Origin of the sequence: Dysosmobacter acutus (assembly GCF_018919205.1) — a bacterium.
Lineage (GTDB): Bacteria > Bacillota > Clostridia > Oscillospirales > Oscillospiraceae > Oscillibacter > Oscillibacter acutus.
In genome coordinates this window covers 114,942-230,284 of record NZ_JAHLQN010000001.1, presented here as the reverse complement: position 1 = coordinate 230,284, position 115,343 = coordinate 114,942, and the positions used below count along the sequence as shown (strand labels likewise).

Genomic DNA, 115,343 nt, shown 5'->3' with positions numbered 1-115,343 from the left:
TTACCCGGTCGCAGGCCTCCCGCAGGGAGACGTGGGTGGAGACATGGACCACCCGCAGCCCCTCGTGAGCCAGCATCATTGTGTACTCATTCGTGTGGGTATACTTGGCATAGATTTCAGTGTGTCCGGAATAGTGGTGCCCGGCCAGATTGATGGCTTCTTTGCTGATGGCATTGGTAACTGTCGCGCTGATCTCACCCGCCAGGGCAAGTTCGATGACCTTTTCCACATACTGGAAAGCCGCTTCGCCGCCAAGGGCGCAGGCCCCAACACCGAACGGACCGGGCTCATCCCTGTCGGAGATATCTGGAATCGCACTGGCCGGAACCAGGCCCATGTCGTAAACGTCAATGGTGCCATAGTCAAACCGCGCCTCACGGACATCCTTGATGCGCCGGATCTTCACGGAGCTGCCGGTCATTTTTCTGGCGATCTTTGCGGCATAGTCCATGCTGCTGGCATCGCCGATAACCAGAGGCCTGCAGCACTCATACACACCGGCGTGCATCAGCGCCTTTACGGTGATCTCCGGCCCGTTACCAAAGGGGTCTCCCATAGTGATGCCAAGAATAGGCAGATAAGCGTTTCCCATTGAGCCTTGTCCTTTCTTATTTTAGTTCAGCAGCAAATCTGCGTACAGCTTCCTGGCGTCGGCTTCCGTGACCACGCGGCAGTTGTTGTTCAAAAGCCGCTTGCAGTCCATGCCCAACGTGACCAGCGTCTCCAAATCCTCCGGCCGCACGCCGAATTCCTTGAGATCCGTGGGGATATGTACCTGCTGCACGATCCTGTCCAGCCAGTCCAGGACCCAATCCGCCTTGGCATTTTTGTCCAGACCGGGCTGGGGCACCAGCGCATCGCATACCTTTGCCAGCCGATCCGTGCAGTATGGCTTGTTAAAGCGCATGACCGACGTCAGCATCATGGCGTTGGAGACGCCGTGGGCAATATGATACTTTCCCCCCAAGGGATATGCCAGCGCGTGAACGGCCGTTGTCCCCGCGGCCGCGATAGAAACGCCGCCGTAGAATGCCGCCAGGAGCATGTTCTGCTTTGCGGCAAGATTTTCAGGCTGAGAGTAGGCATTTTCCAAATTTTCATAAATCAGCTTCAAAGCACCCAGTGCGTACAGGTCTGAAAACGGCGTGGCCTTATTGGAGGTATAGCATTCAATGGCGTGAGCCAGTGCGTCCACGCCGGTGGCCGCGCACACCTTCGGAGGCAGCTTTGACAGTAGTTCCGCATCCAGGATCACATAGTCTGCGATCATTTGCGGGTTTACAATCCCAATTTTCAGCTCTTTTTCAGGGACCAGCACGATGGAGTTGGGTGTTGCCTCGCTTCCGGTACCGGCGGTGGTGGGAAGCATTACCGCGGGGACTGTTTTGCGGGCGGCTCCGGGGGACTCCAGCAGGTCGAACACGGTGTACTCGTCTGTATCCAGCACAGAGCAAAGCTTTGCGACGTCCATGACGCTTCCGCCGCCTACGGCGACAATCAGGTCAGGCCGCTCCGCCCGAAACCGCCGGATCACCTCGTCTGCCTGATAGACGCTTGGTTCGGTGGGGAGGTCGTCAAACAGTGCAACCTCCACGCCTGCCCGTTTCAACTGCTTCAACGGTTTTTGCAGCAGCCCGTTTGCGGAAATGCCCCTGTCTGTGAACAGAACGGCTTTTTTGTGACCCTGAGCGATTTCTCCGACGGCGGCCGCTGCACCCTGCCCGCCGTAAACCTGAGCGGGCATTTTCAAAGCGTGATAATTCATACACAACGCTCCTCTTCTCCACGCTGATGATTGTTTGTCAAAAAATTGCGGATGTTCAAAAACACATGTTCAGAACCAAGACCGCCGGATTTTGTCACCATACCAAACCTCTGTCCGCCGATGCTGGCGATGGTGTACACCACGCCCGGCTCTATCTCGCAGACGGGCTGGATATCCTGTATCCCGACGGCATTGATGAGACCTCTCAACGTGTCCCCGCCTGTGACGGCGATTGTGCCCCGGAATCCCCGTTCGATGACCTGACCGATCAACCTCCCGCTGCCCTGGGCAAGGGAAAGCCCCTCCTCCATATTTTTCAGTTCTCCTGAGAGCGTACTGTGGGATTCGCCCCCCACTTCCACGATCGCACAGGCATTGTCCCGACAGAGCGTTTCGATTTTTTCAGTCAACGCAGGGAACTGTTCGGAGTTGGACGGCAGCAATTCATTCTGAAGAGACAAATAGGCAAACCCGTCCGACCTGGCCGCTGTGATTTGGCCGCGCGTGATTGGATTCATGCTGCCGGAAACCACAAGAAGGCCAGGCTCGCAGGTGAACTCCTTGGAGCGCCCGGACTTCTTCTTTTCCAGGAATCGCCCAAGGTGTGACGCGAAAGCCGCGCAGCCTGCCGTGAGCAATGTACCTGAAAAGCCGTGCTGCAGCAAATGTTCCGCCAACGCGTCCAGGCGTGCATCGGTTGTGGCGTCGTAAGCCAGTATCTGAATCTCGCTTCCCGGTACGGGAAAGGCTGTGCACTCTTTAATGGCATGAACCAGAATGCCGCTCTGCTGTCCGATGATTTCTCTCACGGAGGAGTGCCGGACCGGCTCAAACGGGTCTTTCCCAAATACGGACTGGCTGACGGGTTGTCCGTCAATATAGTGGATGCCGTTTATCGTCAAACGGTTCAGAGTCGGGTGGGCTGGCGCAAAGTGGACGGTCCCCTTCCCGTTTTCCGCCAGCGCGGCAAGCTCCGCGCCAATATTTCCCCGCAGAGCGGAATCTGTTTTTTTGTAAATCATTTGGAAGGGGACAAGCCGCGCCTTTTGAACCAGGCAGGCAACCACTTCAGCCGCCTTTTGCGGATGGAGATGCCGCGTCTCCGTATCCACAACGACCACATTACAGGCATCGGCTGCCGCTGCAAGATTTGTGTTTAAATTTGTTACAATGCGAGTGGAGACTCCAATTTGAGACAATTGTACACCTGTATCAATGGAACCTGTCAAATCATCAGCTAAAATCAACAATTTCATATTTGTTCATCCATTCTACACCAAGTTTCCCCTTCTTTTGTTTACATTATAGTAGACGCAATTGGTTGATATCAACAAGTATCCTTGACAAAATAGATTTAATATGATACAAAATTACAAAACGATTGTATAATTTTGATACTATATGCTGGCGTGACTGTGCGATCTGAATTAGGAGATGGTCGATGTGAGAAAAATTAAACTGCTTGGGATTGCCCCTTATGAGGGCATGATTGAACTGATGCAGAATGTGGCGCAGCAGAGAAGCGATATTGAACTCACTGCGTTTCTTGGGGATTTAGACGCTGGCGTAGCGGTTGTGGAACGCTACATCACACCGGATACAGATGCCATTATTTCCAGAGGCGGTACTGCAAAGATGATCCGCACGCATTTCTCCATTCCGGTCGTGGAGATATCGCTGTCCGCTTATGATGTCCTCCGCGCTATCAGGCTGGCGCGCTCTTTCTCTGAAAATTTTATAATCATTGGGTTTGAGAACATCACCGGCTGCGCCAAGATGCTGTGTGACCTTCTGCAAATCGATGCGGAGATCATTACAATTGAGAGCGCCGCCGACGTTCAAAGAATTCTTGAGGAAGCAACGAAAAAGGGGTATCAGACAATTTTGGGAGACATGATAACTGCCACCTATGCCCACCGTCTCGGCTTGAATGCGATTTTGATCACGTCGGGCCTGGAAAGCATACAAGATGCGTTCAACCAGGCAAAACAGATTTGTCAGGCGTATGTGGAGTTGAAAGACCGCTGCGCCCTTATGAGCGCCATGCTTCAGATGTGTCCGCCGTCGGCTGTTTACACAAAAAAAGGCGACCTTGTTTATGCCGCCCCAAGCCTTCCGGATCCGACTTTGGAAAACACGTTTAAAAAATATATTCCTGTGGTTTCAGAAGGGCGAAGCGTCTCTTTCAGCAGGCAGGCGGATACTACGGTTTATGACTTCGACGGGTTCATGATTCAGGCTGCAGAGGAACAGATGTGTATGTTCTGCGCCACCGGGACACATTCGGCAAAAATCCCTGAGGAATCCGCAGTCAGGATATACAATCAACAGGATGCAAGCATTTTCAATGACTACTTTGGTGCCTGCGAAACCGCTCAGGAGTTCATACATATCATAGAACAGCTTGCCTGCACAAGGCGGACGATTCTCCTCTGTGGAGAACGCGGCAGCAATTGTGACGAGACCGCTTTTTACATGCATATCCACAGTGAGTTTGCTGAAAACTCTTTTATCCTGATTAACTGCGCGCGAATATCTGATGCGGAATTTGAGAATTTGCTCACGGAGCGGAGGAGCCTGCTTTACAAAAGAAACAGCACCGTTTATTTTGCGCATGCCGAGGCGATGAGCTTGCAGCAGCAGGAATATGCGGTCGCCTATCTGTACGGCAATATCCAGGGCAGCCGCTATATTTTTTCCGCAGAATCGGATTGCAAATTTCAAAATAGCGAACTGCACCGTTATCTAACCGAAGATATCCTCTGCGGATGTGTCCGCATTCCTCCCATCCGGGAGCTGAAGAATGATATCCCCAGTATTTGTGCGGCCTACATCAATGTTTTGAACATTTCCATGGGGAAGCAAATTCTTGGACTCTCCCCCGAGGCTCAAATTTTTGCTCGGGACTACATATGGCCGGGCAATCGCATTCAGATGAAGCGGGTGCTCCAATCTGCGATGATGCGTTGCAGATATTACTATTTGTCAGAGGCAGATATCAAAGAGGCTCTGAAAGCGGAAAGCGTTCAGAGCGGGCTGCCGCTTCAGCCCGATATTGATCTTACACAGTCTCTCAACGAAATCAACAAGCGTATAGTCAGCCTTGTCCTTGAAGAGGAGGGGATGAACCAATCCAAAGCCGCGCTTCGCCTGGGGATAAGCCGCAGTACGATCTGGCGGATGGTTCACTCATGACAGGATGGAATGCTATCCTCCCGGAAGGCTCTTGGCAGAAGCTCAAAAGGATGCATAAAGAGCTGTGGAATGACGCGGAAAACCAAAAAGCTCCGAAATGAAAGGGCCCGCGTGAAAAATAGGTGTGTGGGGATACTCCATAAAATGAGAACGGGAATCCCGTCCGGCAAAAGCTGTGGGCGGGGTTCCCGTTTCTGGATTTTTGCAACTTTTTCGCTCGTTTTATAAATTAATTTAAAACTTGTTTCATAAAAATGACGAAAAGCCCGTAACCATTACGGTTACGGGCTTTTTGTCTGGTGGACGATACAGGACTCGAACCTGTGACCCCCTGCACGTCAAGCAGGTGCTCTAGCCAGCTGAGCTAATCGTCCGAAGCGAACGAATATATGTTACCGTATGGAACGCATTTTGTCAACGGTTTTCTTGTAAAAATCCAAAAAAGTTGCTATACTGGTCAAAAGATCAAAGCAGGAGGTTGCGATGGAGAAGATTGCATTGGTTACTGGCTCCGCCCGGGGCATAGGACGGCGGACCGCCGCCCGCCTTGCTCAGAGCGGATGGGCGGTGTGCATCAATTATCTGGCCCACCGGGAAGAGGCGGAGTCTCTGGCGCTGGAGCTGAGGAACAAGGGCTGCCGCGTGATGGTGGAGCAGGCCGATGTGGCCAGCCGGGCGGACGTGGATCGGATGGTCCGCGGGGTGGAGCGGGAGTTTGGTCCGGTTTCGCTGCTGGTGAACAACGCTGGCGTGGCCGGGCAGATGCTGTTTCAGGATGTGACGGAGGAGCAGTGGAACCGCTGCTTCGGCGTAAATCTCAACGGGGCCTTCCACACCATCCAGGCGGTGCTGCCCAACATGATCCACGAAAAAGAGGGCTGCATCATCAACACCTCCTCCATCTGGGGCCAGCGGGGAGCCTCCTGCGAGGTGGTCTACTCCGCTGCAAAAGCCGCTGTCATCGGCTTGACCCGCTCCCTTGCCATGGAGTTGGGCCCCTCCAACATCCGGGTCAACTGCGTGGCGCCCGGTGTCATCGATACGGAGATGCTGTCTGTGCTGTCGGAGGAGACCCGCCGGGACCTGGCAGCTCAAACTCCCTTGGGCCGCCTGGGCACGCCGGAGGACATCGCCGGCTTGGTGGCCTTCCTGGCCTCTGATGAAGCGTCCTTTGTCACAGGGCAGGTCATCACCGCCGATGGCGGATTCATTGTATAAATAAAGAAAGGGTATCCATGATCAAAACCATTTTATTCGACCTGGATGGTACGCTGCTGCCCATGGACCAGGAGCTTTTTACAAAGACGTACTTCAAACGGCTGGCTGCCAAGCTGGCGCCCCACGGCTATGAGCCGAACGCGCTGATCGACGGAATTTGGGCCGGCACCGCCGCCATGGTGCGAAATGACGGAAGCTGCACCAACGAGGAGGCCTTCTGGAAGTGCTTTCGCGGCATTTTCGGAGAGAGGGCTCTGAGGGATTACCCGGTATTTGACGAGTATTACCGCCGGGAGTTCCAGCAGGTGGCGGAGGTCTGCGGCTTCAACCCGGAGGCAAAGCGGACGGTGGAGGAGCTGAAGGGCCGGGGCTATCGCCTTGTGCTGGCAACCAATCCCATTTTCCCATCCGTGGCCACGGAGAGCAGGATTCGGTGGGCCGGCCTGGAGCCGGAGGAATTTGCGCTCTACACCACCTATGAGAATACGGGATACTGCAAGCCCAATCCGGCCTACTACCAAGACATCGCCCACCGGCTGAACTGCAACCCCGGAGAGTGCCTGATGGTGGGGAACGACGTGGAGGAGGATATGGTGGCCCGCGCGGTGGGAATGGAGGTCTTTTTGCTGACCGACTGCCTCATCAACAAAAAGGAGGCGGACCTCTCCGCCTATCCCCATGGCGGATTTGCTGAGCTGCGCTGGTATATTGAGGAGAGAGAACACCGAAACATCTGAATAAAAGGAGAGCGCCGTATGATTACGGCGCTCTCCTTTTGTTACGCTTACTGCAGCCCTGGCAGGGGGCAGGCGTGCATCATGACACGACCGAAACAGACCAGGGTCCGGCCGCTGCTGGCGGTCAGCACCACGTCGGCGTCGGAGCGACGGCGGTTGAGGGAGAAGAGATAGACAATCCCCAGCCGCTCGTCCCGGCAGTACTGCTTGCACAGCATGTCGCCGTCCACGCAGAAGATGCCGATGTCCCCGTTGGAGATGGGGTCCCGGTTGATATAGACCACCGAGCCGTCCGCAATTTGGGGCGTCATGGAGTCGCCCTGGATGCGGATGGCGTACTCCGCTCCCTTGGGAACCTCCTCCGTCACCGGGATCAGATCGTAGTCCTCGCCGAATACGGGCGCCGCATAGCCCGCGGCGGCAGGGCTGCAATACAGCGGGATCTGACGCAGCTCCGGCTCCGGCTGCTCCTGCTCCAGCTCATCCCGATAGACGCACAGGGCGCTGATCACGGACTGGACCGTCCTGCGGCCCACCTGGGGAAGGCTTCTGTATTTTTCCAGAAGGGTGCGCTCAGCGTGGGTCAATCCCGTCTCCGGGGCGGAAAAGCTGTCCTGAAAGAGATAGTTGGCATCTACCCTCAGACCGTCGAACAGCTTCAGCATGACCTCTTCCTTTGGAAAGCTGACTCCGGTCTCATAGTTTCCGATGGCAGACCGGGACACGCCCAAGTGCCCGGCCAACTCGTCCCGGGACATCTGAAGGGCTTCCCGCCGGGCCCGAAGTCGTTCGCCAAAATTCATATGAATCCTCCCCTCCTTGTGCGGCTGTTGTTATCTTACCCTGAATAAGTGACATTGTCAATTTGATTAAACAAGATTCTTGTAAAATGGCATTGACAACACAGGACAAGTGTGGTATGCTTACAATATGAACAAGATTCTTGTTGAAACACATCTAACTAAACAAATTATCTGGGCAAATGGAAATAAAAATCCAAAAAGTCCGCTGCGCCGACGGGCACAGCGGACGATGGTGGGGGAAGGTGGATTCGAACCACCGAAGGCGAAGCCAGCAGATTTACAGTCTGTCCCCTTTGGCCACTCGGGAATTCCCCCATATTTCAAATACTGGAGCTGGTGGACGGATTCGAACCCCCGACCTGCTGATTACAAATCAGCTGCTCTACCAGCTGAGCTACACCAGCATTTCCAACAGCATGGATTATCTTAACAGAATCTGATGGTTTTGTCAATACGATTTTTTTGGATTTGGAGGGGTTAATTTGCGATATCCGCGCTATGCCCTGCGCTGCGGCGGACCGGTTTGCAGCCGATGCGGCCGGGAGATCGGCGGCGGGGAACAGTATTGGTACATCAACGGCGGTAAAATCTGTGAGGAGTGTCTTCCCGGCTTCGCAAGGGAGGTGTTTTCTCCCTTCCGTCTGATTCGGGGAGGGGAGAAGCGGCTATGACGCTTTTGGAACTATCCGCAGTCTACCGGGACAGCGAGGTGACCATCCGCGCGCGAATCCGGGAGCTCCGGGCGCGACTGGAGCAGGAGGAGGACCCGGAGGAGTGCTGGCGGCTGAAGCGGCGCATCACGGACCTGACGCCGCTGCTGCAGGAGGCCAGGGAGCTGGCATCGCTGACAGCGCATTACTACGATAGGAGCTACTATCGAAATGAAAAGTACACCCTATGATTCCAGGGCCGGCGGAATTGCCGGCGATATGAGCGTGTGGCTGCGCAGCGTGCAGGAGGACAATGAGGAGCAGCTGAGCCGCCTGCGCCGGAACTTACGCCGGGCCAGGGAGCAGGAGCTGACGCCCCGGCAGCGGCAGATGCTGGCCATGTACTACGACGAGGGAAAGACCATGCCGGAGATCGCCGCGGAGCTTGGGGTGGTCACTTCCACGGTTTCCCGGACCATCTGCCGGGCCAAAAAGCGGCTGTACCGCTGCCTGCGCTACGGGCTTTAAAAGGCGGCGTCGGAGAATTGCAGATTTCCCTTGACTTTCTGGAAAGTTCCAATATAATGCGCATTAGAACGTTCCGGAGAAGAGGTGACTCTGCCTTGGCTTATCGTGCAATGCACAATCGCTGGCTGCGTCTGCTGGTGGCCCTTTGCGGCGCGGTTGTGGCCTCCCTTGCGGTCAATATTTTTATCGTGCCCCATGGATTTTATACTGGCGGCCTGCTGGGGCTGTGCCAGGTGATCCGGACGCTGCTGCAGGATGGGTTAGGCGTTGTGATGTCCGGCGGCGATCTGGCCGGTGTCCTCTATTTTCTGGCCAACATCCCCATTTTGCTGTTGGCGTTTAAGAGCCTTGGCAAGGAGATGGCGGTAAATACCCTGATCTGCACCCTGGCCTACTCCCTTTTCTATGCTATGATTCCGGTGCCGGAGAGTCCGGTGATCTATGATAAGCTGACCTCCTGCCTGCTTGGCGGAATTTTGGGCGGCGTGGGCAACGGCATCGTGCTGACCTGCGGCTATTCCGGCGGCGGGCTGGATGTGGTGGGGCTGTACCTCTCCAAAAAGCGGGGCTTCACCGTGGGCAAGTTCAACCTGAGCTTCAACTTTTTCCTCTATGGGGCGTGCCTGCTGCTGTTCCGGCCCACCATTGTGATTTACTCGGTGATTTACAACTTCTTCTCCGCCATGGTGCTGGATCGGATGCACCAGCAGAATATCACCGTGCAGGTGTTGATCTTCACCAAGGATGAGCACCCGGAGCTGCCACAGTTTATCATGAAGCGCATGGGCCGTGGAGTGACCTATTGGGAGGGCCACGGCGGCTATACCGGGGACGAGATCCGGGTGCTGTGCGTGTGTCTTTCCAAGTATGAGATCGAAGATCTGCGCCACGCGGTGCACGAGATCGATCCCCACGCCTTTTTCATCATCAACCAGGGCGTGACGGTGGACGGAAATTTTGTGAAAAAATTAAATGGATAGAAAGAAGAGGATGCCGTCAGGCATCCTCTTCTGTTTCATAAGGACAGGGCTTTTTGCTTGAGGAAAAGCGCCGGGGCTTCTTCCATACCGAGGGCGCCAGCAGCATCAGCACGGGGAATATCTCCAGCCGGCCAACCAGCATGTTAAAGGAGAGCAGGAGCTTGCCAAGGGCGGAAAAGCCGGAGTAGTTCCCCATTGGCCCAACTATGGAGAGGCCGGGGCCGATGTTGTTGATGCAGGCGGTTACGGCGGTGAAGGTGGTGATCAGGTCAAAATGCTCAAGAGACAAAAGCAGAATCGACAGGGCAAAAATGCCCATGTAGATGGAGAAAAACATATAGGTTCCCCGCAGGGTCTTATCGTCCAGGGGCTTGCCTTCAAAGCGGACGGTGGTGACGGCGTGGGGATGGAGCATCCGCTGCAGATCCCGGTAGGAGGATTTGCAGAGAATGACGATCCGGGCCACCTTGATGCCGCCGCCGGTGGAGCCGGCCGAGGCGCCGATGAACATGAGAATCACCAGGATGGTTTTGGAAAAGGAGGGCCACTGTTCGAAGTCCGCTGTGGCGTAGCCCGTGGTGGTGATGATGGACGACACCTGGAAGAAGGCGTAGCGCAGGCACTGGAGGAAGGTGTCATAGTAGCGCAGCAGATTGACGGCGATCATCATCACCGAGGCAAAGACGATTCCAAGATAGACCTTCAGCTCCTCGGACCGAAAGACCTCCCGGAAGCGGCGCAGCAGCAGAAAGTAGTACAGGTTGAAGTTGACGCCGAACAGCAGCATAAACGTGCTGATGACCACATCATAATAGGCGTTGTTGTAGGCGCCCACGCTGAGATTGCGGTTGGAGAAGCCTCCGGTGCCCGCCGAGCCGAAGGAGTGGATCAGGGCGTCAAAAAGGGACATCCCGCCCGCAAGCAGAAAGACTACCTCAATCAGCGTCAGCACAATGTAGATGCCGTAGAGGATTTTGGCGGTGTTGCCCAGGCGGCTGACCAGCTTGCCCACGGAGGGACCGGGCACCTCCGCCCGGAGCAGATGAACGCTGCGGCCGCCGGCCAGGGGCAAAATGGCCATTACAAAGACCAGCACGCCCATGCCGCCGACCCAATGGGTGAAGCTGCGCCAGAAGAGGATACCGTGCTCAAGGGATTCCACCTCTGTCAGAATGCTGGCGCCGGTGGTGGTAAAGCCGGAGACGGTTTCGAAAAAGCAGTCCACAAAACTGGAAAAGGAGCCGCAGAGATAAAAGGGCAGCGCGCCGAAAAGAGACATTGCCAGCCAGGAAAGGGCCACGATCACCAGGCCCTCCTTGGCGTAGATGGTGGTGTTTTTCGGGGTCCGTACGCCCAGCAGCGCGCCGCAGAGGGCTGAAAGAACAATTGGAAGGCAGAAGGCAAATACGGCGCTTTCGCCGTAGGCCAGTGTCACCATGAGGGGGAGGAGCATCAAAACAGACTCCACCAGTAAAATGCGGCCAAGAATAAAGCCGACCATTCTGTAATTCACACGCTGCCTCCTTATTTTTTCAGAATGTCTGAAAGGTCGCGGAGAGAGGTGTGGGTGGTCACAACGATCACGCTGTCGCCGCAGTGCAGGCTGTCCTGGCCGGAAGGAATGATGATCTTGCCGTTGGACCGGGCGATGCCCGCCACCAACAGGTCGTTTTTCAGATTCAGATCCTTAAAGGGGATGCCCACCAGGGGAGAGCCCCGGGGGACGCCGAACTCCAGCGCCTCCACCCGGTCGCCCACGATGCGGTGCAGCGTCTTCACATGAGAGGCCATGCCGTTTTGCATGGCCCGGACATAGCGCAGGATCAGCTCCGAAGTGATGCCGCCGGCGGAGACGATGCTGTCGGTCATGCTGCCGGAGGCCACCAGGTCCACAAAGGACTGGCGATTGACCTTGGCCACCACCTTGCCCACACCCTGCTTGGAGGCATACATGGCCATAATGATGTTGGCCTCGTCCAAACCGGTGAGGGAGACGAAGGCGTCGCTCTGGCCCACGCCCTCCTCGTTGAGAAGCTCCGCGTCGGTGCCGTCGCCCTGGATGAGCAGGGCCTGGGGCAGGCGCTCGCTCATGGTCACGCATTTTTGCTCGTCGGAGTCGATGATCTTGACGGACATGCCGGTGCTGCAGAGCTCGGAGGCCAGGTAGTAGCAGATTTTGCTGGCGCCCACGATCATGACGGCCCGGGCCTGGGCCCGGAACACGCCAAGGTGGCGGAAGCAGGCCTCCAGCTCCTGGGGCGAGGCGGTGACGTAGATCTTGTCGCCGGTTTGCAGCAGGAATTCACCGGAGGGGATATACACGTCATTTCCCCGGGCCACGGCGCAGATCAGCACCTTGGCCCGGGTGTTCTCATAGAGATCGGTGAGGCGTACGCCGGACAGGGAGGACTGCTCCCCGATGCGGTACTCCACCAGCTCGATGCGGCCCTTGGAGAAGGTGTCCACCTTCAGGGCGGAGGGAAAACGCAGCACCCGGGAAATCTCCCGGGCGGTGGCCTTTTCCGGATTGATGACCATGGACAACCCCAGCTCTTCGCGCATAAAGCGCAGCTGCTTTTCATACTCGGGGTTGCGGACACGGGCGATGGTGTGGCGCACGCCCAATTTCTTGGCAACCAGGCAGGCAAGAATGTTCACCTCGTCGCCGGAGGTGGTGGCGATCAGCAGGTCCGCTCCCTCGGAGCCGGCCTCCTCCTGCACGCTGTAGCTGGCGCCGTTGCCGCACACGCCCATCACATCGCACACGTTAACCAGCTCCGCGATGACGTCCGGGTTCTGGTCGATGATGGTGACGTCGTGGTTCTCCGCCGCCAGTTTCTTGGTCAATATGGAGCCGACCTTTCCTACGCCGGCAATGATAATTTTCATGACGAACTCCCCTGTATGTGAATAAAGTATGAAGAAGAGACGACCCAATTGTAGCACGCGGATTTGGAAAGCACAACAGCTTTCCGTGGGATTGTGACAAATCGGATGAAAAAGCCGACTGTTTTCTCCTTGCAAGAGGGGAGGGCATATGATACGATCTACAAAATAAGCCGCTTTTCGGTGTATGGATGGTCAGCGCCCCTGGAGCCTGCCCACGGGACAAGCCTGCTTCCCTTTCAAAACAGATCGATTTTATCTTACGTTTTGCCCCATATACCGCTAAAATACGGTTTAAAACTGCGCGGAGCCTGCTGACCTTACGATGCGCCGGTACAAAAAGAGACGGCGGATCGCAGTGGAGGCCTCAGGCGCACACAGGGAGGGATTTATATGAAGCTTCTTTTTCGCCAGCGGTTTTTTTCCTGGTTCGACAGCTACGACATCTACGATGAGCAGGGGCGGGTGGTCTTTACCGTGGAGGGACAGCTGGCCTGGGGGCACTGTCTGCACGTGCTGGACGGGCTCGGGACCCATGTCGGCACGGTGCGGGAGCGCGTGCTTACGCTGCTGCCCAAATTCGAGCTCTATCTGGGCGAAACCTATGTGGGGTGCATTGAAAAAGAGTTTTCCCTGTTTCATCCAAGGTTTGAAATAGACTGCAACGGCTGGCGGATCGACGGGGACTTTATGGAGTGGGACTATGCCATCACCGATTCCGGAGGGCGGGAGGTGGCCCGGATTTCCAAAGAGCTCTTTCACCTGACGGATACCTATGTGATCGATGTGGCCGACGGGCAGGACGTGCTGTGCGCGCTGATGGTGGTGCTGGCCATCGACGCGGAAAAATGCTCCAGAAACTGAATCATGAAGAGAGAAAGCATAAAAGCGCTGACAGACCAGGGATCTGTCAACGCTTTTATGTATAGAGGGGTTTGCGCGGAAGAAAAAAGAATTGGAGGATACAGGATCAGTTGTGGAACTGCTCCGCGCTGGCCAGGTCGCCCAGGATATAGGCATAGTCGCCGGGATGGACCTTGGTGGCATAGCCGCGCATGTTCAGGAAGACGGTCTGCTCACAGGGCGCCACGATCTCCTCAATGACTTCGAGGGTGAGGGGGCTGAGGATCTGGGCCAGCAGCGTGCCCTGGGGCACGGTCTTGTTCAGGTGGTCAAAGCCCACTGCGGGAACAAACAAACCGCCGTTCTTGGGACGGAGCAGGGGACGCTTTTTAATGAGGTACTGGGTCTTGGGGACGATGGGTTCGCCGGGATACATGCCCATCTTGCGCATGACGTTGAACACGCCCTGGGCGGAGAGGGCAATCTGATCAAAGGGCAGGTCGGTGCCCGCGCCGATCTCAGCGACAATGGAGGGCTTGCCCAGGCCGATCATGTAGTCGGTCAGCGTGCCGGTGTACTTGGCGGCGGGGCCGGCGGGAGCGCCGTTGTAGTACATCTCCAGACCGTAGGCCAGGCCCAGCTCAAGAATGCGGTCGGACAGCTCGCCCTCCGCCTTCTTCATCAGAATATAGTTGATGGCGGTGCCGTAGGAGCCGCCGTGCCAGTCGATGAGCATATCGGCCTCGGAGCAGATGGAGCAGACCACATCGGCCAGCTGATCGGTAAACCAACCCTTGGCGCTGCCGGGGAAGTTGCGGTTGAGGTTGTTCATATCCACCGGGGTGTTGCGGGAATCCCACTCAAATGCGATGGGGTTGGCACAGGGCACGGCGATGATGGTGCCGCAGAGCTCGTTGACGTCGGCGGTCTCCAGCACGCGCTTGATGACCCGCATGCCGGTATAGGCGTCGCCGTGGGAGACGGCGTTGAGGAAGATTTTCGGGCCGGGCTTCATGCCGTTGAGCACGTGGACCGGGACCTCAAGACGGTATCCGCTGGCCATAGTGGTGACCGGCAAAGTAATATATGCACGCTCGCCGCTGCCTAACTTTTTCCCTAAAACGACGGTTTCTGCCATGTTTGATGTTCCTCCTAAATCTGAATTTTTGGACAAAGGGGACACGGAGACGAAGGACCGGAAAAAGAATAGTCCTCCGGTCGATGGAATTCTATCAGGCATTTTTTGGTGTGTCAATATGGCTGAAGCGCTCAAAACCGGTGGCAATAACCGCTCTTTATATATAATAGTATAAATAGGCCCGCCACTGCCCGATGGAGTAAAAGCGGTCCGCCAGATCAGGGCCGCGGCACGATGGCTTGGAGCGCAATGCATACAGATTCAGGCAAAGGCAGGCGCTGTCCCGGTTTGCCAAGTGGGAAATCCTGCACAGTTTCCGTGGGGGCTGAAGCGGGCCCTTATGGGAAAAGCACCAAAGGATTGACTTTTTGGGGCGTTTAATCGCAAATGGGCTGAAATTTGTCCCAATCAAGGGAAGAACTGAGCAAATTGTCTTAAAATTCACAGTCAACATATAAAATCATTGTATTAAACAATAAAAAAAGAGTATTGGACAGAAGAAGCAAATCCACTTAAACTTAGGATAAATTCAATCACAACATGGGACGCTTTCAAGTTCAGCCGGCCCCCGGGGCCACGGGGCCGGCGAAATCAACAGCTGCAAGGCAGAGGAAAGAGGGATGCAGACAGGGCTAATCGGAGTGGAGAGGGGTCCCCTATCCGTTTCTTGCACAGAGTGAAAAAGAGCTGCTATCGCAGGCCCGATGAGGCCGCAGGAAATTTGTTTGGTTCACTGCCGCCCCGGTGGTAAGAGAAGGATGTGAAAGTATGGGTAGATACATAGTCAAGAGATGTTTTCACGCATTGATCGTATTGTTTTTGGTGGCCACGACCGTGTTCTTCATCATGCGTATCGTGGGAGATCCCGCGACGCTGATGTTAGATGCCAACGCAACCGTGGCAGAGTATGAACAGCTGAAGGAAAACCTGGGACTGAACGACCCGCTGCCGGTACAGTATGTGAACTTCCTGAAAGAAATGTTTACGCTGGACCTGGGCAGTTCCTACCGTTACAAGCGCCCGGTAATTGATATGATCGGCGAGGCGCTGCCGCATACGCTGGAGCTGGTGGGGCTCTCGATGCTGGTGGCCATCCCGCTGGCGATGATGGTGGGCATCATTGCCGCGGTCAAGAGAAACTCGTGGCTGGACAACGTGCTGACCGCACTGACGATCACAGGCCGGTCCATGCCCACCTTCTGGCTGGGCCTGTTGCTGATGTACTTATTCGCGGTGGTGCTCAAATGGCTGCCGCCGTCCGGCTCGGGAGGGTTCAAATACCTGATCCTGCCAGCCATAACCCTGTCCATGGGCCTTGCCACCAGCACGGTCCGACTGACACGAAACTCCATGCTTTCGGTGATCCGGCAGGACTACATGACCACGGCCAAGGCCAAGGGCGTTTCGCCCACGCAGCTGCTTGTGGGCCACGGCCTGCGCAACAGCCTGGTGGGCGTGATCACCATGATCGCTCTGCAGGTGGGCAACCTGCTTGGTGGCTCCATCGTGGTGGAGACGGTGTTCTCCTATCCCGGTATCGGCCGTGTGCTGGTGACCGGCATTCTGGTGTACGACTATCCCGTTGTGCAGGCAAGTATCGTGATTATGGCGGCCCTGTTCGTGGGGATTAACCTGGTGGTTGACCTTCTCTATACCGTCATCGACCCGCGCATCAGCGTGCAGTAAGGGGAGGGCTGAAAATGAAAAAGAAATTGAAAAATTTCTGGGAGCTTTACAAGGAAGCGGGCGTTTTGGCCAAGATCGGCCTGGTGGTCATTGTGCTTTGGGTGATCATCGCCATCTGCGCGCCGCTGCTGGCTCCCTATAATCCCACGAAGGTGGATGTGGCAAACAGCTTTATTCCGCCCGCGTTCAGTGAAGGCGGCTCCAGCGCTCATCTGCTGGGCACCGATGAGGTGGGCCGGGATATTCTCAGCCGGCTGATCTACGGCTCACGGATCTCTTTGATTGTCGCAATTGTGGCCGGTGTTTTATCCATGTGCATCGGCACCACCATCGGCCTGGTGGCCGGATATTTCGGCGGCAGGGTGGACACGGTCTGCATGCGCATCGTGGACGTGATGCTGGCCTTCCCGTTCATGTTTATGGCCCTTTGCTTCATGGTGGCTCTCGGTTCAGGACTGGGCAATATCATCCTTGTCCTGGGAATTACGGGATGGGTGCCATACGCAAGAACCGTGCGTGCGGAGGTATTGTCCATCCGCAAGCGGGAATTCGTCATTTCCTCTGAAATAGTGGGGTGCAGCAAGTGGCGGGTCATCCGCACCCATGTGCTGCCCAACGTCATTGACTCCGCCATCGTGATCACCACGATGCAGATGGCCAACACCATCCTCTCTGAGGCGGCGCTGACCTTCCTGGGCATGGGTCTGCCGGCGTCCATCCCCTCCTGGGGACAGATGATCTCCTCGGGCCGGTCCTACATCTATACCTCCTGGTGGCTGACGATGATCCCCGGCATTGCCATTTTCCTGGTCAGCCTGTCCATCAACTTTGTGGGCGACTGGATCCGCGACGCCCGCGACCCCAGACTGCGGGGCAGCAAATAAGCCTTTCAAGGCAAGGGAGCAGAACGGAGGAATTGAACTGTGGAAAAGGCAGATTGGCTGGAAGAAGTTTATTCCCATATCAATGCGGCCTTTGAATCCGAGCACCTGCCCAAAATCCTGGACCTGGTCCGCCAGCCCAGCGTGGCCGGAACCGGGGAGGGGATTGACGAGTGCGCGGAAAAGGTGATGGAACTCTTGCGTTCCGTGGGCTGTGTGGATGTCCACCTGGAGCGGTATGTGAAAAGCCCCGTGGTGGTGGGCAGGCTGAACGCCGACGTGGAGAACGCCCCTGGAATCCTCATGTACGGCATGTACGACGTACAGCCGCCCGAGCCCTACGACGAGTGGATTGTCTCTCCCTATGAGGGCGCCCGCATAGACTTTGAGGACTATGGGGAGTGCATTGTGGCCCGGGGCATCATGAACTCCAAGGGCCCGCTGGTATGCTTTATCAACGCGGTGGACTCCATCCGGAAGACGCTGGGCTATATGCCGGTCAACGTCCTCTTTGTGGTGGAGGGCGAGGAGGAGCTGGGCAGCGGGAGCATGATCCCCTTTGTGGAGGCCCACAAGGAGGAGATTGCCAAGCTTGACGGCGTATTCCTCAATGGCGCCCGTCAGGATGAACAGGGCCGTCCGGCCGTGCTGCTGGGCAACAAGGGTACGCTGTACCTGGATCTGGAGGTCACGGGCGGCGAGTGGGGCGGTCCCCAAAAGATCGATCTGCACAGCATGAATGCCGCCTGGGTGGGAAGCCCGGCCTGGCGGCTGGTCAACGCCCTGGCCACCATGCGCCAGGGGGACGACATCCTCATCGAGGGGTTCTATGATGATTTGCAGCCCCTGTCCGAGGCGGATGAGCAGCTGACCCGGCGCTTTGCCTCCGTCTTTGACGAGGAGATGTTCCTGAACGAGCGGCTCTATGCCTCCCGGTTCCTCCATGACATGCATGGGGAGGAGGCGGTCCGCAAACTGATGTGGACGCCCACGCTGAACATTGACGGCATCTGGGGCGGGTATACCGGACCGGCCACCAAGACGGTGATTCCCTACAAGGTGCAGGCCAAGGTGGACGTCCGGCTGGTACCCCCGCTGACCGCCGACATGATGCTGGAAAAGATCAAAAAGCATCTGCACAAGCATGGCTATGACGACGTGAAGATCACGGTCCGTCAGAGCTCTCCCTGGTCCAAGAGCGACCCCGAGGCACTGGCCTGCCGGGCGGCGCTGATGGCCCTGGATAACAGCGGCTATGACCAGGGCTACGCATGGCCCATTTTTCCCGGCACCGGCCCCGCCTATCTCTTTACCCAGCGCTGCGGCGTCCCCTTTGTCTCTTACGGGCTGGGGCAGGGCGGCCGGATTCACGCGCCCAATGAATACCACACAGTCAAAGGGCTGCGGGAAAACGAGATGTCCTGCGCCGCGTACCTCTACTACCTGACCAAACTGGCCCGCGAGGCGGGACAGTGAGATTTGATGAAAAGAAAGTCCCCGGCCCTTGCTTCTATGAGGGGTGGAAGCGAGTGAAAATATAAGATCAAGGAGTGTGGAAACATGAAAAGAACAGCGAAGTCCTTATTTACCCTGCTGATGGCGGGCGTCATGGTCTTTGGGCTCGTGGCCTGCGGAGGAAACGGCGGCAGCGCCTCTGGTTCCGGCAGCGCCTCCGGCTCCGGCAGCGGCGAAACCGACAAGAGCTTTGAGGTGATTGTTGCGTCCGCGGCAGAGCCTGAATCCTTGGATCCCCAGCTGTCCGGCGCGGCCGCCGGCGGCAATATGAGCTACAACCTGTTTGACTACCTGGTTCGCATGAGCCCCGACGGCAAAGAGGTGGTTCCCTGCCTCGCGACCTCTTGGGAGCAGCCCGACGACAACACCTGGCGCTTTAAGCTGAGAGAAGGCGTCACCTTCACCAACGGCGAGCCCTTCAACGCCGAGAGTGTGACCTATACACTGGATCGTATCTTTGAACCCGACTCCGGCCGCACCACCTACAACCTGAAGGTGCTGGACTCTTGGACCGCCGTGGATGAATATACCGTTGATCTGCACACCGCAGAGCCCTGCAACGATATGCCCACCCGTCTCTATGATATGGCGATCCTGCCTGCCAAGTACTGTGAGGAAGTTGGAGCCGACGGCTTCGGCACCCAGCCTGTGGGCTGCGGTCCCTATAAGTTAGGCAAGTGGGCCACCAACGATTACATTGAGCTGGTCGCCAACGAAGACTACTGGGACGGCGCTCCCGACTGCAAGAAGATGACCTTCCGCACCATCCCCGAGATTTCCACCCGCCTTGCCGAACTGATGGCCGGCAGCGTGGACATCGTTCTGGATCTGAACCCCGACTATATTGATACCGTCAACGGCTATGAGGGCTATACCGCGGTTTCCGCCCTGAGCAAGCGCGTCGCCTACATCGGCATCGACACCCTCAATGCCGACAGCCCCAAGGAGCTGCAGGACGTCCGCGTCCGTCAGGCCCTGAACTATGCCATTGACCGCGACACCATCATCAACAGCGTTTACATGGGCAATGCTGAGAAGCTGGCCACCATCTGGCGTCCCGACTATGTGGGCTATGATGAGAAGACCTCCGGCCCCGAGGGCGCATATTCCTATGATCCCGCCAAGGCCAAGGACCTTCTGGCGGAGGCCGGCTATGCCGACGGCTTCACCCTGGATCTGTACTACACGCCTCAGATGTTCCTCAAGTGCGAGGAGACCTGCTTGGCAATTGCCGGCTACCTGGAGGACATCGGCCTGACCGTCAACGTCACCGAGGTGGAGTATAACGCCCTGCGCGCCCAGCTGATCAATGGCCAGGATGCCCACGCCGTGAAGGGAATCTTCGGCTGGAACTGGGGTTCCAAGCCCCAGACCCCCGACGGCCATCTGGCCGGCGCCATTGAGACCGGCGGCATCACAAGCTATTACAGCAACAGCGAGGTCGACGCCCTGATCGCCCAGCTGCGCGCCGTTCCCGAGGATGAGCGCGCCGGCGTGGCCCAGGAGCTCCAGGCCAAGCTCTACGAGGATTGCCCCTACATCTTCCTGTGGCAGCAGGTTGATATCTATGGCATCAGCGAGAAGATCGACTGGACTCCTCGCCTGGACCAGTATGTCCTGGGCAAGGATATCGCTGCCAAGTAAAAAAGAAGCAATTTTGACTTGTTCCGGTTCGGAGGGGGTAAATTCCCCTCCGGGCCGGAAACAGGGACGCAGGGATGAGCTGCGGGATACCAAAACACCCATGTCGGAGGAGTAATATGGACACTTTGCTGGATGTACAGAACCTAAAGGTACAGTTTAATACGCCCAGGGGTGTTGTAACTGCCGTTGATGAGATCACATTTAAGATCAACAAAGGGGAAACGCTTTGCGTTGTTGGCGAATCCGGCTGCGGGAAAAGCGCATCAGCCCTGTCGATCCTCCATCTTTTGGCGGACAACGGAATTTATGCAGGCGGGAATGTCTGGTTTAAGGACAAAGACCTGCTGACTCTATCCCCCCAGGAAATGCGGAAGATCCGCGGCAGTGAGATTTCGATGATTTTCCAGGAGCCCATGACCTCTTTGAACCCGGTTCACCAGGTGGGCAAGCAGATTGGAGAGGCATACAAAATCCACGCCAAGGACGATAAGAAAGAGGCCTGGGCCAAAGCGGTGGAAATGCTGAAGCTGGTCGGCGTGCCCGATCCGGAGCGGATTGCAAAGTGCTATCCCCATCAGCTCTCCGGCGGTATGCGCCAGCGCGTCATGATCGCCATGGCCATGGCCTGCGATCCTGAGCTGCTGATCGCGGACGAGCCCACCACCGCCCTGGATGTGACCATCCAGGCCCAGATCCTGCAGATCATCAAGGATTTGCAGGGTAAAAAGGGCATGGCCGTCATGTTTATCACCCACGATCTTGGCGTTGTGGCGGAGATCGCGGACTACATCGTGGTCATGTATGCGGGAAAGATCGTGGAGGAGGGAACTCCCCAGGAGATTTTCTACCACCCCAAGCACCCCTACACCGAAGGTTTGCTGCGCTGTATTCCCCGTGTGGATATGGACAAAGACCGTCTGGACATCATTCGCGGCAATGTGCCCAACCCGGAGAATTTCCCGGAAGGCTGCCGGTTCCATAACCGCTGTGTATACTGCCAGGACAAATGCAAGGTAGAGATGCCGGAGCTCCGCAAGCTGAATGGCGGCAAGTATGCCTGCTATTTTACGCCGGAGGAGCGGGCGGAAAGGAGCAAAGAAAATGGCTGATCGGGAGCCCTTGCTCGAAATTCGGGATTTAAAAACCTACTTCCCCTTTAACAACGGCTTTGGAAAGGACAAAAAGGGATTCGTCCACGCGGTGGACGGCGTCTCCCTGGACGTCTATCCCAAAGAGACGCTGGGTTTGGTGGGCGAGTCCGGCTGCGGAAAGAGCACCTTGGCCCGCAGCGTTATCCGGATTGAAAATGTCACCGAGGGAAGCATCAAATTCATGGGGCAGGACATCACGCATCTTACCAAAGATCAGCTGCGCCCCATCCGCAAGAACATTCAGATCATTTTCCAGGACCCCTACTCCTCCCTGGACCCCCGCATGCCGGTGGGCAAAATTGTGGAGGAGCCCATGCTGGTCAACGGCGTCACAGACCCGGAGGAACGCCGCCAGCGGGCCATCGATATGCTGGCCAAGGTGGGTCTGCGGGAATATGTTTATGACCGCTATGCCCATGAGTTCTCCGGCGGCCAGCGCCAGCGCATCAGCATCGCCCGTTCCCTGATTCTGATGCCCAAGCTGGTGCTGTGCGACGAGGCGGTTTCCGCGCTGGACGTGTCGATTCAGTCCCAGATTCTGAACCTGCTCAACGATTTGCAGGAGGAGCTGGACCTGACCTATATCTTCATCTCCCATGCCATGAACGTGATCCGTCACGTCTCCAGGCGTGTGGGCGTGATGTATCTGGGCAAGATTGTGGAGCTGGCCCCCACCCAGGAGCTGTTTGAGAATCCGCAGCACCCCTATACCAAGGCGCTGCTGTCGGCCATTCCCGTGCCGGACCCCGGAAAGGCGCAAAACCGCATTGTCCTGGAAGGAGACCTGCCCAGCCCCAAAAATCCGCCGAAAGGCTGCCGCTTCCATACGCGCTGTCCTTACCGGAAAGAGATCTGCGAGCAGGAGGAGCCTGAATACCGGGAGATCTGCCCCGGTCACTATTCCGCGTGCCACTTCTGCCAGCAGCTGCAAAAATAGGAAATTCATACACCGGACAGGACGCATGGATGCAGGACCTGTCCGGTGTTTTTGCGTGCCGGGTTTCGTCCGGCACAGCCACAAGCGGACCGGAGCCAATCCCCGGCCCCCCATTTTGAAAGGAGCACGCCATGAATCTAAGTCATATTTCCCTGTCCAGTCCCCTGATCCCTCCGATAGAGGAGTTTGAGAGCCGCCAGAAAAAGTTGGACGCGGCGCTTGGCGGCGCGGAGGCCATGCTGGTCTTCTCCGCCCGGTCCATCTTCTACCTCACCGGCTGCGCCCTGAGCCAGACGGAGCGTCCGGTGGTTCTGATCCACATCCCGGGGAAGGAGAACATTCTCTTTGTCCCCCGCATGGAGGTGGAGCATGTGGAGCTGACAGTCAAGGGCTGCAGGGTGGTCTGCTACACTGAATACCCGGACGAGGTCCATCCCATGGAGAAGCTGCGCCAGCTGCTGGAGGAGCTGCATTTGACCAGCGCCTTTTTGGCGGCGGACGCGGGCGGCTATTCCAGCGCCTGGGGCTACCGTGGACCGGCCCTGAAGGAACTGTGCCCGGAGATGAAGCTGACGCTTTTTCCCCATCTGGTGCCTGAGCTGCGCAGGATCAAATCGCCCTTTGAGCTGATGCTGATGCGGGAGAGCTCCAAGTGGAGCAACCTGGCCCACGTGCTGCTCAAGGAGTACAGCAAGCCTGGTCTGGGGGAGATAGAGATCTGCCTGCGCGCCTCCTCGGAAACCGCCTCCGCCATGCTGAAGGCGTTTGGGCCCCACTACCGCATGAGCGGCATGGACAGAGACGGCGTCCGGGCGGTGTTCCGGGGCCAGGTGGGCAAGAACGCCGCGCTGCCCCACGCGGTGGTCATCAATGCCAAGCTGAAGGAAGGCGACGGCTTGGTGACAGGCACCAACGCCTATATCCAGGGCTATTTTACGGAGATGGAGCGGGTGCTCTTTGTGGGCGAGCCCTCGCCGGAGCAGCTGCGCTACTACAACCTCGCTCTGGAGGCACAGAAGACCGCCTTCAGCGTCATCAAGCCCGGCGTGCGGTGCAGCGAGGTGGACCGGGAGATGCGCCGGTTCTACCGGGAAAACGGTCTTCAGGACTGCTGGCGCCACCATACCGGCCATGCCATCGGCACCGAGGGCCACGAGATCCCCTTCTTTGACATCGGGGATGATACGGTGCTCCAGCCCGGCATGTGCATGACCGTGGAGCCTGGACTCTATGTGGAGGGGCTGGGAGGTTTCCGCGTCTCAGACACGCTGCACATTACGCAGACCGGCGTGGAACAGCTGACCTACTTCCCCAAGGACTTGGAGGAGATCATCTGCACTTGAGAAATGGATCAGGAGTCAGGTGCAAATTGGCTTTGCAATAGAGAGGGAAAGCCGCTATAATAGAAATTGGAAGTAAGTAAACTTTGGATAGGGGAGGAAGGAAGCATGACGCTGCAACAGATCACGTATTTTTGTGCCATCTGCGAGGAGATGCATTACACCAAGGCTGCCAGCAGGATGCACGTCTCGCAGCCCTGCCTCAGCTATGCCATCGGCGAGCTGGAGCGGGAGATGGGGGTCAAACTGTTTTCCAAAAAAGGAAAGCAATTCTGCCGCACAGAGTATGGGGAGCTGTTCTACCCCTATGCCAAGCGGGTCCTTTCCGATCTGGCCGACGGCGTTGCGGCGGTGCGGGACAAAAAGGATGCCCAGGCGGAGCAGATCAATGTGGGATACCTCTTTTCCCTCAGCCTGGATTTCCTGCCGCCGGTGATTGAGCTCTACTACAATTTCCTTGGCCATCACGACCAGCCCATCAACTTTGTGCCCTGTGTCATCGACGACATGATGGAGCGCATCAACACCAAGGAGATCGACGTGGCCTTTGCTGCCGGGCCTTACCGCAACACCTTTGACACGCCCCTGGTGATGTATCCCGTCTATGAGCAGGAGCTCTATCTGCTGGTGCCCAAAACCCACCGCCTGGCAAAGCGGACCAGCGTCAAATTTGATGAGATTAAGGACGAGAGCTATGTGGCCATCAATCCGGAGAAGGGACTCCGAAGACAGATGGATGAATACTTCAAAAGCATGGATGTGATTCCAAAGATCGTGTTCTCCGTCAACAATACCGAGGCGCTGATCTCCTATGTGGAGGCAGGTGTGGGCGTGACCATCGCGCCCCGCCTGCCTACATTGAGCCTGGACAAGATTTCGCTGCTGCGGATCAGCGACCACCCGGTCAAGCGCAGCGTGTGCATGCTCTACAGCACGGAGCGGGCCTATAACAGCGCCGCCAAGCAGTTCATCTCCTTTGTGGAGGAGTCTGCGCCGCTCAATTTTGATAAACATTGAGGACTGCGGTTCGGCGCAATTGAGAAGACAGGTCCTGCGATTGAAGCGCCGGACCTGTTTATGCAAAAGAATACGCCCTGCCAAAAGGCAGGGCGCATTCTTTTTATGGGGTGGATGGAGTTTATTCGTTTTCAAAGACCTTGGCAGTCTTGCGCTCGCCCATGATGTAAGCATAGCCGCCGGGATTGACTACGCTCATCCAGCCGCGCATCATCAGGAAGACAGTTTCCTCGCAGGGAGCGTACATCTGCTCGACAACCTGCAGCGTCAGGGGGTTGCGGATGGTGGCCATCAGAGTGCCCTTGGGAACCACCTTGTTCAGCAATTCCATGCCGCATTCCGGATAGAACATACCGCCGTTGCGGGGACGCATCAGAGGACGCTCCTGCAGGAAGTACTGCTTCTTGGGCAGGATGGGCTTGCCGGGATAGGCGCCGATGTACTTCAGGACGTTGAACACGCCCTGAACAGAGAGGGCGTTCTGATCAAAGGCCAAAGGCATGCCGTGGCCCTGCTCCGCGATGATAGCGGGCTTGCCCAAGCTCAGCATATAGTCGGTCAGGCTGCCGGCATAGGAGTTCAGCGCGCCGGCGGGCTTGCCGCCGTACATATACTCCAGGCCGAAGGCCTTACCCATCTGGACGCCTTCGTCCACGTAATCGCCGCCATTGAGCTTCAGCAGGACATAGTTGATGGCCATGCCAAACTCGCCGCCGTGCCAGTCGATCAGATAATCGGCGTCGTCGCACAGGGGGGAGATGGTGGCGGCCAGCTGCTCAGTGAACCAGCCCTTGGGGTTGCCGGGATAGGTGCGGTTCATGTTGTAGGAGTCAAGGGGGGTGTTTCTGCGGTTCCACTCAAATGCAACGGGGTTCTGGCAGGGAACGGCAATGATGGTACCGCTGAGCTGATCGATGTCCACGGTCTCCAGCACCTGGCGGATGACTTCCAAACCGGTGGGGGCATCGCCGTGGGAGAGAGCCGTGAGCATCAGCTTGGGGCCGGGCTTGACGCCGTTGACGACGTGGACGGGGATCTCCATCATGGAGCCGTTGGCCATGTAGCTGACAGGCAGGGTAAAGTATGCGCGGGTACCGCCAGCGACTTTGTGGCCTTGAATTGTTACCTCAGACATTGTGACAACCTCCTAAAATTTTTGTAATCTTTCCTAACAGGCGGCGCTGCCGCCTAAGCGCGCAAAAGGGAATCAGATCTTCAGCAGCTTCTTGGCGGTCTCGCACAGGATCTTGTTCTTGATCTCGTCGGAGACGTCCATGTCAAGGATGGGCTGCAGGTTCTCCTTGAAGCGCGCGGTGTTGAGCGCATTGGCGTCGGAACCGTACAGCAGGCGGTCGTTGGTGCGCATCTGGGCCAGCGTGGCGGGGCCGATCTGGGGGAAGAGGGTCATCCAGCGGGCCATGGTGCCGCAGGTGTCCATGTATACGTTGGGGTTCTTGGCCACGATGACGGGGTCCCAGGTGAAGGGGTTGCCGTGGGCAATGATGAACTTGCACTTGGGATAGCGGATGGCCAGGTCATCAATGATGGAGGAGTCGCTCAGCGCCATGCGGGCGCCCTGGGTATAGATGCCGCCGGTGTGAATCAGAATGGGCACGTCGTATTCGATGCAAACCTCGATGCAGGGCGCGATCCGGGGATCGGCCATGGAGAAGTTCTGGATGGGAGGGTGGAGCTTGAGGCCCTTGAAGCCATACTTGTCCAGGGCGGCCCGCAGCTCGTCGGCAGCGCCCAACTCGGTGGGCACAACGCAGGCAAAGCCCATCAGGCGGTCGGGATGCTCCTTGCACAGCTGACCGACAAACTCGTTGTCGGAGAGGCCCAGCGTGCCGCCGGGGACAATGGGATGTACAACGGAGATGTCGATGTTGTTCTCATCCATGCCCCGCAGGAAGTTGTCTACGGTTCCCTTGTCTTTCCGGATGTGTACGTGAAAGTCAATAATCATAGTGTATACCTCCTCATAATTTGTTTTGACGCCGGTTGGTTTTCCAAGCTCCCACCCGCTAAAAATTGCCTGAAATTCCCAGGCGGACATGAGAAAACAAAGGAAAAACACCGGATATATGTGGAAAATTCTTTCGATTCTTCGCTACATAAAAAATACTCCTATTTCCACGACAAGTCCAATACAGAAATTATATTTAATCATATAAAAACTTTATGAAAGCGTGGGAAAATACAAAAATAGCAGGCAGTCTTCACAAGACTGCCTGCTATTTACTGGGCGGGCTTGCCCACACGGGAGGCGATGAAGGCCGGCACCTGATCGTAGGGGATCCCAAGGGCCGCGGACAACTCCCCGTGGAGCAGCCGCTCAGCCTGACGCATGTATTTTTCATCCACCATGCCCAGACGGTGCTTCTGCTGCTCCGCCTCCTGCCGCTTTGTGTAAATGGACATGGTCAGCTCCATCAGCTCCCGGCAGTCGCTGGTCTGCACAATGGACTGGTAATGCTGAGCCAGCTGCTGCAGGGTCCGGCCGCGGCAGGCCTGCACGTGGAGGGAGGGGATCAAAGCCACCAGCCGCTCCGCTTCCTCCCGGGAGATCACCGGCCGTATAAGCACTTTTTCACTGTCCACCGGCGCGTAGATCACACCGTCCTGATACAGGGGGCGCAGCAGATAGTAGAGCTTGGTGATGCCCTTCAAATCCGGTGTCCCGGTCCCCTCTACCCGGCATACACCGGTGGTGCCATACACAACCAGTTGTCCCGTCTCAAACATGACCGTTCCTCCTTTAAATATAAAGACGCGCAGCTTTAACAACCGGACTTACGTTTGTTAAAACCGCACGTTGTATAGTTCAGTATACCACATTTTTTGCAAAATGTGCAGAAAAGTTTTCAAAAAGTCAAATAATTGGCTACTTTCCCATAAGATTGGGAATGGGAAACAGAATATTTGGTGAAAGGCCATCGCATAGCCGCCGTTCGCACCCGAACTCTGGAGGAGGCCCTTTGCTCCAGACGCCGGGCAGAGGGAGAGGAGGCTGGTCAAATGCAGTCCGTTTTCGTCGACTTGATCAAAAAAGGGCATGGAAAATCCAACAGATTGCATAATAATTAAATTATAAAATAAAAACAATTGAAATAATAATATTATTATGATATTATGCACAGCAGAGAAATAAAAAGAAAATTCACTGCTCCCGGGGCTGCAGAGGATACAGCAGCCCATGGCCGCCCAAGAATTCCTCCACCTGAAGCATGTAGGATTTGGCCTTTTCAGGATGACGCTGGGCGCAGCCGGTGAGGATGGTGCTGATCAGCACAAAGCCGCCGGCCAGGGAGGGGGCGTTGTTGTAGGATTCCACCGCGCAGATGAAGGAGTAATCCGAATGGGCGGCCACGGGGCTGAGCATGGTGTCGGCAAAGGCCACGTGGGGAACCCCATTTTTGGCCGCGGCCTCCGCGATGATCACCGCATCCGACATATAGCGGGAAAAGGAGATGGAGATCAGCAGGTCTTTGGGCGTCATACGGCAGGCCAGCTCATAGTAATCCCCGGCCTCCGGCGTGATGGGATAGGTCCGGTAGCCCAGCTGGCCCAGGGACAGGGAGAGGAACCGGGCCAGGATGGAGGAGGAGCGGAATCCCATGATGTAGATGTTTTCCGCCTGATCCAGGGAATTGAGAAGCCGGTCATAGTTCTGCCGGTTCAAATCGCTCTCAAGGGTGTTTTTGATGTTTCCGATCTCTGAGTGGTATACCTTGGAATAGACATCCTGGTCCTCGATCTCGGTGAGATGCTGTTCCAGGCGGTCGTGCCAGTTGGACTGGGTCTGTACATACTCTGTAACGGTGCGCTTAAAGTCTCCGAACCCGGAAAAGCCCAGCTGCATGCAGTATTTGATGATGGTGGTGTCGCTGACGCCGATTTCCTTGGCCATGGAGGTCACAGACAAAAAGGGAATATCCTGATAGTGATCCACAATATACTCAGCCACCGCCTTCTGGGCCTGGGGCAGGGCGCTGTACGAACTCTGTATGGTTTTAAGCAGTTGCTGCATATGTTTTCCTCCCGTATGGCAAAACATTCCTGCTTTCAGTATAGCGAAAATGAAGACGCAAAAAAAGTGGCAATTCCACAAAAAAACAACGGACCCGGCAGGTTTCTTTTTTTACCCAGCAAGTAATAATATTATTATATTACCATAAAAAGATAATAATATTGTGAACACACAGTTAAGTTTTCAGGCGGGAGGCCCGCTTTGATATAGAGAGATAAATCATTTGAGGAGGAATATCATGAGTCAGACAGTCATCATCATTCTTGCGATTCTCATCACCCTTGCGCTTACTTATGGGATCAGCATGGTACTGACCCGCAAAAAAGAGAAAAATCAAAGCGTCAGCGTGGACGACTGGGAAGTCGGCGGGCGTGAGCTCCCCCTGTATGTTGTGGTGGGCACCCAGTTCGCCACCGCCATGGGCGGCGGCATCCTGGTGGGCCAGGTGGGCAACGGATTCAGCAATGGATTTTCCGTCATGCTCTACGGCATCCTCTGCCAGCTGTCCTTTGTCATCCTGATGTTTATCGCCAAGTGGCTGCGCGATCACCAGTTTGCCACTGTGCCGGAAATTCTGCTGCACTACACCGGCCCCAGCAAGGTGGTGCGGATTCTGGCCGGCATCATGACCATCGTGGTGCCCTTCGGCTGGTGCTGCTCCAACCTGACGGCCTTTGCCAAGCTCTATACCACCATCACCGGCATTCCCATCAATGTGCTGATCTGCGTCATGGCGGCTCTGTGCCTGCTGTTTGTGCTGCCCTCCGGCCTCAAGACGGTCGCCTGGACGGACTTCATCTTTGGCTGCCTGATGTTGATTGTGGGCACCGCGGTGGCCATTGTCACGGTGAATATGGCCGGCGGCATGAACCACATCATGACCACCGTGCCTGCCGAGATCGTGGAGCTGCCCGGATCCCTCTTCAGCGTGGGCCTGTCCACCACGGTTTTGTGGATTTTCTCCCTGACGCCCGGCGGACTGACCAACCAGATGTACTACCAGCGCATCCTGGCCTGCAAGGACACGAACAAGGTCAAAAAGAGCCTGCTGATCTCCGCCGGCTGCGCCCTGCTGGCCTATGTGTGGGCTGTGATCGTGGGCCTGGGCGTCCGCTCCATGAATCCCTCCCTTGAGAGCGAAATGGCCACCGGATGGCTGATGAACGAGATGCCCATCTGGTGTGTGGCCATCTTCTCGGGCCTTGTCGTGTGCACCATCCTCTCCACCATCAGCTCCGGCGTCCAGTCCGTGGTGGTGAACCTGAACCGGGACATCTACCGTGTCCTCAAGCCCGATGTGGATGAGAAAAAGGCCGTGCGCATCTCCCGCGTGCTGTCCGTGGCGGTGCTGATCTGCGCCGCGCTCCTTGCCATGTTCTTCCCCCAGGTGCTGAGCCTGCTGGTTCTGACCTATTCCTATTCCGCCGCCGGACTGGTGTGCCCCATCTTCCTCAGCTACATCCTGCGCAAGAAGGGGATCATCACGAAAAACGGCGTCATCGCCGGCATGGTGGCCGGCATCGTGGTCTGCGCCGTGTCCATGCAGTTTGAGTCCGTGGTGCCCTATGTCATCTGGGGCTGCCTTGCGTCCGGCGTTGCCATGATCGTGTTCAGCAAGCTGGACCACAAAAACCCCGTTTATCAGGAGCTGTAAGGAGGATATTTCATGGAAAAAAATCAGTCCCCGGCGCGGGTAGCCTGTGTCCAGATGGATATTGAGCAGGGGCAGGTGGAGAAAAACCTTGCCACGGCGCGCAGGATGATCGGGGAGGCCTGCGCCCAGGGGGCCACGCTGATGGTGCTGCCTGAACTGTTCAACACGGGCTGTGTCTTTGACAACCGGGCCCAGGTGTTTGCCGTGGCGGAACCGGTGCCCGGAGGAAAGAGCACAGCGCTTCTTCTGGAGATGGCCAAGGCCCATGGCGTATACATTGTCGCCTCCCTTGTGGAGCAGGAAGGGCCGGACCTCTTTAACACGGCCGTTCTGGCCGGGCCGGAAGGACTGGTGGGCAAATTCCGCAAGCTGCACCCCTGCGAGGATGAAGTCTATTGGATCGAGCCCGGAAACCTGGGCCTGCCGGTATTTCACACCCCCATCGGGCGGATCGGCCTTTTGGTCTGCCTGGACGCGTACTACCCCGAGACCTTCCGGATTCTGGCCATGCAGGGGGCGGACGTCATCTGCGTCCCCTTCAACGCGGGCGATGTGAAGAAATCCAGGCATCTGCCGGACCCCTATTACACGATGGCGTCCACGCTGTGCATGGCAAACGCCCTGTCCAACCATGTCTTGGTGGTGGGAACGGACCGTGTGGGTAAGACCGGGTCGGTGAGGTTTGCCGGCCAGAGCGTCATTGCCGACCAGTGGGGAGCGCCCATTGCCGGGCCCGCCCACAATGACCGGGAGGAGATTCTCTACGCCGACGTAGACCTGTGCGACAGCCGGCGCAAGTATTTCCACCCCACCAACAGCCGTCTGGCCAACCGGCGCACCGATGTATACAGCGCCGATCTGGGGTATTGCCCGGAGAAGTACCGGAAACAGTAATTTACTCTCTCCTTTCTCTCATAGGTTTCCTTGCCTCAGCCCCCGGATAAAAATCCGGGGGCTGAGGCGTTTTTGTGCCCCGCGCCATCGATGCCGCGGCAAAGAAGGAGGGACAAAGCAAAAGGACCGCCCCGTCTGGACAGTCCTTTCCTGTATGAAAAAGAGAGAAGAAAGCCGTTCCTTATTCCCGGGTGATGCGCCGGACAAAGTCCCGCGAGCGCTGAAGGTCCTTCTCATTGGGATGGCCTTTGGCGATGCCACCGATTTTCCCAAAGAGCCCATAGGTATCGTAGCCTGTACACTGGAAGCTGCCTGCCCAGCATACGCCCTTTTCCATCAGCAGCTTTCGCATGCTTCTGGTGTAGTCCCGGAAGGAGGTGCCGCAGGTGTCCGCAAGAAATACCCTTTGATGGGGCGCAAAAGTGGTGTCGTTCACATAGGACCTTATGGCTTCGTGGAAGGATTGGTGGTATATGCCGGACGCCAGGCCGATGATATCGTAACCGGAGGTGTCGGGCGCGTCCTCCCTTGTGAGATCGGCGAGATCGGCGCCGATGTACTCCGCCATGCATTCCGCAAGGCGCTTTGTGTTGCCGTGATGGGTGGATGCGTACAGTATGATTGCCTTCATCCGATGACCTCCTCAGACTCTGTTGTGTTACGCGCGCCGCTGTCAAAGCCGTCTCAAACGCGGCTCCGCGGGGAACCCGTGCCGGGAAGGCGGAATGGTCCGCTCCTCACATGCGGCTACAGGTCAACCATATAACCTTTTCGGCGCCCTGTCAACAACTTTGCCTGGACGCGGATGTATAGAGGCGGGATTTCGGCAAAGGCTGTATGAAAAGAGCATCCGGACGCAGGGCGAAAGGCGGCTGGAAAAAGGCTTGGGAAAGGTGCGTGCCGCAGCGATGAAAGAGCGCATTCGGACCGCATGGGAGATGGTCCTCTACAATTGGAGCGTGCTTTTGTGCTTTGAGATGCTGTATCGGGGAACCGGATTTCTCCTCCTCTTCCCGATGCTTCAGACCATCCTTGGCCGTCTGCCGGGACTGGCGGGCGAGGCGTTTTTGAGCCAGGAAAATCTGCCGCGGCTCTTTGAGCGGCCCCAGGCCCTGCTGGCACTTCTGAGCGCGGCCCTTTTGGCGGGGCTTTTCATCTGCTTTGAGCTGTCCGCCCTGCTGCTCTACAGTGAAAAGGGGTGGCGCGGGGAGAAAATTACGCTCTGGCGGCTCTGGAGGGAAACGGCCCTTCGGGCGGCGGCGCTGGCGCACCCCAAACGGGTGCTGGCACTTGGGGCGCTCCCGGCCATGATGCTGTCGGTCTTTGCGGTGGAGAGCGGATATCTTCGCAAGGTGCGCATTCCGGAGTTCATCTCCGAATATCTTGCCGGCGAGCCGCTGACGCTGTGTCTGTTCCTGCTGGTCATTCTTGGGGCCCACCTTGCGGCCTTTTTCTATCTCTTTGGATTTCCGGTCCTCTTGCTGCAGGGGGGATCGTTTCCGGATTCCTGGCGGGAGAGCCTGCGGCTTCTGCGGGGCAGAGCCTGGCGGACGGCGGGACGGCTGGCGGGGTGCGTTGCCGCCTCCCTTGCGCTGCTTTGGGGAGCCGCGGTCGCCGCCGTCGCCCTCCTGGCCCTTGGCCTGCGGATCTTTTTGGGGGAGGAGGCCGGCAGAGGGGAGTTCCGGGCCTGGGTGTTTGCCCTGGAGGGGGTCTGGCCCATTGCGGCGGGGGCCCTGATTTCCGCGTTTTTATCGGCAGTGGTTGTACTGCTGTTCCATCAATACCGTGGAGATGTCAGGCCCGGAAGAGCGGCTGTGAAGCCCGGCGGATGGGGAGCGGTCCGGCGGACAGCGGCCGCCCTGTGCACGCTGAGCGCTCTGCTGATATTCAGTGAGTCGGAGGCGGGAGGCCGCGTCTGGAACACGGACGGGCGCTCGGCATGGGTGGTGGCCCATCGGGCCGGAGCCGCGTTCGGGCCGGAAAACACATCCGCGGCACTGGAGGAGGCCATTGTATCCGGAGCGGATATGGCGGAGATCGACGTGCGGCAGCTGAAGGACGGCACGCTGGTTGTGGTGCACGACGCAAACTTCCGGCGCACGGCTGGCGTGAATCTGGCGGTGGAAGACGCGGATTACGATCAGGTGAAGCAGCTGGATGTGGGCTCCGCTTACTCCACACGCTTTGCGGGGGAGCCTGTGCCCACGCTGGAGGAGCTGCTCCTGTCGGCAAAGGGCCGCATCCGCCTGATGATCGAGCTCAAGGGAGACGGCCGGGGAAAGGAGCTGGTGGGGGACACGCTGCGCCTGCTAAAGCGCTGCGGCATGGAGGACCAGTGCGCCATCGCCTCCACCAGCCTGCTCAGCCTCAGGGAGGCGAAGGAGCGCTGCCCCGAGATGGCCACCGTGTATATCTCCGCATTGCTCCTCTCCCGGACCTATGACCTGAAATACGTGGACGCTTACAGCGTGGAGGCCACCGCTCTGACGCGGGAGCTGGTGCTCCGGGCCCGTGACCAGGGCAAGCAGGTGTTCGCCTGGACCGCCAACACGGAGCGGACGATCCGAAAGATCATCGAATGCGGGGCCGATGGCATCGTCACGGACAATCCGGATCTGGCACAGTACTGCCTGAGGTCCATGGAGGAGACATTGCTTGCGGACTTTCTCTGCGGCCTCTTCTTCCCATAAAAAGCGCCTGAGAGGTTTTGCCCTCTCAGGCGCTTTGACGCGCAGACGGATCAGAGCGGACGCTGCCGCTGCCGGACGCAGGACAACAGGCACAGCCCCAGGCCAAGGGACAGAAGCAGGGCCGCAAGGACGGCCTCTCCTCCGGCAAAGACCCAGGCGCAGCCCTGCGCTTTTGGCCACAGTGGACGGAAGAAAAAGGCGCGGTCCAGCATCCACGCGGCGCTCAGCGGTCCCAGGACCACAAAAAGAGGCAGCGACTTGAGCAGCATGGATACATAGTTGGCGCTGTATTGGGAAAGGAACACTGTCAGGGCGGCGGTGGTCAGGGAGATGGCAAAAATCAGCCCCATCAGAGCCAGAAGATAGGTGCCATAGGTCCAGTTGAACCAGGGGGCGCTTCCGTCCCAGAGACTGTAGAGCCTGCAATCACGAAAGACCAGCGGCCCCTTGGAAAGGAACGGTAAGGCGTAGAGCGTCATGCTGACCGCCCAGAGCGCCAGGGCGGACAGGCCGGCGGCCCCCATCTGAGCGGTCAGGATCCGCCTGCCCCGGCGGGAGGTCCACTGCATGGCCCGGGTCCGCCGCAGCTGGTCCCGCACCAATGTGGGGGAGAGCAACAAAACCGTGCTGAGAACCGCCCATACCGCCAGACCTTTGGCGTACTCGTTGGTGGAGTCCATCATCCCGCTGGGCAGATAGCCGGAGCGCAGGTCCGGCTGGGCAAGGGCGCTTAGGCGGCGGATCATGACGTCCGTGTACCCGATGTCCAGCAGGTCTTGCCGGGAGGGCTCCGCTCGGCCGTCATAGCTCTGGAGAAATTCCTCCAACGCGGTGATGGTATAGTAGTTGGTGTTTTCCATTATCAGATAGTTCAACCGCTCCGTATCCATGTCCGCCTGGCCGTTGCCCACCCGAACAGCCTCATAATAGGCGTTCTGAAAGGAGAGGAATGCATCGTAGCCGGTGAGGCCGGCCTCCACGGCCGCCGGGATGGCCGCCGCACGGGTCCCAAAAAGCGCGATCTCCTCCGCCAGCTGCGCCCTGATCTGTGGAAGCTCCGACTGCTCGATGGTGGGGCCGAACCGCTCCACCCAGGCGGCGGAGAGGTCAAACTGGGCCTGGGAGGCGGGGCCGTTGCAGAAGTATTTGATGTAAAAGGAGGGGAAGAGGAAATAGTACAGGGCGCCCAACAGGGCGATGGCGGCCAGGATGCCGCCCTGCCAGATTTTTCGAAGCTCCCATTTGAGAAGTTCCATCACAAGAGGTCCTTTCTGTTGGTTTGCCGCAGCGCCAGGGCCGCCGAAGCCCCTGCAAGCAGCAGGCTCCAGAGCGTGCTCACAGTCTCCTGCCAGGGTATGGCGGCGCTGAGGCCAAGCTCCGTAAACCATCCGCCTATGCAGAGCCACACGCCGGCGGGCTGAAAGCAGGAGAGAAAGTAGAGCGGCCACAGCTTGGCCTGGGCCAGCAGGACTGTGAGGCTGAGTCCGCTGGCGCACAGCAGAATCAGTGCCAAGGCGGCGCCGTAGGTGTTCCGGATCAGGATGCCGCATACCGCCGCCAGCAGGGCAAATGCTGCGCACAGAGCCGCTCCAAGGGCCAGCGCGGCGGCAAGGTAGCCCGCCACCGTAAAGTCGCCCCAGGTGAGGAAGGGACGGGAGTAGAGCATGTCCGTCAGGTAGTTGAACTGGCTGGACACGCTGGCGCTCCACACGCCGCCGTAGTCCCATAGGGCAAAGTAGGGGCATAGGGAACCCACAGCCAAAAGGGCGTAGAGCACCAGGGAGGCGGGGAGGGCGGAGAGCACCTTGATCCGCCGCAGCGCCCTGCCTGTCCGGGCGGTGAAAATCAGGCTCTCGGTCCGGAACATCCGCTCATAGCCCAGAAGGTACAGCGTGGCCAGCATGGAGAGAATGGCTCCCTCCGCCACCACGGAGCGGAGCAGAGTGGAGAAAAGAAACTGGTGGCTGTCGTGGGTGATGGGGCCGGCATACAGGGTGAGCGCCGCGTCTTTGGCCGCCAAATGCGCCACACGGCCTGAGAGAAGGCCGTACTTCCACTCCATCCACCGGGCGGCCAGGGGAGAGGAGGAAACCACCCCTTTGTAGAACGCCTCAAGCTCCCCCGTGTCATAGGTCTCAAAGATGTCCTCCAAAGCGGCGGTGGAGGCGATCAGAATGTCCCGGCTTTCGCCGGCGCCGCGCCGGGAAAGACCCTCCAGAAAGGAAGGAGTCACCTGCTGGCCCAGGTCTTTTGCGACGGCGGACACATCGCGGAAGAAGTCCCGGCCGCTGGAGTGTTCCAGAATCAAAAGTGTGTTGAAGGCAAGGCAAAGCGCCAAAAACACCCACAGGGCCGGCAGGCGGAAGAGCTTTCGCCACTCGCAGACCATCTGTCTCAAGACCGTCCCTCCTCCCGGTAGATGGCAAGGAATGCGTCCTCCAGTCCCGGCGTCACCGCTACGGCGGTTTGAGGCGGCGCATCGCTCAGAATCCGCAGCACCGTGCCGCCGTCTCTCTGGCCCTCGCTGAGAAGATATTGTCCGCCGGTCAGAGGCGTGTCCGCCGGCACCTCAAAGACCTTGCCCCGGAACCGGCCGCAGATGGCGGCGGGGCTCTCACAGCAGTAGAGGCGGTGATCCCGGAGCATGACGATCTGACTGGCAATGGTCTCGATGTCGGAGACAATGTGGGTGGAGAGGATGACAATGCGGTCTTTGGAAAGGGAGTGGATGAGGCTGCGGAAGCGCACCCGTTCCCGGGGATCCAGCCCGGCGGTGGGCTCGTCCAAAATCAGCAGCCGCGGGTCGTTCAGCATAGCCACGGCGATTCCCACCCGCTGGAGCATACCGCCGGAGAATTTTTTCAGCTTCCTGTCCGCCGAATCGGAAAGTCCCACCACCTCCAAAAGGGAGACAATGCGCTGATCCGCCGTTTGACGGGGGATGCACTGTAAGGCGGCGGCATAGCGCAGGAACTGCTTGGGCGTGTAGTTGGGATAGTAGCCGAACTCCTGGGGGAGGTAGCCCAGAAGGCCCCGGTAGTCGGAGCCCATGCTCAGAATATCCTCCCCGTCCCACAGGATTTGGCCTTCGGTGGGGAAAAGCAGGGTGGTGAGCATCTTGATGAGGGTGGTTTTGCCCGCCCCGTTGGGGGCCAGTAATCCGCAGACCCCTGAAGAGAAGGTGAGGGAGATGTCTTCAAGGGCGGTAAAGGCGCCGTAGCGTTTGGTCACATGTTCAACTGAAAGCATATGCGCTTCCTCCTTCCGTATGATGCAGACAATAGCGGCGCAGCTCCAGCAGATAGAGGGCCAGCCCGGCGGCGGCCAGCAGGAAAAAGACCGCCGTGGGAAGCCGGGTGAGGCAGGCCGCGGCCCGCTCGCTGCAAAGGGGCACCGCGCCAAGAGCGGCCCAGGCCGCCGGCGGGGCCAGCAGGCCCGGGAGGCGGCGCAGCCTCTGACAGAGGAGGGACAGGGCTCCATAGAGGAACAGGCTGGAGCAGGAGAGGCCCAGCATCCAGAGGAGGGGCGGGCCGCCGTGGGCCAGAGTCCACAAAAGGCCGTCCACCGGCACGCAGACCGCCACCGACACGCCGCCGAATATCAGCATCCGCAGTGCGGTCATGGCACGGAAGGAGACGCGGCAGGTCAGTTTCCAGTCCAGGGTGCCGCTCATGGATTCCTTCCAGGCGGTGAGAAGATGCAAGGAGGCGTAGAGGGCGGGGGAGAGAAGAAACAGCACCGGGGCCAGGCGGCCCTGTTGGGCCGCGGCGGCCATGGGAAGGAGGCACAGGGCCAGCGTCAGGGCCGAGAGGAACAGGCAGTCGCCCACGCCTCCAAAAAGGGTCCGCACTCCGACGGTATGCCGCACCTCGCCCAGACTCCGCCAAAGGCCCGGCGGAGCGATCAGGCCCGCGCTGAGAAGCTGCGCGATGGCCCGGTTTTTCTCTTCCTCTCCGGGCATGGGGATGTTCTGCTCATCCATGGGGGTCAAACTCCTTTCTCAACCGTCCCATCAGACGGTAGTAGCGGGCCTTGACCGCCGGCTCCGGCAGGCCCAGGGCGGCGGCAATCTCCGGGAAGGTCTGCTCTGCGTATAGGCGCAGGCGGAATACGGTCTGGGTCTGAGGGTCCAGCCCGGAGACGTAGGACTCGATCCGGGAGAGGAGGTCCCGGTCCTGCACCCGGGCGGCAAAATCCTCCTCCAGGGGCAGCTCCTGCTCCTCCAGGGGCGCGGCCGCGGGCCTGGCCCTGCGGCGGGCGTCAATCACCTTGTTTGAGGCGATGCGGTACAGATAGGTGCGGAAGGACGAACGCTCCGGCCGGTAGGAGGGCAGGGCGCGCAGCAGGGCCAGAAAGATGCTCTGCGTTAGGTCCATGGCGTCCTCCTTGCTGCCGGTCTGCCGGTAGACAAACCGGTAGAGCTCGTCGTAATAGGCGCGGATGAGATGGTCCGCCGCGGCCCGGGAACCCCGGCGCTGGATCTCCCGGATCCACGTTTCCTCCTGCTCCACGTCCTCACCACCTTTGTATCTATATTCGTATTCCAGCGTACCATCGTTGCGGAAAAAGGAAAAGAATTTTCTGTAGTATGGAGGCGGAGGGAAAAACTGATCTAAAAAGGCTTCCTGCCGGGGCGCTGCAAAAAGGACGGCAGGCACACCCGCCGCCCTGCGGCATATTCTGTACTGCGGGGATTGAAGGTGGTCGGCATGACCATGCGGACTGTCACCGCCGGTGCTGCCGGACTGATCCGGCGGCCGATTCAACAGAAGAGCCTGTTCTTTCTTGGAAAGGAGAAATACGAAATGGAGATGTCCACAGAAACTACGATGCGCGCGACGGTGTGCAAAGTCCACCGCTGCTGCCTGTGCGTATGTGATCACTGTACACAGCAGGAAGTGATCGTCCACTATGACAACGCCTGCTGCTTCCATGTGGGTCAGCGGGTCTGCATCCACTACGACGGCATGATGACCAGAAGCATTCCCCCGCAGATCAACGCGACCTGTATCGAGTGCCTCTGACGCGGCGTCATAAGGGCCTTGAAAGCATTGCTTTCAGGGCCCTTTGTATCAATAATGGAGTTTTAAGTGGGCGGGGGAGTCCGGGGCTTTGAGGGATTCGGAGAGCGGCTCATTTGCTTTCGTGCTCAATAGAGGGTCCATGCCAATTGGGCCTTCTCCTGTTCAATGATGCGGACAAATCCCCGGGCCGTAGTGGAGAGATACTTGCTCTTCAGGTAGTTCACACACATATCCTTGGGGGGAAATACCTCGCTGAGGGGGAAGAGAAAGACCCGCCCATCCTCCCTGGAGCCGATTTGGTTGCGGTACGGCAGCAGAAACACCTCTGGACAGACCATGATGCCCAGCCCGTTTAAGCAAAGCGGCACCAGCACGCTCAAGCTCTTTGCCTTCAGGACCACCTTGGGCACAAACCCCTGCTTGGCGCAGGCCTCATAAAATTTGCAGCCCAGCCGCGTCTCCACATCCATTGCCAGAACGGGACAGTGCCGGACATCCCCAAGGCACAGTTTCCTGCTGCCGGACAGAATGTCTCCGCACTCCGCCGGGAAATAGCGGACCAGGATTTGATGGGGGATCACCAATACCGTCTTCTCCTCCCAAAAGGGGATGCTCTGTATGCTGTTTTTGCTCAGGGGCGGGTATCCGATGAGCAGGTCGATCTGGGCATGGTCCAGCGCGGCCTCCGTCTCCTGGGAGTTTCCCTCAAAGATCGTCAGCAGCCCCGTGCCTACCGGCGGCGTGGACATGCCAAGCAGGGTGACGACGGTGTGGATGACGCCAAAGTGCAGCCGGCTGATGCCAAGCGCATCAATGATGGGAGAAAGCAAAGGCACGGTGATGATCCGGATGGTGATAGCGTCGATGAAACAGCCCATAATCAGCAGCACCACAAGGATCAAAAACAGCATGAGACAGCCTCCCACGGCCTTGCGCACAGATTCGTTGTGAGGCTGCCAGATGCGTTTTTCAAGAAGCGCACGGGTCTTTAAGCGGGCTTCCGCTGACAGGGGGAATGAAGTATGCGCCTCGCATCCCGGTCATTGTGGGGACCAGGGGAAGGCCACGGTTGACCATTGCGTCAATGCACTCATCGTCCATCATGACACCGTGCTCCACACAGTCGATGCCGGCCTGGATGATCCGCAGGATCGCCTCCTTGGGATAGACATGGGCCGTGGTGGGCCTGCCCGCGTCATGGGCCGCGGCGATGCCGGCCTTCAGCTCTTCCAGCGTCAGCTCGGGATACTTTGGGCCTTCCATAGGGAACTGATCCAGTCCGCCGTTGGCCATGAATTTGATGAAGTCCGCCCCCTACTTAAGCTCTTCGCGGACGCCGCGGATCATGCCGTCCACGCCGTCGACCTCGTGTGCGTTTTTGTGGCAGTGGCCTCCGGTCATACACAGGGGCCTGCCGCAGACCATCATCCCAGGCCCGACCACAAGGCCCTCCTGGATGCCGCGTTTGAGTGTGACGGCGGTGTAGCCGCCCAGGCCGAAGTCACGGATAAAGGTGATGCCCTCCCTCAACATGTCGTGGACGTTTTTGGCCCCGTGGAGGAGCATATACTCCCTGGAGTTGGACATAAATTCCCTGGAGCGTACCGCAACGGGAAGATCGGTGGGGTGGTCGCGCAGAATCTTGCGGTTTACGTGGTCGTGCAGGTTGAAAAGGCCGGGGGTCAGCGTGACGTCCCCCATGTCCACGCAGTCAGATTGCTGTACGGCTGCGGGCCGCTGCGCGGACACATACGTGATCCTGTCGCCGTCGACACCCACATAAACAGGAGACAGGACGGTTTTCCCATCGCCGGTGATACCCCGGTCTGCCTTGATATAAAACATTTGGCACAACTCCTTTGCAGTTCAATTTACAGAAGACACCTCTGCTGATTCGAATATACCCCGGTATTCATCGGAAAATCTAACAGGTCTTTCTTGTAAATCAACAGCCGTTCGCCTGTCGAACTTTGAAAAACGAAAGGAAAACCCGCCGCAGGCCATAAAACAGGACACCGCCGGAATCATACGATTCCGGCGGTGTCCTCAGGGGCTGATGTCCTGCAATTCGCTTCAAAAGGGCGCGCTGCTGTCCCGCCCGCGTGGAAACAGGGTCCAAGCCCGGCGCGACCGGGTGAGAGATGTGCCCTGGCGGCGGCCCGTGGCGTGGAAAACACTGGGCGCCGGCCGATTTTGCCGCGTGAGTGCCTGTGAGCCGGGAAGACGCCGGCCTGAGTGGTTTGCTACAGGCACATCCGGAAAATATTCTCGATATCCTGCCGGGCCAGGGGCCGGAAGGCGTTCAGCACACTGCCCCCGCAGGCTTTTTCCGCCATTGCGGCGAAGTGTTCATCGCCGATTCCGATTTCTGTAAAGGTGCTTTCGAGACCAAGCTTGTCGTAAAAGAAGAGCTTGAGGGCCTCAATTACGCTTCTGCCGGCCTCCATATCGTCCAGACCCGCGTCCATGCCAAGAACGTTGACGGCAAACTGCTTATATCTGGGGGCCGTTTGCTCTGAAAGCGCATATTCCATCCACCTGGGGGTAAGGATGGCAAGTCCAAGGCCGTGTGTGATGTCGTAGACCGCTGAAAGCTCATGCTCCATAGGGTGGCAGGCCCAGCGCTGAATTTTCCCGTACTCGATGAAGCCGTTGATTGCCCAGGACGCCGCCCACATCAGATTCGCCCGCGCCTCATAGTTTTCCGGCTCGGCCAATGCGACCGGCGCGTATTTGAGCACAGACCGCATCATGCTCTCCATAAAGCCGTCGATCATATCCATGCTGTAGTCCCTGCTGAAGTATACTTCCATGACATGGCTCAGGATGTCCGCGGAGCCGCATGCGGTCTGCCTCCTGCCGACGGAGAACGTATGGGTGGGGTCCAGAAAGGACACCCGGGGCGCTTGCGTGTAAACGCCGATTTTATCCATGGTGTCGGGTTTGCTGATCACGCAGCCGGGGTCCATTTCCGAGCCGGTTGCCGCGATGGTCAGAATGGTGACCACAGGCAGGCAGCTTGGGCAGGGGACCTTTTGGGTGACAATGTCCCACGGGTCGCCGTCATAATTTGCCGCCGCCGCAATGACCTTTGCGCAGTCGATGACTGAACCGCCACCCACTGCCAGGAGAACGTCGATGCCGTGCTCCCTGCAGAGGTTCGCCCCCTGCGCAACAGAGGTGATGCGGGGGTTGGGGTCCACACCCGAAAGCTCAAAACAGCTCAGTCCCGCGTCCCGGAGCTCCTCTGCAACCCGATCATAGAGCCCTGTTTTTTTGATCGAGCCTCCGCCATAGACCAGCAGTACGCGTGTCCCGAATTTCCTGAGCTCCGGGCCGAGATGATTCATTTGATCCTTGCCAAAATAGACCTTTGTCGGAATGTCATAAACAAAACTGTTCAGCATAAGTCCTCAGCTTCCTTTCCCTGTCATGGATTTGATGAGCCGCTCAGAAGGGGGGGCCGGAGGCTATCCCCCCATGCGCCGGCCCAGTTCATAGGCTTCCCGGCGGGCCTCGCACCGCAGGGCGTCTTCATAGCTTTTCAGGTGCGTGGCAATGACAATGCCCTGAATGTTCCATTGGATGTAGTGCAGCGCCGTTTGGTAGCCCAGGCGGGCGGCCTCCAGATTGCTCATGCCGCCCAAGCCGGTTTCCTCTCCGCCCTCCGCCGTCATGAGGAGAGCGCTGTCTTTGCTTCCCCCTCCGGGGTATAGGGAAAACAGCCGGTCGATAAAGGCCTTCATCTGCGCCGGCAGGCCGCCGAAAAAGACTGGCCCGGCAAAAACAACGGCGTCATACAGGTGAAAATTCGCGTAAATGTCCCACAGACTGTCCTTTTGAACACAGCCCTGGTGGTCCTGACAGCAGGCGTAGCACTCCAGGCAGCCGCGGATCGGCTTGCCGCCGATGTCGATCCGATGGACGACGGCCCCACGGCTCTGCGCCCCATCACAAAACGCCTGCGCTATCACAGACGTATTCCCGTTTTTTCTGGGGCTGGTAAAAACCAGCAAAATATTTCTTTCCATCGCTCTATTTGACAAGGGCACAGGCCACAAAGTGATTCGGCGCGGCCTCTTTTTCCGCCGGATCACATTCCGTACATACAGCCGCCGCGTAGGGGCACCGGCTGGCAAAGCGGCAGCCGGGCTTTGGATTGATGGGATTGCTGACCTCTCCTTTGATGATCCCCTTGAGCTGTCCGCGCTGGCTGAGATTGGGAACCGGGATCGCCTTGAGCAGCGCCTGGGTGTAGGGATGGGCCGGGTGCTCAAAAAGCTCATCGACCGGTGCGCGCTCAACGCACTGCCCCAGGTACATGACGACGATTTCATCACTGATGTGCTTTACCACACTCAGATTGTGGGTGATGAACATATAGGTAAGGCCCATGCTGCTCTGTAGATCCATAATCAGATTCAAAATCTGAGCCTGAATGGAGACGTCCAGGGCCGAGACCGGCTCGTCGCAGACAATGAACTCCGGGTCAAGGGAGAGCGCCCTTGCAATGCCGATCCGCTGCCTGCGGCCGCCGTCCAGTTCGTGGGGATAGGTGTTGACGAATCTCTGCGCAAGGCCCACGGTTTCCATCAGGGACAAAACCCTGTCATTCAGCTCCTGGCGTCCGGGCACGGTGCGGCACACCTTCATTGGCTCGGCTATGATCTCATTGACGGTCATGCGCGGATTGAGAGAGCCGTATGGATCCTGAAAGATGATCTGCATCTTTTTGCGCATCTCCTGCATTTGCGTTCGGCTGTAGTTCAGAATTGGCTCTCCATTATAGAGGATTTCGCCGGAAGTCGGCTCGATCAGGCGCAAAAGCGTGCGGCCAAGTGTGGACTTGCCACAGCCGGACTCCCCGACGACGCCCAAAGTCTTTCCGCGTGGAATCTGGATGCTGACGCCATCCACTGCGTGGAGCGGCCCGCGGGGCGTTTTAAAATATTTTTTCAGCGACTTGGTTTGAATCAAAGGATCCATAAGCTCATCCTTTCCTCTCGGCTTAAAAGCATTCGCATCTCTCCGCTGCATACAGATGGCAGGCGATCTCGTGGGTGCCCTGCCGAATCACCGCCGGAACCTCGGTCGTGCATTTTTCCATGCAGTGCGGGCAACGGTCATGGAATTTGCATCCGTCCGGAAGATTTGCCGGGTCCGGCATGAGGCCGGGGATCGGAGAAAGCCGGTCGGTGTGTTTTGTCAGATCGGGGATGGAGTTGAAAAGCCCGGTGGTGTATGGGTGATGGCGCCCGCCCTCAAAAATATCCTCCGCAGATCCGCTCTCGATAATCTCTCCGGCGTACATGATCGCAACACGGTCGCAGATTTCCGCGACCACACCAAGGTCGTGGGTGATGAGAATCATTGCCGTGTTCAGCTTTTCCTTCAGCGCCTTCATCATTTCAAGAATCTGCGCCTGAATGGTCACGTCCAACGCGGTGGTGGGCTCGTCGGCCAGCAGCAGTTTGGGCTCGCAGGCAAGGGCGATCGCGATAACAATCCGCTGCTTCATTCCTCCGGAAAACTGATGGGGATATTCCACCTTCCGCTCGGCCGGGATTCCCACCAGTTCCATGATTTCATCCACCCGCGCCGCGCGCTGCGCTTCGCTTGCCCCGGACTCGTGCAGCTTCAGCACCTCATCGATCTGATCCCCCACAGTCAGTATGGGATTCAGCGCGGTCATGGGGTCCTGAAAAATCATGGAGATGCTCTCGCCGCGGAGCAGCCGCATATCCGCTTCGCTTGCCTTGACAAGGTCCATTCCCTCAAACTCAATGGACCCCCCCGTAATTGATCCGACGCGGGGAAGAAGCTTCATAATGCTCAACGCCATTGTGGATTTGCCCGCGCCGGTTTCGCCGGCAATACCCAGCGTTTCACCCTTGTTGACTGTCAAATTGATGCCGTTTGCCGCATAGATCAAATCCTCATCCGTTTGATATGTCACATGGAGGTCCTTAATTTCAAGCAATTTTTCTTCCATAGGTTTTACTCCCACTGCAAAATCGTGTTGCCTTTTCAATTCTTGAGCCTTGGATCCAGCGCGTCACGAAGGCCGTCCCCAATCAAATTCAGCCCCATAACGGATAAGACGATGGCGATTCCCGGTATAATAACAAGATAGGGGTGATAACGCATTTGGGTTTTGCCTTCCGCCAGAATGGAGCCCCATTCAGGCGTGGGGGCTTGAACGCCGAGGCCGATAAAACTCAACGCGGCAATGCTCAAAATGGTGGATGCCATATTCAGCGTCGCCTGTACGATGATAGGGCCGATGGCATTGGGGATGATGTGCTTGAGAATGATACGGCTGTCCCTTGTGCCGCAGGCCTTCGCCGCCTCCACAAACTCCTGGTCCTTGATGGTGAGGATCGATGCGCGAACGATGCGGGAAAAGCCGGGGATCATGGAAATGCTCAGCGCAATCAACAGGTTAAAAAGCCCGCCGCCAAGCGCGGCAACAATGGAAATGGCCATCAGCGTCTGTGGGATGGCAAGGAATATGTCCATGATGCGCATTAAAATATTGTCGATCTTCCCGCCGTAAAATCCCGCCACGGCGCCGATCAGGGTCCCCGCTGTCAGCGAAATCAGGATCGTCACAACGCCGACAAAGAGGGAAAGCCTTGCGCCGAAGACAACACGGGCAAACAAGTCCCGTCCATACTGGTCCGTGCCGAACCAATGATCCGCGCTGGGGGAGAGCAGCCGCTCCTCCATTTTCTGCTCGATCGCCTGATCCTCATAGTCGCAGATAAGGTCCGCGGAGCATGCGATCAAAACAAGAGCGGCCATCAGGAACAGACCGAACATTGCGGATTTGCTTTTTTTGAAACGAAACCAGATAGAGCCGAACCGGCTCCTTTTCTTTATAGTTGTCATGCGTTCACATCCCCTATTTCGCTCTGGTGTATTTTGCCTTCAGCCTGGGGTCAATGAAGGCGTACAGAATGTCCACCAGCAGATTGGTAAAGCCAATGACAAAGGCGATAAACAGCGTACAGGCCATAACGGTAGGGGTATCTTTTGCGCGGATCGAGGTCAGAAGAAGCGTGCCAACGCCGGGAATGGCAAACACGCTCTCAATGACCACCGCTCCGCCCATCATGACGGCAAAATTCAGGCCAACGATTGTTATGATGGGCAAAAGCGCGTTGCGCAGGGCGTGGTGGAGCACCACCTGCTTTTCGGCGGCACCTTTTGCCCTGGCCGTGCGGATGTAATCGGCGCGTATGACCTCCAGCATATTCGAGCGCGTAATGCGGACGATCGTCGCCAGGGAGACGGAGGAAAGCGTGATGCATGGCAGTATAAAGTTCTTCCAGGTATCGATTCCCGTTGCCGGAAGCAGATTCAGCTGCAGTGAGACGTAAAGCATGAGCATCAGGCCCAGCCAAAAAGAGGGCATGGATGTCAGGATCAGGGTCAAAACAGTACTGGTGACGTCAACGACGGAGTACTGCCTGACCGCCGATATGACGCCGATCGGTATGCCGATTGCCACCATCAGGATTGTGGCGCCCAAAGTCAAAAGCAGGGTTGCTGGAATCCGCGAAACCAGTTCGTCCGTGACCAGCATTTGAGTGCGGTACGACTCGCCGAAATTGCCCTGCAGGGCATTGAGGATATACGTTCCGTACCGAATGAAAAAATTTTGGTTAAGGCCCATTTCTTCCCGCAGCTCGGCTACGGCCTCCTCGGTGGCCGCCTGTCCCAGGATGATCCGCGCAGGGTCACCTGGCGTCAACTCCATAATGGAGAAGATAATAAAAGAGATACCAATGATGACGGGAACCATCATCAGCAGCCTTTTTCCAATGAATTTCAGCATCTGGCCTCCTATATTGTGACGGGAGCCGAAGCCCCCGTCATTTGTGAACTGTTGCCTCCTCAACAGGGCGCGTCGGTTTATGCCCAGGAATAGTCATATACATGGAACCTGTAGATCGCATCCGCCTGGAACCCCTTCAGGTCCTTGTTCGCGGCGGCTCCCGCCATGAACGTATACAGCGGGAAGGAATAGCCCCTGTCGATTATGATCTGCTGCGCCTGGTTATACAGGAGGACACGCTTTTGCGCGTCGACCTCCACGCGGGCCTGCTCCAGCAGGGCGTTTAAATCCGCGTCATCGCAGCCCACGTAGTTCTGCCCGCTCTGGATGCTGTCCCCGTGGTAAAGTTCATAGAGGACATCGCCGTCGCCCACGGGAACCGTCCAGTGCATGATGGTCATGCCGTATGCCTTCTTCCCGATCTCCTGAATCCAGGCGGCGCGCTCCATCTTTTGAATTTCGATCGTGATGCCGATCTTGGAGAGCTGGTTCTGAAGGATTTCGGTGGGCTTGTAATACATATCCATCTCCTGGGACAGCACCGTGATGGTCAGCCCGTCGGGATAGCCGGCCTCCACCATAAGCTGTTTGGCCTTTTCAAGATCCAATTCGTGTCCGTTTTTGTAATTGGGATCATAGCCTGTGACAGAGGGAGGCAGCCAGCCCTCCAGCGGGGTGCCGAGGCCCTCGCAGGCGCCAAGGATCATGGCGTTTTTATCAATGGCATAGCTGATGGCCTCTCTGAGCTTTGCATTGGAGAAAACGGGATCCGCCGTATTGTAGAGCAGGTACATAAGGCCGGCGATCTCCGTCTCATACCACTCTATATTGGGGTCGTCGATCAGGTTCTGGCGTTCCGTCAAAGGAGCGTGGGAGAGGATATCCAGTTCGCCCTTTTGCAGCGCGATGGCGGCCGAGACGCCGTCGGTCATGATTTTAAATGTAAGATGCCGGATGCTGGGGGCGCCGCGGTAATAGTCGTCAAAGGCTTCCAGAACAATTTTTTCGCCGCTTGAGCGGGAGACAAATTTATACGGGCCGCAGCCGACGGGGGCGTTGGCAAAGCCCTCCTCATCCTTTTCGACGATCGCCTTGGGGACGATGCTGAACGAGCTGGACGCCAGCGAGTTCAGGGCTCCCGCGTAGGGGGCCGTATAGTACAGCTTGACGGTGTAGTCATCCGCCTTTTCCACCCGGTCAAACGAGATGAGCATTGAGCCGATCCGCTTGGAGTTGTGGATCCGCTCGATCGTAAAGACGACATCATCGGCTGTAAGCATACTCCCGTCATGGAATTTGACGTCCTTGCGGAGATTGAGGGTCAAGACGGTGTTGTCTTCATTCCACTCCCAGTTCTCCGCGATGGCAGGGACCAGCTCCCCATCCTGATTTCTGGCAATCAGGGTGTCGTACAGCTGGTACCAGACCGCATAAGACATCTGGTCTGTCAGAAGGTGGGGGTCCAGCGAAGAGGGCTCGCCCGTCAGGCCAAAATTGACGGAGTCCCGCGTCTCGCTCCCTCCGCCGCTTTGCTGATTGCCGCCGCAGGCAGTAAGGGAAAAAATCATCAGGATCGCAAGAAATAAGCTCACCAAAGGCGTTTTGTGTTTCATGTTTGTTCCTCCTGTCGCTGTTATTCCGCGGGGGCTGGGTTGCAGGGATTGCTCTGTGGAGGAGACCCGTATGTTTCGTGGATTGTCTTTGCAATCCGATCCAGGCCCATCTTCAGGGTTTCACGGGGGCAGGCAAAGTTGATGCGCATAAATCCGCTTCCGCCTCTGCCGAACCAGGTTCCCCCGTCCATAGCGACCTTTGCCTTATGATAGATAACGTTCTCCAGCGCTTTTCCATCCGCTTCGTATGCGCGGAAATCAATCCATCCAAGATAGGTGGCCTGGGGATCAATCATGTGTGCCAGCGGAAGATTGTCGGATAGATACTGGTGGATATAGGCAATGTTGCCGACAAGATAGTTCAGAAGCTCCTCCAGCCACGCCTCCCCCTCGTTGTAAGCGGCGATACTGGCAACGATGCTGAAGGGATTTTGCAGCTCCGTATTGTTTTGGAGCTGTACCGCCAGATATTTGTCGCGGATCCGCCCGTTGGGGATGATGATGTTGGAGGCCTGCATTCCGGCCAGATTGAATGTCTTGCTGGGCGACATGCAGGTGGCGGAGTTCATTGCAAAGGCATCGCTGATCGAGGCGAACATCGTGTGCTGCCATCCGGGGTAAATCAGGTCGCTGTGTATCTCGTCTGAGATAACGACCACGTTGTTCTCCAGGCAGATCGAACCGATTCTTTCCAGCTCCCCGCGTGTCCAGAGGCGGGATACGGGGTTGTGCGGATTGCAGAGGATGAAAACCCCAACCCGGGGATCCCTGGCCTTTTCCGCAAAATCCTCAAAGTCCATCTCATAGAACTGGCCGTTGTTCTTCAGCTCACTGACAACCACTTCGAAGCCGTTGCTCTCAATCGCGGCTTTAAAGGGATAGTACACCGGTTCCTGAATCAGGACCTTATCTCCCTTGCGGCAGAGCGCCTGGAGCAGGTTGCAGATGGCGGGAACCACTCCTGGAGAGTATACGATCCACTCCTCCTCCACGCGATAGCCAAAGCGGCGCCTGATCCAGTTGATCGCCGCTTCATAATAGGCGTGGGGCCTGGTGCTGTATCCATAAATGCCGTGCTCCGCCCGCTGTACAACCGCCCGCTTGATCGCCGGAGCAACTTCAAAATCCATATCGGCAACCCAGAGCGGGAGCAGATCCTCTTTCCCGAAATAGGAGTTCAGGCTGTCCGCGCTCCACTTTGCACAATCTGATTTTGTACGATCTATGACCAAATCAAAATTATACTGATTCATCATCGCAGCTCTCACTTTTACCAGTTGGTATTTCGCCGGAAACGGCACGCATCACTTCTCATAAATATGCAGAAACTCGCCGATGCCTTCGCCGGAGGAAATGGGGCAGTTTTTCTGGTAGAGGCACTCGACCAGAATGTTGTTCTCCGGGCAGCGGATCACCTCGACGATCTCGCCAAACAGGTTCATGATCTCAGCGATCACATCCCCCTCGTTGAGAATATCGCCGTCTTTGCACTTGGCCATGAAGAAGCCGCCGGCGTGTGTGACGGGACAGAAGCAGTTTCCAATGTGGGTATAGCTGCTCTTTTTAGCGGCCTCGCCCGGCAGGAATCCAAGCACCTGGGCAATGCCCGTCATCGCGCCCTTGTACTTTGCAATGTCGGAGTCCAAAACCTGACCGCCGCCGCACTCACAGGTGATTGCGGGGATTCCCCGCTCCGCGACCTGGGAGGCAATGATGCCGCCAAACTCCTGCATGGTGTCAAAGTGATCCCAGATGATATCAGAGCCAATTGATTCGCACATTTTCCGCTCAACTTCAGATTCTTTGCTGTGGTCGTTTTTATAGCCGGCGTAGAACAGGCAGTGGCTTGTGAAGCCGCCGCTGTGGAAGTCCGCAAAATAGTTGGCATTGCCGCAGATCAGCTCCATGTAGTTGGCGGCCAGCTGCATGGTATAGACGCCGTCCGGATCTCCGGGGAAAATGCGGTTGATGTTCATGCCGTCAAGCGGGGTGTTGCGGCTGAGATTGCGGAAAGATAGAATATTTACAACGGGAACGCCCACGATGGTCCCCTTCAGCGCTTTGAGGTCCAGTTCCCTCATAAATTGAGCGATGGAGAGCGCGCCGCCGAACTCGCCGCCATGAATGCATCCCTCCAGCCAGAGCACCTCGCCATCCTGCTCGCCGGAGGCGATCATAACCGGCATACGAACCGGACCGTCGGCCAAAGAGCCCATCTCGATATAGCCCTTAACAAGTTTCCCTTTTTCCGCCTGCGCACTGCCAATCTTCAACATGTTTTTTCCACCTTTCAAAAATGATGTAATTATACATAAGCGGGTCCTTTGCAGCGACCTGCGATATGTTCCATATAGGAATTGTTGGCCATTTGGTTCTGTGTATAAACTAACTGGAAAGGGAAAAGAGGCATAAAACAAATATATTTTTTATGTTGATAAGTATACTCCCTAAACCTTTTTCTGTCAATAAAATTTGTATCTGTGGAAGGATTCACGCATTTATTCGTGAATTATGCACGTTTCCCCCAAGTTATTTTGTGCATAAACACAAAATAACTTGGGGGATTCATTTGTTTATTTGCTTTTTTGATAATCGTTTGCTATAATTCTCTAAAACACGCAGATTATTTAGTGTGTAAACTAAGAGAGGTGCTGTACAACGATGACGTTTGACAACAAAGCGGAAATAGACCGGATCTATGCGCAGCTGAGCCCCAAGGCGGACCTTCTTTACGCCTTTGTCATTACCTATTCCAATTATATTTTTGAGCCTCGTGACTACGGGACGGGAGAAAAGCTTGGGATGCTTGCGGTTCATAATTTGACACAGATCGACGATTGCCCCGGGATCACTGCCAGTGAACTGGCCAAGAGCTGGAACCGCACAAAGGGCGCGATTTCTCAGAACATTAAAGTACTGGAAAGCAAGGGGTTGATTTATCGGAAAAAGGATGAAAACAACGCCCGCTCCCATCTCCTCTATACAACGCAGGCCGGCGCCCGTCTGGCGCTGGCACATAAAATCTACGACAATAATGATATCATGCAGACCCAGGCCGCGCTCCTGAAAAGCTGTACCATAGAGGAGGTAAACGCTTTTTATAAAGTGCTGCAGGCCTATTTTGAACTGTTTTGAAGGAGGCGCCGCGCAGAGAAGGGACACTGACCGGGTGAATTGCCCTCCCGCGTGATTATCCGGGAATCCGTTTCAAATCAGAAAACCGCTCAATCGAAAAGGGACCCCCTGAAACCATACGGTTTCAGGGGGTCCCTGCACATGCACACAGCGGGAGCGGATTCCGCCGGGATTCCTCCGCTTCCACCGCTCAAAGCGGCTTCACGCCATCGGCGGGGGAGGAGGGGGCCGCGTCCTCTTTTTTGGAAACCGCCCGCGCTTTCATGGCGGCCTTGTTTTGATACATGGCGTCGTCGGCCCGCTTGAACACGTTGGCGAATACAAGATCCGTCTGGCTGTCATAGATGGCGATGCCCCGGGCGATGGAGAGCGACTCGCCCGGGCGGCCGCCGCAGCAGCCGGCCATTCCGCGGGCAAACTCCTCCAGCAGCTCGGGATAATGTGCCAGGTCCGCGTTTTCCAGGATGATCACGAATTCATCGCCTCCGATGCGGTAGACCGGACTGCGCTTGAAGGTCCTGCAGATGAGCTTGCAGGCGTCGATGATCAGGATATCGCCAAAGTCGTGGCCGCAGGTGTCGTTGACCTCCTTCAGGCCGTTGATGTCCATGACCACCACGGCGAATTCCGGCCGCCCCGTGCGCATCCGCTCTTCCATCAGCCGCTCGGCCTCCAGATAGGCGGTTTTGTTTTTTACCCCCGTCAGTGGGTCCCGGTAAGCCAGCCCATTGATGTAGGTGATGTACTTTTGCAGGCTGTCCACTGTTTTCTGGAAGCTGTCCGCCAGAGTGCCCACCTCGTCTCTGGTCTGGTGGCTGATGGTGACGCTGAGATCGCCCTCGGCAATTTTTTTCGCCGCCGCGTTGAGCTCCTTCAGAGGCCGGACAAGACGGCGCGTAAAGATCACGGTCAGCAAGACGGACAGGGCGGAAATCAGAACCAGCGCCGTGAGAATGTGCAGGATCAACCGATTGCGTGCCGAGTCGATCTCGGAGACGGGCGCGGAAACGGCCAGATGCATGGAATTGCGCAGGGTGCGGAAGGACAATTCCTTATCCTGGCCCCTCCAGACGTATGAGAAAAGGCTGCTGCCCGTGGTTCCGTTTTCCAGCTCTGACACCACAGGGATCAGACTCTTGTCCGCGTTTCCCATGGGCGTGCCCATGGGGATTTCCCGGTGGCTGACCACCATGCCCTGCGTATCCACCAGGAAGGCGTAGCCGCTGTCATAGACCCGAATGCCGCTGACCACGTCCTCAATGATACTGAAATCGATATCCATCCCAACGACTCCCACAGTCTCGTTGTCCCGATAGATGGGGATGACGTAGGAGACCATCTCAACGTCGATGTTTTGGTTGTAATACGGGTCCATCCAAGTGGCAGCGCCATTGTTCACCGGGACATAATACCAGCCCACATGCTCCGTGTCGCTTGGACTGTACGTGGAAAAATCAGTGGGGGTCAGCTCCTCAAAATTTCCGTTTCGCGTGGTCCTGCTCCAGAAGAGACCGGAGGTGGGCGGGGAAAACTTGGGGTTGAAGCGGACGTAAACCGCCAAGGCGCCTTCGGTGTTGTCGGCCGCGTTGACTGCCACGGACATCAGCTGCGACGTATAGGCATTCATATAGTCCGGGTCGGTTTTCAGCCGTTCCAGGCTCTCCAGCTGCTCGGACGTATAGAGGGCCAGTGTCTTCACAGACTGCTCGATGCGGGAGAAGAGACCGTCCAATTCGCTGGCCTTTTCACTGCACAGCAGGTTCATGATCTGGGCGGAGTCCCGATCCACCACCGTGTGGGCGATGCGCACGCCCGCTCCGCCAATGACCAGGGAGGAGAGCAGAACACAGGACAATATCAGGGTGATAAATTTTGTCTGGATTGACTTCATGAAGGATTCGCACTCCCATCCTTATGATTCCGGCAGCTCCGTATAGATGCTCTGCCAGAGACTCCGCCGCAGCCGGCACCGTGTCATGGGGATCCCGCCGCAGCTGAACTGTCGGAGCATCTAACGCTTTCGGGCCGTTGTCAATGGTCGAACCGTTTACCGCACGGTCCGTCTTTTTTTGTTGTCGGTTTGTGAAATTGCCAATAAATTTCCATGATTGAATTGTGACAAGGCAACCGTAACAAAAGCGTGACAAAAAAGCGGTCCCCTCTCAAAAGAAGGGACCGCTCAAAGAAGGATTGATGTCGTGGCTGCGGCTTATTGCTTGTCAAAATAGGCAATCATGAACTCCGCCCAGCTGTACTGCGCCATGTATTCGCCCATATAGGCGTTGACCGCCTGTATGCTGCCGCTGATGAAATCGTAGTAATCGCAGGAAAACGCGTCGGGGACCACGGACAGGCGGCCGCGCCCCTTCAGCAGCACATTGGGAGCCCCTGCCGCCGCCAGGGTGTCGGTCAGGTCCTTGACCAACTGCCGCAGATGGCTCTGGACGGCGGGGGAGTTGGACCTGTCCTCCCAGAGCACGGCGGCCAGCTCCCGCACGGTGCAGACTGCTCCTCGGCGGTTTACCAGATAAGCGAACAGTTCCTTGGTCTTGCTCCGCGCGAAGTTCAGCGGCTGTTCCCCCAGGAACACCTCAAAATTGCCGAAGCACTGTACCCGCAAACGACCGTCCCGGCCGTCTTTCACTGGACGGCGCAGATTGTCCAACTCCGTAAGAATCGCTTCCGGGCTCGCTGGCTTCAGGATATAGCCCGAAGCGTGAAGATAGAACGCCTCCCCCATGTAGTCCGCGTGCCCGGTCACAAAGATGATGTTTACATTGGCATAGAGGTCCTTCAGCTGTTTGGCAAGCTCCAGCCCGGTCAAGTCGAACATCTCCACATCCAGAAAGGCAGCATTGGGGGAAATCGGGCGGCGCCGCACCTCGTCCAGCGCGGCCCGGGGGTCGGTAAACGGGATCAGGGCGCAGTCGGGTACGGCTTTCCGGATGGCGCGGCACAGCACGTCAAGGGCGATGGGCTCGTCGTCCACGGCCAATATTGTCATGCGCATATCCCTCCCCCTTTTTTGGGATGTTGAGTTCCACAGTGGTCCCCTGCCCGGGATTGCTCTTGACGCTCAGACTGCCCCCGCATTGGCTTTCCAACCGTGTGCGTACGTTTTCGATTCCCGCATGGCTGCGGCCGTCGGGGCGCTGCGGATCAAAGCCGACACCGTCATCCGCAACGGTGACTTTCCAGCCGGTATCCGTCTCCCCGGTGCGAATCCAGATGGTTCCGCCTTCCCGCCGCTTTGTCACGCCGTGGCGCACCGCGTTTTCCACGATGGGCTGCAAGGTCAGCGTCGGAATGGAAAAATCCGTCACCGGCAGGTGGTAGAATACGTTTACCCGCCCGCCGAACCGCAGCCGCTCCAGTTCAAGATAGTTTTTACAATGGGTCAGTTCCTGAGAAAAGGGGATCGGCTGGTGAGCAGTCAGCGAATTCATATTGCCTCTCAGAAACACGGAAAAGCTGTCTACCGCCTGCTCCGCCCGCTGAGGGTTCGTCACGCACAGACCCTTGATCGAGGTCAGCGCGTTGTAGAGAAAATGCGGCTGGATCTGGGAGAGCATGATGGAAATGCGCATCTCCGCCAGCTCCAGTTCCCGGGCCTTCATACGCCGGGTCTGCTCTGCCTGAAGAAACAGAAAAATAACCAGAATGGAGAGGGTGGTGGCCAGATTCAGCAGAGCTACGCCATATACAAATATCTGAATGCACATTGACAGGGCCGGCAGCGCGATATAGGACCATAACGCCTCCTCCTCCTGGGGCTCGACCGCCCTGCGGTATCGGATAAGGATCCCGGCATTGACGCACATCCCAAAGATGCCGCCCACCTGGGAAAGCCAGAACCATTGCTGCCGGTGATAAACGTTTTGCGCGTCAATCACATAGAACATGTGATTGAATTGGGAGAGCACCACCAGCAGGAGCGCAATTGCGCACAGAGCCCGGACGAACCGGAGCGGAGCGGCAGAAACGGGCGTTCGCTGGCCAAGATACGCGGTAAGATAGTGTGTAAAGATAGCCAGCAGCACATAGCCCAGGGCGAATACCAGGAAATTGGCGATCCGGACGCCCCACCAGCTCACCGCGCCCGACCGCCCCTTAAACAGCCACGCGGCCGCGTCGCACAGCAGGATCACGGCGTTGCACACCAGCAATTGCAAAAACAGCCGGGTTTGGACGCTGCGGGGACGCCCGCCGACCAGCAGGCATATCGCCACGATAAGCGACAGCACGCAGCCCCATAGTTCAAGGGAAATATTGACGTATCCAACGATGCTCATACCCGTTTTCCACCTCTTTTCCGTATGGTTCAGTATAGCACATTTCATATCGGTGGACAACCGGCGCATCCGGCCTGTGGCGCGGGGTAAAACCACGATGAATTTCCACATCCTGAGCAAAAAGCCGCCCTGTAAGGCCGACAGAAGAGAAAACGCTCCTCTTTTCGGATAAAACCCGAAAAGAGGAGCGCTTTGTGAAAGCCCCGCTCAGCCGGCTGGCCTGTTATTTGCCGCCCTGCCGCGGCGTTTGCTCCTCCTCCGCGTCCCAGCAGGGCGAAATGCCTCCTCGGCTGAAGAACCGGTCCAGCCGGCCCATGATCCAAAATCCGAACAGCACCACCCAGGCAAGTCCAACCACCAGCGCCAGATCACCCATACGATCACTTCCTTAGAGCAATTGTACTGCGATCCGCATATGTGGGGGATTAGCGTTCCGCCCGGTGCGTTAAAAGCGCATAAAGCCAAGAAAACAGCCGGGGATTAACGCAACTTTAATTCGGGACGCTGAGCCCGAATGGCACGCTAATTTGTTCTGCGCTACCATAGTGGCACAAAAGGAGGGCTGAGTATGGAACTCGTTTTAGGCGTCATCGGCGCGGTGACCATAGCGGTATTGGTCTATTTGACGGTTGTGTTGATGAAGGAGGAGTGAAAAAGAGATGAACCCGGCGATTCAGTATGTGTTGTATGTAGTGATCCTGGTGGCGCTTGCGCTGCCCCTTGGCATTTACATGAGCAAAATTATGGGAGGGGAGCGGACAGTGGTCTCCCGCACCCTTGGACCGGTGGAACGAGGGGTTTACAAACTCCTGCGCATCGATCCGAAGGAGGATATGGGCTGGAAAAAGTATCTGGCCGCGGCCCTCCTCTTTAATCTGTTTGGATTTGCTGTCCTGTTCCTGATCCTGCTGTTTCAGGGACATCTCCCCTGGAATCCCCAGGGATTGGACGGCCTGAGCTGGCATCTGGCCTTCAATACGGCGGTCAGCTTTGTCACCAACACCAACTGGCAGGCCTACTCCGGGGAGGTGACGCTGTCCAACTTCTCTCAGGCCATGGGTTTGACGGTGCAGAACTTTGTCTCCGCAGCCAGCGGAATCGCCGTACTCTACGCCTTGATTCGGGGACTGGTCCGGGCCAGGGCAAAGGGCATCGGCAACTTTTGGCAGGATCTGACCCGTTGCACGCTGTACATCCTGCTGCCCATCTGCCTGATCAGTACGTTGGTGCTCACCAGCCAGGGTGTACCCCAGACCCTGGGCGGCAACAGGTATGTGGATTTGGTGGAGCCCATTGCCATCGACGTCGAAGGCAATGCGCTCAGCAGCGCGGAGATTGACCTGGAGGCAGGAACCGTTACAGTGGACGGCCAGACGGTTCCCGGCGCGCAGATTGTGACGCAGCAGGTGCTGCCCCTTTACCCCCAGGCCAGCCAGGTGGCTATGAAGCAGTTAGGCACCAACGGCGGGGGCGTGCTGGGCAACAACTCCGCCCACCCCTTTGAAAACCCGAACCTGCTGACCAATACAGTGGAGATGATCTTCCTGCTGGTCATCGCGGTGGGGTTGTGCTTTTCCTTTGGACGCAGCATCTCCAAAATGGGTGTGAGCCACGGGATGCGCCAGGGCACTGCGATTTTCCTGGCCATGTTTATAATGATGATTGCCGCTATGTGGATCGGCGCCGTCCATGAGGCGGCCGCCACGCCGGTGCTGGAGCAAAATGGCCTGGTGGACACGGCCCTTGGCAACATGGAGGGCAAGGAAACCCGCTTCGGCGTCACTACCTCCAATACCTGGGCGGTCTGGACCACCTGCGCATCCAACGGCTCTGTCAACTCCATGCACGACTCCTATACGCCCCTCGGCGGCATGATCCCCATGCTGCTGATGATGCTGGGCGAGGTCGTATTCGGCGGCGTGGGCTGCGGGCTGTACGGCATGATCGGATTCGTTATCCTGACGGTGTTTATCGCCGGGCTGATGGTGGGCCGCACACCGGAGTATCTGGGCAAGAAGATCGAACCCCGGGAGATGCGGATGGCGGTGCTTTTGTGCTTGGCCACACCCATCGCCATTTTGATCGGCTCCGGCATCGCGGCGCTGCTGCCCGGGACGATGGACAGCCTGAACAACACGGGCGCCCATGGCCTCAGCGAGGTGCTGTATGCCTATTCCTCCGGCGGCGGCAACAATGGGTCCGCATTTGCGGGCTTTAACGCCAATACCCCGTTCCTCAATATCAGCATTGGTCTGGTGATGCTCTTCGCCCGCTTTGTCCCCATGGCGGCAACCGTTGTGATCGCCGGAAGCATGGCCGCCAAGAGGAAGGTGGCGGAGAGCGCCGGGACGCTCTCCACCTCCAACGCCATGTTCGTATTTCTGCTGATCCTCATCGTGCTGATCATCGGCGCGCTGAGCTTCTTCCCCGCTCTGTCCCTTGGCCCCATCGCGGAATATACCGAAATGATTGGTCTCAGTTAAGGTAGGTGTTCAAAATGACGAATCAAAAATCTCCTTTTGCTGATCAGGCAATCCTGGCCAGAGCCATCCGGGATGCCTTTAAAAAGCTCTCCCCCAGGGACCAGGTAAAAAATCCGGTCATGTTCCTGGTGTACCTGTCGGCGATCCTCACCACGGCATTGTACGCGCTGTCCTTAGTTGGAATTTCCGAACACCTGGTCTCCAGTGGCTTCATCTTGACCATTGCTGTCATTTTGTGGCTGACCAGTCTGTTTTCCAACTTCGCGGAGGCTATCGCCGAGGGCCGGGGGAAGGCCCAGGCGGATTCCCTGCGCTCCTCCCGCCGGGATGTGACGGCTCATAAGCTTTCCGATCCCTCCGACCGTTCCAAATATGTGGATGTGCCCGGAGCCACCCTGAAAAAGGGGGAGTTCTTTGTGGTCAGCGCCGGCGAACAGGTCAGCGCCGACGGCGAGGTGGTGGAGGGCGCCGCCTCGGTGGATGAATCCGCCATCACCGGCGAATCCGCGCCTGTGATCCGGGAGGCCGGTGGAGATCGGTCCGCCGTCACCGGCGGCACCACCGTCCTCAGCGATTACCTGGTGGTCCGGGTGACCCAGGAGGCCGGAAGCTCCTTTCTGGATAAAATGATCGCCATGGTGGAGGGAGCCAACCGGAAAAAGACACCCAATGAAATCGCGCTTGAGATTCTGCTGGTGGCCTTGTCCATCATTTTTGTCCTGGTCACCGCGTCGCTGTACGCCTATTCCGGTTTTTCCGCCGTGCAGGCGGGTATGGGCAATCCCACCTCTGTGGTCTCCCTGGTGGCTCTGCTGGTTTGTCTGGCCCCCACCACCATCGGCGCGCTGCTCAGCGCCATCGGCATCGCCGGTATGAGCCGCCTGAACCAGGCCAATGTGCTGGCCATGAGCGGGCGGGCCATCGAGGCCGCCGGAGATACCGACGTACTGCTGCTTGATAAGACTGGAACTATCACCCTGGGCAACCGCCAGGCCGTTGCCTTTTTGCCGGTGGATGGTGTCAGCGAGGAGGAGCTGGCCGACGCAGCCCAGCTCAGCTCCCTGGCCGACGAGACACCTGAGGGACGCTCCATCGTGGTGCTGGCCAAAGAGCGTTTCGGCATCCGGGGCCGGGAACTTGGCGACAAGACTTTCCTCCCCTTTACCGCCCAGACCCGTATGAGCGGCGTGGACTGTCAGGGCGGCGAAATCCGCAAGGGAGCCGCCGAGGCGGTGCGCGCCTATGTGGAAAGCGCCGGCGGAACCTTTACCGGCCAGTGTGAAAAGATAGTGGCCGACGTGGCCCGCCAGGGCGGCACGCCCCTGGTGGTGGCGAAAAACCACAAGGTGTTGGGGGTTATCCACCTGAAGGACATCATCAAGGACGGCGTAAAGGAGAAGTTTGCAGACCTGCGGAAAATGGGTATCCGGACCATTATGATCACCGGCGACAACCCGGTGACCGCCGCAGCCATCGCCGCCGAGGCCGGCGTGGACGATTTTCTGGCTGAGGCTACCCCGGAGGCCAAGCTTGAGATGATCCGCAAGTTCCAGGCCGAGGGTCACTTGGTGGCCATGACCGGTGATGGCACCAACGACGCTCCCGCCCTGGCTCAGGCCGACGTGGCTGTGGCCATGAACTCCGGCACCCAGGCGGCAAAGGAGGCGGGGAATATGGTGGATCTGGACTCCTCGCCCACCAAGCTCATCGAGATTGTCCGCATCGGAAAGCAACTGCTGATGACACGGGGCAGCCTGACCACCTTTTCCATCGCAAACGACATTGCAAAATACTTTGCCATCATTCCCGCCATCTTTATGACGCTGTATCCGGGTCTGGGGGCGCTGAACATCATGCGCCTTGCAAGCCCCACCACCGCCATTCTCTCCGCCCTGATCTACAACGCGCTGATCATCGTGGCCCTCATCCCCCTGGCCCTTCGGGGCGTCAAATACCGGGAGGTTCCGGCGGGAAGGCTGCTCAGCCACAATCTGATGGTGTACGGCCTGGGTGGCATTGTGGTACCTTTCCTTGCCATCAAGTTCATCGACCTGATCGTGGCTATGCTGATCCTGTGAAATGGAAGAGATGTTTGTGATGTACCGCGGAAATTCAGCCCCGCGGCGTAAGGCGTCGGGACGGGCGGAGCCCCTCTTGGCTGAAAAGGCGCCGGAACTCATCTGCCGCCATCCCGCTTTGGCGCTTGCGGCTGCAATGCTCCTTATGGGCGCGGGAATGCTTTTGTCGCTCTGCCTGACGGTCCTGACGGTTTCTCTACCGCTGGGCCTGCTGCTGGGCTGGTTTTGAAGATAGGAGATTTATTATGAAAAAGTCTGGGAAGCGCATCGAAATAGCAAGGGGTGTCAGGGAACTGCTTGTACTGGCCGCTTTGATGGCTGGAGCCGTCCTGCTGCGCTGGGCGGTGTTTATGCCCACGTCCCTTTAAGGAGGCAATCATATGAAACAGACGATTTTACGCGCATTCGGCCTGGTGGTTGTAATGACCGTACTCTGCGGCCTTCTCTATACGCTTGTTTGTACCGGCGTCGCACAGGCGCTGTTTCCCCGGCAGGCGGGCGGCAGCGTGATCGAGGTCAACGGAAAAACCTACGGCTCGGAGCTGTTGGCCCAGCAGTTCACCCAGCCCGGGCACCTGTGGGGCCGGCCCATGAACCTGGATTTCAGCTCCTTCACCGACGATGAGGGCAATCCGGTGATGTACGCCTGGGCCACCAACAAAAGCCCCGCCGGCCGGGATATGGATGCCATGGTCCAGGAGCGGATGGACAATCTGATAGCGGCGGACCCGGCTATGGAGGGCACGCCCATCCCTGTGGACTTGGTAACGGTTTCCGGCTCTGGTTTGGACCCGGAGATCAGTCCGGAGGCGGCCGAGTATCAGGTGCACCGTATCGCCCAGGCACGGGAACTCACCGAGGATGAGGTCCGCCAGGTCATTGAGCGGTACACCACCGGACGGTGGCTTGGTGTGTTCGGCGAGCCCAGGGTCAACGTGCTAAAGGTCAATCTTGCTCTGGACGGAATCTTGGAGGAGTGAGTATGCTCTATCCGGTTCAGATGATTTGTGAGCGGCAAATCTCCATTGCGACCGCCGCAGGCGCCGATGGGCCGCCGGCACAGTTTTTGGAGATCGGAAGGATTCTCAGCAGACTGTTCGACGAGTGCCCCACAGTTGTGCGTTTCCCCGGGAGCACAGCGCTGACGCTGCTCTACCGCAACGCGGTCTACCTCTGGCAGGATGTCCTGGATTGCACGGACGCCCTCGCCGCCGCGCTGTGCGCTCAGTGCCCACTGCGGTTCTATGGGACCACGGAGGGGAGGGAGAGCGCCGAATGGACGGTCTGTGCCGAGGGGCGGGACAGCGCGTTGGTGCGCCTGCGCTCCCCCTCCGGGCGGCCCTTTGACCATCTGCAGGGATTGGCCGTACAGATGGAGATGGAGAACGGGGACAGTGCCGCCGCGCTGGCGGAGGTGTGTCTGGCCCGGCCCTTCCGTGTGCCCTGCGCCGCGTTGACGCCGAAGGGCGCGGCGCTGCTGGAGGGAAGCTCCCTGCTGGCGCGGCCGGAAGGCGGCAGGTTCTCCTACCTCAGCTGGGAGCGGCTTTTTCCCCGCCAGCTGCTCTTTGCCCTGACAGCCGCCCACAAGGCCCTGCTGTGGCGGGAATTTCTGGAGAATGGGCGCCAAAGCGCGGAGTTTGATTGGCTCTGGGAAAGCTATTACACCCAGGAACCCCTGTACCTGCTGGAGTGGGAGGTTGCCCTGCGCATGGTGCTGGAAAATCTGGGATTCCGGGTGGAGCGGAGCGTCGCCAATTTCCACATCACGGATTCCCGGGGCCGTGAGCGGCGCTTTGACCTGATCCGGGGCGGTCCGGCGGAAAAGCTCTTTTTAAAGCTGATTTTTCCGATAGATACAAAGTGAGCAGAAGGCAGGGGCCGCGCGGAAACCGCGGCTCTTGCTTTTTTGCACCGCTATAGTAAAATATTGTTGAACAGCAGGGCCGACGGGCGAAAGCGAAGGAGGCGGAGCATGGGTAAGTGCAAAGTGTGGACTAAGCAGCATATAAGCGTCTTGGAACAGTTGGAGTGTCAGGGGCGCTACACATCAAAGCGGGAGTATGTGGCCCTGACCCTGGAGGAACACACGGACCTTGTGCTGGAGGCCTACGACTGGCTGGTGCGCAACAGCCCCGGCGCGGCCTTCCGCCCCGCCGACGCGGAGTACCCTGTGTGGGTTTCCTACCGGCAGGACGCCGCCATGCTGCCGCAGCAAGACACCGTGCTGCTGGAGCTGACCATGGACGAGGCGCTTATCACCCCCATCCACGTCTCCAAATGGGGGACGATCCTCAACTTCTCCTATATTCCCGCCGACGCCAATGACGCAAGGCGCCATTCGAAACTGTTGGCGGAGTATGGTGTCAGCGACGCCAAGGCCTATCTGTCCCGGTTTTACCCTGAGATCAGAGAGGAAATCGTGGACAGTTGGGATCGCCTGTTTGACGACAGCGTGCACCTGGGCAGCGAACTCAGATACGGGACCATTTGGGAGGTGAGGCGGGAATGGGTCAGTCATGTGACACGATAAGGCTTTACACCGCTCAGTCCGACGTGGTGCTGCGGGTTTTGGAGCGGGATGGAGTCTGCTTTTCCAGGGAGGAGTATGTCCGAGGCAAGTACGGGGAGAGCGCGCCTGTTTTCCTCACTGCCTACTCCTGGTTTGTGAGTCGGATGGAGAACATTGTGCCAAGGCCCCGGGGCGCAGAGTTTCCCTACTGGGCCTTTGGCGCGCTCTACAGCGTGGACCGGACGGGGACGGGAGAAGCGCTGACCTTGGATGTGCCCCTTGATCAGGCGGTGCTCTTTGACCTGTACGATTGGAACAAGGTCATGCAGCTGCGCTATATCGGGGAGAACGAGCGGGAGGAGCGGTCGTTTCAAAAAGAGCTTGCCCGCTGCGGACTGCGGGAGACCGACGTGATGCTGACGAAGTTCCACCCCCAGTGGAAGAAGCGGATTTTGGAGAGCTGGGAGCGGCTGTTCCGGCACCACGATCGGATTCGGGAAGGGGATATGAGCGGCGTGGGAGGCGTGCAGGCCGGACTCTGGCAGATCAGGAGCGAGTGGATCAGACGGCAGCGGGTTCCGCCGCCCCAATAGAAGAAAAGCATACGGCGCGGTCGTCTGCCGCGCCGTATGCTTTTCCTATTGGGATTTACGCGTGGAGAAACTTTTGCAAATTCCGATTTATAAATCATTTTTCTTGGAAGTGCTGAAATTGCTTGCTTTTCAAGGCATCTGGATGTTTCTCTGCTCTCAATTTCCCTTGTTTTTTCCCTTGCCGGAAAAGAACAAGGGAAAGTCTTATTGCACCTTGTCCAGCAGTTTCGCGGCATCGCGCTTAGCCTCTCTGCTTGCGTGTGCGTAAATATTCATTGTGGTCGTCACATCCGAATGGCCAAGAAGCTCCTGCACGTCCTTCGGCGCTGCGCCGTAGGACAGCAGATTGCTGGTGAAGGTGTGGCGGAGCTGATGGAAATGAAAACTCTCCATGCCGTCCACTCTTTTCTTTGCTACCTGACACACATTGGAAACCGTTGCCGGAGACTCATACCTGCCATCCTGCCGCACACAGACAAAGCTGATCGCCTGATAACCCTCTGGAGGATGCTCCGAAACCGGCAGGCTGTAAACCTCATAGTAGGTGCGGTTCTTTTCTTCAATGGTCAAGTAGTAATTCTGGCTGTATAGCGGTCCACAGGCAAGGCGGTCAAGCATCTGCGTTTTCTTTGCCTCTTTCAAAATCTCCGCCAGTGTGTTGCAGAAATCCACTGAGCGGATCTTTTTGCGCTTCGTGGTGCCAATCTCCGTCCTGTGCCGCGCCGAGTTGTAGCGGATGCTGCGTCTCACCGTCAGCCGCTGCTCCTTCAGGTCAATGTCCTGCCAGGTCAGGCTGCAAACCTCGCCAATGCGAAGTCCGGTGTAGTACGCGATCTGGATAGGCAGAAGGGCGGGGTTTTTCTTTTTGAACAGCATCTCATTCAATTCAAGAAACTGTTCGTAGGAAATCGTCGGGATAATGGGAATATCCTCCTCCGCACCGTCCTCCGAAAACAGGTCGTAGTCCTCCGTCCTCTTGCGGTACACGATGTACTGCATGGGGTTGAAGGAGAGATACTGCTTAGGGAATACCGCGAAACGGAACGCACCTTGCAGCACGGCGGAGTATTGCCGCATGGAACCGCTGCTCAGCGCTTTCCTTACCGTGCCGTCCGGCCATTCACCGCCAAGGCTCAGCAGGTCCAGATAACTTTGCAGATGATCCGGTGTGATCTTCTTCAGCTTACGGTCAGCGATGGGGTGCTTCTTGATGCGTCTGGCTGTGTCGATGTAGGCGGCCACCGTGCCGTTGCTCAGAGAACCGGGCTTCAGTTCCTCCTCAATCCACTTGTCCAGCAGCCCTGCAAGGGTTAGATTTTCGGATTTTGCTACGAATTGCTTTTCCTCATAATTCGCCATGGCCTTGCGGAGCATGGCTTCCGTTTCGCTCTTGCTCTCAGAACCGGGAAACTCCCTCTGAACGCTGTTGCCGCTGGCATCCTCTACATAGAACCGATAGTACCACTTCTTTCCCTTTTTTCTTACAGAACCTTTTGCCATAGTGCTTCTCCTCTCATAGCGGCAAACGGAGCTGTTATGATGTGTTGTCTGCTATTATAGCAGACCTCACATGAACCGGCAAATAAAAAGCTCCGCACTGTCCTGTCCTTCATCTGACCGCACGGACCTGTTCCCGCACCAGAAGATCTGCACCCTGGTTGGCTTCCATGAACTTATGAATGACATCTATGCGGATGATGTATCTGCGTCCGATCCGCAGTACGGGAATCTTCTCCCATTCCACGAGCTTCCGCATGGTGTTTCTGCCAATGCCTGTATAGTCTGCGGCTTCTTCAATCGTTAAGCCGATTTTATCTGTCATGGGGATACCTCCCAAAATAGTAAAAATTATAGGTTGTTATTATCTCGCTATAAATGATGGCAAGAACGGACGGCGGCTGGCAGCCGCCCACGGGAGTCTCACCCCGGCCCATGCTGATGGGTGCGCCGCGCAATGCTTTGAGGGCGTTCAACGCGGGAGTATCATTATCCCAAACTCGGAGTCATGGCCACCGTGCTGCCACGCACGGTTACAGACTGGCTTGCTCGCTCGCCTGTCCAGTTATCTGGATGGGTCTTGGCGCGCCGTCTGCCGGCTCGTCCGGCTCGGAACGTTATCCGTTTGCCTATGCAGCGCAGCGCGCGTTTTCAAGGTGCATATATCAGGCTGTGTATCAGCCGGGAAAGGCTCTTATCCATGAGATAAGGGCCTTTCCTCGCAGATGCACGGAGATGCCGCCGCAGAAGTGTGGAAAGGGGCAAACACATTCCTGAGCGGCAGATGTATTCACACGGTTCGGATCACCTTGAATTCAATGATCTTGGTGATCAGCTTTGTTCGCATCCTGCATAGCTTTTCTTCATCAATGCAAAGATGCTCAACGCCGTTCTCATCATAGAGCCGCCTTGTCGCCAGAGCCGCCATATAGCGTTCGTAGTGCCGCAGCACGGCATTGATCGCATCCACATCTCCGGAAGATGCTGCTTCAATGGTGGAAAAAGGGAGCAGGGATACATTCGCATTACCCGGTTTGTTCGTCACTGCTATCAACCTCCATTTTCTTTTTTAATTCCTTAAGAGACTTTGCACGTCTGCGCTGCACGGTGTATCGGACCATATCCAGCTTATCCGCGATCTCCTGATCGGTCATGTCCAAAAAATACGCAAGCAGAATAATATCCCGCTTTTTCTCAGACAGCTTCACAAGGGCATTGGCAAGGATTTCGCTGCGGATAGGGATGGTATAGCCCTGCACCTGAAAGCAGAATCGTTCGCACGGGTACTCGTCCAGTACGCCCAACTGTCTCTCCTGACTTTCTGACAACCACGAAAGGGAAGTCTCATGCTTGGAGCACCATGCGATGTGATTGTCATAATCGATGGCCTCTCCGCGCAGCACCATCTTGCATAGCCTGTCGAATTCATGCCGAGCAGTTTCCTTCCGGGACGGCGTCAGCTCCATGAGTTTTTGCACCTCCTTCCCGAACCGCGGGAGGCGGTGTATTTTCCCCTTTGCTTATATCCCGATTGGGAGGGGTGGTTTTGCGCACTTTTCGGCAAAAATTTTCAAAAAAATTTTCCAACGGCATAATGAGCCGATGGAAAAAGAAAATATGGTAATTTAAGCAATACAAAGCGGTGTAGTTGAATACACCGTTTAGAACCGTAAAAGCTATATGATAAATAGCCGTGCTTCTATCAATTTGACTAAGGTCCGCTACCCGCATCGCACCAACAAACGCGGTCTTTTACTGGAAATTCCTTAATTTAGAAATTTGCTTCAAAAAATACAACTCCTTTCCGATGGTGAGTTACGGTACATCATAATACTGCCCTACATACTAATTTAAGTGAGCTGGAGTACACACTAAAATGGTAGTAGAGGTGATGAATGTGTATGTTGCGCTCGATCTTCTGGCAAAGGCTGTGAGAGAGGCCAGAGAGGAACGGGGTCTTTCTCAGCGAGAATTAGCCCGCAAGCTAAGCATGAATACAAGAACGATCATGGATTTGGAGATCTGTCGCAGCAATCCGAAGGGCGAAACTATTTTCCTTATTGCCCGTGAGCTGCACATCAGCTTGGATGCCATAGCACACGCTGGCACCTCTCGTCCAAATTCCGTCAGCGCCGATGTTCTGGAGTTCTTCTCCGGAAAAGACGATACTGAATCAAGGGACTATATCGATCTCTGTCGTCAGGTAGAGAAAATGAAGAAAAAGAAAGATCAGTAACGGAGAAGTGGGGGTTACACCCTGCTTCTTTTTTGCTCCAAAAGATAAAAAGACGGCGGCAAAGGACATGGTGATCCTTTGCCGCCGTTCTTATTGCGGGGTTAGTATACGGTTACTTGCTCTGATAGTTACGATAGAGGAACGTCACGATTTGAGCGCGTGTGCAGTCGTTGCCGGAGCCGAACAGGCCGCCGCCGATGCCGCCGGTGATGCCGTTCTTGGCGGCCCATGCCACCGCGTCGGCGTAATAGGCATTGGTCGCCACATCACCGAACTCAGCGCTGCTGCTGACCTTGGGGCTGCCCGCCGCGCGGTACAGGAAGGTCACGCTCTGTGCGCGGGTGCAGGTAGCGTCGGGGCTGAACTTGCCGTCGCCGGTGCCGCCGGTGATGCCATTCTCCACGGCCCACGCAACCGCCTTGGCATAGAAGGCGTCAGCAGGAACATCCGCGAAGCTGCTCATGCTCTTGGGAGCGGGAGAACCGGCTGCGCGCCACAGGAAGGTGACGATCTGAGCGCGGGTGCAGGGCTGGTTGGGAGCGAACAGGCCGTTGCCGACGCCGCCCGTGATGCCCTTCTCTGCCGCCCACTTGACCGCTTCATAGTAGTAAGCGTCCACGGGAACATCCTTGAAAATCTGCACCGGAGCCTCTTCAACGAAGCTGCCCTTGACCGTGACCTTGCCCGTAGGCATGGTGAAGGTGTACTTGCCGTTCTTCTCGGTGAGCTTTACCTTATCACCGTTCTTATCCAGAACCTTGAGCGTGTCCAGCTCGTAGCCCTTGTCGGGCTTCACGGTGATGGTCACGGCATCGCCCTTGGAGGCAGACTTGGGAGAAACGGTAATGGTGCCGTTCTCGGTCTTATCCACGGAAACGGTGTAGCTGGGGGTGTAGGAGCCGCCGCCGCCACCGCCGCCGCCGGAATACTTGGTGAAGGTAGCCGTTGCGATTGCGCTGTCATTCATGCCTGCCTTGACCGCGATAGCCTTGACCGTCGTGGTGGAGGTCAGGCTGAGAGCGGGCGTGTACTCGGTACTGGAGGCCGTCGGATCTGTGCCATCTGTGGTGTAGTAAATCTTTGCGCCTGCCGTAGCGCAGGAGATGGTGACGCTCTGCGTGCCGGTGAAGCCGCTCGCACCGTTGGGCGCAAAGGTCGGGGTGGCAACGGTCAGCTTCGGGGAAGTCTGCGTACTGCTGGTCGGTGCGCTGGCCTTGTGAGTGGAAGTCTCTGCGATCCTCGCATGGCCGGTGTAGCTTGTATTGGGGTTGCAGTCGATCTTTGTGCTGGTGGTCGGTGAATAGGTCATGCCATCGAAGCTGTACTCGCCGCCTGCAAACGCAGGGATGGTCGCCGTAAAGGTCGTGCCATCGGCGTTGGGCGTAAAGGTGAGTGTGAACGCAGTAGGAGCATAAGGGCAATCCGCCTTCTCGATGGTCCCTGTCGCCGAGCTGGGGATCTTGCCGCTCTGAACGCTGCTGGTGATCTCCACGGTGATGGTCTTGTCGATGTCGTCTGCGACCAGCGTGTACTTGCCGGTGGTATTGGTCGCAATTGCGGTAGTCTCACCGCTGCGATACCACTTGTAGGTCAGAGTGCCGGTGTTGTTGGTGCTGGCGAGGGAAGCGGTCAGCTCCGCGCCATACTTCAAGTCGCCGGTGATGCTTGCCGTGCCGGTGAGGGCAGCGCCCTTGAAGGTCGCCTTGACGCTCACATTCCCACTGGGCATGGTAAACTTGCCGTCTGTGCCGATGATCAAGCTGGTGGGATTCTTTTCAACCCATTCGTCAAAGACATAGCCGCTGCTGGGGGTGGCCGTCAGGGTGACGGTCTCGCCCGCCACAGCAGAGGGCTTGTCGGCGCTGGCATTGCCGTTACCGTCATTGGTTACGGTAATGCTGTACGGTGTCGCGCTGTAAGCAGGAACCGTCACAGTCGCCGTAGCGCCCGCGTTGTGGTTGCTGTCTGCCTTGAAGCGCACATAGTAGGTGCCGGTGGCAACCTCGGTTTCCGTATCCGTGCAGGTCGTACCAGCAGGAGAAGTAAAGCTGCTGTCGGTACTGTACTCCATCTTGTCGGTGGTGCCGGTGATCTTGCCCTTGCCGCCGCTGGCGGTGGGAGCCGCCACGCCGAGACCGGTAGGCGCACTCTGATCAGCCCGAGTGATGGAGAATGTCCATGCAGGATTATTCAGATTAGAGCCTGCGGTGAAGTTGTCTCCAGCTGCAACATCAATTTTGACGGTATAATCTCCGACATCCTTGGTTTCGGTCACGGAAGCGCCGTCCTTTTCATACTTGACGGTGATTGCGCCGGAGTTCGTAAAGGGACTCGTAAGGGTGAAGCTGGCTGTCTTATTGTTGCCGTCGTAGGTCAAATAGGCCGGCGGGGTAAAGTTGAAGTCTGCGGCGGTCGGCGTTCTCTGGCCGATGTTCCAGTTAATCGTCACATCCTCGTTGCCGCCATCGCTCCACTTATAGTTGCTGTTCAGCTTTGCGACGGCGGTGTAGCTCGTGGCTCCCACATTGGTCGCCTTGTAGGTGCCGATGAGGGTATAGCCCGCGCTCTCGTTCACGCCGGTCTGTTCCGTGCCGTTATAGACGAGGCCGGCGGTGGCGGTGGGACGAGGGATCAGGGTTATCTTTGGTGTCACGGTGAACTGCACATTGAAGCTCTGCTCGGTGACGCCGGTGCCGCTGACCTTAACGGTAGCGTTATAAATACCGGCAGTCAGCCCGGGATTGGGCTGCACGGTGAAGGTGTCCGTACCGCTGGCTGCAATATCCGTGATGCTGTTCTTGTTCAGCGTGAAATCGGTCTTATTGGCACCATCCAACGCGATGGTCAGCGGGCCGGTAGCCGCCGTGCCGTTGTTGGTGATGATAACGGTCTGCGCTGCCGGAGCGGCAGTGTAGCTCTCTTCCATGCTGCCAAAGTCCACGGTGCCGGTCTTATCAAGGCTGATGTTAGCCGTGGACGCAGGGGCATCATGCACGAACTTGAGGACGGTTTTGCTGCTGCCGTCGTATTCGCCGTCATAGCTGTCGTTGTCAATCTTGCCCTTTTCGCATTTCGTGTTGGCGCCGAGAGATACCGGGCTGCTGATCATGGCGTTTGTTTGCTCGCCCGATGCGGTGAGCGTCACCGAGCCTTTGGTGGAAAGGTTGATCGTATTCACCGCGCTGCTGTTACCTGTCCTAATAACTTCGTAATGGTTATATTTTGATGTTAGCTCGACCGTTGAATCCTTGATCGACACATTTCCTTTGAGACTTGCCGCAAGAGTATCTACACTTACCTTGACGGTGCTGTTCTCAATGGTCAGATCGCCGCCATCGTATGTACAAATTCCCTCACTGCTTGATGTAGTAGAGGTGAGTTCCACATTAGGGCTGTTCGTGATGACAACATTTCCTTTTAAATTGAAGATGCCGTAACGATAACTGCCGAGGATCTTCACCGTTGCGCCATTCAACGTGATGTCGCCGCCTTGCGAGCTAATACCTCTATTGTAGTTACTACCGCCGCTCAGGTTCACGGTCAGCTTTCCGCTGATGGTGATGTTGCCGTTGCCGGCTGCGGACGACGATGTTTGTGCTTCGTTGTAAACACCGTAGGCATTCTCCGCTCCGCCTGTTGCGGTAACGGTCATATCGTTGCCGGGCAGAGAGATCGTACCGCTCTGTGCATGAATGCCGTATACCGGGCCGTTCTGCGATGAATCCACTTTCCCGACCTGCACATCCAGCGGTGCGGAGATTGTGACGCCCTTATCTGCGGAAATGCCATAGACAGTACCATTACCTTTCGCAGTCACAGTCAGCGTGCCGGTGCCGGAGATGGTCAGCGTGCCGCCGTCGGCCCGTATGCCGCGCAAAGGATTGGTAGCTGTCGTGCTTGTGGTAAAGCTGCTGTTACTCTCAACCACAATGTTCAGGTCGCCGGCCGCAAAAATACTGTCCTCTGTCGCAAGGCCGTGGTAGTCGTTGAGGTACAGCGTACCGCTGGACTTCTCATAGCGTGCGACATAGGAAGTGCCGTCGATATAGCCGTCGCTTGCGCTGGCAGCATTATTTGCGGCAAGGTATTGCCCGTCGCTGAGGCTGGTAATAGTGCCGCTTTCGTTGAACACCCTGACGTGATCCGGATAGGCTGCCGCCAGCGCCGTGGTGGGGAGCAGCGAGAGCAGCATCACCAGGCTGAGTAGGATGCTCAGGATTTTGCTTTTTGTTCGTTGCATAGATCGTTGCCTCCTTCATAGAAAGAATTTGTTGTGCGCCGCGTTTTTGTCCCCGGCCCGCGGCCGCCGGGTCGGTTTTTACCGGGCGCTCCCGCCCGGCATGGTCTCTGCTGTTTCGTCGAGCCATGTACGCATCTGCTGCGCGGAAAGGTCGCCGATGCAGTAGCCGTCGATGAGCTTCAGCTCCACAGCCTTATCCAGCGCGGCCAGCTTCTCCGGATGGCCGTCCTCGCAGAGGAGGTAGACGCGGCACTCCGGCAGTCTCCTCCGCACCTCGACGGCGATGTCGCAGCGGCCGGAAACATCCTTATCCTCCACTCCGTTTGAAAAGTCCAGCTCCAGCAGCAGAAGATCCGCCTTCTCCGCCGTACACTGCCAGACCACATCATCGCAGTCGTCGGATAGGATGCCCAGCGGACGGCAGCCGCCCAAATTACCCAGCCAGTCCGCCGCGCGGCGGGTCATGGCGCGGGAGGGGAAGCAGACCGCCGCGCGCGGCAGCTCCGCTCCGGGGCCGCTGGCAGGCGGCTCCCGCTTTCGGAACAAGCTCAAACCGCCGCCCCCTTTCTCCGTGTCACGCCTGCCTTCGGCAAGCGCGTCCCGCATTCGGGGCAGTACCGCGCCACATTGGTGACGGCCACGCCGCAGCCGGGGCAGCAGCGGTGGCGGGAACGGTAAAAGTCATAGAGTGTATTCTCCGGCAGGGCAGCGCCGCAGTCGGCGCAGTCCGTCTGACCGGCGCTGTTGGCCTTGCCGCAGACCGGGCAGACCTTGCGTCCCCGCAATGTCTCCGGCCCGAAGCCATATTCCAGCAGCACCACCCGGCGCAGGGCTCGTTCGGTTCTCAGGTCATAATCTGTCATTCGGCGGCTCCCTCCTTTCCGTCTGTGCCGCCCACCTGCAATCTCGCCCCGCAGACGGGGCAGAAGCAGGCGTCCGGTTCCCGGAGCCGCACACCGCAGTGATGGCAAAAGGCGGGGAACTCCGTTTCCCACGGGGCGCAGTCCAGACACAGCCCCGCGTTGACATTGAACATAGCGGAGGATACATACTTCCCGCATTTGGGGCAGAGGTTGAACTCCCACTTGCCCTCCTTGTCCCACGCGATCTCCAGCGCCGCTTCCTCCGTGTCCGCCCGGATGGGCTTGGTCACGCAGCACAGCTCACCGGAGATGTCGCAGTAGAAGCGAAACACCCGCCCGCCTCCGGCGTCCGCAACGACCTTGTACGTTGCTGTTTTCTGTGATTCGGCCACAGACATTCCTCCCTTCCGTTTTTTCTTGCGAAGAACTGGGGGTTGTGCTATAATGCGAGAAAATCAAATGGGGGCGAGCGGTCCTTCCGTTGGAGCATAGCTCCAACGGAAAGGGGTACCCCTTTCCGATTTCTCTCTGCTGACCGGACGCTCCGAAGTGTTGCTTGACCGTCCGTTCTCCTGTTGTGTACCATATTTCCTCGCTCCTGTCATCTCCAAAAACCCGAAATTGGGTAGACGGAGACAAAAAAATTTTCAAAAACCATCAAAAATACGCCAATTCGCCAAACGCCTGTTCGATCTGGAGGTTTAACGCATGAAACCAAGATTTTTTGCCGCGCTGCTGGCGGCGCTGATGATTTTCTCCCTCACCGGCTGCGAGAAATCGCTGCTGGACAAGGATAACCCTGTGACGCTGACCTTCTGGCACGTCTACGGCGAGCAGTCCGGCTCTCCCATGGACGAGCTTGTGGACGAGTTCAACCGGACGGTGGGCGCGGAAAAGGGCGTGCGAGTGACCGTCACCGCTACCAGCAGCGCCTCTCAGATCGGTGCGTTTCTGCTGCAGGCGCAGGCGGGCGGCTCCGAGCTTCCGGAGATGCCGGATGTGTTCACCTGCCACATTGGGGATGCGATGGCGCTGGGGGCAGAGAACGTGGTGGACTGGAACGACCTCTTTACCGAGAAGGAGCGCGAGGAGTTCGTTTCCGGCTTTCTGGACGACGGCACGGCGGACGGCAAGCTGCTGGTATTCCCCATGTCCAAATCCACCCATGTGCTGATGCTCAACGGCTCCGCCTTTGACCGCTTCTCCGCCGCCACCGGCGCGCAGTACAGCGACCTTACCACATGGGAGGGCTTTTATCAGACCGCCGGCGCTTTCTATGACTACAGCGGCGGCAAGACCTTCTGCGCTCTGGACTATCCTCTCCGCGCTGTGGAGCTGCGGGCCATGGAGCAGGGTGCGGAGGATTTCTATACCGAGGACGGCTGGTACGACACGGACAACGCCATTTTCAAGGAGAGCTGGCTGGAATTTGCCCGCGCTCTGGTGCAGGGGCATATCCAGATGTCCGACCGCTATTCCAATACGCAGGTCATGACCGGCGAAACCATCTCCGGCATCGGCTCGTCCGCCGCCATCCTCTACTATAATGATAAGGTGAGCTATCTCGACGGCACGGTGGAGCCGATGAATTTGCAGGTCCTGCCCATGCCGAAAACCGACGGCGCGGACGCGCTGATGACTCAGGCGGGCGTGGGTCTTTGCGCCTATAAGACCGATGAAAAGCGGGCGGAGGCCGCGAGCCTGTTCGTCCACTGGCTGACGGAGCCGGAGCGGAACCTTGATTTTGTGGCCGAGACCGGCTATATGCCCGTGCGGAACGGTGCGTTCGATGCCATTGAGAACTATACGGATTTCCCGGAACCGCAGCAGGCATACCAGAATCTCTACGCCGCGCTGAACACCATGAGGCAGGAATATACACCGGTGTCCGAGCCGCGCTTTTCCGGCTATTACGGCAAGGTCAACGCCCTTTACGATGCGCTGCGGGAGGCGCAGAAGGCCTATCCCGCCCGCCTTGCGAACGGTGAGAGCGTGGATGAGCTGGCCAACGAGACATGGACGATGCTTTGCTCCATGGGCTGATGCGGATAAAAAAGAACCACAGGCAGGTAAAAATCGATGCGCCATGCACTGGAAAAACTGAACTACGCCAACCGCTCCATGAAGCACAAGCTGGTGATCTACATGGCGGCGATGGGCCTTCTTCTGGCCGCGGTGCTGCTGGTCAGCCTGCAAATTTTCGGGCGGATCAATACCCCCGGCGAGGAGCTGTCCAAAAGCATGAGCATCCAGATGGAGGTGTTCCGCTCGGATATGGCCTCCCTCTGGCGGAATGTCTCCGGCATGAGCGCCCATCTGTCCAAGGATATGACGGACATTCTGGAGGACACATTGGCCGAACAGGGCATGACCTTTTCGGAGCTGGACGGAAATCTTGACACCATCTCACAGGTAGAGGAGGCGCTGCTGGAGCCGCTGTGCCAGTATGCCCGTCAGACGGACTGCTCCGGAGCCTTTGTCATTCTGGAAGCCGCCATCGGCGTGAGCAGCGGCGAGGCTGACCGCAGCGGGCTGTATGTCCAGCGGAGCAACGCCGAGCATCTGACCGGGGATCTGCTGCTCTACCGAGGCATGGCGGAGATCGGGAAGGCCCACGGGGTCATGCCCCACCGGAAATGGAGCCGGGAGTTCAACACGGAGACTCTGCCGGATTACCGGCAATGCCTTGCGGATGCGGCCACGCCGGTATCTTCCGCCTCCTGCCGCACCTCGGCACTGATCACCCTTCCCGGCACCTCGGAGCGGGCCGTTCTGCTGACCATTCCCATGGTCGGGGAGGACGGCACGGTATACGGACTGTGCGGCTTTGGGGTCAACCAGACTTATTTTGCAGCTCACCACAAGCAGCCTACTGGCTTTCAAAGCGTTGCCTGCCTCATGGCATCGGAGGGCGGCGTGTCCAACACGCTGGACAGCGGCGGGTGTCTGATGACCGGCGGTGCGGGAGACTACTGCTATGTTCCCATTAACGACCGTCTCACACTCAAGCCCATGCGTCACGGCATGACATCCATGAAGTGCGGGGACCTTTCCTATGTAGGCATAACCATGGACTTTACCGCTGCAGGTGGAGACAGCGAAAGCCGGACATTGGCGGTGCTGATCCCCGCGCAGGATTACCGGCAGCTTGTGGTACGCAGCGTCTGGCAGACCGCTTTGCTGCTGTTCCTGCTGCTCTTTGCCCTGTGTCTGGCCTGCATTGTCCTCAGCCGCAGATACCTCTCTCCGCTGCTGCGGGATCTCCGGCAGCTTACGGAGGAAAACCGGGGCGACGGGCAGATGCGCTACAGCGAATTTGCCGCCGTATCCGGATCTCTGCGGGCGCAGGATGAAGCGCATCAGGAGACTGTTTCCGCGCTGGAGAGCGAGAAGGACGCGGCCCTGCGGCAAAGCGAATTTCTTCAGGCGCAGGTCGAGGAAACGCAAAGTCAGTTGGAAACCGTACAGACGGACGCATCCCGGATGGCTCACGCGCAGAAGGACGACATCGACCCGGAGGTGTACCGGATCTTTGTGACCGGGCTGGATAAGCTGACGAGTACGGAGCGCAAGATCTATGAGGGCTATGTTGCCGGCATGGGGCCACAGGAGATGAGCGTTCAATTCTCTGTTAAGGTGAGCACCATTTACAGCCACACCAAGAGCATTCTCCGAAAGACGGGGCTTGATTCCTACCGAAAGGTACAGCAATATGCCGCAATCCTGCGTCAGACGCAGGAGGAACAGGAGAACGAAACATAGTAAAGAAAAAGCGCCCCCCTTGCGCCGGTCTGAGCGACACGGCGCAAGGGGGGCGTTTCTGTTCCGTAGTGTTATGATTACTTGATAGCGTCTTTGAGGGCCTTGCCGGGCTTGAAAACCGGCACCTTGCAGGCGGGGTAGGTCATGGACTCGCCGGTACGGGGGTTGCGGCCCACGCGGGCAGGGCGCTCCTTGACCTCGAAGCTGCCAAAGCCCACCATCTGCACCTTGTCTCCGCCCTTCATGGCAGTCTCCACCGCGCCGGTAAAGGCTGCGAGGGCCGCCTCGCAGTCCTTCTTCGTCAGACCGCTGGCTTCCACCATGGCGGCAATCAGTTCAGTTTTGTTCATAGAAATCGCTCTCCTTCTCATTTGTGGTATGACCGCATTATAACGGAGGGAGTCGGAAACTGTCAACTGCGGCCTGCTTCGGCGTAGTATTGCGGTCGTCCGATAGAGGTAAAGCCCTCCAGCCCAGTCACGACCACATTGTTATATCCGCTGGCGCAGTGGATGATGAGCAATTCTCCGTTTGCGTCCCTGCCGCCAACGATGCCCACATGGGAATTATCCGGGTAGAATACCAAGTCACCGGGCTGTGCGTCCGCCCACGAAATATCGGTGCAATAGCTGTGCTGCATGGTGGCTCCGCCACCATGACCGATAATGTAGCCGCCACCCGTGGCATTGTAGAACACCCAATCGACGAATCCACTGCAATCCGTCCCGTAGGGACGGTAGGTCCCCGTGGTGGAGCTGCCTGCCGCAGTGACCTGCCGCAGCTCGCCCCAGCGGGCGTCCCAGCCGATTATGAGGGATTTTCCTCCCCAAAAATAATTCACCTTGCCGACAAGAGAACAGGCGGTGCGTACCACCGCCTCGCGCTCCGGCGATAGATCTTCCGGCAGATTGCGGATCAGCGCCGCCGTATCCCCGCTGACGGAGTACACATCCTCGATCAGTTCCCGCAGGAGGTCTCGCTGCTCCAGCAGCTCGTCCAGTGCCGCGATCTGGTTACGGTTGAAATGGTAAACTGTTTTCATTTCTTCTGCCGTTTTTGCGGTGATGGTGATATAGAGATTTCGCTCCGTCCATCCGTCATCATCGCCACTGCCGGGATGGTAAATGACCTCGATGTGGTGTGCAATGGTGGTCATATCCCAAAAGACCGCTTTCAGACGGTCGATGCGGTCGGCATCCATGGTGGCCACGTCCGCGGCGTCTACATCGGCTCCAGCAACCTTTACCGCGAACACCGCCAGAACCTCCACCCAATCGGCAGGCTGGCCGGTCACGGAGATGGAATCATAATCATCTGCCGTTTGCAGGGTTTCCAACCGCTCATTGAACTCATAGTTGACCTGCGCCACCGCAGCGGAGATCGGCACAACGCCCGCCTCCCGGCTCTCGTTGGAAAAAAGGATGCCGAAGGGTGACGCCACGATTGCCGCCACGAGGATCACCGTCAGGAGCAGCACCAGCACCACCGTACCGCCGCCTGCGGTCAGAAGGGAGCTGACCGCAGATGCCACACCCCGGCCCACGGCCTTTATCGCCTGCACCGCTGTTCCACCCAGCTTCTTTGCGGCATTTCCGCCGTTCTTTGCAGAATCCTGAAGCATCGTCCGCTGCGCCTTTCTCTGTGCCGCCGCCCTTGCGCGGTGCGTGATGATCGCATTGTTCGGCGCTGCGTGGTCAGCTGGTCGAACACGCATGGTGCGCGTGGCCTTGGTCATGGCCTGTCCGCTCTTGGGGGCCGGACTGCCCTTGGCCGATACCCCCGAATTGCCTTTCTGCGGAGTGGTCATTGTGCCTCCACGGTCGGACGGTGGAGGTACAATGTGCCGCTCTGCTGTTCTTTTCTCGGCAAGGTTCCGCCGATAGGCGGCTTTTGCGTCCTGTATGGCTTTCTGCCGCCCACGCTCCTGCGGGGCGGCATTTGCGCTTTTTGTACCTCCGCGATTTTGCGGAGGTACGGTCTGATTTCCGACTTCATTTCGTGCGGCGTGTGATTGCAGCGTATCGGGCAGGCCCCTTTCTGTTGGCGTCACACCGTCCATGGTTTCGAGCGTTTCTGCCGCAGTACGGCTTTCCGACGCACTATTCCTACCTTGCCGTTTCTGCTCCTGATAGCGCTTTATCATACGCCGCGAGGCATCCGCCGCCCCAGATGCGCCACGGCGCATATTTTTCTCCACGCGGTCGGTGGCGTAGCGCACAGGGTCATGGCTCTCCGGCTCCTTTTCCCGCTGCCGTTTGTCCATGTGCTGTTTCAGAAGGGAATCGGCGTCTTTGGGCGCGGGGTTCTTCAGCTTTGCCTTTGGCGTGTCCATGCCGGGTTTGATTTTCAAGTCCCGCATGGCATCAGTCCTCACCGGGGCGTGTTGACATTAAGCGGTACAGCTCCGTATTTTTGGGCAGCTCATTGGCGAAAGGCACGATGGCCCCGCCTACCTTGATAAGTCCATGACCGGCAGGGGCATTGTCTACATAGCTCATCTGCGTATCCGACGCACCCAGCAGGCGGGCAAGCTGCTCCCGGTCGGTGGTGGCCTGATTGAGCATCAGCAGAAATTCAGAGTTTGCGAACATCATCCGCGCCGTGTTGGACAGCAGACATTCCTCCACATTTTGTGTAATGCCGGTGAGTGTCGCACCGTATTTACGGAACCGCTTCCAACATTTGTATAGGAACTCGCTGCTGTAATTGGTAATGCTGTGTCCGCTGCCGCTCCCGTTGGCGAAAAACAGATAGATCTCGTCGATGTAGACATGGGTGTATTTTCCCTCTCTGCGGTTCTGGATAACGCGGTTGTAAATGGCGTCCAGCATCACCAGCAGGCCCACCGATTTCAGATTTTCGCCCAAGTCCTGAATGTCAAAGCAGAGAATGCGGCTTTTTGTGTTGATATTGGTCTGGTGGGAAAATACATTCAGACTGCCCACCGTGAACAGTTCCAGCGCCAGCGCGATGCGGTGTGCCTCCGGGTTGACCTGCTTCATCAGGTCGTCATAGAGATCCTTCAACGTGGGCGGCTGTCCCTGATAGTTTTTCAGATACTCCCGATAGATATTGCCCACGCTGCGGTCGATAATGGACTTCTCCTGTGGCTCGATCTTGTCCGCGCCCATGAGTTGTTCGTAGAGTGACATAATAAACTCGGACTTCATCACCAACGGTTCCTTTCCGTCACCATAGCCCTCGGATAAGTCCAGCGCATTGATGTGGCAGCCATTTGGGTCAGAGGCGGAGATGGTGATGACCTCGCCGCCCAATGCCCGTACCAGCTCGCCATATTCGCGTTCGGGATCGACGATAATGATGTCATGGTCGGTAGAGAGCGCCAGCGCGGAGACCTCCTGCTTGGCCGCCATCGACTTGCCGGAGCCGGAAACGCCGGTAATAAAGCCGTTGCCGTTGAGCAGGTTTCCTCGGTTGCAGATGATGAGGTTATGCGATACGGCGTTGACGCCGTAGTAGATACCGCCCGCGTCCTGAATCTCCTGCGATTTGAACGGCATGAGAACGGCAGTACATTCCGTGGTCAGGGTACGGGTGGCGTCAATGCGCTTGAGGCCGAGGGGCAGCACCGTGTTCAGTGCGTCCTCCTGCTGATAGCGCAGAATGTTGAATTGACAGCCCCGCGCCCGCCCGATGGCTTGTAAGGCTTCGGTGTCCTGGTCGAGCTGTTCGAGGTTATCTGCCAGGTGCGTCAGCGTCACCAAAGCCAGCATCATGCGCTGGTCGCGGCTCATGAGGTCGTCCATAAACTCCTTCGTTTCGCTCCGCATCTGCTCCAAGTCATAGGGAATATTGGCGGTAAAATTGTTGCTCTGATTCTGCCGCTGCTGCCAGCGGGTAATATCCGATTCCACGGACATAATGCGCTTGCGAATATCGCTCACCGCTTCGTCCATGGCCACGGGAATAATGTCAATAGAAAGCATCATGTTCCGGGGATAGTCCATCAGCTCCGTGATCATCTCATCGGAAATAAAGCTGGCATACTCCCGCAGGAACAGGGTGCGGCCCACATGATCGCCCAACTCGTAGTGATTTTTCTGAAAGGAAATACAGTCAGGGGCGATGCAGTCCCGGAAGTCATGCCCTTTGCGTATGGTGTCCTCCAAATCGAAGCGGAATAGCTGTTCCTCGCCGGGACGATAGAAGTCGTGCAGAAGCCGCAGGCGGTCATTGACCGTGATCTCCCGGACACTGGAGGACATACGGGAAAGCCCTGTGGTGAGGTCAGTCCCAACACGAGAGAAGAACGCGCGGGCCTCCTCCACGCTTTTCTTTTCCGCCGAAATGGTGATATACTTTTCCTGAATGAGATTGTTGCTCTCCGCCGCCTTGCCCAAAACAAGCGCGTTATACTCGTTCCGATAAAGGTCGCGGCGGTCGCCCTGCATGGGCATGAGCAATGTCCGGCCAAAGTCCTTTTGATTGAGCTGACGGTTAAAGAGCGTGATTTTTGCCGTGGCTCCGATGGGCAGCGAGTTCAGGAAGGAACAGTAGGTCATAAAGAGTTCCCTCTGCTTTTCCGGGGAGGCCACGGCATAATTGACATCAAAAAAGCGCCAAGTTTTTGAAAACTTGCCGCTTACCTGAAACACGCCGTCTTGATAAATACGTTTGATGGGAATGGATTTCTGGACGCTGCGGGGAACGGAAAAAGTGTCCCGCTCTGCGCTGCGCCGATGCTTGAAAAGGATCAATGTTTCTTCACCTCGCGTTTCATCGCTTCTTCATAGTAGTTTTCCGCTTTCCAGACACGCTTGCCTGCCATAATGACCTCGGATTTCAGCCACGCCCACAAAAACTTTTCAAGTGTCAGGCCGTTGTACTGAAAAAAGCCCGCAGCGGCCACGGGAGCCGCGCCGACAATGCACACCCAGCTTACCGTTTCCCGATCCAGCACATGGTTTAGGCCAAAGTACAGCCCCACCGCAGCGCCCACCGCCAAAACAGAGCAGATGAATTGCCGAACGGACAGTCCGAAAAAGAGCGTTTCACGGTACGCGCGAATTTCCTTGTTGATTTTGATTTCCAATTAAAACCCTTCTTTCTGCAAACGTTATAAAAAAAGATGATTTGGAATAGCCTCCAAATCATCTTTACTCAATCTGCGATATACTCCGCAATATCTTCCAATTTGCAATCTAACGCCTTACACAACTTGTCTAAGGTTTTTGTCTCCATGTTCTCGTTATTTCTGAGCCGCCGAATGGTCTTGCTGTCAATGCCGCCCTTTTCTCGAAGGGCGTAGGTAGTGACACCCTTCTGCTCCATAACCACCCATAGTTTGTCGAATTTAATCATGGGAACCTCCTCAGCTTGACTACTCATATTATGGGGGTTATAATCCCATGTATTAAGGGGATATAATCCCCATACAGAAAGTTGAGGTGTTCAAAAGTGGAGTTGGCTATGGAATTATTAAGTCACATCCTTGCCCAAGGTGAGGTGCAGATCACTTTCCCGCAGCAGAACGAGCCATTTACACAGATAGTGGAAGGACAATGCTATCAAGCGCTCTGTAAAATCAAAGCAATTATCGAAGATGATCGTCTTAATGACAGTGAGTGCTTTCAAAAAATTGAGGAGATCATTCGCGCATTTGAAGAAATCGGAAGCAGTGGCGGTATTCGCCATGATTTTGGTTAAAGCCCCAGCATCTCTTTTGCGATGTGGTCGGCAGACTTCACCAAGCCCACCAATACCAGCAGGTTGAATATGACCTCGCCCAAATAGCTCCACACCTGCGTCACTACGGAGGCACTGCTATCCACCACCGGCGTACCGCTGGAGGAAAAGGCTGAAAAGATGATGCAGGCAAGTACGATCACCGCCCCTTCCATGCACACGCCTACATAGCTCCGAAGGAACGCCTTGCCAAAGTGGGAAGTCCCCTCTCCGGCAAAGGAAGCCAGTGCCACCGGGGACAACGCGGCATACATATAAATCTTGAAAAAGCGCCCATAGACGGTGAGGATCATAATGAAGGCCAGCACCGTAATAAATAGGCTCCCCAGCAGCGTCACCAGCCAAAGGGGGATGCTTGCAAAAAAGCCCACATCTCCGATGGCGTCTGCGATTTCCTGCGGCAGCGCCACGGATGCGCCGGTCAAGCCACCAATGCTGCCCGCCGCCGTTGCCACAATGCCGCTGCACACATCAAATATATTTACCAGCAGGTCCATACCGTAGGTGATACCCAGCTTTGCCAGCACAAAGTAGATGAAGTGCCACAGCAAGTGCTCCGGCCTTTGAAAGTCCCGAAAGCCGGAGGCGCTGCGAAAGATACCGATGGCAAAGAACAGCACCAGCAGCCCATAGCCGATGGCCTGCATCCCGCCGTTGATGGTCACAATGGTCTGCCAGATAGTGCCGCCCTTGAAGGTCTGGGGCGATTCCGTCAGCAGTGACCACATTTCCGTCATTTTACTATTCCAAACGCCAAAGGCGTTGGTCAGGTTTTCTACGATCCAGTTGTTATCCAAATGAAAATCACCTCCCGCAAGGGAGCCGGGAGATCCGCCGCAAGGCAGTATCTCCCGGCTCTTTTCATTAGATCGCGCCGATGGCGGTCAGAATTTCCTTTGCAAAGGCGATCATTAATCCACCAAAGAGGCAGAGGAAGCCCTGCGTTCTCTGGCTGGCATCGTGGGATTGAATCGACATACCCACCTGCACGATGCCCCAGCCGAGAATAATAACGCCCAGCGCCTTGATGATGCTGAAGATAAAATCCGAAAGATTGTTTACAATGTCCAGCGGATCGCCGCCCGCCGCCATCGCGGGCGTGACGCAGCAGAGGCAGAGGGCAGCAGCCCCAGCCGCCGTCCAATAACGCCGCTTCCACTTGTCAGGCTTCATCATGCCGTTGTTCTTCTGTTTGTTCATGTTCGTTTTCCTCCATGTTGATAAATTCGTAATCGTCCAGTGATTTGAACGCATAGGGCAGGTCAGGCAGTGCGTAATCCGGCACGCCCTGCGGCTTGTGGATGTATGGCTTTGCCTTGCCGTCCGAGGTCAATTTGATGTTGGGATGGCGCTTAAGGTTATATTTTCGGTCGATCACCGGGTTCTCGCCGCGGATGAATAAAATCGCTTTATTGGTGTCCAATTTTCGCACTTCATCAATGGTCATCAGGTCACGGCCCGTCTGTTGGTAGTTCGTGGTGCTGGAGCCGTTCCGCCCCTTGGTCAGTCCCCGTGTGCGGGTGGCCAGCGTCTCCCTGCCCAGCAGCTTTACGATAAACTCCAGTGAGGCCGGCTCGTTGCCGCCGCCAAGGAACAGCAGCGTATCGCAGTTGCCAATGATGCTTTCGTGTTCCTTTTCATACAGCGCCTTGATCTGCTGCACATTCTGCACGATGATGTTCAGTCCGATGTTGTAGCTGCGGCAGGTAGCGAGGATCTTTGGATAGCTCTCCGGCTGGGCCACATTCGCCCATTCGTCCTGAATGACGCGCACGGGGACGGGCAGCCGTCCGTTGTATTTCAGGTCCGCACGGCGGTAAAGCTCCTGAAAGCATTGGGTATAGAGCATACCAACAAGGTAGTTCATGCTGCTGTCGTTGACGGGGATGACGCAGAAGATGGCGCGTTTGCGCTCACCGAGACTGCCGAAGTCCATCTCGTCCATTGAGGTCATGGCGGCGTACTGCGGAATATTGAAGGCCGCCAGCCGGACGGCAGCCGTCACAAGAATGGATTTTGCGGTCTTGCCGGCAGCTTGCTTGAAAACCTTATATTGCTTTACCGCAACGTGGGCGGGCTGCTCCTCCTCCAAGGCCCGGAACAGCATATCCAGCGGACTGCGGTACTGCTCGTCCTCCTCCCGCACATCGGCAAAATTCATCATGTAGATCATGGTCTCAAAGTTCTGCTCATCCTGTGGCGCTTCATGGATGAGGTAGAGCATGAGTGCGGAATCCAGCGCAACCTCAGCCTTTTCCCAGAAGGGGTCATTGCTGGAGGCGTTACGGGGCGTAGTGTTTTTGATAAGATTGTCGATGAGGGACAGCACATCCTTTTCCTCCCGCACATAGACGAAGGGATTGTAGCAGTCGGACTGTTCGGGGTCGATGAGATTGAATACCCGCACTTCATAGCCGAGAGACAGAAGCAGGCCCCCCGCTGCCTTCAGCAGTTCCCCTTTGGGATCGGTGACCAAATAGGAGCAATTAGCCGAATATAGGCCCGGTTTACAAAAGTAGCGGGTCTTGCCGCTGCCGGAGCCGCCAATGACCAGGATGTTCATGTTGCGCTGGGTGATATAGCCGTCCATGCCCAGCCGGACGCGCTGGGTCAGAATGATGTTGGCGTCCTTATGCCGGTGATCCATATACTTCCGGTTCAGTTCCTTGGGATTGCCCCATTTAGCGCTGCCGTATTCCTCGCCCGGTCTGCGGTTTTCTCTGCCGGAATAATAAAGCGCGATACCGAACGCATAGATAATCAGGCTCACCAGCATAAATTTTGGTGTATGCGCCGTCCAGCCGATGGCAAAGGGGCGCTCCAGCACTTGGCTGAAACGCCCCATCCATTGAAAGAGGTTCATACCGTCCTCGTAGGCATAGGCGGCAATTGCCGCCAGCCAGAGGACCAACGGGGAGAGCGCCGCCCACACAGAGGCGGCGCTGCGAAAGTCATTCTGCCGCAAGGCTTAGTACCCCGTTTTGGGCAGCTTCACCGTTGTTTTGGTGTAGACGGTAGTGAGCCAGCGGGACACTGCCTGAATCCACTGCCCGTTGTAAAGGCCACCCACATCCGCCACATTCACAATGCCGAAGTTGTTGGCAAGACCGCTGCGGGCAGTGGCGTAGATATAAGGCGTTTCTACCTGTGCAAAGCCCGCCTTTACATTTCCGAACACGAACATGACTTCGGTAACACGCTCATTGGCGGCAAGGCCGAGGACAGCGGGGCGGGCGTCCAATACGTAAACCTTGCTGGTGGAGAGATTATCCGCCAAAGTGCGGTAGTCCCCGTAGAGGTTGGTCTTATAGACCACCTTGTAGGAAAGCGGCTGATTGTAGCTGCCGGTGACGATTTTGCTCAGCGTCACCTGCGCGGGAAGCTGATCACGCCAGTAGAAGGACTCCAGAGCGACGCTGGAAGTGTTCTTGATGTCGGAAAACACATAGCGGATGGGCTGACCGGGAACGGCCTGCACGGGACCTGTTTTCTTAATGGAAATGCCGGTGGAAACACTGCTGTCCTGCACCTCAAAGGTGGCGATCTGCCCCTCATGCTCAAGATAGGCGGTCATCACTGTGGGGTTGATGGAGTAATTCGCAGGCGCTTTGATCTCGCGGACGGTATAGCGGGACAGCGGCAGCGCTTTGGAGACGGCGCGTCCGTTGCGGTCGGACTTGATGGTGTCCACCACATTGCCCGCCTTGTCGTAGATCTCAAACACTGCGCCCTCCAGCAGCGTCCCCGCAGGCAGGCCATTGGTGGCGTTATCGTCTGCGGATTTCTTGATGATCTGGATCTGACCGCACTCCGCGGTATTACTCCACTCGATTTCTGTGGTCGAGCCGTAGCGGACATAGATCGTTTTCAGTTCAGGATCAAGCACATAACCGGGGGCGGCTTTGATCTCACGCAGATAATAGCGGCCATCGGTCAGTCCCTCGTCGGCGTAGATGTAACCGTCCTGATCGGTCACATATTCCCCAATGGGATTGTGATTGCTGTCGTAAAGCAGAAACACCGCGCCGGAAATGCCCTTGCCGGTAGCCTTATCTACCTTGTGGAGCAAAATGCGGGAGGATTTGTGGTTGGTGATCTCCAGCGTGGCCGTCTGACCGTCCTTGACTTCAATACGGTGCGGTGTAGTATCCAGCAGGTAGCCGGACGCAGCCTTCAGCTCCGTCACGGTGTACCAGCCGCTTTCAGCTTCGGGGAGATAGATGACGCCATCGCTGTCCGTTGTATAGGCACCGATGATCTCACCATTCATCTTGCGGACTTCGAACTGAACGCCGGAGATGCGCTTTCCGCTGTCCTCATCGCTCTTGATAACGATAAGGCCGCCAATGGGTTCGTTGGTAAAGGTAAGCGTCTGCGTGTCGTTGGGATTGACCACCACGGTCTGAGGGGTGCTGTCCAGTACATAGCCGGGGATCGTTGCGGTTTCCGTTACCACATAGGTATCAGGAGCCAGCCCGGAGAGAATGATTTTTCCGTTCTCGTCGGTGTAATAGAGGCCGTTGGAGCTGATCTGTCCCTCAGCGTCCGCGACAAACTGGCCGGAGGAAGTAGTGACGGTAAAAGCCACGCCTTGCAGCGTCTTGCCGGTCACAGCATCCTTTTTTACAATGATGAGAGAGCCTTTCGGCGCGTTGCGGAACTCCAGCGTAACCGTCTGGCCCGCCTTGATGGTGGCCGTCTGCGGCGTATCGTCCAGCACATAGCCGTCCCTTGCGCGGGTTTCCTTCACCACCAGCGTTGTGCCGGGAGTGATGTCCGTAATCGTGAAAGTACCTGCGCTGTCAGTGATATATTTGCCGTTGGCGTCGCCCACCACGCTGCCGTCCGCTGTGGTCACGAAAAACTCAACATCAGAAAGGGGCTTGTGGGTCACGCTGTCGATCTTCTTCACCAACAATGCCCCCTTGGGACTGTTGCCAAAATAGAGCTGCACCACATCCTGCTGCTTGCCGCTGATGTACGCCGTCTGCGGTGCGGTGTCGATCACATGATTGCTGTCACTGGCAAGCTCTTCGACGATATAAGTGCCTTCCTTCAGCCCCGTCACGGTGAAGCTGCCATTGGCGGAAGTCTTGTAGGTGCCGATGACCGTACCGCCTGTGCCGGAGGTGCCGGTCAGATACTTCACCTGAAACACAGCGCCCTGCACCGCTTCGCCGGTGACAGAATCATACTTCCACACCACCAGCGCAGACAGAGGGATATTCTCAAAAGTCAGCACTTTGGAAGTGCCAGACTGGATATAGACCTCCTGCGTGGTCTCCTTGACGGCGTACCCCGTGGGCGGCTCCAGCTCCGTCACCTTGTACCAGCCATCACGCAGACCGGTGAGCTGGAACTGACCATGCTCGTCGGTATAGAAAGTGCCAAGGTCGTTGATCTCGCCGCTGCCGGTATTGTTGCTGGCGTAGATTACTTGGAATTTTGCCCCCTGCAAGGGATCTCCCGTCACGCTGTCCACCTTTTTCACCGTCAGGTTGGGCTTCTGGTGATTCTCAAAGTAAACGGTGTGGTCACGATTAGGGTAGAGGGTGGCAAGCTGAGAGGGCGCATCCAGCAGATAGGGGGACGGCACGGATTTTTCCGAGATTTCGTACACGCCGGGGAGCAGGTTCCTCAGCTCCGCCTTGCCCTCGCTGTCCGTCTTGATCTGATCGACGCTATGGCCGTCTGCCGCCCGGACTTCAAACACGGTGTTGGCAATCGGCTCACCAGTGTCGGCATCGTGCTTGTAGACGGTCAGGTTGGGGCGTTTCTGATTCTCGATGGTCAGGGTGCTGGTTCGGCCTGCGAACAGCTCCATATGATACTCACGCAGGTCGAGGATATGCGAGGAATCCGTGGCGGTTTCCTTGACGGAGTAAACACCGGGTTCCAAATCGGCAATCAGAATCTCGCCCTGTTCATTGGTGGTGCGGTCGAGATAATGCGTCCCGTCCTCGATCTTGGCTATACGGAAATGAACATTTTTCAGGCGGCTACCGTCTGCGCTGGTCTTGATGATCTGCAACGAAGGCTTGATGGTGTTGGTGAAAACAAACTGTGCGTCCTCGTTGGGGTCAAGCTGAATAATACGCTGCGCTTGGTCGATGATATAGCCCTCACAGGATTTTTCCGTCACCACATACGCGCCGGTGGGCAGCTTGGAAAGGTCAATTTCGCCGTTCTGGTCGGTGGTAAACTCCTTGGGGCCGTAATCCCCAGCCACGGACTTAATTTCAAAAACTGCGTTGGGAATGACCTTGCTGGGGTCGGTGCTGTCTACCTTGATGAGCCGCATACCGGGCTTTACATCGTTGAAGAACAGCAGTTCCTTGATGCCGTCCCCTGCGGTCAGCTCCACCTCCTGCGGCGTGGTGTTGAGGATGTGGCCATCGCTGCCGGTGTCCACCTCCACGGCGCGGTAGGTGCCGGGGGCAGCATCGGTCAGGAGGATTTCGCCAAACTCGTCCGTCTTAAATTTGCCGAGAGAAACGCTGTCACGGAAAATCTCGAAGGTGACATTGGGCATGGCAACCATGTTCTTGCGGTCATATTTGATGATCCGCAGACCGGGCAGCTCTTTGTTCACGAGAGAAAAGGTCGTGGTTTCGCCGGTGGCCACGGAAGCCGTATAGGTGGCATCGTCCTTCAGCCAGCCGGAGGGGGCGGTGATCTCCTTGATCTCGTAAGCACCGGGCTTGATGTTGTCAAAGATGGCATAGCCCGCAAAATTGGTTTCGGCGGTGTAGGTCACGCCGCTCTCAATGTGCTTGACCTGTACCATGGCTCCGGGCAGGTGTGCGCCGGTGTTGGACAGCTTTTCAATGCGGAGCGTGCCGTAAGGCTCGTTCCAGCAGGTCAGCTCCGCCACCTTGCCATACTCCACCTTGATGTTCTGCGCGGGAGTATCGCTGATAAGATGGTTCAGTGGGGCCACGCGCTCATACACGGTGTAGCTGCCCGCCAGCGTCAGCGGAATGGTCACGGTGCCGTCCGAGCCGGTAGCAAAAGTGCCAATGGTCGCTCCATTGGGATCGACCACCTCAAAGACCGCTCCGCTCAGCGGCGTATCCGTGCCGTTCTCCAGCTTGATGATTTTTAGGCCGGTGTCGGGTTCTTCGGTTTTCTCACCGTCGCTGTAATTGCTGTATGTGGACAGCCGCATGGTAACGGTGGGGTCGGTGTCGCACATATAGTTCTGAAGCTGGCCGTACTTGTTCTGCTCTGCGCACACAGCGTAAAACACAGCATACTTATAAACATCGGTGGTAAAAGAAAGCTGGACGCTGCCGGTCTTGCCCGCCACCGCAGCGGCAGGGTACAGCACCTTGAATTTACCGCCGTAGCCATCCCCGGTGCCGGAGGTGGTGATGGTGGTAATATCCTTGTTGTTCATGTCCACAATGCGCGCTCCCGCGGGGACGGAGGCGGGATCAGAGAAGCTGACACGGATGGCATAGTTGCATACCCATGTGTCAGAATGGACGGTGAACACCTGCTGTTTATACTGCTGTCCATTGACGGTAACAGCATAAGCGGTATCACGGTCAGCTGTGGCAGTGACGCGGGGCGAGTACACCTTGCTCCACGCGGTGCCGCGCACATAGATGTCCTTGGCTGCGGCGAGAATGGCCTGCGCCCGCTGCAATTCTGTGCCGGTCAGGTTGGGATTGACCTTCAGGTTGTTGATGTTCCAGTTGGGAAGCAGATAGCACCACAGCGCCATTTTTGTCGCGTAGTAGGCGTGATATTTGTTTTCCAGCTTCAGCTCCGAAAGGCCGCGGGTGGGATACCCGTTGGCGATGATACCCATGACCTTTGGATCGCTGCCCTTTTCCTTTGCGAGATACTTGATACTCTCGCCGGGGGCCACGGTCTGCGGTACACCCTTGGTGTTGGGGTTGACGCAGTACGCGGGAATCTCCTTCGTCCTGCCGTTGCTGTCCACATAATTAAAATAGGTATAGATCAGCTCACGGATGCGGCCATTGATGGAGAGATAGGAGAGTTTCTGCTCTCCGTTGTAAATATTGACTTCGCCCAGGGCTTCCTCCTCGCTGCTGGCGGCAAGGGCCGTGGCCGGGAGCATTCCCAGCACCATGACCACCAACAGCAGCATGGAGATCAATCGTTTTTTCATCGTGTGTTCCTCCTGAATTTTTTGGATATAAAAAAGGCGGTATGCTTTTCACATACCGCCTGCGTGTGGATATGAATTTTTCAGCTCACATAGATGCTGTACTCCGTGTACTGGAATACGCCGTTTTTGTAGACATCCCATGCCTCCATGGAGTAAGTCCCCGGAGGGCAGGAGTTGAACAGCTCCGTGATTTGCTCCGAGCGCCACGGCCAAAAGCTCTGCGGCGTTACCTCTGCGGGAATGGTCAGGTTGATCTTCACCTTGTCATTTCCGCTGGGGAATTTCACCGGCTGGCCATTCTGCCATGTTTCGGGGTTGTCCCCGATGGCATTATACAAGGTGTAGAGCATCCGGCGCGTTTCATAGAGGTTGCGCTGGAACAGGTAGTCCTGCCCGCCGCTGATAAAGTGGCGCGCTTCCGCTCTCGGCATTTCCGGCTGGGGCAGCTTGCTCCAGTCACAGGTGGCGGTGGGCAGCTCTCCCAGCGGTGCGCTGGAAAAAGCGTTTTTATCCCAGCGGGACACATCGGTGATGGTGTAGTCGGTCCCGTCGTCGCAGCGGATCACATCACCCACCTTGGGAACATACCGAGAACCGTCTGTGGGGGCTGCGGCGGTCTGCTGGGGTGCGGTTCCGGTGTAGGGCTTTCCGCTTTCCACCTGCACACAGCCGTTGTCGCTGTCCCAATAAACCTCGAAACCAACAGCCTTGCCAATGTCCCGCAGCTTCACATAGTTGTTGCCGTTGATGACATAGGCTTCCATCTGCACTTCCCGCCCATTGACATAGATGCGATGGGTGCTGCGCTCGGCCATGATCCCGGCAGCATACGCCGTGGTAGTGATGCCAGCCAACAGCAGGCAGGTAAGAAAACCGGCTGCAAAACTTCCTCGCTTCATGGTGTGTACCTCCAAAGTCTTTTGATGGGTTCATGGTATCGTAAAAGTTGGTGGGTGTCAAAAAATATGGAGGCGTTGGAGCTCAGTAAAAGTTTTTACATCAATGACCATCATAGCATCTCATCATTTTTCTCGTGCCTGCACACACCAGCGGTAATCCGGCTGATTCTTCACGCAGGTGACAAGGGTGATGATGTTCTCCGTGCTGTCATTTAGAACGCTGGTATCGTCCACGCCGATTTTACTGACAGAGTACACCTCATAGCTGCGTGTGCCGAGCTGGGTGGTCAGCTTGATGGTGTCGCCAATGTCAAGGGTGTGAATTTTGCCAAAGTGATTGTTGACGCCGCGGTTGTGTCCGGCGATGGCCACATTGCCCTCCCAAATGGAGGTGCCGGCAAAATGCCCCGCACCCTTGCGGAGCGCATCTGCATCCGTCCCCTGATACACCTTGACAGACAGACCGAGGGTGGGGATTTTCAGCGTACCGAGGTAGCCGCCGCTGTAATAGAGGTCTTTTGTGACCGCGGTGTACTTCACCGGCGTGTAGGAGCCGGTATTTCCACCAGCGGTGCTGCTGGAAGCGGAGGGCGGCAGGACGGTCACACCACCTGTGCCGCTGACCGTTCCCGTGGCCGAACCGCTCACAAGGTTTGGCGTCAGCAGCTCTCCGGCATTCAGCGTATAAGAGGTAGGCGAGCCAAAAGCGGGTGGGATATAGGCGGCGTTTTTGCTGCGGTCGGTGTTTGCAGGCTTATCCATCGTGACATAAATGGTATCGTCCGAGGTGGGGCGTCCAAACAGTCCTGCGTCCGGGCCGTCAAAGTGATACTCCAGTGCCGATGCAGGCATGGAAAAAGCCGCCAGCATACAGCAGGCGGCCAGCAGCGTGGTCAGATATTTTTTCATGCGGCGTACCCTCTTTTCTTATTGATGTAGTGCTTGTAGCCTTTGTAACCGGCGTAGCCGCAGCCGCCCAGCGCCGCAGCGCCCACGGGGATCAGCAGCCACAGCCAGTTAAAATCAACTCCGCTCTTTGCCGATGCCGCAGCGCCGACGCTGGAAAAGACAGCGGTATAGATCACTGTATCACAGCTTGTACGGGTGATGTCACCTTTATAGTCTGCCGTGACGGTGTAGCCGGTGGCGTATTTGCTGGTGGCGGTGCCGGTGTAGCTTGCCACAGCGGTATAGCGAATGGGAATGTCATAGCCGTCCGTGGGATCGACAGCCGCCTCCTGCCAGCTTACATCGGCAAGGGTCAGGGTGCGGCCATTTTCGTTTACAGACTTAGGAACAAGGGACACATCCGCGTCTGAGAGGTTGGGATAGGTGCGCTCCGCCGTCACCGTGCGGCTGCTGGTCCCGTAGCCCGCTGCCTCCACCTGAATGGTAGTATGGTCAAGGGACAGGACGCCCTCATAGCCGTCCTCGGTCTTGACCTCCAGCTTCGGCTCCAGCATTTTCAGGATTTCCGCCATATCCTTGGTCTTGCTCTCCAGCGTGACCACCTCGATATGCTCCCGCGTGTCCGTTTCTGTCTGGTCGTTTTTCAGCAAATCAAGGAGCGTATAGGTGCGGCCCTCACGCTCAAAGTCAGCGGTGGGGATCGTGGCGGGATCGTCCTTTGCGGTCAGGTAGTAGACCTTTTCTAATCGGTACACACCGTTTTCCTCGCTGGCTCTGACCTCGGCAGGATAGGCGGAAATGCCGGGGAGCGTATCTGCGGCAGAGATCATTGTGGATACCGTATCGGCTTCTGTCATGGGCTCTGCGGCCAGCGCCGCAACGCTCATACTGCACAGCATCAGCGCCGTGCAGAGAGCAAATGCAAGTTTCTTTTTCACATTATACCTCTCTTTCTTAACGAACGGGCCGATTCTGTTCCGGCTGCTTGCGCTCCTGCGGAGAGATCTCACGCTGAATATCATTTTGCAGCTTACGGAAATACTTTTGCAGGCTGTCCACCACGCCGCGGCGATCCTGCACCTCCATGCCGTCGAATACCTGCCCCACGCGGCTCACATCGGGCTGCGGGGCCTCCACGCCGAAATTGCGGCAGAGCATATAGCTGACGCTCTCGGCGTCCATGGCGCAGTCCTCGCGGGTATAGTAGGGATAGCGTCCGTGGTCATGGATACCGGCGTGGACGATCTCACGGGAGAGCGCCGCAAAGATCTTGCTGTCGATCAGGCGGCTGGATACCGTAATGCTCTGCGTTTTAGGATCATAAACGGCGTCCTGGTACATGGTGCTGCTGGTGACCACGGGAACGGGGGAGCTGTCCAGCAGTCGGCGCAGGGCGGCGTCCATTTCCGGTGTATTGTCTTTCAGGCTCAGCGCCGGAACACCGGCCTTGCCGTGGGTCTGGGAAATATCGAACACACGCCCGATCTTATAGCCGTGATACTCCCTTCCGTCCTTCACATAGGTGTCTGACACACGGATCTTCATGCCGTTCTCATCACGATTGACGCTGCGCCCCAGCCGGTTCCACACCTCCAGACTGTTGATGTAGGTGATCTCCGGGTTCTGTGCCATCGCCAGCATCACATTGGATGCGCTGTATCGCGGGTTGATGGCCTGCGTATCCAGATAATGCAGATATGCGCCGGGTTCACTGGTGACGTGCATGACCGCATCGTCGGAAAGCTGCCCCAATTCCTCGCGCTCCGCTGTTTTCTTTGCCTTCCAGTCCTCGTCCCTCTGCTGCTTCTGCTGGATCAAATCGTCTAACTTTGCCATGTTCGTTTCTCCTTCTCAAAATCAATTTATTCCCGCGTAGGCATAGCCTTTTGAATGGCTTCCCGCACGGTGTCCTTGGTGGGTGCCGTGCCATCCCGTTCTGCCGCGGCTTGCAGTGCCATCAGGCGGCTGCGGACAGAGGGGTGGGCATCAGCTTTCTCCGCAGCCGGTTCCGTAGACGCTCTCGCACCAGTCCCGCGCTCCTTGGAGCTGTTCTCGGACGGAGCGCGGGCGTTCTCTTTTTTTGCGGCAGTATCCTCCTTCACCGGGGCGGGATAGCCCATGCGTTCAAAAATGCGGTTGATCTGCTTGGCGTCCTTGGCTTTTGCCATAATTTCTACCGTCCCGGTCTTTTCCACCTTATTGACGATGGGGTAAAACAGGACGCCGTAGCGTTTGGCTTCCATCTGAAAGCCCTTCAAGTCCTCCTGCTTGACAGAAAAGATCGTCAGCTCCTCGCCGTCGTGGATCAGGCGCTTGAGGTTGGTTTTACCGGCGAGCTTCTGATTGTCGTTGGCAAGGGCAATCAGAAGGGCGGCAAGATTTTTCGCCCCCAGCCCTGCCAGCTTGAGGGCGCTCTCGGTGATCTGGATGCCCTCACGCACCATCAGGTCAGCGGTTTCACCGTTGGTACTCATGCTCGTGTTCCTCCTTCTTCTTTAGATTTTCCTGCCGTTCAGCCTGCGCCTGCTGGCACTGCTGGGATACCCTCGGAATGTCCGATTGTATCCTGCGGCACAGCCGCACTTCCCGGCGTTTCTCCCGCAAGGCGGCAGTCTGCTGTTGGATCTCTGTGCTGTACTTGGCTTGTGCTTCTTCATCGTTGGTATTCCTCCTTTCCTGATAAAGTGGTTTTCTCTGTTCCTCCAACAAGCGGATGTCCCACTCCAGCACACGGATACGCTGCTCCAGCTCCGCTTCGGTGGTAATTCCGCTTGATAAAAGATATTTGAATTGCTGCTCATACCGCTCCAAATGAATGACCTCCCGCTTGACGGAAAAGGGCAGCTTGGGCGGCAGCTTTTTCCGCCTGCCCCCACGCAGCAGATAGAGGTAGCGGAGATAGAGTGCGTGAAAGCCGGTGATTTTCTTTTTTCGGACGGTGGACAGCTTACCCTTCATGCGGTAACGCTTGACGGAATGGGCGATGATTGGCGGGGCTATGCCGCCGTGCCGTTGTTTGGAAAGCCGCAGCAGAATATCCGCTTCGGTGTAGCCCTCGCCCAGACTGTCCAGCCGGATCGCCCGCTTTGCGCCGGGGGGCTTGACCGTGGTGTATTTCCGATTGGGGCTGCGGCGTACCTCGTAACCGTTCTTTCGCAGCAGCATGAGAAAAGTATCGTAGGTGTAGGCTTGGTGGATGATGGCGTCAATGTCGGCGCGGATCACGCCGCGCACGGTGGGCTTGCCGCCCTGCTCCGCTTTCCACTCGGCGTAATGCTTGCCCTTGCTCTGCGGGGCGATGACAGATAAATCATTCTCCCGGCACAGTGCGTCCGAGGTGCCGCGCACATCGTTGTAATAGCTTTCCGGACTGGAATGGTACTTGTGGCCGTCCGTGCGGGAGACAGAATTGACGATGATGTGATTATGGGGATGGGCCTTGTCCAAGTGCGTTCCGATGACGACCTCAAAATCATTGCCGAACAGCCGCCGTGCAAACTCACATCCGATCTCATGGGCCTGATCCGGCGCGACCTCGCCGGGTGCAAAGGACTGAATGAAATGATAGCCGAGAACGCCGCCCGTCTTTTTGTATTTCTTTTTCGTTTTCTGCATGGCAGCAAAGGCGGTTTCGGCAGACCGGCAGTTCAGCGTGGTCACAAAGCGCACGGTATCGGTTTTCTCCGGGTCAGCGGTGTAGACGATCCGCTCGTCCAGCTCGGTCTTTTCCCCATTGACGGCGTACTTCACGCGGTCGTCCAGCCTTGCGCGGATGGCGAATACCTTGGTGTATGCCATGTCACAGCCGCTCCGCGATGTTCCAAATCGTTTCCTGCGCCGCCGTGATCGCGGCGATGTCCTCACCGCTGGCAAAGCCACGGGCGTTGACTGTGCGGGCGATCTGATTGATGTTATTGCCGATGGCGGCGAGCTGGCGGCGAATCTCGGCGTATTCGTTGGGTGGCCTTGGCCGCATTTTTTCACCGGCGATCAATGTGCGAAGATAGACCTCCATGGGGAAACCGGAAATTGCCACCTGCTCCTTCAGATGCCGGTGTTCCGTTTCGTTCAAACGGAGAAGAATAGAGATAGATCGTTTTCTGATAACAGATTCCTCCTTGAAATAGGATGGGGTCTTAGGGGGCTTGCTCCCCTAACAAGCGCATTTGGATAGCCAAATGCTATGCTTGCGACTGCAAAGCAGCCGCAGGCCGCTTGCAGTCCTAAACCAGCCGAAAAACAAATCAGCGCGCCTCACCGCCACGGGTCTTTACCCTGCCGCTGATTCCTTTCACAAGCCGGAGCTGGTCGTTGTAGTCCTTTCCGCGCCGTGGTGGGTTGTCGATGACTTCGTAGCCTGCTAATGCTTGCTTAATTGCTGCCGACGCCGCCCGTCCCGGCACATCGTTGTCCAGACACAGCACGATTCGTTTCACGCCGGGGTTATCCGTCAGGTATTGCTCCAGCGCCGCGGGGAATCGAATCGAGCCGTCCTTCCGTGGCTGATAGATGCCGGAGAGGGACAGCGTATTGGCGGCGCGCCAATCCTGCCCCCGCAGCTTCAGCAGCGTCAGGTAAGAAAGGGCGTCTATGGCGGATTCAAACACGCAGAGGGTTTTGCCACCGGCGCGGAGGGGAACGGCAAAGGAAAACCGCTTATCGCTGCCAGGTACTTCACCGGCGAAGGTAGTTTCTGAAAGCGTCCCTCGCAGCGCACCATAGGCAGGCTTTCCATGTTCATAACCCACAAATACGCAGTTATGGCGCTCGGCGTCCTCGTAAAGCTGCCCGTGCTTGATGCAGTGGTTGATAATTTCCGCGTCAATGCCCCGGCTCCGCAGATATGCAAAAACACGCCGGGTGTCGGCGTGTTTGGGTGGGAGGGTAAATTCAGTTTTCGGGAGCGGTTCGGTTGGCTCTGATTTGCGCGGCACATGGGGCGGTTCCCCAAGGATACGCTGCACGGCGTCCAAAAAGGAAACACCCTCCACTGTTGTCAGATAGTCCAGCGCATTTGTGCCGCCGATACCACGCGACCACCAGCACCATTTTCCATTGGAGATTTTTAGGCTGTCGTGGGTGCGGGTGGCATAGGTGTCTCCGCCGATATGCACCAACTCTTGCGGTTCAAATCGCCGCAGGTAGGTCAGAAGATCCATCTCGCGGGCGGCGGCGATCTGGTCTTTTGATAGGTAGGGTATGGGGAATCACCTCCGGGTATCAGAAAAGCCGTCTGCATTTCTGCAAACGGCTTCTGAGTAATATGAATCGCTTATTGCTCGCTCTTTTTCAGCAATTTTTGCTCAGCGCTTTCCAATGCGGCAATGTAGTCCTTTTCACCTCTGGATAATCCGACAGACTGAAGTTCTTTGTATTTTCGGTATTCTTCCTTGGCTTTTCTCTCCGCTGCGGCCGCGCTGATTTTTCCTGCATGAGTCAATATCTCATGTTTAGAGAGCTTGAGAAAGCCGTCCAGTGTGTCGATCCAGTCGGACATATACATAGGAATGCGGCGTCGTGCCTGCATCTCTGCGAGATCAAGATAGGCCGACACAATATCATTAAGCGCCAGCAATTCGTCCTCCGTGCAGTAGTTTTTAGCAATGAGGGCGTCGTTCTGGGTCGGGTGACTTCCGGAAAACGAGTGCAGGCCCATGTTGGGTTTGCTGCTGTCTGCACTGTAAAAAATCTTTTCTGCCGCCGTCTGACCGTGAGCGGCCCAGTGCATTTTATTCTGGACGGTTTTGAAGAAAAGGACGGAGGCTTCTGTCCGCGGGTCATAATCCACGCTGGTGGCGTAAATGTCCAGGACTTTGCGCCAGAACACTTTTTCAGACGAGCGAATATCGCGGATGCGATCCATCAACTCATCAAAATAGTTGCCGCCGCCAGCTTGCTTCAGAAGCTCATCGTTCATGGCAAAGCCTTTGATGAGGTATTCTTTCAGCACGGAATTGGCCCAAATTCGGAATTGGGTACCGCGCAACGACTTCACACGATAGCCCACAGAGATGATAACATCTAAGCTGTAGTATGCGACGGGTTTATCCGAATTTGCAATGTGAACATTTTTCACATTGCTTTTTTCATCTACCTCACCTTCAGCAAATACATTTTTTATATGTTTCGTGATACCGCTGCGCTCTCGTTGGAACAGCTCTGCCATCTGTGCCTGTGTCAGCCAAACGGTTTCGTTTTCCATGCGGACATTGATTTTTGTCAGACCATCCTCGGTCTGATACATAATGATCTCCGTCTGTTCAGGATGGATGCTGTTTTTGCTGATTGCTAAATCGTCCATGCATCGGTTCCTCCTATTGTTCTTGACTAAACATAGTTTCATGAGCAGAATACTCCTGCGCTGCCAACCTGTAATGGGAGGCCAGCAGAGCCTCTTTCATTTGCTCGCCAGTCGAATCGCCGTTTGCCCAGCAGTGTGAGAGCATCTTGGTATATTCCGAAACAGGGACGCCTTCGATGGCATTCAAGGCATCTGCCAGCTTTACCGCCTGAATTCTGCGTTCTTTTGCTGCAATCGTCATTTCAGCGTCTCTCCTATTCTTTCAAGCATTATAACACGCAAAATCCGTTTTAGAAAGCCCTTATGGTCAGCGCCTCAGAAAACTCACGGACACTGCTCCAATGCAGCCTTATTTCAGAAATAAAACCACTTTCTGAAATAAAGCCGTTTGTTTCTTTGCCTTATTTCAAAAATAATCTTACCGCTCCGGCGCATCTTTTTTCACCGCCTTTCGCTCCACACTGCGCTCCGGCTTGGCAAGCTGCTCCATCGCGGCATTGATCACGCAGGAGTGATTGTCCACCGCGTAAACATCTGTGTGCCCGCCCATCTGCTTTTGGAGCGCCGCAAAGCGGCCTGCGGCCTGACGCGCCGGTGGGTAGAATCGCTCATCTCCCGTGCGCTGCGCCATGGTGCAGGCCAGCACGAACATACAGCGTTCCTTGCCATAAGCCGCTGTCCACTCCTTCAAAAAAGCAGGCAGCTTTCCATCGTTGTAGGCGTTGGTCGCGTCCTTCTCAAAGGTTCCCGCACAGGTCAGCGTCCGATCCCGGCTGGCCATCCACTCAAAGACCTCTCCACGAGCCATGGCTTCCGAACGGGTGTTAGGGTATATGGGCTGCGCGGGATCTCGATATTTTTCTTCGACTCTTTTTCGCAGAATATCATCCGCACAGCACGCAATGCTGTCACGAAAGGCATCCATCTCATCCGTATCGCGGGAGAGCCAGTCTGTATAAAGCTGTGACAGGGGATGCTCAAACTCGTTCAGCACCGCAAGCTGCCGCTCGGAGAGGCTTGTTTCATCCTCAAAAAGTATCAGCAGGTTGTCACGGCAGGCGATTTCGTAGGCGTGAGAAATGATCTCGTCCACGGGCTTTACTCTCAGATCCGCCAGAAACGCCTCATTTTCCGCAGACATACGCTCATAGAGCCTGTTTTCCAACTGTTCCTTCGTCATGGTAAACCTCCCTTCATCTCGCCAGCCCCGCCCGCATCCGGTGGGCGTAATTGGCAACACTGTATCGTTTCATATAGGCGTTTTCGCTGGGGGCCGGACTGTCAAAGTCCAGCCCCTCCATGCGGGGATCGTCGGTGCCGTTCAGCACCGCCTCCACCGGGATCACGCGAAGCCTGCCGGAGCACTTCAGCTCCCCGGCAAATACTCCGGCAGCGTTGTGAAAGCTGCGATCACCGCACACCCACAGCAGCTTTTTCCCAGCGGGAATGTCCCCGAAGGGCTGCTTCAGCACGACCACAGAACGGGGCTCCGCTCCGGCCACCTCATAGTAGCCGGACTGTTCCGCCTTTTCGTAAGCGCGGATCAGCTTTTCAAACTTGCGCTGCGGCTCGATGTAGAGCCAGCTTTCCTGATAACCCATAATTTCCTCCAATTTCTATTGATTTTACCGCTCCAACTGCGGTCTGCGGCGCTCCGGCGGCCTTTGATCCTCGTCCGGCTCGGTGTCTACGATCTCAGGCTCCTTGTGGTCTAAATTCAGCAGGGTATTCAATTCCTCCAGCCGTGCCGTTTTGGTCGTAAGTTCCTCTTCGCGGGGAAACGGCTTTTGTACCTCTGCCTTTGCGGTTTCCAACTGCGTTTGCAGATTGGAAAGCTGCTCCCGGCAAGCCTGCTCCTTGATGGGCAGGCCCTCCAGCGCATTGTCCATGCGCTGCAAATTGCCGAACACATCGGTTCCCAGCGTGACCGTGTGGCGGAGCTGCCCGATCATGGTCAGGCGGTATTCCCGCGCAAAGGTATCGAACGCCAGCTCCAGCGTCAGACCGCGATAGCTGCCGATCTGTGTCGCCTCCGGGGAGAGCATATTTTGGCATAGGGTCAGCAGCGCCGCGCCCGCCTCTTTTTTGTCGGCATGGGTGACACCCGCCAGCGTGAGCGGAGAGAAACCGTCCCCATTGGGATGGGTGTTCTCCTTGACCGTGGCAATATCCGCGCCATAACCGGCGATCCGTGCCTGTGTTTCCGCGATTTGCTTCGGAAAGCCCTTGCTGATGGCGTCCTCCAGCGCGTATTTCTGAGAAAGGTGGTTGGCTTTCAGCAGCTTCAGCTTGGACACCTCAATGTCGAGATCCATCTTTTCCTTGATCATGGGGTTGCCGCTGGCCAGTGCCTTGATCTCGGCATAAGAAAGCGCCTGTTCGTCTACATCTTCGGCGGAGCGGACAGGCGATTTGCTGGTCATAATTTGCGATATAAATTTCTGCTTGGATTCTACCAGCTGGTACAAATAGGCATCGAAGGTGCCCTCGGTGACATAGCTGTAAATGTCTACCTCCGGGTTTTCGTTGCCCTGCCGGATGATGCGCCCCTCCCGCTGCTGAAGGTCGGACGGACGCCACGGACAATCCAGATGGTGCAAAGCGACGAGCTTTTGCTGGCAGTTGGTGCCAGCGCCCATGCGCTGGGTACTGCCCAGCAGGATACGCACCTGACCGCTCCGCACCTTGCCGAACAGGTCTTTCTTCTGTACCTCGCTTTTGGCGTTGTGGATGAAGGCGACCTCGTTTTCGGGAATACCCAATTCCAGCAATTTCGCGCGAATATCATCATAAACGCTGAAGGTGCCGTCATCCTTTGGAGTGGACAGGTCGCAAAAAATCATTTGGGTGGAACGCTTGTCCGCGGTGCGCTGCCAGATCTCAAACACATTTTCCGCGCACTTGGCGGCTTTGCTGTTGGGATCGCTGGGAAGCATGGGATTGACCAGCCGCTGATCCAGCGCCAGCTTGCGGCCATCGTTGGTGATGAGCAGCATATTGTCCACGCTGCTGTCCACCTCGCGGTTGCGGACTTTTTCAGCACGCTCCGCCAGCGATGCCACGATCTCTTTCTGATACTCCGATGGCTTCAAGGCGATGTTGTGGTAATGCGCTTCCGGCACGGGGAGCTTGAGCATATCCGCCGTCTGGATGTCCGCCACATTTTTGAATACGCTCATCAGCTCCGGCAGGTTATAAAACTTGGCGAAGCGCGTCTTGGCGCGATAGCCGGTGCCTTCCGGGGACAACTCAATGGCGGTGACGGTCTCGCCGTAGTTCGCCGCCCAGCTATCGAAGTGCTGTAAGCCCTGCTCCTCCAACGCCGACATCTGCAAGTAACGCTGGATGGTGTAAAGCTCCACCATGCTGTTGGAAATGGGGGTGCCGGTGGCAAAGACAATGCCGCGCCCTCCGGTGATCTCGTCCAAATAGCGGCACTTCATAAATAAATCGCTGGATTTCTGCGCCTCGGTCTGGGCAATACCGCCCACATTGCGCATCTTCGTGTAAAGAAAGAGATTTTTAAAATAATGGCTCTCGTCGATGAAAATTCGGTCAACGCCCAACTCTTCAAATGTGACCACATCGTCCTTGCGGCTCTGGTCATTCAGCTTGTCGATCTTGGCTTGCAGGCCCTTCTTGGTTTTCTCCATCTGTTTGATCGTGAAATTCTCCGCTTTTTCTCGCTTGGCCTCTGAAATTCCCATCATAATTTCGTCGATCTGCTGTTCCAGAATGGCCCGCTGGCGCTCTACGCTCATGGGGATCTTCTCAAACTGCGAATGCCCGATAATAATGGCATCGTAGTCACCGGTGGCGATCCTACCACAGAATTTCTTGCGGTTTTTGGTTTCAAAATCCTTACGGGTAGCGACAAGGATGTTCGCTGCCGGATAGAGCTGCAAAAACTCAGTGGCCCACTGCTCTGTCAGGTGGTTGGGCACCACAAAGAGGGACTTCTGGCACAGGCCCAACCGCTTTGATTCCATCGCCGCCGCGACCATTTCAAAGGTTTTTCCCGCGCCCACTGTATGTGCTAACAGGGTATTGCCGCCATACAAGATGTGGGCGATGGCGTTGACCTGGTGCTTGCGGAGCGTGATCTCCGGGTTCATGCCTGAAAAGCTGATGTGGCTGCCGTCATACTCACGGGGGCGGTTGCTGTTGAACAGAATATTATAGGTCTTACAGATGGCCTCGCGCCGGTCAGGATCTTTCCAGATCCACTCAGCAAAAGCCTCTTTAATGAGTTCCTGCTTGCTCTGGGCGATGGCGGTTTCCTTCTTGTTGAGAACAGCGGTTTTCCTGCCATCGGCATCGTACACATAATCAAAAATGCGAACATCTTTTAGATTTAAGGTGTCCTCAATGATCTCATAGGCGTTGATACGCTTGGTGCCGTAGGTGCTGATGGCCTTTACATTGGCGCGATCCTTGCTCTTGCCTTCGATACGCCACTCGCCGGTGATGCCGGAATAGTGGACCTTCATGCCCCACTGGGCACTGCGGGGCGTCCCCAGCGTTTCAAAGATAAACTGGCGCACATATTCGGTGTCTAACCAGGTAGCGCCCAGCCGGACGGAGATCTCGCTGGCAGTGAGGTCGGTGGGCTGCACCCGCGCCAATGCCTCGGCGTTGATCTGATACTGCGGGTCCTGCTCCGCCTTACCTTGGGCAACCGCCCATTTCTGACGCACATTGCCGGAAAGATACTCGTCCGCGGGCAGGTATTTCTCATACCCATCGCTCTCGCCGGTGTAAGCGGGGTTCAAAAAAATCACGCCCTTGAGGTCAGAAAACAGCGTTTCCTCGTCCTTGCCGGTGAGCCTGCCCATATAGTCCATATCCACATGGGCCTTTTCTCCGATGGACAGTGCCAGCGCCTCCACCGCTGTGTCTACCTTTTCAGCGGGTCTGTGGCTGCGGATGGTGCGCTTGGTGAACAGGTCGGCCTTCCGTTTCAGGTTCCGGTCCTCGTCCAGAATTTCCAGTGAACAGAGCAGAAAATAGGAGCTGTCCTGATCGAAGGCGATGGCGTTGCCGCGGGAGTTGATGAGTCCGTATTTGCGGGTAAAGGCGTCGTAGAGGGTATTCAGCTTGGCTTGCTGCGCCTTGATTTCTTCATCGGGATAGTCCTCGGTCTGGTATTCCAGCAGCGTCCGCACACAGTCCCGCAGCTCGATCATGCCGCGGATTCTGCTTTCTGCCGTCTTGGATACCTCCACCGGGTTCATGCGGCTGTTTTCACGGTAGTAGATTTGCCCGTTCACCAGTGTATAGGAGAAGTTGCGGACAGCGGGATCGGCCTCAATGGAATGATCCTCGCCCTCCAATTCATCCTCCCGGTCATAGGCGGCGATCTCGCCGTGAATATTTTGAACGGCCTCCGCCAACAGTGCTTCCAACGGCTGCTCCGGGTACGGCTCGCAGGTAGGCGTGGGGCCGAACGGCCCGGACACCATCTTCATCCCGCCCAAGATCATATCCGGGTGGTCGATGAAATAACTGTTCATCTGGATGCCGTCCTCGTTGGTGGCAAGGTGTACCCATTCGGGTTCTATATCCACCATTCGTTCCCGCTTCTGCAAAAACAGAATGTCTGAAACCACCTCGGTACCCGCCGCGGCCTTGAACGCATTGTTGGGCAGCCGGATGGCCCCCAGCAGCTCCGCTCGCTGCGCGATGTATTTTCGCGCGCTGGCGGTGCGCTTGTCCATGGTGTAGCTGGAGGTCACAACGGCGATAACGCCGCCCGGTCTGACCTGATCCAACATTTTGGCCACGAAATACTCATGAATGGGAAAGTTCAGGCGGTCATAGCGTTTGTCCGGCACATGGAACTGGCCGAAGGGGACATTGCCGATGGCAACATCGAAAAAGTTATCCGGGAAGGCAGTTTTCTCATAGCCCTGCACCGCAATACTGCTGCGCTGATAAAGCTGGCGGGCGATGCGTCCGGAGAGATCGTCCAGCTCCACGCCGTAGAGCTTGCTGCCGCTCATATCTTCCGGCAGCATACCGAGGAAATTGCCGATGCCGCAGGACGGCTCCAGAATGTTGCCCTGCGTGAAGCCCATCTGCCCCAGGGCGGCATAGATGCCGCGGATGACCACAGGCGGCGTAAAGAACGCCGTGAGCGTGGATTCACGGGCAGCGGCGTATTCGGCATCGGTAAGCGGTTCTTTCAGTTCAGCGTAACGAGGATTTTTCTCGTCAAAGAAGTCCGCCAGACCGCCCCAGCCCACATACTGCGCCAGTACCGCCTGTTCCTCCGCTGTGGCGCTGCGGTTCTCCGCTTCCACCGCTTTCAGGGTACGGATCGCGTCCAGATTGCGCTGAAAACGCTCCAGCGGCGCGCCCTCTCCGATGTGGTCATCGGTGATGCGGTAGTTCCGGCCATCCGCGTCCAGCGGATAGGCAAGCGCGTTTTGCTTTTCCTTTTTCGGCGAGGTAAGCGCCGCAGGCGGCTCGTCCGTCTGCGGCTGCGGCGGGGCCAGCGCAGCGGGGTCCGCCTGCTCCACAATTTTCCGAACAAAGGAGATCGGCTCCGTGCGGAAGATGGGAAAGCCGACCTTTTGGACAAAGGTGATGTCTTGAAAGTTGACAACGCCGTGCGCGGTATCCACGCGATCCACAAGGAAGGTCCTGCCTTCAATCTCAAAGACTGTTTCGCCGGGAACAAGATTTTGTGCGGCAAATTCCTCATCGGTAAGTACTGGCTGCGGGGCAGGCTCGACTGGCTGCTCCGCTGCGGTGTCTTTGGCGTGCTCCACATAGAGCCATTCCGCCGCTTCCTTTTCGCTGACCGTCTTTCTGACCTGCTCCAGATAGTCCTCGGCTTGCCACTCGCTGGGGAAGGTTTCACGAACACCCTCGCTGTCCACATAGATCTCGTCCCGAATATCGTCCCAGACGGCGTAGCCGTCCTCAGTTTCGATCACGCCGAACCGCTCATAGGCGGGCGACTGCTCCGCGGCAAACCGTGTGGCGTCCTCTGCGACCTGCTCCACAAAGCTGCGTTCCTGCTGCGGGGCGTCATGCTTGTGGTTGAACAGGCTAAAGGTACCGCTCACATATTCGGAAAGCTGCTTCCTTGCGTGGCGGACGGAATCATAGGAACGGTCACTCTCATCCGTGCCGTCCAGCCGGGAAGTCAGCGCCGCCAGTATTTCCGCAGCTTTGGCTTTATCCTGAAGCTGTTGCTCAATGATGGGGACAGCATCATAAAAGTCCGTATTTTGGGGATAGGGTCGTGGGATTGCATCCGGGGCATTATAGAAGCCGTTGTAAACTGCCCGTGCCAGTTGTCTGCGCTCATATTCCGGGATTTTTGCAATCGCATCCTCGCCGGGGAAACGCTTCTGCGTAATGAGTTTTTGATATTCCTTGACCACATTGGGGATGGTCAAATGGACGGTATCGTATGTTTTGCGTTCGTAATCTCGCGCATAGTCTAGCCCTTTAGAAGTCTTAGTATGGGAATATCCAGCACAGGCTCCTCCGCTGTACTCACCAAACTGGCTCTTGATGAACTTCTGGTGTTCTTCCGGTGCGTGGGGATAGCAGAAATGGGAGTACACCGCCAACCGCTCATCAATACTGCCACTTAGGAAGAACTGGTCGATCTCATCCTGCGTAATGAACATCTTGCACTGCCGCAGGAAACCCGGCTGGGCGGTAAAGTTGCGCTCTGGGTAGGAGAGGCCATCCAGCACAACGCCGATCCGGTGGGTGTTGTAATCGGATAACCGCCAACACATAATGTCGTTACCTTGGGCATAAACGGCAAGAAAAGTGTGATATTCCTGTGCCAGTGCTTGCAGCCCACCCTCAGTCTTTGCAAAGGCCACCATATCCTCGTCCAGTTCCGGGTAAGTCTTATGCTGGTCATGGATGGCCAATGTCTGCGGGAATAGGCCCCGCGCGCGGCCTTCTTCGTTCAGGTCGCGGGCGGTCATCAGGAGGGCGTCCATCGCTTCGTGCAGCACCTTGTCCGGGGCCTGCGCCAGTTCAGCGGCAGACAGGTAGGTGCCGCCCTCCAGCAGCTCCGAAATACGCGCCGATGCCTGCTCCCATGTGACCACGGTTTTGCTGTATCCGGTGCGGATGCTGTCGCCTTGGGCGAGGTGGATGCCGTCCTCCAGAAACCACACGGTGTATTTGCGGCCTTCGTATTCAATGCCGCGCCCGTTCGCCCTACCGAACTCCCGGCGCAGGAACTCTATGTTTTCCTGTTCCGGGTGCTCCCGCATATAGAACACCGCGATGCGCTCCGCGCTGTTGGGTTCGTTTCCGCCCGTGCAGAGCGTCAGATCAATGACCTCCTGCGGCACCGTGCGGGCCGGGGCCAGAATGCCAGAGGGCGCATCTGCCGGAGCTTCGTACACCGGGGCGTCGCCGCCCATGTCGAATAGGGCAAGCTGCTCTGCCATCACCGGCGCATTTTGCAGGCCCAGCTTAATTTTGTACTCGCCGCGCTCGATCAGGCCCTCGGTCATCTCGGTGATGACCGACCATGAAAAAACGGACTCCGAGGTGCGGGAGAGGTAGCTGCCCTCCCACATCAATAGTCCGTCTTTCTCGGCGTGGTAGCCTGTCCGAACACCGTCGGTCAGGACTTCCACCCATATATCATTGTAGCTGTTTTTTAAGAACTCCGTCCGTTCCGCAAGGCTCTTGTGCGCCTGAAAGTATTCAAAGATCTCCTGCCGCTTGTGCTTGCGTCCACCGTCGTCCAGCAGATTCGCTTCAATGAGATGCATATCCAAAAAGGCGGGCAGTTCTGCGGTATTTTGCTGTGCGGTGTCATGCTCCAGTGCAAAGGCTGCTGCCTGTTCCTGCGCCTTTTCGTCCGGATAATCACCGTAGACGCGGAGGCACTGGCGTGTTTCGGCATCATACACGGCAGCGCCGTCATAGGCAAAACCATCTTCCTCCATTGTACCGGCAACATAGCCCTGCGCTGCGGCCTCCGCTTCTTCCAGTGTCTGATAGTCCAGCTTATCGTCAAAGCCGTTTTCAGTATGGTGATAGGCTGCGACCTGATAGGGCGCGGCCATCTGCGCGGCGTAGCGGTCAATGGCTTCTGCGGTCAGCCATTCCGGTTTTTCCGGGAGGGCGTCATGCAGTTCCCGCATTTTTTTGATCTGCGCGTGGACATTGCCTGCCCACAAATGCTTTTCACTCCGGCCACCAGCGCCGAGGAAGTAGTCACAGTCGGCGCGCAGACGGTCCAGCAGTACATAATCTCCACTGTGATCGACAAAGGCAGGAAGTTCATCACTTCCTGCCTCTGTGGGTTCTTCGGTTGTCAGGCGTAGATCAGGTCGGCCAGCGCCAGTTCCTCCGCGCTGTGCCGGAGATTGTTCATCAGACCCGTCCAGCGCATGGGATCGGCCGCCTTCAATTCCTCCGTCACGCCCTCGTTCTGTGCCATCTGCGCCACGGTCTGCTCCACCATCTTCCGCGCGGTCTGCTCGATCTCTGCCAGATGCTCCGTCAGCTTGCCGCTGGTCTTGAGATTGGTGTAAAGCACCCTGCGGTGCTTCATCAGATATTCTCTCCGCAGCTCCGCGTACTTGCCCAGATGTACCTCCGGCATCTGCGGCATCAGCAGGTTCGGCACCTGATAGCCGTTCTGCATCCTGTAAGTGACCTCCATGCTGTTCGCTCCTTTCATGGGGTGTTTCGTGTTGTTCTGTGTGGCCATCATAACCGTTTTTTTCGCGGTTTGCAAAAAATTGATCCCGCTGGGCCTGCATGACCGTTCGGCTGATCTCCCGAAGCCCCATCTCCGCGATGTCGCTGGTGGCGATGCCCAGGGCGTTGATGGTTGGCGGTGTGTTGAATTCGTAAACATGGGCGAATTCGTCAGCGGTGAAATAATCATCTGCCCGCAGGCCCAGCCGGGTCATCAGCATATAGGCCACGCTGACCTCCAGCGCGTCCCGGTAGAACGCCTCCAAATTGAGGTCGTCCAGTTCCTCCAGCAGGCTGTCCTCCCGGCACTCCCGCAGGTCTTGCAGGTAGTCCGTGAAGTTGTCCGCCACGGCGTTGTGGCAGGCGGAGCGCACGGCGTCCGCCAGATTTTCTTTTTCAGACAGGTTGCCAAAGGTGGCCTCCAGCGTTTCGATGACCTCCGGTTCAAAGGCCGGGTGCATCGTCCAGATGGGCAGTGGACGGGCAAAACGGGACGCATGGGTGTCCGAAACATCAAAATAGAGCTTCAGGCAGTTTTGACCGTCATCGCCAAATACGGCGATGCTCTTGGCTCCACGGTTGACCCAGCGGCCAAACTGACGGTTCCAGCGCTCCATCTCAAGGACCGCCGTGGCGTCCGGGCGCTGGGCGTAGATCAGAATTTGATCATCGAAGGGGCATTTGTAATTGTAGCAGGCCGCGCGGAGAAAGCCCGTCCAGCTTTGATAGCTGCCGGTAACGCTCTGCACAGTCTGGTCATACAGCTCTGTGATAAGCTGAAATTTGGTTGGCAAGGCTCGCACCTCCTATCTCTCCGGCTCCGCCCGCTTTTTTACTGCAAGCCGGTCATTCTTTTGCTGTTCTTTTTGGGCCTTTTCAAATGGCTTCCGCTGATAGCAATAAATATAAAACTGGTAATCACCTTTAACTGGCGTACAGCGGAGCATATACACATACCGCTTTGTTTTCACCATGAATCCGCAAGAGGGAAGCAACGCACCCTTGATGGCGCAGATCTGCTCATACCGGTTGCAGTAGCGTTTCATGCTGTCGAAGTCCCGCAGCGGGGAGTCCGGCTGCTCCCGCAGCCAGTTTACGGTGCGGTCAATATCGGCCTTAAACTCCGGCGTATTCAGTGCATCTTGCTGGTGGGGCCACCATGTTGTGTAAAACTGCTTGCCGCTGCCAAAATCACCACGCAGGTGTCCCACACAGCCCGCAGACTTGTCCTGTTCCTCACTGCGGGAGAAATAGAGAGCGTGCAGCGCAGGCTCATTGACGCTGTAAAAGTCAATGACATCCTTCTCGCTGGCGGGATATTTCTCCTGAAATTCCGCAAGAGTACGGCATCCACCATCTTGAAAGGAAAGGGTGCCGCTCTCCAGCGGAATCCACCCGTCAAGGGGAAGCTGGAATGGATCACGGGTGAGAACGGTGCCATAGAAGTTGACCATGAGACTCCGTGACAGTTCTATCGGCTCACCCCAATCTGCATCGCCATGGCGCAGCTCGTAGCGATATACGCCTTCTGGCACGGTGGCTCGGTCAATGCGGCATTCCGTAAACAAGGCCGGTCGGTCAAAAATCGTGACCTCCTGATAGGTCACCTTCTGCGCGTCATAGCTCATCTGGCTTCACCTCGTTCTCTGTGTTTCTTTTGCACTCTCTGTTGTGCTAAAAACTCCGGCACATCTTGGAAACCGAAGGTATCGGCGTAGTAGGCAGTTTTCTTTCCGGCCTGTGTCAGTACCACCACATCGCTTACGGACAGGGAACGCATCCGACGGGCAAAGGGGCGGTGGTCGCTGTTGTGCTTTGTCCAAAGATGCTCCAGCGAATTTTCCTTTGCGAACATACCGGCGTAAGAACGCCGATAATCAGCGCTCTGGAGTTTTCCCTTTGCCGCCGCGTAAGACCGGAAATAGTAGTCCACATCAGCAGTTGCGGGGATCTGATAGATTTCATAGGTGCAGATCTCGTCGCTGATTTTCGGCGTTCTGGGAACATAGGTGTTGCCGCTGCGTTCCTGCATTTCCGCAAACTCGCAAATATGATAGGCGGAGTTGCCGACGCAGACATGGCAATCGTCAATGTACTTACAGGGCAAAACCATCTTTTCACCGTCAAAGCGGGTAATGACGATGCTTTCCCCGTCCTTGATGGTAAAGAGCGTGTGGTATTCACTGTCGATGAAGCGGATCATGCGCTCATCCTTGTTAGGGTTTGGAAAGGCGATAACGCCCATGATGTTTACCGGCTCACGGTCTGTCATTCTCTTTCACCTCTATCGTTCTAAAAAATAAGGCCGAGACATTCATCGTAGAATAATCCCGGCAAAGCGAAACGGCACGGTTTCCCGTGCCGCTCATTCGATGATTCGATTATCGTATGCCCCGATCCTGCTTGGCCGGACGCCTTTTGGTCGGGGCGTTCTTCACCCTTTCCAGAGAATAATCCAAGATTCGCTCCTTGCGTTTTTCCAGCATGGTGCAATAGAAGCGTTTCTGCAAGTCCGTAATAAACGGCGTATCCGCAATGAGCTTGCGTATCCTTGCCATATCAATACGGGGGACAATGCGCTTCAATGCGCGGTTACAGTCCTCATTTTGCAGGGAAGAAATGAAATCAAAATACTTGATCTTTTTCCCGTTGACCATGATCGCAGAGGTGGGGATCTCGAAAATGCGGTAATTCATGTCCTGCTCACTGGCAAGCACCGTTTCCATGATCTTTTCGTCCGCTTGGGGATACAGACTGCTGCCGCAGTCATAGACCGGAGCCAGCGTCATCTGATCCGTCCGCGCATCATAGAGGAAACCCCAGTTGCCGTTATGCCGGTCCCAGTTGCCAATCAGCGCATCAACAATGAACATATCCCAGAATCTCTCCGTTACCGCCATGCGGTCAACTGCATTTTGCTCCTCAAAGGTGTGAAGAATATCGGACAATTCCGTGCCGTAGCCGCTGCGCTCAGAGTCAATGATCTGGTTTTTCAGGGAGGCGAAATCCTGTAGGGTGACACCCGGCTCTGTAAAGTCGCCGCAGGCCACCACGATTTTTTCTTTCCCCTTTACGGTATAGGTGCCAAGCATGGTTTTCTGCACAGGAATACCAATGCTCTCATAGATCTGGCAGCCAAGATACTCGGAAAAGCAGCTGTTGCTGTAGCTCATGTCCTTGTTTTTGGTGGGCGGAGGAGGAAATTTCAGCATATATTGCTGCCCCTCGTAAATCACAGAGATCTTGCTGCCGTTTGCACCGGCATACATTTTGTTTCGCTTCGGAAGGTTTGTAAAATCAACGATCTGCATTTATTCACTCCCGTTCCATTCTCAGATATTTTTCACGGAGATACCACGCCTGCTCTGGGCTGATGATCTGGTTGACCTCCGCACTGTTGATGTCGCTTTGCAGATTGCAGTAATCGCAGTCCCAAAGCGTATAGTTCTCGCCATTGTCCACCTTCTGCCACGCTTTCACCATGGCTTGGATGGACTCCTGCAAAAATTCCGGCAGTCCGCACTCCAGATAGCTGCGGTCTTTGGGAAGGCCCTTTTCGTCATAGAGGGAGGACAGTTTCATCATGTCCTCCATCGTGCAGTTCAGCGCCTGCGCCAGCTTTTGCACCGTCTTTGCATTGCACCGCTCCATATCGCTTCTTCCGGCGCATATATCCATAATCGTCGTCTTGGGAACGCCGCTGAGCTTGGATAGCTGATATTTTGAAAGGTTCCGCTCATTGAGCAAAGTCTGCAAGTCCATTTTCCTCGTCTCCTGTTCTGAAGGGTTCTTGCGACACTTTCATTATATCGGCATGCCGACTTAGCGTCAATAGCAATGAGGCGACTTCTTTCTCACATCTTTGCCAGATGTCACCGCTCTGTTTTATGCTCCCCAGATTTTCTCTCATGTGGCACACACCTCTGCCACTCCATTTGCTTCTCGCATTCATTTCCGGCCCGTTCACAGAAATCCTCGATGCAGGAGCTGCGGTCAGAGCGGTAATGCCCCCAAAAGAAATTGGGTGGGCCGTCCCCGTCGTCTTTGCAGTTGCGCTGCCATGTGACAAAGGGGGCAGGGGCTTTTTCACATTCGCCCATGACAAACTCGGCACTGCCGACGCGGATGCGGGCGGTGATGTGGTATTCCTGATTGACCATTTCCCCCACTACATAGCTGCCGTGTTCTAACTGGACGGTGCAGCTCCCGTTTTGTGCAAAGGTCGCTGTCACCGGCATGGCCGGTACTCCACATAGCATATCCGGCAGCATGATGAACTGCGACCTTTGGCCCATCAGCTCTTGCGGCAGTTTGTCCACGGGCAGATAAAAGTGCTGTTTGCCCATGATCTCATAGCGCAACAGGAAACTGCTGACGGGATAGTACACGCTCATGATTGGGTCTTTGATATGGCCTTGGACGATGTTGGAATTCACATATCTTGCGTTATCCAAATACCATTGCGGGTTCGCGCCCGGTGTGTTCCAGCCGAACATGGAGCCTGCCAGCATTGCCGCTTCCTGAATATCCGTGATGCCGCGCCGCACATTATGGCTGCTGGCGATCTCGCGGTTTTCCTTCCGGCTGCCGGTGTCCCACTCAGAGGGATAATAGCCGCGCTCACCGCACCGGATGATAATAAGCTGCCCGCTGGACGGCAGAATGGAAAAACAGGTTTCCGGCAGGTCATTCCTGCGCATCGGTTCGTTCCTCATCGCACCTGCTCCTGCTGCCGCTTGCGGTGCCAACCTTCCAACAGCTTGATAATGACATCCTCCATCTGCTTTGGGGTGTAGCTGGGTGGGAAATACTTTTGCAGCCGGTCATTTCGGATGGTGACCTTGCGCTCCAACGGCTTCTCCTCCCGCATGATGAGGTCGATGATGTTATTCTCCAGCTCGCCCTCGGCGCTGAGCTGCTTGAGCCGCTGAGCCTGTCCCAGCGACGGGGTCACTTCATCGCGCTCCATGACAAGCAGGAGGTAGGTCTGTTCTTTTTCGGACAGGTGGGAGAGAAAATCCGCTGCGGGAGCAAGTTTCAAAAAGCCTTTATCTACGGCCTCAACAAGCGGAGGAATAAGCAAATTCAAACGAACATACCGTTGAATTTGCGTTGCACTTTCCTTGACTTGTTCACCAAGAATACTTACAGAGTAGTTTTCTTTCAACTTCTCCCCATTTTGGGGAGAAGTGCCGAATCGCTTCTGCCCCTGCCGCTTCATGGCGTCCAGTTTCAGCTTGTAGGCTTTGGCTTTCTCGCTGGGCAGCAGGTCCTCACGGTTGATGTTGTAGTCCACGACCAAAATGTCCGCTTCCTCGTCGCTGTAATTGCGGACGATGACGGGGCGGGTATCCAATCCCACGGCCTTCGCGCAGTAATCCCGCCGGTGGCCGGAGATAATTTCATATCCGCCAGCGTCACGGGGACGGACGATCAACGGCTCAGCGATGCCGATATGCTCAATGCTGTCCATGAGCCGTACCAGATCAGGCGTGGGGCGGTCAATGGTGTATGGCTGGCGGGAGTATGGGAAAACTTCTGAGGCAGGAACGATCTGAATCCGCTCCTGCCGGTCAGCTTCTCGCTCCGCGTCCGTTTTGAACAGGTCATCGTACCGGGTCAGCTCGATGCCGCTTAATTTGCTTGCCAAGGCTCAACACCTCCCTCGTCAGATTTTCATACGCCAGCGCCGCCTTGCCACTGCGGTCATGGTCGTAAATGCTTTTGTTTTCTACGCTGATCTCCGCCGCCTTGATGGAACGGGGAATTTCGCTTGCGAACACATGACCGCCGTAGGTTTTGCGGACAAGCGCATTGATCTCCCGCGCCAGTGTGGTACGGCTGTCCACCATCGTCAGCACAATACCGTCCACCTCCAGCTTCGGGTTGAGCTGCCGTTTCACGCGGGTGATGGTTCGCAAAAGCTGTTCCAGCCCCTTTGCGGGGAGATATTGCGCCTGCACGGGGATAATCACGCTGTCCGCAGCGGTCAGGGCGTTGATGGTCAGCATACCGAGGGATGGCATACAGTCGATGAGCGCGTAGTCATAGCGGTCTGCCACCGTGGACAGATATTGCCGCAGCACCGTTTCACGGCTCATGGTGTTGACCAGCGTGACCTCCAGTGCCGACAGCTCGATATTGGCGGGGACAAGGTGGACGCCGGACGGGTGGTGCAGAATGCCCTCACCGGGGGCGATGGGCTGCTCTGCGATGATCTTCTCCATCAGAGTGGAGAGCGTGGGGGATAATTCGTCAGGCTGCGGCCAGCCCAACATCTGCGTGAGATTGCCTTGTGCATCGGCGTCGATCAGCAGGACTTTTTTACCTTGCCGAGAAAGACCAATGCCGAGGCTGGCGGCTGTGGTGGTCTTACCCACGCCGCCCTTCTGATTTGCCAGTGCGATTGTTTTCACGGGTTCGATGCTCCTTTCAGTCGTAAAATGGGTTTCAAAAAAGCAGAGCTGTTCGCTCTGCCTATCCGCTGTCGTGGAAGTCGTGATTCACTTTGGCGCGGTAGTAGCTGCCGCAGGTAGCCGGGGCGTTGAACAGCATCTCCAGTAGATAGGCTTTGATGTTGCGAATGTCCGCGGTGCTCTCCCGCAGGCAGTCCAGCACATACTCGATGTGGGAGGAATCCAGCTTCAGAAAACGCTCCTTCACTAACGCCGTATAAAGCTGCTTTCCACCGATCCGCATGAAGCTGCCTTGTGTGCAGAGGACCTCCAGCATGAGGTCCGCGATCTCGTCGATGTCGTCATAGGGATGCTGCCGGCGCAGGTGGTCATACTCGATGTTCTCCCGAATCTCTTTTCGGTATCCCTCGATCACATCCTCCGGCTGCGCGCCCGGATGGATAGATGAATCAGTATTACTCAACTCAGTATTATTCTTATCAGTCTTATTACCCTCGGTTTTTCCGAGGTCTTGACTTCTGATTTTCCGAGGTCCAGACTTCGGTTTTTCAGAACTCTTGACTTCGGTTTTTCCGAAGTCTGGATTTCGGCAGCTCGGAGGCTCCGGTTCCGGCGTATCCTTGCCCGGTTCGTCCTCCATGCCCATGAAGCGGAGAACATAGATTTTTGCCGGTCTGCCAAGCCCCTGCTTGACCCGCTTAATGAGGCCAACGCCTTTGGCGCTGTCCAGCTCCGCGAACAGCTTGACCGCCTTATCTGTCTTGCAGCAGAGCTGTTCGCACGCCTCCTCCAGCGTAAAGTAGATATACACATGGCCGTCATCGTCCATCCAGCCGTTTCTCATGGACAGGCTCATGCGGTCCAGCATGAGGCCGTACAGCAGCTTCGCGTCGGTGGAGAGCCGCCGAAAGTACGGCTCGGTG

General features: G+C 56.8%; 104 protein-coding genes, 3 tRNA genes and 1 pseudogene (2 of these 108 cut by a window edge). 33 read left to right on the top strand and 75 right to left on the bottom strand.

Annotated elements, in window-relative coordinates; all coding sequences use genetic code 11:
• The 3 genes in view from pdxA to KQI82_RS01080 are tightly spaced (at most 21 nt apart) and all read right to left on the bottom strand, a layout consistent with a single transcriptional unit that may run on beyond the window.
• Nucleotides 1–592: the 5' portion of a 4-hydroxythreonine-4-phosphate dehydrogenase PdxA gene (gene pdxA, locus KQI82_RS01090; protein ID WP_216557493.1), read on the bottom strand. The gene continues 515 nt to the left of window position 1, outside the view; 592 of the gene's 1,107 nt are visible here — the first part of the coding sequence; its start codon is at nt 590–592; the stop codon falls past the left edge of the window.
• A gap of 21 nt (nt 593–613) precedes the next feature.
• On the bottom strand, nt 614–1,765 hold the full coding sequence (locus KQI82_RS01085) for an iron-containing alcohol dehydrogenase (RefSeq protein WP_216557489.1): 1,152 nt from the start codon (nt 1,763–1,765) through the stop codon (nt 614–616).
• Nucleotides 1,762–3,021, bottom strand: coding sequence for a four-carbon acid sugar kinase family protein (locus KQI82_RS01080; protein WP_216557487.1), 1,260 nt, complete (start codon nt 3,019–3,021; stop codon nt 1,762–1,764). The genes KQI82_RS01085 and KQI82_RS01080 overlap by 4 nt, the downstream gene beginning before the upstream one ends.
• Nucleotides 3,022–3,208: 187 nt before the next feature.
• On the opposite strand from KQI82_RS01080, the gene KQI82_RS01075 reads away from it, so the two are divergent.
• Nucleotides 3,209–4,960, top strand: coding sequence for a PrpR N-terminal domain-containing protein (locus KQI82_RS01075; RefSeq protein ID WP_216557483.1), 1,752 nt, complete (start codon nt 3,209–3,211; stop codon nt 4,958–4,960).
• Nucleotides 4,961–5,257: 297 nt separating this feature from the next.
• Here KQI82_RS01075 and KQI82_RS01070 read toward each other — a convergent pair.
• A tRNA-Val gene (locus tag KQI82_RS01070) sits at nt 5,258–5,334 on the bottom strand.
• 109 nt (nt 5,335–5,443) lie between these two features.
• Between KQI82_RS01070 and ymfI the strand changes: the two genes are divergently transcribed.
• Both ymfI and KQI82_RS01060 read left to right on the top strand, forming a co-directional pair.
• A complete protein-coding gene (gene ymfI, locus KQI82_RS01065) occupies nt 5,444–6,178 on the top strand; it encodes an elongation factor P 5-aminopentanone reductase (RefSeq protein ID WP_216557480.1) in 735 nt (244 codons plus the stop codon).
• Between the two features lie 17 nt (nt 6,179–6,195).
• The gene (locus KQI82_RS01060) at nt 6,196–6,915 is read left to right on the top strand and encodes an HAD family hydrolase (RefSeq protein ID WP_216557477.1); all 720 of its coding nucleotides are present in this window, start codon (nt 6,196–6,198) and stop codon (nt 6,913–6,915) included.
• Nucleotides 6,916–6,962: 47 nt separating this feature from the next.
• On the opposite strand, the gene KQI82_RS01055 is transcribed toward KQI82_RS01060, so the two are convergent.
• The 3 genes from KQI82_RS01055 to KQI82_RS01045 all read right to left on the bottom strand — a co-directional run bounded on the left by KQI82_RS01055 (nt 6,963) and on the right by KQI82_RS01045 (nt 8,122).
• Complete coding sequence (locus tag KQI82_RS01055) at nt 6,963–7,718, bottom strand: XRE family transcriptional regulator (protein WP_216557474.1); 756 nt, start codon at nt 7,716–7,718, stop codon at nt 6,963–6,965.
• Nucleotides 7,719–7,948: 230 nt separating this feature from the next.
• Nucleotides 7,949–8,033, bottom strand: a tRNA-Tyr gene (locus KQI82_RS01050).
• Between the two features lie 13 nt (nt 8,034–8,046).
• Nucleotides 8,047–8,122, bottom strand: a tRNA-Thr gene (locus tag KQI82_RS01045).
• 78 nt (nt 8,123–8,200) lie between these two features.
• On the opposite strand from KQI82_RS01045, the gene KQI82_RS01040 reads away from it, so the two are divergent.
• The 4 genes from KQI82_RS01040 (at nt 8,201) to KQI82_RS01025 (ending at nt 9,876) form a co-directional block, all read left to right on the top strand.
• Nucleotides 8,201–8,389, top strand: coding sequence for a hypothetical protein (locus KQI82_RS01040; protein ID WP_216633746.1), 189 nt, complete (start codon nt 8,201–8,203; stop codon nt 8,387–8,389).
• Nucleotides 8,386–8,619 carry a hypothetical protein gene (locus KQI82_RS01035; RefSeq protein WP_241426579.1) on the top strand — a complete coding sequence of 78 codons (234 nt, stop codon included), beginning with the start codon at nt 8,386–8,388 and terminating at the stop codon, nt 8,617–8,619. Before KQI82_RS01040 ends, KQI82_RS01035 begins: the two co-directional genes overlap by 4 nt.
• The gene (locus KQI82_RS01030; protein WP_187332524.1) at nt 8,600–8,896 is read left to right on the top strand and encodes a sigma-70 family RNA polymerase sigma factor; all 297 of its coding nucleotides are present in this window, start codon (nt 8,600–8,602) and stop codon (nt 8,894–8,896) included. Before KQI82_RS01035 ends, KQI82_RS01030 begins: the two co-directional genes overlap by 20 nt.
• Nucleotides 8,897–9,006: 110 nt before the next feature.
• Entirely contained in the window at nt 9,007–9,876 is an 870-nt protein-coding gene (locus KQI82_RS01025; protein ID WP_241426578.1) for a YitT family protein, read from the top strand.
• 16 nt (nt 9,877–9,892) lie between these two features.
• Here the strand turns inward: KQI82_RS01025 and KQI82_RS01020 are convergent, their stop codons facing one another.
• Both KQI82_RS01020 and trkA read right to left on the bottom strand, forming a co-directional pair.
• Entirely contained in the window at nt 9,893–11,389 is a 1,497-nt protein-coding gene (locus KQI82_RS01020; protein ID WP_216557466.1) for a TrkH family potassium uptake protein, read from the bottom strand.
• An 11-nt stretch (nt 11,390–11,400) separates the two neighbouring features.
• On the bottom strand, nt 11,401–12,765 hold the full coding sequence (gene trkA / locus KQI82_RS01015) for a Trk system potassium transporter TrkA (protein ID WP_216557461.1): 1,365 nt from the start codon (nt 12,763–12,765) through the stop codon (nt 11,401–11,403).
• Nucleotides 12,766–13,155: 390 nt separating this feature from the next.
• On the opposite strand from trkA, the gene KQI82_RS01010 reads away from it, so the two are divergent.
• Complete coding sequence (locus tag KQI82_RS01010; protein WP_216557458.1) at nt 13,156–13,626, top strand: LURP-one-related/scramblase family protein; 471 nt, start codon at nt 13,156–13,158, stop codon at nt 13,624–13,626.
• Nucleotides 13,627–13,732: 106 nt separating this feature from the next.
• On the opposite strand, the gene KQI82_RS01005 is transcribed toward KQI82_RS01010, so the two are convergent.
• On the bottom strand, nt 13,733–14,743 hold the full coding sequence (locus tag KQI82_RS01005) for a succinylglutamate desuccinylase/aspartoacylase family protein (protein WP_216557456.1): 1,011 nt from the start codon (nt 14,741–14,743) through the stop codon (nt 13,733–13,735).
• A gap of 768 nt (nt 14,744–15,511) precedes the next feature.
• Here KQI82_RS01005 and KQI82_RS01000 point away from each other — a divergent pair.
• The 8 genes from KQI82_RS01000 to KQI82_RS00965 all read left to right on the top strand — a co-directional run bounded on the left by KQI82_RS01000 (nt 15,512) and on the right by KQI82_RS00965 (nt 24,914).
• The gene (locus KQI82_RS01000; protein WP_216557453.1) at nt 15,512–16,429 is read left to right on the top strand and encodes an ABC transporter permease; all 918 of its coding nucleotides are present in this window, start codon (nt 15,512–15,514) and stop codon (nt 16,427–16,429) included.
• A 14-nt stretch (nt 16,430–16,443) separates the two neighbouring features.
• Entirely contained in the window at nt 16,444–17,313 is an 870-nt protein-coding gene (locus KQI82_RS00995) for an ABC transporter permease (protein ID WP_216557450.1), read from the top strand.
• A gap of 39 nt (nt 17,314–17,352) precedes the next feature.
• Nucleotides 17,353–18,786 carry a M20/M25/M40 family metallo-hydrolase gene (locus KQI82_RS00990; protein ID WP_216557447.1) on the top strand — a complete coding sequence of 478 codons (1,434 nt, stop codon included), beginning with the start codon at nt 17,353–17,355 and terminating at the stop codon, nt 18,784–18,786.
• Between the two features lie 84 nt (nt 18,787–18,870).
• A complete protein-coding gene (locus tag KQI82_RS00985) occupies nt 18,871–20,469 on the top strand; it encodes an ABC transporter substrate-binding protein (protein ID WP_216557444.1) in 1,599 nt (532 codons plus the stop codon).
• 116 nt (nt 20,470–20,585) lie between these two features.
• Nucleotides 20,586–21,578 carry an ABC transporter ATP-binding protein gene (locus KQI82_RS00980; RefSeq protein WP_216557441.1) on the top strand — a complete coding sequence of 331 codons (993 nt, stop codon included), beginning with the start codon at nt 20,586–20,588 and terminating at the stop codon, nt 21,576–21,578.
• Nucleotides 21,571–22,557: an ABC transporter ATP-binding protein gene (locus KQI82_RS00975; protein WP_216557437.1), complete on the top strand. Its 987-nt coding sequence runs from the start codon at nt 21,571–21,573 to the stop codon at nt 22,555–22,557. The genes KQI82_RS00980 and KQI82_RS00975 overlap by 8 nt, the downstream gene beginning before the upstream one ends.
• A 131-nt stretch (nt 22,558–22,688) precedes the next feature.
• Entirely contained in the window at nt 22,689–23,900 is a 1,212-nt protein-coding gene (locus KQI82_RS00970) for a M24 family metallopeptidase (RefSeq protein WP_216557434.1), read from the top strand.
• A 105-nt stretch (nt 23,901–24,005) separates the two neighbouring features.
• Nucleotides 24,006–24,914 (top strand): LysR family transcriptional regulator, encoded by a 909-nt coding sequence (locus KQI82_RS00965; RefSeq protein ID WP_216557432.1) that lies wholly within the window; start codon nt 24,006–24,008, stop codon nt 24,912–24,914.
• Between the two features lie 121 nt (nt 24,915–25,035).
• Here the strand turns inward: KQI82_RS00965 and KQI82_RS00960 are convergent, their stop codons facing one another.
• From KQI82_RS00960 to KQI82_RS00945, 4 genes are all read right to left on the bottom strand, one after another.
• Complete coding sequence (locus tag KQI82_RS00960) at nt 25,036–26,049, bottom strand: succinylglutamate desuccinylase/aspartoacylase family protein (RefSeq protein WP_216557429.1); 1,014 nt, start codon at nt 26,047–26,049, stop codon at nt 25,036–25,038.
• Nucleotides 26,050–26,121: 72 nt separating this feature from the next.
• Nucleotides 26,122–26,880, bottom strand: coding sequence for an amidohydrolase family protein (locus KQI82_RS00955; protein WP_187332509.1), 759 nt, complete (start codon nt 26,878–26,880; stop codon nt 26,122–26,124).
• Between the two features lie 272 nt (nt 26,881–27,152).
• A complete protein-coding gene (locus tag KQI82_RS00950; protein ID WP_216557426.1) occupies nt 27,153–27,659 on the bottom strand; it encodes a CarD family transcriptional regulator in 507 nt (168 codons plus the stop codon).
• A 415-nt stretch (nt 27,660–28,074) separates the two neighbouring features.
• The gene (locus tag KQI82_RS00945) at nt 28,075–28,944 is read right to left on the bottom strand and encodes a MurR/RpiR family transcriptional regulator (protein WP_216557423.1); all 870 of its coding nucleotides are present in this window, start codon (nt 28,942–28,944) and stop codon (nt 28,075–28,077) included.
• A gap of 238 nt (nt 28,945–29,182) precedes the next feature.
• Here KQI82_RS00945 and KQI82_RS00940 point away from each other — a divergent pair, with 238 nt between their 5' ends.
• Together KQI82_RS00940 and KQI82_RS00935 are read left to right on the top strand one after the other, a co-directional pair.
• Nucleotides 29,183–30,598 (top strand): sodium:solute symporter family protein, encoded by a 1,416-nt coding sequence (locus tag KQI82_RS00940; RefSeq protein ID WP_216557420.1) that lies wholly within the window; start codon nt 29,183–29,185, stop codon nt 30,596–30,598.
• 12 nt (nt 30,599–30,610) lie between these two features.
• A complete protein-coding gene (locus tag KQI82_RS00935; RefSeq protein WP_216557417.1) occupies nt 30,611–31,492 on the top strand; it encodes a nitrilase-related carbon-nitrogen hydrolase in 882 nt (293 codons plus the stop codon).
• A 181-nt stretch (nt 31,493–31,673) separates the two neighbouring features.
• Here KQI82_RS00935 and KQI82_RS00930 read toward each other — a convergent pair whose 3' ends face one another.
• Nucleotides 31,674–32,123, bottom strand: a complete 450-nt coding sequence (locus KQI82_RS00930; protein ID WP_216557415.1) for a flavodoxin family protein — start codon at nt 32,121–32,123, stop codon at nt 31,674–31,676.
• 277 nt (nt 32,124–32,400) lie between these two features.
• Here KQI82_RS00930 and KQI82_RS00925 point away from each other — a divergent pair, with 277 nt between their 5' ends.
• Nucleotides 32,401–34,182 (top strand): glycerophosphodiester phosphodiesterase family protein, encoded by a 1,782-nt coding sequence (locus KQI82_RS00925; protein WP_216557411.1) that lies wholly within the window; start codon nt 32,401–32,403, stop codon nt 34,180–34,182.
• A 50-nt stretch (nt 34,183–34,232) separates the two neighbouring features.
• Here the strand turns inward: KQI82_RS00925 and KQI82_RS00920 are convergent, their stop codons facing one another.
• The 5 genes from KQI82_RS00920 to KQI82_RS00900 are packed head-to-tail and all read right to left on the bottom strand — an operon-like array spanning nt 34,233 to nt 38,693.
• Nucleotides 34,233–35,438 carry a hypothetical protein gene (locus KQI82_RS00920; protein ID WP_216557410.1) on the bottom strand — a complete coding sequence of 402 codons (1,206 nt, stop codon included), beginning with the start codon at nt 35,436–35,438 and terminating at the stop codon, nt 34,233–34,235.
• Complete coding sequence (locus tag KQI82_RS00915; protein WP_216557407.1) at nt 35,438–36,580, bottom strand: hypothetical protein; 1,143 nt, start codon at nt 36,578–36,580, stop codon at nt 35,438–35,440. Before KQI82_RS00915 ends, KQI82_RS00920 begins: the two co-directional genes overlap by 1 nt.
• Nucleotides 36,577–37,431, bottom strand: a complete 855-nt coding sequence (locus tag KQI82_RS00910; protein WP_216557404.1) for an ABC transporter ATP-binding protein — start codon at nt 37,429–37,431, stop codon at nt 36,577–36,579. The genes KQI82_RS00915 and KQI82_RS00910 overlap by 4 nt, the downstream gene beginning before the upstream one ends.
• Nucleotides 37,418–38,164 carry a hypothetical protein gene (locus KQI82_RS00905; RefSeq protein ID WP_216557401.1) on the bottom strand — a complete coding sequence of 249 codons (747 nt, stop codon included), beginning with the start codon at nt 38,162–38,164 and terminating at the stop codon, nt 37,418–37,420. Before KQI82_RS00905 ends, KQI82_RS00910 begins: the two co-directional genes overlap by 14 nt.
• Nucleotides 38,157–38,693 (bottom strand): RNA polymerase sigma factor, encoded by a 537-nt coding sequence (locus KQI82_RS00900; protein ID WP_216557398.1) that lies wholly within the window; start codon nt 38,691–38,693, stop codon nt 38,157–38,159. Before KQI82_RS00900 ends, KQI82_RS00905 begins: the two co-directional genes overlap by 8 nt.
• A 198-nt stretch (nt 38,694–38,891) precedes the next feature.
• Here KQI82_RS00900 and KQI82_RS00895 point away from each other — a divergent pair, with 198 nt between their 5' ends.
• Nucleotides 38,892–39,206: a hypothetical protein gene (locus KQI82_RS00895; RefSeq protein ID WP_216557395.1), complete on the top strand. Its 315-nt coding sequence runs from the start codon at nt 38,892–38,894 to the stop codon at nt 39,204–39,206.
• A 125-nt stretch (nt 39,207–39,331) separates the two neighbouring features.
• On the opposite strand, the gene KQI82_RS00890 is transcribed toward KQI82_RS00895, so the two are convergent.
• From KQI82_RS00890 to KQI82_RS00835, 12 genes are all read right to left on the bottom strand, one after another.
• Entirely contained in the window at nt 39,332–40,117 is a 786-nt protein-coding gene (locus tag KQI82_RS00890; RefSeq protein WP_216557392.1) for a substrate-binding domain-containing protein, read from the bottom strand.
• Nucleotides 40,118–40,175: 58 nt separating this feature from the next.
• Nucleotides 40,176–40,499, bottom strand: a complete 324-nt coding sequence (locus tag KQI82_RS00885) for an amidohydrolase family protein (RefSeq protein ID WP_216557389.1) — start codon at nt 40,497–40,499, stop codon at nt 40,176–40,178.
• Nucleotides 40,500–40,520: 21 nt separating this feature from the next.
• Nucleotides 40,521–41,051 (bottom strand): amidohydrolase family protein, encoded by a 531-nt coding sequence (locus KQI82_RS00880; RefSeq protein ID WP_216557386.1) that lies wholly within the window; start codon nt 41,049–41,051, stop codon nt 40,521–40,523.
• Nucleotides 41,052–41,449: 398 nt separating this feature from the next.
• The gene (locus KQI82_RS00875) at nt 41,450–42,613 is read right to left on the bottom strand and encodes an iron-containing alcohol dehydrogenase (RefSeq protein ID WP_216557383.1); all 1,164 of its coding nucleotides are present in this window, start codon (nt 42,611–42,613) and stop codon (nt 41,450–41,452) included.
• A 63-nt stretch (nt 42,614–42,676) separates the two neighbouring features.
• Nucleotides 42,677–43,237 (bottom strand): flavodoxin family protein, encoded by a 561-nt coding sequence (locus tag KQI82_RS00870; RefSeq protein ID WP_241426745.1) that lies wholly within the window; start codon nt 43,235–43,237, stop codon nt 42,677–42,679.
• Nucleotides 43,238–43,241: 4 nt separating this feature from the next.
• On the bottom strand, nt 43,242–44,192 hold the full coding sequence (locus tag KQI82_RS00865) for an ABC transporter ATP-binding protein (RefSeq protein WP_216557378.1): 951 nt from the start codon (nt 44,190–44,192) through the stop codon (nt 43,242–43,244).
• 22 nt (nt 44,193–44,214) lie between these two features.
• Nucleotides 44,215–45,198: an ABC transporter ATP-binding protein gene (locus KQI82_RS00860; RefSeq protein WP_216557375.1), complete on the bottom strand. Its 984-nt coding sequence runs from the start codon at nt 45,196–45,198 to the stop codon at nt 44,215–44,217.
• A 35-nt stretch (nt 45,199–45,233) separates the two neighbouring features.
• The gene (locus tag KQI82_RS00855) at nt 45,234–46,097 is read right to left on the bottom strand and encodes an ABC transporter permease (protein WP_216557372.1); all 864 of its coding nucleotides are present in this window, start codon (nt 46,095–46,097) and stop codon (nt 45,234–45,236) included.
• A 13-nt stretch (nt 46,098–46,110) separates the two neighbouring features.
• Complete coding sequence (locus KQI82_RS00850) at nt 46,111–47,046, bottom strand: ABC transporter permease (protein ID WP_216557369.1); 936 nt, start codon at nt 47,044–47,046, stop codon at nt 46,111–46,113.
• A gap of 77 nt (nt 47,047–47,123) precedes the next feature.
• A complete protein-coding gene (locus KQI82_RS00845) occupies nt 47,124–48,659 on the bottom strand; it encodes an ABC transporter substrate-binding protein (protein WP_216557366.1) in 1,536 nt (511 codons plus the stop codon).
• 20 nt (nt 48,660–48,679) lie between these two features.
• A complete protein-coding gene (locus KQI82_RS00840; RefSeq protein WP_241426744.1) occupies nt 48,680–49,912 on the bottom strand; it encodes a MalY/PatB family protein in 1,233 nt (410 codons plus the stop codon).
• A 51-nt stretch (nt 49,913–49,963) separates the two neighbouring features.
• Nucleotides 49,964–50,935, bottom strand: a complete 972-nt coding sequence (locus KQI82_RS00835; protein ID WP_216557362.1) for a succinylglutamate desuccinylase/aspartoacylase family protein — start codon at nt 50,933–50,935, stop codon at nt 49,964–49,966.
• A 385-nt stretch (nt 50,936–51,320) separates the two neighbouring features.
• Here KQI82_RS00835 and KQI82_RS00830 point away from each other — a divergent pair, with 385 nt between their 5' ends.
• On the top strand, nt 51,321–51,794 hold the full coding sequence (locus KQI82_RS00830; protein ID WP_216557361.1) for a MarR family winged helix-turn-helix transcriptional regulator: 474 nt from the start codon (nt 51,321–51,323) through the stop codon (nt 51,792–51,794).
• 190 nt (nt 51,795–51,984) lie between these two features.
• On the opposite strand, the gene KQI82_RS00825 is transcribed toward KQI82_RS00830, so the two are convergent.
• The 4 genes from KQI82_RS00825 to KQI82_RS00810 all read right to left on the bottom strand — a co-directional run bounded on the left by KQI82_RS00825 (nt 51,985) and on the right by KQI82_RS00810 (nt 56,462).
• Complete coding sequence (locus KQI82_RS00825) at nt 51,985–53,685, bottom strand: sensor domain-containing diguanylate cyclase (protein ID WP_216557360.1); 1,701 nt, start codon at nt 53,683–53,685, stop codon at nt 51,985–51,987.
• A gap of 318 nt (nt 53,686–54,003) precedes the next feature.
• Nucleotides 54,004–54,798 (bottom strand): response regulator, encoded by a 795-nt coding sequence (locus tag KQI82_RS00820; protein ID WP_241426575.1) that lies wholly within the window; start codon nt 54,796–54,798, stop codon nt 54,004–54,006.
• Nucleotides 54,758–56,086, bottom strand: coding sequence for a sensor histidine kinase (locus KQI82_RS00815; RefSeq protein WP_216557354.1), 1,329 nt, complete (start codon nt 56,084–56,086; stop codon nt 54,758–54,760). The genes KQI82_RS00820 and KQI82_RS00815 overlap by 41 nt, the downstream gene beginning before the upstream one ends.
• A 223-nt stretch (nt 56,087–56,309) precedes the next feature.
• Nucleotides 56,310–56,462, bottom strand: a complete 153-nt coding sequence (locus KQI82_RS00810) for a hypothetical protein (protein WP_216557351.1) — start codon at nt 56,460–56,462, stop codon at nt 56,310–56,312.
• Nucleotides 56,463–56,745: 283 nt separating this feature from the next.
• Here KQI82_RS00810 and kdpA point away from each other — a divergent pair, with 283 nt between their 5' ends.
• From kdpA to KQI82_RS00775, 8 genes are all read left to right on the top strand, one after another.
• Nucleotides 56,746–58,569 (top strand): potassium-transporting ATPase subunit KdpA, encoded by a 1,824-nt coding sequence (gene kdpA / locus KQI82_RS00805; protein ID WP_216557348.1) that lies wholly within the window; start codon nt 56,746–56,748, stop codon nt 58,567–58,569.
• A 14-nt stretch (nt 58,570–58,583) separates the two neighbouring features.
• Nucleotides 58,584–60,647, top strand: coding sequence for a potassium-transporting ATPase subunit KdpB (gene kdpB / locus KQI82_RS00800; protein ID WP_216557345.1), 2,064 nt, complete (start codon nt 58,584–58,586; stop codon nt 60,645–60,647).
• A gap of 76 nt (nt 60,648–60,723) precedes the next feature.
• Nucleotides 60,724–60,876 carry a hypothetical protein gene (locus KQI82_RS00795; protein WP_216557342.1) on the top strand — a complete coding sequence of 51 codons (153 nt, stop codon included), beginning with the start codon at nt 60,724–60,726 and terminating at the stop codon, nt 60,874–60,876.
• Between the two features lie 16 nt (nt 60,877–60,892).
• Nucleotides 60,893–61,015, top strand: a complete 123-nt coding sequence (locus tag KQI82_RS15730; RefSeq protein ID WP_277602899.1) for a hypothetical protein — start codon at nt 60,893–60,895, stop codon at nt 61,013–61,015.
• Between the two features lie 12 nt (nt 61,016–61,027).
• The gene (gene kdpC / locus KQI82_RS00790) at nt 61,028–61,627 is read left to right on the top strand and encodes a potassium-transporting ATPase subunit KdpC (RefSeq protein ID WP_216557339.1); all 600 of its coding nucleotides are present in this window, start codon (nt 61,028–61,030) and stop codon (nt 61,625–61,627) included.
• A gap of 2 nt (nt 61,628–61,629) precedes the next feature.
• Nucleotides 61,630–62,511, top strand: a complete 882-nt coding sequence (locus KQI82_RS00785; protein ID WP_216557336.1) for a hypothetical protein — start codon at nt 61,630–61,632, stop codon at nt 62,509–62,511.
• A gap of 108 nt (nt 62,512–62,619) precedes the next feature.
• Entirely contained in the window at nt 62,620–63,177 is a 558-nt protein-coding gene (locus KQI82_RS00780; RefSeq protein WP_216557333.1) for a DUF3841 domain-containing protein, read from the top strand.
• Nucleotides 63,153–63,749: a DUF3841 domain-containing protein gene (locus KQI82_RS00775; protein ID WP_216557329.1), complete on the top strand. Its 597-nt coding sequence runs from the start codon at nt 63,153–63,155 to the stop codon at nt 63,747–63,749. Before KQI82_RS00780 ends, KQI82_RS00775 begins: the two co-directional genes overlap by 25 nt.
• Before the next feature lie 204 nt (nt 63,750–63,953).
• Here the strand turns inward: KQI82_RS00775 and KQI82_RS00770 are convergent, their stop codons facing one another.
• The 4 genes from KQI82_RS00770 to KQI82_RS00755 form a co-directional block, all read right to left on the bottom strand.
• Entirely contained in the window at nt 63,954–65,249 is a 1,296-nt protein-coding gene (locus KQI82_RS00770; RefSeq protein ID WP_216557326.1) for a tyrosine-type recombinase/integrase, read from the bottom strand.
• Nucleotides 65,250–65,358: 109 nt separating this feature from the next.
• Nucleotides 65,359–65,571 (bottom strand): helix-turn-helix domain-containing protein, encoded by a 213-nt coding sequence (locus KQI82_RS00765; protein ID WP_021750123.1) that lies wholly within the window; start codon nt 65,569–65,571, stop codon nt 65,359–65,361.
• 465 nt (nt 65,572–66,036) lie between these two features.
• Complete coding sequence (locus KQI82_RS00760) at nt 66,037–66,291, bottom strand: helix-turn-helix domain-containing protein (RefSeq protein WP_216557324.1); 255 nt, start codon at nt 66,289–66,291, stop codon at nt 66,037–66,039.
• Nucleotides 66,272–66,712 (bottom strand): sigma-70 family RNA polymerase sigma factor, encoded by a 441-nt coding sequence (locus tag KQI82_RS00755; protein ID WP_216557321.1) that lies wholly within the window; start codon nt 66,710–66,712, stop codon nt 66,272–66,274. Before KQI82_RS00755 ends, KQI82_RS00760 begins: the two co-directional genes overlap by 20 nt.
• A gap of 410 nt (nt 66,713–67,122) precedes the next feature.
• Between KQI82_RS00755 and KQI82_RS00750 the strand changes: the two genes are divergently transcribed.
• Complete coding sequence (locus KQI82_RS00750; protein ID WP_119190805.1) at nt 67,123–67,482, top strand: helix-turn-helix transcriptional regulator; 360 nt, start codon at nt 67,123–67,125, stop codon at nt 67,480–67,482.
• Nucleotides 67,483–67,594: 112 nt separating this feature from the next.
• On the opposite strand, the gene KQI82_RS00745 is transcribed toward KQI82_RS00750, so the two are convergent.
• The 4 genes from KQI82_RS00745 to KQI82_RS00730 all read right to left on the bottom strand — a co-directional run bounded on the left by KQI82_RS00745 (nt 67,595) and on the right by KQI82_RS00730 (nt 72,977).
• Entirely contained in the window at nt 67,595–71,722 is a 4,128-nt protein-coding gene (locus KQI82_RS00745) for an S-layer homology domain-containing protein (RefSeq protein WP_216557318.1), read from the bottom strand.
• 78 nt (nt 71,723–71,800) lie between these two features.
• Entirely contained in the window at nt 71,801–72,274 is a 474-nt protein-coding gene (locus KQI82_RS00740; protein ID WP_216557315.1) for a hypothetical protein, read from the bottom strand.
• Complete coding sequence (locus KQI82_RS00735; protein ID WP_216557312.1) at nt 72,271–72,585, bottom strand: double zinc ribbon domain-containing protein; 315 nt, start codon at nt 72,583–72,585, stop codon at nt 72,271–72,273. The genes KQI82_RS00740 and KQI82_RS00735 overlap by 4 nt, the downstream gene beginning before the upstream one ends.
• Complete coding sequence (locus KQI82_RS00730) at nt 72,582–72,977, bottom strand: hypothetical protein (RefSeq protein WP_216557309.1); 396 nt, start codon at nt 72,975–72,977, stop codon at nt 72,582–72,584. Before KQI82_RS00730 ends, KQI82_RS00735 begins: the two co-directional genes overlap by 4 nt.
• A 316-nt stretch (nt 72,978–73,293) precedes the next feature.
• Here KQI82_RS00730 and KQI82_RS00725 point away from each other — a divergent pair, with 316 nt between their 5' ends.
• Both KQI82_RS00725 and KQI82_RS00720 read left to right on the top strand, forming a co-directional pair.
• Entirely contained in the window at nt 73,294–74,628 is a 1,335-nt protein-coding gene (locus tag KQI82_RS00725) for an ABC transporter substrate-binding protein (RefSeq protein WP_216557307.1), read from the top strand.
• 36 nt (nt 74,629–74,664) lie between these two features.
• Complete coding sequence (locus KQI82_RS00720; RefSeq protein ID WP_216557304.1) at nt 74,665–76,347, top strand: helix-turn-helix transcriptional regulator; 1,683 nt, start codon at nt 74,665–74,667, stop codon at nt 76,345–76,347.
• 77 nt (nt 76,348–76,424) lie between these two features.
• Here KQI82_RS00720 and KQI82_RS00715 read toward each other — a convergent pair whose 3' ends face one another.
• From KQI82_RS00715 to KQI82_RS00695, 5 genes are all read right to left on the bottom strand, one after another.
• Entirely contained in the window at nt 76,425–76,697 is a 273-nt protein-coding gene (locus KQI82_RS00715) for an HU family DNA-binding protein (RefSeq protein ID WP_216557301.1), read from the bottom strand.
• A gap of 62 nt (nt 76,698–76,759) precedes the next feature.
• A complete protein-coding gene (locus KQI82_RS15535) occupies nt 76,760–78,706 on the bottom strand; it encodes a C40 family peptidase (protein WP_241426574.1) in 1,947 nt (648 codons plus the stop codon).
• Between the two features lie 4 nt (nt 78,707–78,710).
• Nucleotides 78,711–81,065 carry a VirB4-like conjugal transfer ATPase, CD1110 family gene (locus KQI82_RS00705; protein WP_216557298.1) on the bottom strand — a complete coding sequence of 785 codons (2,355 nt, stop codon included), beginning with the start codon at nt 81,063–81,065 and terminating at the stop codon, nt 78,711–78,713.
• Nucleotides 81,062–81,400, bottom strand: a complete 339-nt coding sequence (locus tag KQI82_RS00700) for a PrgI family protein (RefSeq protein WP_154024496.1) — start codon at nt 81,398–81,400, stop codon at nt 81,062–81,064. The genes KQI82_RS00705 and KQI82_RS00700 overlap by 4 nt, the downstream gene beginning before the upstream one ends.
• Before the next feature lie 68 nt (nt 81,401–81,468).
• The gene (locus KQI82_RS00695; protein ID WP_118625955.1) at nt 81,469–81,669 is read right to left on the bottom strand and encodes a helix-turn-helix domain-containing protein; all 201 of its coding nucleotides are present in this window, start codon (nt 81,667–81,669) and stop codon (nt 81,469–81,471) included.
• Nucleotides 81,670–81,777: 108 nt separating this feature from the next.
• Between KQI82_RS00695 and KQI82_RS00690 the strand changes: the two genes are divergently transcribed.
• Nucleotides 81,778–82,014 carry a hypothetical protein gene (locus KQI82_RS00690; protein ID WP_216557295.1) on the top strand — a complete coding sequence of 79 codons (237 nt, stop codon included), beginning with the start codon at nt 81,778–81,780 and terminating at the stop codon, nt 82,012–82,014.
• Here the strand turns inward: KQI82_RS00690 and KQI82_RS00685 are convergent.
• The 26 genes and pseudogenes from KQI82_RS00685 to KQI82_RS00555 all read right to left on the bottom strand — a co-directional run.
• On the bottom strand, nt 82,011–82,850 hold the full coding sequence (locus KQI82_RS00685) for a VirB6/TrbL-like conjugal transfer protein, CD1112 family (protein WP_216557292.1): 840 nt from the start codon (nt 82,848–82,850) through the stop codon (nt 82,011–82,013). The genes KQI82_RS00690 and KQI82_RS00685 overlap by 4 nt on opposite strands.
• A 67-nt stretch (nt 82,851–82,917) precedes the next feature.
• Complete coding sequence (locus KQI82_RS00680) at nt 82,918–83,253, bottom strand: TrbC/VirB2 family protein (RefSeq protein WP_241426573.1); 336 nt, start codon at nt 83,251–83,253, stop codon at nt 82,918–82,920.
• Nucleotides 83,216–85,018, bottom strand: coding sequence for a VirD4-like conjugal transfer protein, CD1115 family (locus KQI82_RS00675; RefSeq protein ID WP_216557288.1), 1,803 nt, complete (start codon nt 85,016–85,018; stop codon nt 83,216–83,218). Before KQI82_RS00675 ends, KQI82_RS00680 begins: the two co-directional genes overlap by 38 nt.
• Nucleotides 85,019–85,021: 3 nt before the next feature.
• The gene (locus tag KQI82_RS00670) at nt 85,022–90,196 is read right to left on the bottom strand and encodes a SpaA isopeptide-forming pilin-related protein (protein WP_216557285.1); all 5,175 of its coding nucleotides are present in this window, start codon (nt 90,194–90,196) and stop codon (nt 85,022–85,024) included.
• Nucleotides 90,197–90,276: 80 nt separating this feature from the next.
• Nucleotides 90,277–91,095, bottom strand: a complete 819-nt coding sequence (locus KQI82_RS15530; RefSeq protein WP_241426572.1) for a stalk domain-containing protein — start codon at nt 91,093–91,095, stop codon at nt 90,277–90,279.
• Nucleotides 91,096–91,218: 123 nt separating this feature from the next.
• The gene (locus KQI82_RS00660) at nt 91,219–92,004 is read right to left on the bottom strand and encodes a class D sortase (RefSeq protein WP_216557282.1); all 786 of its coding nucleotides are present in this window, start codon (nt 92,002–92,004) and stop codon (nt 91,219–91,221) included.
• A complete protein-coding gene (locus KQI82_RS00655; RefSeq protein WP_216557279.1) occupies nt 92,001–92,942 on the bottom strand; it encodes a hypothetical protein in 942 nt (313 codons plus the stop codon). Before KQI82_RS00655 ends, KQI82_RS00660 begins: the two co-directional genes overlap by 4 nt.
• Before the next feature lie 16 nt (nt 92,943–92,958).
• On the bottom strand, nt 92,959–93,840 hold the full coding sequence (locus KQI82_RS00650) for a hypothetical protein (RefSeq protein ID WP_216557276.1): 882 nt from the start codon (nt 93,838–93,840) through the stop codon (nt 92,959–92,961).
• Between the two features lie 26 nt (nt 93,841–93,866).
• Entirely contained in the window at nt 93,867–94,478 is a 612-nt protein-coding gene (locus KQI82_RS00645; protein WP_216557273.1) for a PcfB family protein, read from the bottom strand.
• Nucleotides 94,462–95,802 carry a relaxase/mobilization nuclease domain-containing protein gene (locus tag KQI82_RS00640; protein ID WP_216557271.1) on the bottom strand — a complete coding sequence of 447 codons (1,341 nt, stop codon included), beginning with the start codon at nt 95,800–95,802 and terminating at the stop codon, nt 94,462–94,464. The genes KQI82_RS00645 and KQI82_RS00640 overlap by 17 nt, the downstream gene beginning before the upstream one ends.
• Nucleotide 95,803: 1 nt before the next feature.
• Nucleotides 95,804–96,094 carry a plasmid mobilization protein gene (locus tag KQI82_RS00635; RefSeq protein WP_420908118.1) on the bottom strand — a complete coding sequence of 97 codons (291 nt, stop codon included), beginning with the start codon at nt 96,092–96,094 and terminating at the stop codon, nt 95,804–95,806.
• A gap of 154 nt (nt 96,095–96,248) precedes the next feature.
• Nucleotides 96,249–97,163, bottom strand: a complete 915-nt coding sequence (locus KQI82_RS00630) for a DUF3991 and TOPRIM domain-containing protein (protein ID WP_216557268.1) — start codon at nt 97,161–97,163, stop codon at nt 96,249–96,251.
• A gap of 113 nt (nt 97,164–97,276) precedes the next feature.
• Nucleotides 97,277–98,305 carry a virulence RhuM family protein gene (rhuM, locus tag KQI82_RS00625; RefSeq protein ID WP_216557265.1) on the bottom strand — a complete coding sequence of 343 codons (1,029 nt, stop codon included), beginning with the start codon at nt 98,303–98,305 and terminating at the stop codon, nt 97,277–97,279.
• A 13-nt stretch (nt 98,306–98,318) separates the two neighbouring features.
• Nucleotides 98,319–98,546 carry an antitoxin VbhA family protein gene (locus tag KQI82_RS00620; RefSeq protein WP_216557262.1) on the bottom strand — a complete coding sequence of 76 codons (228 nt, stop codon included), beginning with the start codon at nt 98,544–98,546 and terminating at the stop codon, nt 98,319–98,321.
• Nucleotides 98,547–98,723: 177 nt separating this feature from the next.
• Nucleotides 98,724–99,485: a DUF3848 domain-containing protein gene (locus tag KQI82_RS00615; protein ID WP_216557260.1), complete on the bottom strand. Its 762-nt coding sequence runs from the start codon at nt 99,483–99,485 to the stop codon at nt 98,724–98,726.
• 13 nt (nt 99,486–99,498) lie between these two features.
• Nucleotides 99,499–99,906, bottom strand: a complete 408-nt coding sequence (locus tag KQI82_RS00610) for a hypothetical protein (RefSeq protein ID WP_216557258.1) — start codon at nt 99,904–99,906, stop codon at nt 99,499–99,501.
• 24 nt (nt 99,907–99,930) lie between these two features.
• A pseudogene (locus tag KQI82_RS00605) lies at nt 99,931–107,565 on the bottom strand (LPD11 domain-containing protein); the annotation flags it as partial.
• 50 nt (nt 107,566–107,615) lie between these two features.
• The gene (locus KQI82_RS00595) at nt 107,616–107,906 is read right to left on the bottom strand and encodes a TnpV protein (RefSeq protein ID WP_241426741.1); all 291 of its coding nucleotides are present in this window, start codon (nt 107,904–107,906) and stop codon (nt 107,616–107,618) included.
• Between the two features lie 904 nt (nt 107,907–108,810).
• Nucleotides 108,811–109,632, bottom strand: a complete 822-nt coding sequence (locus tag KQI82_RS00590) for an LPD28 domain-containing protein (protein WP_216557256.1) — start codon at nt 109,630–109,632, stop codon at nt 108,811–108,813.
• The gene (locus KQI82_RS00585) at nt 109,629–110,276 is read right to left on the bottom strand and encodes a YodL domain-containing protein (protein ID WP_216557255.1); all 648 of its coding nucleotides are present in this window, start codon (nt 110,274–110,276) and stop codon (nt 109,629–109,631) included. Before KQI82_RS00585 ends, KQI82_RS00590 begins: the two co-directional genes overlap by 4 nt.
• A gap of 109 nt (nt 110,277–110,385) precedes the next feature.
• Nucleotides 110,386–111,273 carry a HipA domain-containing protein gene (locus tag KQI82_RS00580; RefSeq protein ID WP_338148998.1) on the bottom strand — a complete coding sequence of 296 codons (888 nt, stop codon included), beginning with the start codon at nt 111,271–111,273 and terminating at the stop codon, nt 110,386–110,388.
• A 46-nt stretch (nt 111,274–111,319) separates the two neighbouring features.
• Nucleotides 111,320–111,766, bottom strand: coding sequence for a helix-turn-helix domain-containing protein (locus KQI82_RS00575; RefSeq protein WP_216557249.1), 447 nt, complete (start codon nt 111,764–111,766; stop codon nt 111,320–111,322).
• Between the two features lie 110 nt (nt 111,767–111,876).
• Nucleotides 111,877–112,719, bottom strand: coding sequence for a hypothetical protein (locus KQI82_RS00570; RefSeq protein ID WP_216557246.1), 843 nt, complete (start codon nt 112,717–112,719; stop codon nt 111,877–111,879).
• The gene (locus tag KQI82_RS00565; RefSeq protein WP_216557243.1) at nt 112,716–113,654 is read right to left on the bottom strand and encodes a ParB/RepB/Spo0J family partition protein; all 939 of its coding nucleotides are present in this window, start codon (nt 113,652–113,654) and stop codon (nt 112,716–112,718) included. Before KQI82_RS00565 ends, KQI82_RS00570 begins: the two co-directional genes overlap by 4 nt.
• Nucleotides 113,611–114,420 carry a ParA family protein gene (locus tag KQI82_RS00560; protein ID WP_302634253.1) on the bottom strand — a complete coding sequence of 270 codons (810 nt, stop codon included), beginning with the start codon at nt 114,418–114,420 and terminating at the stop codon, nt 113,611–113,613. The genes KQI82_RS00565 and KQI82_RS00560 overlap by 44 nt, the downstream gene beginning before the upstream one ends.
• Before the next feature lie 61 nt (nt 114,421–114,481).
• Nucleotides 114,482–115,343, bottom strand: partial view of a DUF6017 domain-containing protein gene (locus KQI82_RS00555; protein ID WP_216557240.1) — the 3' portion only. The gene runs 80 nt beyond the window's last position; only the last 862 of its 942 coding nucleotides appear in the window; its start codon lies beyond the right edge, outside the window; it ends in the stop codon at nt 114,482–114,484.

Coding starts and splice junctions, on each gene's coding strand:
- KQI82_RS00885 (WP_216557389.1), bottom strand. CDS start 40,499: ATGGCCAACGGCGGACTGGATCAGTTCCCTATGGAAGGCCCAAAGTAT.
- ymfI (WP_216557480.1), top strand. CDS start 5,444: ATGGAGAAGATTGCATTGGTTACTGGCTCCGCCCGGGGCATAGGACGG.
- KQI82_RS00825 (WP_216557360.1), bottom strand. CDS start 53,685: ATGAAGTCAATCCAGACAAAATTTATCACCCTGATATTGTCCTGTGTT.
- KQI82_RS00860 (WP_216557375.1), bottom strand. CDS start 45,198: ATGGAAGAAAAATTGCTTGAAATTAAGGACCTCCATGTGACATATCAA.
- KQI82_RS00835 (WP_216557362.1), bottom strand. CDS start 50,935: ATGTTGAAGATTGGCAGTGCGCAGGCGGAAAAAGGGAAACTTGTTAAG.
- KQI82_RS00995 (WP_216557450.1), top strand. CDS start 16,444: ATGAAAAAGAAATTGAAAAATTTCTGGGAGCTTTACAAGGAAGCGGGC.
- KQI82_RS00925 (WP_216557411.1), top strand. CDS start 32,401: ATGAAAGAGCGCATTCGGACCGCATGGGAGATGGTCCTCTACAATTGG.
- KQI82_RS00640 (WP_216557271.1), bottom strand. CDS start 95,802: ATGGCATACACCAAGGTATTCGCCATCCGCGCAAGGCTGGACGACCGC.
- KQI82_RS01080 (WP_216557487.1), bottom strand. CDS start 3,021: ATGAAATTGTTGATTTTAGCTGATGATTTGACAGGTTCCATTGATACA.
- KQI82_RS00595 (WP_241426741.1), bottom strand. CDS start 107,906: ATGCCGGAGGTACATCTGGGCAAGTACGCGGAGCTGCGGAGAGAATAT.
- KQI82_RS00920 (WP_216557410.1), bottom strand. CDS start 35,438: ATGGAACTTCTCAAATGGGAGCTTCGAAAAATCTGGCAGGGCGGCATC.
- KQI82_RS15730 (WP_277602899.1), top strand. CDS start 60,893: ATGAAAAAGTCTGGGAAGCGCATCGAAATAGCAAGGGGTGTCAGGGAA.
- KQI82_RS00910 (WP_216557404.1), bottom strand. CDS start 37,431: ATGCTTTCAGTTGAACATGTGACCAAACGCTACGGCGCCTTTACCGCC.
- kdpC (WP_216557339.1), top strand. CDS start 61,028: ATGAAACAGACGATTTTACGCGCATTCGGCCTGGTGGTTGTAATGACC.
- KQI82_RS00755 (WP_216557321.1), bottom strand. CDS start 66,712: ATGGAGCTGACGCCGTCCCGGAAGGAAACTGCTCGGCATGAATTCGAC.
- KQI82_RS01010 (WP_216557458.1), top strand. CDS start 13,156: ATGAAGCTTCTTTTTCGCCAGCGGTTTTTTTCCTGGTTCGACAGCTAC.
- KQI82_RS00985 (WP_216557444.1), top strand. CDS start 18,871: ATGAAAAGAACAGCGAAGTCCTTATTTACCCTGCTGATGGCGGGCGTC.
- KQI82_RS00930 (WP_216557415.1), bottom strand. CDS start 32,123: ATGAAGGCAATCATACTGTACGCATCCACCCATCACGGCAACACAAAG.
- KQI82_RS00585 (WP_216557255.1), bottom strand. CDS start 110,276: ATGACAGACCGTGAGCCGGTAAACATCATGGGCGTTATCGCCTTTCCA.
- KQI82_RS00765 (WP_021750123.1), bottom strand. CDS start 65,571: ATGACAGATAAAATCGGCTTAACGATTGAAGAAGCCGCAGACTATACA.
- KQI82_RS00880 (WP_216557386.1), bottom strand. CDS start 41,051: ATGTTTTATATCAAGGCAGACCGGGGTATCACCGGCGATGGGAAAACC.
- kdpA (WP_216557348.1), top strand. CDS start 56,746: ATGAACCCGGCGATTCAGTATGTGTTGTATGTAGTGATCCTGGTGGCG.
- KQI82_RS00890 (WP_216557392.1), bottom strand. CDS start 40,117: ATGCTGTTTTTGATCCTTGTGGTGCTGCTGATTATGGGCTGTTTCATC.
- trkA (WP_216557461.1), bottom strand. CDS start 12,765: ATGAAAATTATCATTGCCGGCGTAGGAAAGGTCGGCTCCATATTGACC.
- KQI82_RS15535 (WP_241426574.1), bottom strand. CDS start 78,706: ATGCGGGACTTGAAAATCAAACCCGGCATGGACACGCCAAAGGCAAAG.
- KQI82_RS00650 (WP_216557276.1), bottom strand. CDS start 93,840: ATGGCAAAGTTAGACGATTTGATCCAGCAGAAGCAGCAGAGGGACGAG.
- kdpB (WP_216557345.1), top strand. CDS start 58,584: ATGACGAATCAAAAATCTCCTTTTGCTGATCAGGCAATCCTGGCCAGA.
- KQI82_RS00695 (WP_118625955.1), bottom strand. CDS start 81,669: ATGATTAAATTCGACAAACTATGGGTGGTTATGGAGCAGAAGGGTGTC.
- KQI82_RS00645 (WP_216557273.1), bottom strand. CDS start 94,478: ATGAGTACCAACGGTGAAACCGCTGACCTGATGGTGCGTGAGGGCATC.
- KQI82_RS01060 (WP_216557477.1), top strand. CDS start 6,196: ATGATCAAAACCATTTTATTCGACCTGGATGGTACGCTGCTGCCCATG.
- KQI82_RS00845 (WP_216557366.1), bottom strand. CDS start 48,659: ATGAAACACAAAACGCCTTTGGTGAGCTTATTTCTTGCGATCCTGATG.
- KQI82_RS00895 (WP_216557395.1), top strand. CDS start 38,892: ATGACCATGCGGACTGTCACCGCCGGTGCTGCCGGACTGATCCGGCGG.
- KQI82_RS00950 (WP_216557426.1), bottom strand. CDS start 27,659: ATGTTTGAGACGGGACAACTGGTTGTGTATGGCACCACCGGTGTATGC.
- KQI82_RS00780 (WP_216557333.1), top strand. CDS start 62,620: ATGGGTAAGTGCAAAGTGTGGACTAAGCAGCATATAAGCGTCTTGGAA.
- KQI82_RS00785 (WP_216557336.1), top strand. CDS start 61,630: ATGCTCTATCCGGTTCAGATGATTTGTGAGCGGCAAATCTCCATTGCG.
- KQI82_RS00770 (WP_216557326.1), bottom strand. CDS start 65,249: ATGGCAAAAGGTTCTGTAAGAAAAAAGGGAAAGAAGTGGTACTATCGG.
- KQI82_RS01055 (WP_216557474.1), bottom strand. CDS start 7,718: ATGAATTTTGGCGAACGACTTCGGGCCCGGCGGGAAGCCCTTCAGATG.
- KQI82_RS15530 (WP_241426572.1), bottom strand. CDS start 91,095: ATGAAGCGAGGAAGTTTTGCAGCCGGTTTTCTTACCTGCCTGCTGTTG.
- KQI82_RS00690 (WP_216557295.1), top strand. CDS start 81,778: ATGGAATTATTAAGTCACATCCTTGCCCAAGGTGAGGTGCAGATCACT.
- KQI82_RS00615 (WP_216557260.1), bottom strand. CDS start 99,485: ATGACGAAGGAACAGTTGGAAAACAGGCTCTATGAGCGTATGTCTGCG.
- rhuM (WP_216557265.1), bottom strand. CDS start 98,305: ATGGACGATTTAGCAATCAGCAAAAACAGCATCCATCCTGAACAGACG.
- KQI82_RS00775 (WP_216557329.1), top strand. CDS start 63,153: ATGGGTCAGTCATGTGACACGATAAGGCTTTACACCGCTCAGTCCGAC.
- KQI82_RS00570 (WP_216557246.1), bottom strand. CDS start 112,719: ATGAGGAACGAACCGATGCGCAGGAATGACCTGCCGGAAACCTGTTTT.
- KQI82_RS00725 (WP_216557307.1), top strand. CDS start 73,294: ATGAAACCAAGATTTTTTGCCGCGCTGCTGGCGGCGCTGATGATTTTC.
- KQI82_RS00855 (WP_216557372.1), bottom strand. CDS start 46,097: ATGACAACTATAAAGAAAAGGAGCCGGTTCGGCTCTATCTGGTTTCGT.
- KQI82_RS00945 (WP_216557423.1), bottom strand. CDS start 28,944: ATGCAGCAACTGCTTAAAACCATACAGAGTTCGTACAGCGCCCTGCCC.
- KQI82_RS00850 (WP_216557369.1), bottom strand. CDS start 47,046: ATGCTGAAATTCATTGGAAAAAGGCTGCTGATGATGGTTCCCGTCATC.
- KQI82_RS00830 (WP_216557361.1), top strand. CDS start 51,321: ATGACGTTTGACAACAAAGCGGAAATAGACCGGATCTATGCGCAGCTG.
- KQI82_RS00670 (WP_216557285.1), bottom strand. CDS start 90,196: ATGAAAAAACGATTGATCTCCATGCTGCTGTTGGTGGTCATGGTGCTG.
- KQI82_RS00580 (WP_338148998.1), bottom strand. CDS start 111,273: ATGTATGCCGGTGCAAACGGCAGCAAGATCTCTGTGATTTACGAGGGG.
- KQI82_RS01085 (WP_216557489.1), bottom strand. CDS start 1,765: ATGAATTATCACGCTTTGAAAATGCCCGCTCAGGTTTACGGCGGGCAG.
- KQI82_RS00680 (WP_241426573.1), bottom strand. CDS start 83,253: ATGAACAAACAGAAGAACAACGGCATGATGAAGCCTGACAAGTGGAAG.
- KQI82_RS00750 (WP_119190805.1), top strand. CDS start 67,123: ATGGTAGTAGAGGTGATGAATGTGTATGTTGCGCTCGATCTTCTGGCA.
- KQI82_RS00965 (WP_216557432.1), top strand. CDS start 24,006: ATGACGCTGCAACAGATCACGTATTTTTGTGCCATCTGCGAGGAGATG.
- KQI82_RS00620 (WP_216557262.1), bottom strand. CDS start 98,546: ATGACGATTGCAGCAAAAGAACGCAGAATTCAGGCGGTAAAGCTGGCA.
- KQI82_RS01000 (WP_216557453.1), top strand. CDS start 15,512: ATGGGTAGATACATAGTCAAGAGATGTTTTCACGCATTGATCGTATTG.
- KQI82_RS00735 (WP_216557312.1), bottom strand. CDS start 72,585: ATGACAGATTATGACCTGAGAACCGAACGAGCCCTGCGCCGGGTGGTG.
- KQI82_RS00715 (WP_216557301.1), bottom strand. CDS start 76,697: ATGAACAAAACTGAACTGATTGCCGCCATGGTGGAAGCCAGCGGTCTG.
- KQI82_RS00745 (WP_216557318.1), bottom strand. CDS start 71,722: ATGCAACGAACAAAAAGCAAAATCCTGAGCATCCTACTCAGCCTGGTG.
- KQI82_RS00940 (WP_216557420.1), top strand. CDS start 29,183: ATGAGTCAGACAGTCATCATCATTCTTGCGATTCTCATCACCCTTGCG.
- KQI82_RS00875 (WP_216557383.1), bottom strand. CDS start 42,613: ATGCTGAACAGTTTTGTTTATGACATTCCGACAAAGGTCTATTTTGGC.
- KQI82_RS00815 (WP_216557354.1), bottom strand. CDS start 56,086: ATGAGCATCGTTGGATACGTCAATATTTCCCTTGAACTATGGGGCTGC.
- KQI82_RS00865 (WP_216557378.1), bottom strand. CDS start 44,192: ATGGATCCTTTGATTCAAACCAAGTCGCTGAAAAAATATTTTAAAACG.
- KQI82_RS00870 (WP_241426745.1), bottom strand. CDS start 43,237: ATGGAAAGAAATATTTTGCTGGTTTTTACCAGCCCCAGAAAAAACGGG.
- KQI82_RS00720 (WP_216557304.1), top strand. CDS start 74,665: ATGCGCCATGCACTGGAAAAACTGAACTACGCCAACCGCTCCATGAAG.
- KQI82_RS01005 (WP_216557456.1), bottom strand. CDS start 14,743: ATGGCAGAAACCGTCGTTTTAGGGAAAAAGTTAGGCAGCGGCGAGCGT.
- KQI82_RS00575 (WP_216557249.1), bottom strand. CDS start 111,766: ATGGACTTGCAGACTTTGCTCAATGAGCGGAACCTTTCAAAATATCAG.
- KQI82_RS01030 (WP_187332524.1), top strand. CDS start 8,600: ATGAAAAGTACACCCTATGATTCCAGGGCCGGCGGAATTGCCGGCGAT.
- KQI82_RS00610 (WP_216557258.1), bottom strand. CDS start 99,906: ATGGGTTATCAGGAAAGCTGGCTCTACATCGAGCCGCAGCGCAAGTTT.
- KQI82_RS00975 (WP_216557437.1), top strand. CDS start 21,571: ATGGCTGATCGGGAGCCCTTGCTCGAAATTCGGGATTTAAAAACCTAC.
- KQI82_RS00980 (WP_216557441.1), top strand. CDS start 20,586: ATGGACACTTTGCTGGATGTACAGAACCTAAAGGTACAGTTTAATACG.
- KQI82_RS00660 (WP_216557282.1), bottom strand. CDS start 92,004: ATGAAAAAATATCTGACCACGCTGCTGGCCGCCTGCTGTATGCTGGCG.
- KQI82_RS00970 (WP_216557434.1), top strand. CDS start 22,689: ATGAATCTAAGTCATATTTCCCTGTCCAGTCCCCTGATCCCTCCGATA.
- KQI82_RS00905 (WP_216557401.1), bottom strand. CDS start 38,164: ATGGATGAGCAGAACATCCCCATGCCCGGAGAGGAAGAGAAAAACCGG.
- KQI82_RS00960 (WP_216557429.1), bottom strand. CDS start 26,049: ATGTCTGAGGTAACAATTCAAGGCCACAAAGTCGCTGGCGGTACCCGC.
- KQI82_RS00810 (WP_216557351.1), bottom strand. CDS start 56,462: ATGGGTGATCTGGCGCTGGTGGTTGGACTTGCCTGGGTGGTGCTGTTC.
- KQI82_RS00840 (WP_241426744.1), bottom strand. CDS start 49,912: ATGAATCAGTATAATTTTGATTTGGTCATAGATCGTACAAAATCAGAT.
- KQI82_RS01025 (WP_241426578.1), top strand. CDS start 9,007: ATGCACAATCGCTGGCTGCGTCTGCTGGTGGCCCTTTGCGGCGCGGTT.
- KQI82_RS00955 (WP_187332509.1), bottom strand. CDS start 26,880: ATGATTATTGACTTTCACGTACACATCCGGAAAGACAAGGGAACCGTA.
- KQI82_RS01035 (WP_241426579.1), top strand. CDS start 8,386: ATGACGCTTTTGGAACTATCCGCAGTCTACCGGGACAGCGAGGTGACC.
- KQI82_RS00630 (WP_216557268.1), bottom strand. CDS start 97,163: ATGGATCTTCTGACCTACCTGCGGCGATTTGAACCGCAAGAGTTGGTG.
- KQI82_RS00590 (WP_216557256.1), bottom strand. CDS start 109,632: ATGAGCTATGACGCGCAGAAGGTGACCTATCAGGAGGTCACGATTTTT.
- KQI82_RS00820 (WP_241426575.1), bottom strand. CDS start 54,798: ATGACAATATTGGCCGTGGACGACGAGCCCATCGCCCTTGACGTGCTG.
- KQI82_RS00935 (WP_216557417.1), top strand. CDS start 30,611: ATGGAAAAAAATCAGTCCCCGGCGCGGGTAGCCTGTGTCCAGATGGAT.